This window comes from Paenibacillus pedocola (assembly GCF_031599675.1).
Taxonomy (GTDB): domain Bacteria; phylum Bacillota; class Bacilli; order Paenibacillales; family Paenibacillaceae; genus Paenibacillus_AQ; species Paenibacillus_AQ pedocola.
Map to the genome: position 1 here is coordinate 1,210,166 of NZ_CP134223.1, position 115,343 is coordinate 1,325,508.

The 115,343-nt window shown below is 50.6% G+C and carries 110 protein-coding genes and 5 tRNA genes (2 of these 115 running past the window's edge); 79 read left to right on the forward strand and 36 right to left on the reverse strand.

Annotated elements, in window-relative coordinates; translation table 11 throughout:
* From QU597_RS05210 to QU597_RS05235, 6 genes are all read right to left on the reverse strand, one after another.
* On the reverse strand, positions 1-627 hold the 5' portion of the coding sequence (locus QU597_RS05210; RefSeq protein ID WP_310831674.1) for a helix-turn-helix transcriptional regulator. It extends 333 nt beyond the left edge of the window; 627 of the gene's 960 nt are visible here — the first part of the coding sequence; it begins with the start codon at positions 625-627; its stop codon lies off the left edge, out of view.
* A gap of 97 nt (positions 628-724) precedes the next feature.
* Positions 725-1,822, reverse strand: coding sequence for a GerAB/ArcD/ProY family transporter (locus QU597_RS05215; protein ID WP_310831675.1), 1,098 nt, complete (start codon positions 1,820-1,822; stop codon positions 725-727).
* A 255-nt stretch (positions 1,823-2,077) separates the two neighbouring features.
* Complete coding sequence (locus QU597_RS05220) at positions 2,078-3,373, reverse strand: Ger(x)C family spore germination protein (RefSeq protein ID WP_310831676.1); 1,296 nt, start codon at positions 3,371-3,373, stop codon at positions 2,078-2,080.
* Complete coding sequence (locus QU597_RS05225; RefSeq protein ID WP_310831677.1) at positions 3,370-4,473, reverse strand: GerAB/ArcD/ProY family transporter; 1,104 nt, start codon at positions 4,471-4,473, stop codon at positions 3,370-3,372. The genes QU597_RS05220 and QU597_RS05225 overlap by 4 nt, the downstream gene beginning before the upstream one ends.
* A complete protein-coding gene (locus QU597_RS05230; protein WP_310831678.1) occupies positions 4,470-6,101 on the reverse strand; it encodes a spore germination protein in 1,632 nt (543 codons plus the stop codon). The genes QU597_RS05225 and QU597_RS05230 overlap by 4 nt, the downstream gene beginning before the upstream one ends.
* A gap of 172 nt (positions 6,102-6,273) precedes the next feature.
* Positions 6,274-7,425: a phosphodiester glycosidase family protein gene (locus QU597_RS05235; RefSeq protein ID WP_310833236.1), complete on the reverse strand. Its 1,152-nt coding sequence runs from the start codon at positions 7,423-7,425 to the stop codon at positions 6,274-6,276.
* A gap of 158 nt (positions 7,426-7,583) precedes the next feature.
* Here QU597_RS05235 and QU597_RS05240 point away from each other — a divergent pair, with 158 nt between their 5' ends.
* Positions 7,584-8,162 (forward strand): histidine phosphatase family protein, encoded by a 579-nt coding sequence (locus tag QU597_RS05240; RefSeq protein ID WP_310831679.1) that lies wholly within the window; start codon positions 7,584-7,586, stop codon positions 8,160-8,162.
* Positions 8,163-8,334: 172 nt separating this feature from the next.
* Positions 8,335-9,186: a GGDEF domain-containing protein gene (locus QU597_RS05245; RefSeq protein ID WP_310831680.1), complete on the forward strand. Its 852-nt coding sequence runs from the start codon at positions 8,335-8,337 to the stop codon at positions 9,184-9,186.
* Here the strand turns inward: QU597_RS05245 and QU597_RS05250 are convergent.
* From QU597_RS05250 to QU597_RS05260, 3 genes are all read right to left on the reverse strand, one after another.
* Entirely contained in the window at positions 9,183-10,412 is a 1,230-nt protein-coding gene (locus QU597_RS05250) for an SLC45 family MFS transporter (RefSeq protein WP_310831681.1), read from the reverse strand. The genes QU597_RS05245 and QU597_RS05250 overlap by 4 nt on opposite strands.
* Before the next feature lie 4 nt (positions 10,413-10,416).
* Positions 10,417-11,154: a glycerophosphodiester phosphodiesterase gene (locus tag QU597_RS05255; protein ID WP_310831682.1), complete on the reverse strand. Its 738-nt coding sequence runs from the start codon at positions 11,152-11,154 to the stop codon at positions 10,417-10,419.
* Positions 11,155-11,439: 285 nt separating this feature from the next.
* Positions 11,440-12,021, reverse strand: coding sequence for a hypothetical protein (locus tag QU597_RS05260; RefSeq protein WP_310831683.1), 582 nt, complete (start codon positions 12,019-12,021; stop codon positions 11,440-11,442).
* A gap of 288 nt (positions 12,022-12,309) precedes the next feature.
* Between QU597_RS05260 and QU597_RS05265 the strand changes: the two genes are divergently transcribed.
* The 5 genes from QU597_RS05265 (at position 12,310) to QU597_RS05285 (ending at position 16,760) form a co-directional block, all read left to right on the forward strand.
* Positions 12,310-12,768, forward strand: coding sequence for a NanQ anomerase/TabA/YiaL family protein (locus QU597_RS05265; RefSeq protein ID WP_310833237.1), 459 nt, complete (start codon positions 12,310-12,312; stop codon positions 12,766-12,768).
* A gap of 148 nt (positions 12,769-12,916) precedes the next feature.
* A complete protein-coding gene (locus QU597_RS05270) occupies positions 12,917-13,879 on the forward strand; it encodes an AraC family transcriptional regulator (protein ID WP_310831684.1) in 963 nt (320 codons plus the stop codon).
* Between the two features lie 3 nt (positions 13,880-13,882).
* A complete protein-coding gene (locus QU597_RS05275; protein ID WP_310831685.1) occupies positions 13,883-14,962 on the forward strand; it encodes a Gfo/Idh/MocA family protein in 1,080 nt (359 codons plus the stop codon).
* 97 nt (positions 14,963-15,059) lie between these two features.
* Complete coding sequence (locus tag QU597_RS05280; protein ID WP_310831686.1) at positions 15,060-15,791, forward strand: ThuA domain-containing protein; 732 nt, start codon at positions 15,060-15,062, stop codon at positions 15,789-15,791.
* On the forward strand, positions 15,792-16,760 hold the full coding sequence (locus QU597_RS05285) for a sugar phosphate isomerase/epimerase family protein (RefSeq protein ID WP_310831687.1): 969 nt from the start codon (positions 15,792-15,794) through the stop codon (positions 16,758-16,760).
* A 128-nt stretch (positions 16,761-16,888) separates the two neighbouring features.
* On the opposite strand, the gene QU597_RS05290 is transcribed toward QU597_RS05285, so the two are convergent.
* Together QU597_RS05290 and QU597_RS05295 are read right to left on the reverse strand one after the other, a co-directional pair.
* Positions 16,889-17,800, reverse strand: coding sequence for an RNA polymerase sigma-70 factor (locus tag QU597_RS05290; protein WP_310831688.1), 912 nt, complete (start codon positions 17,798-17,800; stop codon positions 16,889-16,891).
* Complete coding sequence (locus QU597_RS05295) at positions 17,790-19,109, reverse strand: phytoene desaturase family protein (protein ID WP_310831689.1); 1,320 nt, start codon at positions 19,107-19,109, stop codon at positions 17,790-17,792. The genes QU597_RS05290 and QU597_RS05295 overlap by 11 nt, the downstream gene beginning before the upstream one ends.
* Positions 19,110-19,210: 101 nt before the next feature.
* Here QU597_RS05295 and QU597_RS05300 point away from each other — a divergent pair, with 101 nt between their 5' ends.
* Positions 19,211-19,909: a hypothetical protein gene (locus tag QU597_RS05300; protein ID WP_310831690.1), complete on the forward strand. Its 699-nt coding sequence runs from the start codon at positions 19,211-19,213 to the stop codon at positions 19,907-19,909.
* A gap of 204 nt (positions 19,910-20,113) precedes the next feature.
* On the opposite strand, the gene QU597_RS05305 is transcribed toward QU597_RS05300, so the two are convergent.
* Entirely contained in the window at positions 20,114-20,623 is a 510-nt protein-coding gene (locus tag QU597_RS05305) for a GNAT family N-acetyltransferase (RefSeq protein ID WP_310831691.1), read from the reverse strand.
* Between the two features lie 188 nt (positions 20,624-20,811).
* On the opposite strand from QU597_RS05305, the gene tnpB reads away from it, so the two are divergent.
* The 5 genes from tnpB (at position 20,812) to QU597_RS05330 (ending at position 28,979) form a co-directional block, all read left to right on the forward strand.
* Positions 20,812-21,891 (forward strand): IS200/IS605 family element RNA-guided endonuclease TnpB, encoded by a 1,080-nt coding sequence (gene tnpB / locus QU597_RS05310; RefSeq protein WP_310831692.1) that lies wholly within the window; start codon positions 20,812-20,814, stop codon positions 21,889-21,891.
* 174 nt (positions 21,892-22,065) lie between these two features.
* Positions 22,066-22,755 (forward strand): copper homeostasis protein CutC, encoded by a 690-nt coding sequence (locus QU597_RS05315; RefSeq protein ID WP_310831693.1) that lies wholly within the window; start codon positions 22,066-22,068, stop codon positions 22,753-22,755.
* Positions 22,756-23,394: 639 nt separating this feature from the next.
* Positions 23,395-26,754, forward strand: a complete 3,360-nt coding sequence (locus QU597_RS05320) for an Ig-like domain-containing protein (RefSeq protein ID WP_310831694.1) — start codon at positions 23,395-23,397, stop codon at positions 26,752-26,754.
* Positions 26,755-26,949: 195 nt separating this feature from the next.
* Positions 26,950-28,005 carry an SPFH domain-containing protein gene (locus QU597_RS05325; RefSeq protein ID WP_310831695.1) on the forward strand — a complete coding sequence of 352 codons (1,056 nt, stop codon included), beginning with the start codon at positions 26,950-26,952 and terminating at the stop codon, positions 28,003-28,005.
* On the forward strand, positions 28,002-28,979 hold the full coding sequence (locus QU597_RS05330; protein ID WP_310831696.1) for a diacylglycerol kinase catalytic domain-containing protein: 978 nt from the start codon (positions 28,002-28,004) through the stop codon (positions 28,977-28,979). Before QU597_RS05325 ends, QU597_RS05330 begins: the two co-directional genes overlap by 4 nt.
* Before the next feature lie 93 nt (positions 28,980-29,072).
* Here QU597_RS05330 and QU597_RS28820 read toward each other — a convergent pair whose 3' ends face one another.
* The gene (locus tag QU597_RS28820) at positions 29,073-29,633 is read right to left on the reverse strand and encodes a hypothetical protein (RefSeq protein WP_370656232.1); all 561 of its coding nucleotides are present in this window, start codon (positions 29,631-29,633) and stop codon (positions 29,073-29,075) included.
* Positions 29,634-29,826: 193 nt separating this feature from the next.
* Here QU597_RS28820 and QU597_RS05340 point away from each other — a divergent pair, with 193 nt between their 5' ends.
* Both QU597_RS05340 and QU597_RS05345 read left to right on the forward strand, forming a co-directional pair.
* Entirely contained in the window at positions 29,827-30,750 is a 924-nt protein-coding gene (locus QU597_RS05340; protein WP_310831697.1) for a L,D-transpeptidase family protein, read from the forward strand.
* A gap of 106 nt (positions 30,751-30,856) precedes the next feature.
* Positions 30,857-31,777, forward strand: coding sequence for an SMI1/KNR4 family protein (locus QU597_RS05345; RefSeq protein WP_310831698.1), 921 nt, complete (start codon positions 30,857-30,859; stop codon positions 31,775-31,777).
* A 330-nt stretch (positions 31,778-32,107) separates the two neighbouring features.
* On the opposite strand, the gene QU597_RS28745 is transcribed toward QU597_RS05345, so the two are convergent.
* On the reverse strand, positions 32,108-32,461 hold the full coding sequence (locus QU597_RS28745) for an AraC family ligand binding domain-containing protein (protein WP_369698838.1): 354 nt from the start codon (positions 32,459-32,461) through the stop codon (positions 32,108-32,110).
* A gap of 347 nt (positions 32,462-32,808) precedes the next feature.
* Between QU597_RS28745 and QU597_RS05350 the strand changes: the two genes are divergently transcribed.
* The 3 genes from QU597_RS05350 to QU597_RS05360 all read left to right on the forward strand — a co-directional run bounded on the left by QU597_RS05350 (position 32,809) and on the right by QU597_RS05360 (position 38,550).
* On the forward strand, positions 32,809-35,181 hold the full coding sequence (locus QU597_RS05350) for a glycoside hydrolase family 95 protein (RefSeq protein ID WP_310833238.1): 2,373 nt from the start codon (positions 32,809-32,811) through the stop codon (positions 35,179-35,181).
* A gap of 121 nt (positions 35,182-35,302) precedes the next feature.
* Positions 35,303-37,012 carry a cache domain-containing sensor histidine kinase gene (locus QU597_RS05355; protein WP_310831699.1) on the forward strand — a complete coding sequence of 570 codons (1,710 nt, stop codon included), beginning with the start codon at positions 35,303-35,305 and terminating at the stop codon, positions 37,010-37,012.
* Positions 37,009-38,550 (forward strand): response regulator transcription factor, encoded by a 1,542-nt coding sequence (locus QU597_RS05360; protein WP_310831700.1) that lies wholly within the window; start codon positions 37,009-37,011, stop codon positions 38,548-38,550. The genes QU597_RS05355 and QU597_RS05360 overlap by 4 nt, the downstream gene beginning before the upstream one ends.
* A 51-nt stretch (positions 38,551-38,601) precedes the next feature.
* Here the strand turns inward: QU597_RS05360 and QU597_RS05365 are convergent, their stop codons facing one another.
* From QU597_RS05365 to QU597_RS05380, 4 genes are all read right to left on the reverse strand, one after another.
* Entirely contained in the window at positions 38,602-39,423 is an 822-nt protein-coding gene (locus QU597_RS05365) for a carbohydrate ABC transporter permease (protein WP_310831701.1), read from the reverse strand.
* Positions 39,420-40,316, reverse strand: coding sequence for a carbohydrate ABC transporter permease (locus QU597_RS05370; protein ID WP_310831702.1), 897 nt, complete (start codon positions 40,314-40,316; stop codon positions 39,420-39,422). Before QU597_RS05370 ends, QU597_RS05365 begins: the two co-directional genes overlap by 4 nt.
* A 113-nt stretch (positions 40,317-40,429) precedes the next feature.
* Positions 40,430-41,758, reverse strand: coding sequence for an ABC transporter substrate-binding protein (locus QU597_RS05375; RefSeq protein WP_310831703.1), 1,329 nt, complete (start codon positions 41,756-41,758; stop codon positions 40,430-40,432).
* 182 nt (positions 41,759-41,940) lie between these two features.
* On the reverse strand, positions 41,941-42,813 hold the full coding sequence (locus QU597_RS05380) for a helix-turn-helix domain-containing protein (RefSeq protein WP_370656233.1): 873 nt from the start codon (positions 42,811-42,813) through the stop codon (positions 41,941-41,943).
* Between the two features lie 160 nt (positions 42,814-42,973).
* Between QU597_RS05380 and QU597_RS05385 the strand changes: the two genes are divergently transcribed.
* The 10 genes from QU597_RS05385 (at position 42,974) to QU597_RS05430 (ending at position 53,975) form a co-directional block, all read left to right on the forward strand.
* Positions 42,974-43,804 carry an amidohydrolase family protein gene (locus QU597_RS05385; protein WP_310833239.1) on the forward strand — a complete coding sequence of 277 codons (831 nt, stop codon included), beginning with the start codon at positions 42,974-42,976 and terminating at the stop codon, positions 43,802-43,804.
* Positions 43,801-45,294 (forward strand): tagaturonate reductase, encoded by a 1,494-nt coding sequence (locus QU597_RS05390; RefSeq protein WP_310831705.1) that lies wholly within the window; start codon positions 43,801-43,803, stop codon positions 45,292-45,294. Before QU597_RS05385 ends, QU597_RS05390 begins: the two co-directional genes overlap by 4 nt.
* Positions 45,291-46,784, forward strand: a complete 1,494-nt coding sequence (locus QU597_RS05395; protein ID WP_310831706.1) for a UxaA family hydrolase — start codon at positions 45,291-45,293, stop codon at positions 46,782-46,784. Before QU597_RS05390 ends, QU597_RS05395 begins: the two co-directional genes overlap by 4 nt.
* Positions 46,784-47,749: an aldo/keto reductase gene (locus QU597_RS05400; RefSeq protein ID WP_310831707.1), complete on the forward strand. Its 966-nt coding sequence runs from the start codon at positions 46,784-46,786 to the stop codon at positions 47,747-47,749. Before QU597_RS05395 ends, QU597_RS05400 begins: the two co-directional genes overlap by 1 nt.
* Complete coding sequence (locus QU597_RS05405) at positions 47,749-48,771, forward strand: zinc-binding alcohol dehydrogenase family protein (protein ID WP_310831708.1); 1,023 nt, start codon at positions 47,749-47,751, stop codon at positions 48,769-48,771. The genes QU597_RS05400 and QU597_RS05405 overlap by 1 nt, the downstream gene beginning before the upstream one ends.
* A gap of 378 nt (positions 48,772-49,149) precedes the next feature.
* Positions 49,150-49,698 carry a GNAT family N-acetyltransferase gene (locus QU597_RS05410; protein WP_310831709.1) on the forward strand — a complete coding sequence of 183 codons (549 nt, stop codon included), beginning with the start codon at positions 49,150-49,152 and terminating at the stop codon, positions 49,696-49,698.
* Between the two features lie 104 nt (positions 49,699-49,802).
* A complete protein-coding gene (locus tag QU597_RS05415) occupies positions 49,803-50,531 on the forward strand; it encodes a metallophosphoesterase family protein (RefSeq protein ID WP_310831711.1) in 729 nt (242 codons plus the stop codon).
* A complete protein-coding gene (locus tag QU597_RS05420; RefSeq protein ID WP_310831712.1) occupies positions 50,512-51,045 on the forward strand; it encodes a P-loop NTPase family protein in 534 nt (177 codons plus the stop codon). The genes QU597_RS05415 and QU597_RS05420 overlap by 20 nt, the downstream gene beginning before the upstream one ends.
* 437 nt (positions 51,046-51,482) lie before the next feature.
* A complete protein-coding gene (gene abc-f / locus QU597_RS05425) occupies positions 51,483-53,318 on the forward strand; it encodes a ribosomal protection-like ABC-F family protein (protein WP_310831713.1) in 1,836 nt (611 codons plus the stop codon).
* A gap of 105 nt (positions 53,319-53,423) precedes the next feature.
* A complete protein-coding gene (locus QU597_RS05430; protein ID WP_310831714.1) occupies positions 53,424-53,975 on the forward strand; it encodes an RDD family protein in 552 nt (183 codons plus the stop codon).
* A gap of 80 nt (positions 53,976-54,055) precedes the next feature.
* On the opposite strand, the gene QU597_RS05435 is transcribed toward QU597_RS05430, so the two are convergent.
* The 3 genes from QU597_RS05435 to QU597_RS05445 are packed head-to-tail and all read right to left on the reverse strand — an operon-like array spanning position 54,056 to position 57,390.
* Positions 54,056-56,395, reverse strand: a complete 2,340-nt coding sequence (locus QU597_RS05435; RefSeq protein ID WP_310831715.1) for a hypothetical protein — start codon at positions 56,393-56,395, stop codon at positions 54,056-54,058.
* The gene (locus QU597_RS05440; RefSeq protein WP_310831716.1) at positions 56,385-56,723 is read right to left on the reverse strand and encodes a hypothetical protein; all 339 of its coding nucleotides are present in this window, start codon (positions 56,721-56,723) and stop codon (positions 56,385-56,387) included. Before QU597_RS05440 ends, QU597_RS05435 begins: the two co-directional genes overlap by 11 nt.
* On the reverse strand, positions 56,716-57,390 hold the full coding sequence (locus QU597_RS05445) for an RNA polymerase sigma factor (protein WP_310831717.1): 675 nt from the start codon (positions 57,388-57,390) through the stop codon (positions 56,716-56,718). The genes QU597_RS05440 and QU597_RS05445 overlap by 8 nt, the downstream gene beginning before the upstream one ends.
* 56 nt (positions 57,391-57,446) lie before the next feature.
* Here QU597_RS05445 and QU597_RS05450 point away from each other — a divergent pair, with 56 nt between their 5' ends.
* From QU597_RS05450 to QU597_RS05465, 4 genes are all read left to right on the forward strand, one after another.
* Positions 57,447-58,118, forward strand: a complete 672-nt coding sequence (locus QU597_RS05450) for a YjgB family protein (RefSeq protein ID WP_310831718.1) — start codon at positions 57,447-57,449, stop codon at positions 58,116-58,118.
* 133 nt (positions 58,119-58,251) lie between these two features.
* A complete protein-coding gene (locus QU597_RS05455) occupies positions 58,252-59,397 on the forward strand; it encodes a winged helix-turn-helix domain-containing protein (protein WP_310831719.1) in 1,146 nt (381 codons plus the stop codon).
* A gap of 84 nt (positions 59,398-59,481) precedes the next feature.
* On the forward strand, positions 59,482-60,753 hold the full coding sequence (locus QU597_RS05460; RefSeq protein ID WP_310831720.1) for an MFS transporter: 1,272 nt from the start codon (positions 59,482-59,484) through the stop codon (positions 60,751-60,753).
* A gap of 469 nt (positions 60,754-61,222) precedes the next feature.
* Positions 61,223-61,861, forward strand: coding sequence for a hypothetical protein (locus QU597_RS05465; RefSeq protein WP_310831721.1), 639 nt, complete (start codon positions 61,223-61,225; stop codon positions 61,859-61,861).
* 71 nt (positions 61,862-61,932) lie between these two features.
* Here QU597_RS05465 and QU597_RS05470 read toward each other — a convergent pair whose 3' ends face one another.
* Together QU597_RS05470 and QU597_RS05475 are read right to left on the reverse strand one after the other, a co-directional pair.
* Positions 61,933-62,712, reverse strand: coding sequence for a TatD family hydrolase (locus QU597_RS05470; protein WP_310831722.1), 780 nt, complete (start codon positions 62,710-62,712; stop codon positions 61,933-61,935).
* A complete protein-coding gene (locus QU597_RS05475) occupies positions 62,705-63,823 on the reverse strand; it encodes a stalk domain-containing protein (RefSeq protein ID WP_310831723.1) in 1,119 nt (372 codons plus the stop codon). The genes QU597_RS05470 and QU597_RS05475 overlap by 8 nt, the downstream gene beginning before the upstream one ends.
* A gap of 170 nt (positions 63,824-63,993) precedes the next feature.
* On the opposite strand from QU597_RS05475, the gene lepB reads away from it, so the two are divergent.
* The 5 genes from lepB (at position 63,994) to QU597_RS05500 (ending at position 67,250) form a co-directional block, all read left to right on the forward strand.
* Positions 63,994-64,446 carry a signal peptidase I gene (gene lepB, locus QU597_RS05480; protein ID WP_310831724.1) on the forward strand — a complete coding sequence of 151 codons (453 nt, stop codon included), beginning with the start codon at positions 63,994-63,996 and terminating at the stop codon, positions 64,444-64,446.
* Positions 64,447-64,629: 183 nt separating this feature from the next.
* Positions 64,630-65,523: an EamA family transporter gene (locus tag QU597_RS05485; protein WP_310831725.1), complete on the forward strand. Its 894-nt coding sequence runs from the start codon at positions 64,630-64,632 to the stop codon at positions 65,521-65,523.
* A 60-nt stretch (positions 65,524-65,583) separates the two neighbouring features.
* A complete protein-coding gene (locus QU597_RS05490; protein WP_310831726.1) occupies positions 65,584-66,168 on the forward strand; it encodes a sigma-70 family RNA polymerase sigma factor in 585 nt (194 codons plus the stop codon).
* The gene (locus tag QU597_RS05495) at positions 66,158-66,907 is read left to right on the forward strand and encodes a DUF3600 domain-containing protein (RefSeq protein WP_310831727.1); all 750 of its coding nucleotides are present in this window, start codon (positions 66,158-66,160) and stop codon (positions 66,905-66,907) included. The genes QU597_RS05490 and QU597_RS05495 overlap by 11 nt, the downstream gene beginning before the upstream one ends.
* 178 nt (positions 66,908-67,085) lie before the next feature.
* A complete protein-coding gene (locus tag QU597_RS05500) occupies positions 67,086-67,250 on the forward strand; it encodes an aspartyl-phosphate phosphatase Spo0E family protein (RefSeq protein WP_082451569.1) in 165 nt (54 codons plus the stop codon).
* A gap of 32 nt (positions 67,251-67,282) precedes the next feature.
* On the opposite strand, the gene QU597_RS05505 is transcribed toward QU597_RS05500, so the two are convergent.
* Positions 67,283-67,858, reverse strand: coding sequence for a TetR/AcrR family transcriptional regulator (locus QU597_RS05505; RefSeq protein ID WP_310831728.1), 576 nt, complete (start codon positions 67,856-67,858; stop codon positions 67,283-67,285).
* A gap of 234 nt (positions 67,859-68,092) precedes the next feature.
* Between QU597_RS05505 and QU597_RS05510 the strand changes: the two genes are divergently transcribed.
* From QU597_RS05510 to QU597_RS05525, 4 genes are all read left to right on the forward strand, one after another.
* Complete coding sequence (locus QU597_RS05510; RefSeq protein WP_310831729.1) at positions 68,093-69,316, forward strand: MFS transporter; 1,224 nt, start codon at positions 68,093-68,095, stop codon at positions 69,314-69,316.
* Positions 69,317-69,598: 282 nt separating this feature from the next.
* On the forward strand, positions 69,599-70,177 hold the full coding sequence (locus QU597_RS05515) for a sigma-70 family RNA polymerase sigma factor (RefSeq protein WP_310831730.1): 579 nt from the start codon (positions 69,599-69,601) through the stop codon (positions 70,175-70,177).
* Complete coding sequence (locus tag QU597_RS05520; RefSeq protein WP_310831731.1) at positions 70,174-71,136, forward strand: DUF4367 domain-containing protein; 963 nt, start codon at positions 70,174-70,176, stop codon at positions 71,134-71,136. The genes QU597_RS05515 and QU597_RS05520 overlap by 4 nt, the downstream gene beginning before the upstream one ends.
* Positions 71,137-71,270: 134 nt before the next feature.
* The gene (locus tag QU597_RS05525; RefSeq protein ID WP_310831732.1) at positions 71,271-72,128 is read left to right on the forward strand and encodes a helix-turn-helix domain-containing protein; all 858 of its coding nucleotides are present in this window, start codon (positions 71,271-71,273) and stop codon (positions 72,126-72,128) included.
* Between the two features lie 222 nt (positions 72,129-72,350).
* Here the strand turns inward: QU597_RS05525 and QU597_RS05530 are convergent, their stop codons facing one another.
* Positions 72,351-74,414 carry a methyl-accepting chemotaxis protein gene (locus tag QU597_RS05530; RefSeq protein ID WP_310831733.1) on the reverse strand — a complete coding sequence of 688 codons (2,064 nt, stop codon included), beginning with the start codon at positions 74,412-74,414 and terminating at the stop codon, positions 72,351-72,353.
* 286 nt (positions 74,415-74,700) lie between these two features.
* Here QU597_RS05530 and QU597_RS05535 point away from each other — a divergent pair, with 286 nt between their 5' ends.
* The 5 genes from QU597_RS05535 (at position 74,701) to QU597_RS05555 (ending at position 79,052) form a co-directional block, all read left to right on the forward strand.
* Positions 74,701-75,543, forward strand: coding sequence for a methyl-accepting chemotaxis protein (locus QU597_RS05535; protein ID WP_310831734.1), 843 nt, complete (start codon positions 74,701-74,703; stop codon positions 75,541-75,543).
* A gap of 173 nt (positions 75,544-75,716) precedes the next feature.
* Complete coding sequence (locus QU597_RS05540) at positions 75,717-76,799, forward strand: outer membrane lipoprotein-sorting protein (protein ID WP_310831735.1); 1,083 nt, start codon at positions 75,717-75,719, stop codon at positions 76,797-76,799.
* Positions 76,800-77,023: 224 nt separating this feature from the next.
* Positions 77,024-78,205, forward strand: coding sequence for an alanine racemase (gene alr / locus QU597_RS05545; protein ID WP_310831736.1), 1,182 nt, complete (start codon positions 77,024-77,026; stop codon positions 78,203-78,205).
* A 211-nt stretch (positions 78,206-78,416) separates the two neighbouring features.
* Entirely contained in the window at positions 78,417-78,698 is a 282-nt protein-coding gene (locus QU597_RS05550; RefSeq protein WP_054941953.1) for a CopG family ribbon-helix-helix protein, read from the forward strand.
* Between the two features lie 3 nt (positions 78,699-78,701).
* On the forward strand, positions 78,702-79,052 hold the full coding sequence (locus QU597_RS05555) for a type II toxin-antitoxin system PemK/MazF family toxin (protein WP_042124727.1): 351 nt from the start codon (positions 78,702-78,704) through the stop codon (positions 79,050-79,052).
* A 172-nt stretch (positions 79,053-79,224) separates the two neighbouring features.
* On the opposite strand, the gene QU597_RS05560 is transcribed toward QU597_RS05555, so the two are convergent.
* The gene (locus tag QU597_RS05560; RefSeq protein ID WP_310831737.1) at positions 79,225-80,220 is read right to left on the reverse strand and encodes an AraC family transcriptional regulator; all 996 of its coding nucleotides are present in this window, start codon (positions 80,218-80,220) and stop codon (positions 79,225-79,227) included.
* A 241-nt stretch (positions 80,221-80,461) separates the two neighbouring features.
* On the opposite strand from QU597_RS05560, the gene QU597_RS05565 reads away from it, so the two are divergent.
* The 8 genes from QU597_RS05565 to QU597_RS05600 all read left to right on the forward strand — a co-directional run bounded on the left by QU597_RS05565 (position 80,462) and on the right by QU597_RS05600 (position 90,910).
* On the forward strand, positions 80,462-81,724 hold the full coding sequence (locus QU597_RS05565; protein WP_310831738.1) for a glycoside hydrolase family 1 protein: 1,263 nt from the start codon (positions 80,462-80,464) through the stop codon (positions 81,722-81,724).
* A 41-nt stretch (positions 81,725-81,765) separates the two neighbouring features.
* On the forward strand, positions 81,766-83,145 hold the full coding sequence (locus QU597_RS05570) for an MFS transporter (RefSeq protein ID WP_310831739.1): 1,380 nt from the start codon (positions 81,766-81,768) through the stop codon (positions 83,143-83,145).
* Between the two features lie 155 nt (positions 83,146-83,300).
* The gene (locus QU597_RS05575; protein WP_310831740.1) at positions 83,301-83,945 is read left to right on the forward strand and encodes a TetR/AcrR family transcriptional regulator; all 645 of its coding nucleotides are present in this window, start codon (positions 83,301-83,303) and stop codon (positions 83,943-83,945) included.
* Positions 83,946-84,209: 264 nt separating this feature from the next.
* A complete protein-coding gene (locus tag QU597_RS05580; RefSeq protein WP_310831741.1) occupies positions 84,210-85,415 on the forward strand; it encodes an MFS transporter in 1,206 nt (401 codons plus the stop codon).
* Between the two features lie 151 nt (positions 85,416-85,566).
* Positions 85,567-87,765, forward strand: a complete 2,199-nt coding sequence (locus tag QU597_RS05585) for a Tex family protein (protein WP_370656254.1) — start codon at positions 85,567-85,569, stop codon at positions 87,763-87,765.
* Between the two features lie 231 nt (positions 87,766-87,996).
* Positions 87,997-88,143, forward strand: a complete 147-nt coding sequence (locus tag QU597_RS05590; protein WP_108721960.1) for a lmo0937 family membrane protein — start codon at positions 87,997-87,999, stop codon at positions 88,141-88,143.
* A 167-nt stretch (positions 88,144-88,310) separates the two neighbouring features.
* Positions 88,311-89,732, forward strand: coding sequence for a GntP family permease (locus QU597_RS05595; RefSeq protein WP_310831743.1), 1,422 nt, complete (start codon positions 88,311-88,313; stop codon positions 89,730-89,732).
* Between the two features lie 29 nt (positions 89,733-89,761).
* A complete protein-coding gene (locus QU597_RS05600; protein WP_310831744.1) occupies positions 89,762-90,910 on the forward strand; it encodes a glycerate kinase family protein in 1,149 nt (382 codons plus the stop codon).
* Positions 90,911-90,993: 83 nt separating this feature from the next.
* On the opposite strand, the gene QU597_RS05605 is transcribed toward QU597_RS05600, so the two are convergent.
* Complete coding sequence (locus tag QU597_RS05605) at positions 90,994-92,022, reverse strand: CdaR family transcriptional regulator (protein WP_310831745.1); 1,029 nt, start codon at positions 92,020-92,022, stop codon at positions 90,994-90,996.
* 175 nt (positions 92,023-92,197) lie between these two features.
* On the opposite strand from QU597_RS05605, the gene QU597_RS05610 reads away from it, so the two are divergent.
* Positions 92,198-92,956 (forward strand): hypothetical protein, encoded by a 759-nt coding sequence (locus QU597_RS05610; RefSeq protein WP_310831746.1) that lies wholly within the window; start codon positions 92,198-92,200, stop codon positions 92,954-92,956.
* Positions 92,957-93,137: 181 nt separating this feature from the next.
* On the opposite strand, the gene QU597_RS05615 is transcribed toward QU597_RS05610, so the two are convergent.
* Positions 93,138-94,106 carry an S-layer homology domain-containing protein gene (locus tag QU597_RS05615; RefSeq protein WP_310831747.1) on the reverse strand — a complete coding sequence of 323 codons (969 nt, stop codon included), beginning with the start codon at positions 94,104-94,106 and terminating at the stop codon, positions 93,138-93,140.
* A 238-nt stretch (positions 94,107-94,344) separates the two neighbouring features.
* On the opposite strand from QU597_RS05615, the gene QU597_RS05620 reads away from it, so the two are divergent.
* From QU597_RS05620 to QU597_RS05635, 4 genes are all read left to right on the forward strand, one after another.
* The gene (locus QU597_RS05620) at positions 94,345-96,324 is read left to right on the forward strand and encodes a GTP-binding protein (RefSeq protein ID WP_310831748.1); all 1,980 of its coding nucleotides are present in this window, start codon (positions 94,345-94,347) and stop codon (positions 96,322-96,324) included.
* Between the two features lie 110 nt (positions 96,325-96,434).
* Positions 96,435-97,064 carry a hypothetical protein gene (locus QU597_RS05625; protein ID WP_310831750.1) on the forward strand — a complete coding sequence of 210 codons (630 nt, stop codon included), beginning with the start codon at positions 96,435-96,437 and terminating at the stop codon, positions 97,062-97,064.
* Positions 97,065-97,224: 160 nt separating this feature from the next.
* Entirely contained in the window at positions 97,225-97,479 is a 255-nt protein-coding gene (locus QU597_RS05630; RefSeq protein ID WP_310831751.1) for a hypothetical protein, read from the forward strand.
* 78 nt (positions 97,480-97,557) lie between these two features.
* Positions 97,558-98,127: a histidine phosphatase family protein gene (locus QU597_RS05635; RefSeq protein WP_310831752.1), complete on the forward strand. Its 570-nt coding sequence runs from the start codon at positions 97,558-97,560 to the stop codon at positions 98,125-98,127.
* Between the two features lie 77 nt (positions 98,128-98,204).
* Here the strand turns inward: QU597_RS05635 and QU597_RS05640 are convergent, their stop codons facing one another.
* Entirely contained in the window at positions 98,205-98,771 is a 567-nt protein-coding gene (locus tag QU597_RS05640; RefSeq protein WP_310831753.1) for a CGNR zinc finger domain-containing protein, read from the reverse strand.
* A 163-nt stretch (positions 98,772-98,934) separates the two neighbouring features.
* Between QU597_RS05640 and QU597_RS05645 the strand changes: the two genes are divergently transcribed.
* A complete protein-coding gene (locus QU597_RS05645; RefSeq protein ID WP_310831754.1) occupies positions 98,935-99,426 on the forward strand; it encodes a DinB family protein in 492 nt (163 codons plus the stop codon).
* Positions 99,427-99,567: 141 nt separating this feature from the next.
* Positions 99,568-99,738, forward strand: coding sequence for a hypothetical protein (locus tag QU597_RS05650; protein WP_159067668.1), 171 nt, complete (start codon positions 99,568-99,570; stop codon positions 99,736-99,738).
* 89 nt (positions 99,739-99,827) lie between these two features.
* Here QU597_RS05650 and cmpA read toward each other — a convergent pair whose 3' ends face one another.
* Entirely contained in the window at positions 99,828-99,965 is a 138-nt protein-coding gene (gene cmpA / locus QU597_RS05655; protein WP_108721961.1) for a cortex morphogenetic protein CmpA, read from the reverse strand.
* A gap of 109 nt (positions 99,966-100,074) precedes the next feature.
* The gene (locus QU597_RS05660) at positions 100,075-100,434 is read right to left on the reverse strand and encodes a hydrolase/acyltransferase (RefSeq protein WP_310831755.1); all 360 of its coding nucleotides are present in this window, start codon (positions 100,432-100,434) and stop codon (positions 100,075-100,077) included.
* A gap of 112 nt (positions 100,435-100,546) precedes the next feature.
* Between QU597_RS05660 and QU597_RS05665 the strand changes: the two genes are divergently transcribed.
* On the forward strand, positions 100,547-101,047 hold the full coding sequence (locus QU597_RS05665) for a SprT family protein (RefSeq protein ID WP_310831756.1): 501 nt from the start codon (positions 100,547-100,549) through the stop codon (positions 101,045-101,047).
* On the opposite strand, the gene QU597_RS05670 is transcribed toward QU597_RS05665, so the two are convergent.
* On the reverse strand, positions 101,040-101,678 hold the full coding sequence (locus tag QU597_RS05670; RefSeq protein ID WP_310831757.1) for a pentapeptide repeat-containing protein: 639 nt from the start codon (positions 101,676-101,678) through the stop codon (positions 101,040-101,042). The two genes, QU597_RS05665 and QU597_RS05670, sit on opposite strands and share 8 nt — an antisense overlap.
* Positions 101,679-101,802: 124 nt before the next feature.
* Between QU597_RS05670 and QU597_RS05675 the strand changes: the two genes are divergently transcribed.
* Complete coding sequence (locus QU597_RS05675; RefSeq protein WP_310831758.1) at positions 101,803-102,954, forward strand: amidohydrolase family protein; 1,152 nt, start codon at positions 101,803-101,805, stop codon at positions 102,952-102,954.
* Positions 102,955-103,051: 97 nt separating this feature from the next.
* Here the strand turns inward: QU597_RS05675 and QU597_RS05680 are convergent, their stop codons facing one another.
* A complete protein-coding gene (locus QU597_RS05680; protein ID WP_310831759.1) occupies positions 103,052-103,480 on the reverse strand; it encodes an Lrp/AsnC family transcriptional regulator in 429 nt (142 codons plus the stop codon).
* A 127-nt stretch (positions 103,481-103,607) separates the two neighbouring features.
* Between QU597_RS05680 and QU597_RS05685 the strand changes: the two genes are divergently transcribed.
* The 11 genes from QU597_RS05685 (at position 103,608) to QU597_RS05735 (ending at position 111,495) form a co-directional block, all read left to right on the forward strand.
* Positions 103,608-104,372, forward strand: a complete 765-nt coding sequence (locus tag QU597_RS05685) for an MBL fold metallo-hydrolase (RefSeq protein WP_310833240.1) — start codon at positions 103,608-103,610, stop codon at positions 104,370-104,372.
* A 143-nt stretch (positions 104,373-104,515) separates the two neighbouring features.
* Positions 104,516-104,591, forward strand: a tRNA-Asn gene (locus QU597_RS05690).
* Positions 104,592-104,598: 7 nt separating this feature from the next.
* A tRNA-Ser gene (locus tag QU597_RS05695) sits at positions 104,599-104,687 on the forward strand.
* Between the two features lie 544 nt (positions 104,688-105,231).
* Positions 105,232-106,137: a branched-chain amino acid ABC transporter permease gene (locus tag QU597_RS05700; RefSeq protein WP_054939198.1), complete on the forward strand. Its 906-nt coding sequence runs from the start codon at positions 105,232-105,234 to the stop codon at positions 106,135-106,137.
* A 12-nt stretch (positions 106,138-106,149) separates the two neighbouring features.
* Positions 106,150-107,118, forward strand: coding sequence for a branched-chain amino acid ABC transporter permease (locus tag QU597_RS05705; RefSeq protein WP_310831760.1), 969 nt, complete (start codon positions 106,150-106,152; stop codon positions 107,116-107,118).
* On the forward strand, positions 107,087-107,869 hold the full coding sequence (locus QU597_RS05710; RefSeq protein ID WP_054939199.1) for an ABC transporter ATP-binding protein: 783 nt from the start codon (positions 107,087-107,089) through the stop codon (positions 107,867-107,869). The genes QU597_RS05705 and QU597_RS05710 overlap by 32 nt, the downstream gene beginning before the upstream one ends.
* A 5-nt stretch (positions 107,870-107,874) precedes the next feature.
* Positions 107,875-108,576: an ABC transporter ATP-binding protein gene (locus QU597_RS05715; protein ID WP_054939200.1), complete on the forward strand. Its 702-nt coding sequence runs from the start codon at positions 107,875-107,877 to the stop codon at positions 108,574-108,576.
* A 72-nt stretch (positions 108,577-108,648) separates the two neighbouring features.
* On the forward strand, positions 108,649-109,848 hold the full coding sequence (locus QU597_RS05720; RefSeq protein ID WP_310831761.1) for an ABC transporter substrate-binding protein: 1,200 nt from the start codon (positions 108,649-108,651) through the stop codon (positions 109,846-109,848).
* Between the two features lie 179 nt (positions 109,849-110,027).
* On the forward strand, positions 110,028-111,158 hold the full coding sequence (gene ald, locus QU597_RS05725; RefSeq protein WP_310831762.1) for an alanine dehydrogenase: 1,131 nt from the start codon (positions 110,028-110,030) through the stop codon (positions 111,156-111,158).
* 176 nt (positions 111,159-111,334) lie between these two features.
* A tRNA-Glu gene (locus QU597_RS05730) sits at positions 111,335-111,409 on the forward strand.
* A 3-nt stretch (positions 111,410-111,412) separates the two neighbouring features.
* Positions 111,413-111,495 (forward strand) — tRNA-Leu (locus QU597_RS05735).
* A gap of 91 nt (positions 111,496-111,586) precedes the next feature.
* On the opposite strand, the gene QU597_RS05740 is transcribed toward QU597_RS05735, so the two are convergent.
* Together QU597_RS05740 and QU597_RS05745 are read right to left on the reverse strand one after the other, a co-directional pair.
* Positions 111,587-112,216: a nitrogen regulation protein NR(II) gene (locus tag QU597_RS05740; RefSeq protein WP_310831763.1), complete on the reverse strand. Its 630-nt coding sequence runs from the start codon at positions 112,214-112,216 to the stop codon at positions 111,587-111,589.
* A 35-nt stretch (positions 112,217-112,251) separates the two neighbouring features.
* A complete protein-coding gene (locus tag QU597_RS05745; RefSeq protein ID WP_206103500.1) occupies positions 112,252-112,449 on the reverse strand; it encodes an XRE family transcriptional regulator in 198 nt (65 codons plus the stop codon).
* Positions 112,450-112,591: 142 nt separating this feature from the next.
* On the opposite strand from QU597_RS05745, the gene QU597_RS05750 reads away from it, so the two are divergent.
* Positions 112,592-112,957, forward strand: a complete 366-nt coding sequence (locus QU597_RS05750; protein ID WP_310831764.1) for a helix-turn-helix domain-containing protein — start codon at positions 112,592-112,594, stop codon at positions 112,955-112,957.
* 82 nt (positions 112,958-113,039) lie between these two features.
* Positions 113,040-113,122, forward strand: a tRNA-Leu gene (locus tag QU597_RS05755).
* A 157-nt stretch (positions 113,123-113,279) separates the two neighbouring features.
* Here the strand turns inward: QU597_RS05755 and QU597_RS05760 are convergent.
* Positions 113,280-113,759: a glutathione peroxidase gene (locus QU597_RS05760; protein ID WP_054939249.1), complete on the reverse strand. Its 480-nt coding sequence runs from the start codon at positions 113,757-113,759 to the stop codon at positions 113,280-113,282.
* A 185-nt stretch (positions 113,760-113,944) separates the two neighbouring features.
* On the opposite strand from QU597_RS05760, the gene QU597_RS05765 reads away from it, so the two are divergent.
* The 3 genes from QU597_RS05765 to QU597_RS05775 all read left to right on the forward strand — a co-directional run.
* Positions 113,945-114,364 (forward strand): Ohr family peroxiredoxin, encoded by a 420-nt coding sequence (locus QU597_RS05765; protein ID WP_269751884.1) that lies wholly within the window; start codon positions 113,945-113,947, stop codon positions 114,362-114,364.
* A gap of 189 nt (positions 114,365-114,553) precedes the next feature.
* A complete protein-coding gene (locus QU597_RS05770) occupies positions 114,554-114,832 on the forward strand; it encodes a hypothetical protein (RefSeq protein ID WP_054939250.1) in 279 nt (92 codons plus the stop codon).
* Positions 114,833-114,940: 108 nt separating this feature from the next.
* A protein-coding gene (locus QU597_RS05775; protein WP_310831765.1) for a thiol-disulfide oxidoreductase DCC family protein crosses the window boundary here: on the forward strand, positions 114,941-115,343 show its 5' portion. 17 nt of this gene lie beyond the right edge of the window; 403 of the gene's 420 nt are visible here — the first part of the coding sequence; the start codon lies at positions 114,941-114,943; the stop codon falls past the right edge of the window.

Genomic DNA, 115,343 nt, shown 5'->3' on the forward strand with positions numbered 1-115,343 from the left:
GCCGGCTCCTGTCCGCTCCAGCCCGGCAATCCGGTCCACGCGGAAGCTGCGGATGTCCTGGCGCTGGTGGCAGAAGCCGGCCAGGTACCACCTTCCCTTCCAGAGCACCAGCCCGTAAGGATCAATGGCACGAACGGAGAACACATCACCGCTTCCCTTGCGGTATTCCATCTGCACCGTCAGCCCGTCTGCGGTGCAGACCTCCAGCTCCTCCAGCAGATGGGACAAGGGTATGGAGGGGGTATGCAGCATTTCGACACCGCGCTCGTGGCGTTCCATCTGCGACAGCTGCTCGTCATTGCTGTAGCGCTTAAGCTTGGCAATGGCTCCGCTTAAGGCCTCGACATAGGGGTATCCGCTGCCCTCTGCAAAGGCGGAAGCCTGTACGAGGGCCCGGCGTTCAGCGGCGTTGAAGAAGAGCGGAGAGGCGCTGAAATGCTCCGGCAGCCGGAAGCCGCCGCCCGGTCCGGCATCCGCGATGACAGGAACGCCGCTGGCGCAGAGCGCATCAATATAGCGGTACACTGAACGGACGCTCAGTTCAAGACTTTCTGCCAGCTCGGCGGCGGTTCTTTTGCGCTGCTGCAGCATCCAGAGAATAGACAGCAGATGATCGGCTTTGGACATCCGGCAGAAGCCTCCTGTTGTAGCATTAATTTCCCCATTATTCCATAATTGCTTACAGGCTGTCAAAAGACGAAGGGCCGTTCCCGGAGGTCATATCTTAAGAGGGAGTGCTCTTGAACCGGCTGCGCAGCAGAATGGAAACTGCCAGCAGCAGCGGGACGGCAATCTGAAACAAAGGGTCGATCTTCAGGCTGGGTCCAAGGCCGATGGCAATATGCTGGGTATAGTCCCGCTCCACAAAGGAAGCCCCGTAAATGACGGCGCCCACAGGGAACACCCACCATTTCATTGATTTGCCGGTCAGCCCGCTTGCACCTTTAACCGCACAGAAATAGAACACCATCATTTTGATCAGGAGGCCGACGAAGAGCTGAATGGTTACCAGAATGTCGAGCCGTTCCACAAATTGCAGATTGGATAAGGTGCGGACTGTTTTCAGAAAAGGCAATTGGCTGATTCCCGCAACCGTAGGTCCGAGGACGGCGACATTGAGTGCATTCATGAAGATTAGAAAAAGGCTGATGGCAATATAAGCTGAAATTGTATTTTTCACTGGCACGCCGGGTTTCTCCCATAAGGACCACAGCATCAGAAACACAAGCATTTGGCCGAAGGGAAAAGAGACGATATCCGGCAGTGCCGCATCCAGAATCGGCCTTAGCCCGCCCTCATAGACAGGTGCCAGACGGCCAAAATCGATGGAGCCCATAATTCCGAGCAGCAGGACCAGCAGGCCGTAGAAGAATAGAACCATCGGGAGCAGTACTTCTGGCAGCCGGAAGAGCACCGCGGATCCCTTCCAGATAGCGTAAAGCGCAATGAGGATAAAGACCAGCATCGTAATTGACATCGGAGTTGTCGGCAGCAGAGTCAGTGAGGTCAGTTCGCCTAAATCCCGGACATTACGCATCGATTGATACGCGAAATAAAGGCAGTAAATCCAGCCGACGACCGAACCGGCAGTGGCTCCGAAGTGGAATTTCAGCATGCCGATAAGATCAAGTCCCCGCGAGCGCTCCTGGATCCACAGAAGTAGCAGGAGCAGGATCAGGCCGGCCACTGAACCGGCGCACATCGCCAGCCAGGAATCCTGCTTCGCCTTGCCGCCAAGCAGGAACAGCGGTGTGCTGCCAATTTCAAACAGCATGACCATAAACGAGATTTGCAGGGCTGACACCTGCTCTTTATTATGCATCTCTGTATCATCAACCTCCTAACCATTCAATGATGACTCTGCCTGCAGGCTGGAAAATAGCTGTGTACAGGGTAGCGATGTTTATGTGCGGCGTCTCTGTAATGCCGCAAATATTCACATAGACACACCAGGCAAGGATGCAGCCGAGCCACAAGCGTTGGAGTTTTGCTCCTCTTCCTGTCAGTCTGCTGCAGCCCCATATAAAGGCAAGGATGTACAGGATAAGAGTGATGGCTATTTTCATCACGCAGCCCTCTATTTCTGCTGAACGGACTTAAAGGATTTGTTGCTGAGGCCTGTCCGCTCAATTTTTATCGAGACATGGGGGCGGATCTCAATGTCCCGGAATACACTGTCCCAGCTTTTATTCTGCTCAATCTGTTTCCAGCGCTTGCGGTCACTGCGGTGAATTCTTAACGCGAAGCCGGTAACATCTGCTCCCAGCTTCCGTACCTCGGTCCAGGAGTTATTGACAAGCTCAAGCACATGCTGCTCAATCGACGCCTCCATCTCTGAAATGGAAGCCCGATCATTCAAATCCATGATGCTGCCCAGCTCTGTTAATGTTCCGCTGCCCTCGATATGGATGTCCATGACGTAATGATCCTTATCCCAAATGGGTCGTACGTCGGTGCTTGAATTTTGGAGAATAAACGAAGCATCCGGAGTGTCGCCTGCCTTAGGGTGGGACGGAAAGGCAATGGTGGCTTTGTTGATTTTGTCGGTTATAAAAGACAGGCCGAAGGCCTGCCTTTGTGTCAGCCAGCCGATCAGCTTCTCACCTTTGATTACGCCCAGCTTGCCGAGTGCCAGCCGTGAGGGCAGGTCCGTCACTGCGGTTTCGGTCGTTTCATCCATGATTTTATGCCCGGTTAACCGGATCTCCGGCAGCACCGCGCTCCCGGATTCGGAGGACAGAGCCATGGCCAGCTCGTAGAGGCGCACCCCGGGATAATACGAGACCAGTCTGGATTCCTGCTCAATCATCAGCTGGATACCGGCTCCCTGATTTTTGGTCATCTGCATGAGCTGGTCCAGGATAGCTCCAGCTTCTCCTTTAGCAAGAAACACATAGACCGTTTCCCGGGCATCCTGTCTGCGGAGGAACATATCAATGATCTGGTTAATCCCGTGTCTGGCCATAGTCTCACCAAGCACGGTAATCCGTGAATGAGAAAAAAACATTTCGCGGGTGCTGGTGAGGTTGGTTTTATCGATCGCTTCCATGATCGTTTTACCTTTGACTGTGAAGGTGATGAACGGCGGAGAAGTAGTGCTGCCGCCTCCGCTGCCGCCCATTCCGCTGGCGCCGGACGAAGGGTTGATCACCTGGTAGGTGGCTTTCCACTGATCATCCTCCCAGTCATAGGCCGAACCTGAGGCGATGCCAAGCTCATTCAGCTCCCGGTTATCCCAGCAGCCGGTAATCAAGGTGGACAAGAGAGGGAGACAGAGCAACAGGCAGGAGGTTCTTCTCGCTGCAATCGAGGGCCGTCCCGCAGGTAATGACAGATCGGATTCCGGCTGAATGGCCTGCTTCCGCTGCTTCATGTTTCACACTCCTTTCTTTTGGCTCTGGAGCGCTGGAACCGGTGGAGCAAAATGGCTGCTAGCGGTACGAGCACATTGAACAGGAAGAAGGTCAAGAATCGGCCTTCCTTGTTATAGAGATTCAGTTTGTCCATGTTCTGCCAGGTGAACAGGCACTCCAAGGCGATGACCAGGCCCAAGGCCCCGATAAACGGCCGGCTGCTGCTTACCCGGAAGGTTTGCTTGAAGCACTCGACGGTTACAAACAGGAAGATTGATAATTTGAGATAGATGGACAACACCCAATAGGAGATGAACAGAATATCCAGCTTCTCGAAAAAATTGCCGATATGAACCACTCCGACAGTCGAGAATCCAGCATAGGCGTTTAGCTTGATAAACTCAGGTCCGAGCACCATTAACGCCATAACTAGCAAAAAGATCATCAGCAGAGAAACAAATAGAAGACCCATCCATCCGGCGATCCGCGCTTTTTGCGGATCCTTGAGATACGGTGCCAGAAACAGCAGCACGGCCACTTCAGACATCCAGGTTGTCGGTGTAATGCTGGCCAGCGTCAATGAAGCCAGGGAGTGGTCAAACATCGGCAGCAGCTTGTGCACGTTCAGTTCATGGACTAATCCGAACAAGAACAGCGGCACGAAGATTACATAGAGCAGGATTACAATGCTGTTCACTCTGGCAATGGATTCAATGCCCTGTCTGACCATATAAATCGTAATGATCAAGATCAGGATGACCAGGACGGTCACCGGTGTGTTCAGCAGCACATTATCCTTAATGAAATTGACGAATTCCCGCAAGATCGTGGATGTTGCATCCAGATAGAACTGCAGCATAAGAAGACCCAGTACTGTGGCTACGGCCGGCGAGCTTCTCTCACCCACCCAGGTGAGAAAGGGAGCGCCGTTACTTACACGGATGGCTGTTCCGACGATGGCAGCAACGATAAGTCCGGCCAGGGTGGATAACAGAATCGAGAGTGGCGCGTCCTGCTCGGCATAGTTGCTGATAATGACGGGGAGGACAACGGTGGCTGTCGGCAGAATCGTGTTGATGACGAGCATGGCTGCCTGGGCGGTGCCGATTTTTCCGTTCAAGCCTGATCCTCTCCTTGCGGTTTTTGTTGCTGCGCTGTCAGTTGCGCTTTCTTTTTCTGATCTTCGATCGACTGCGGTTTCTGATCCGGACCTTGTCTGCGCGTTTCTTTACCCAGGTCGGTCTTAGGCCGCATAGGCATATTCCAGAGCGGAACACGGATAAATATATCTTTCAGATAACGCGGGATCATCGGAGCCACGGGTGACAGGTAAGGTACGCCGAACGAATACAGTCCTGCCAAATGGATCAGCAGCACCATCAAAAAGGACATAATGCCGAACAGACCAAGCGTAGCGGCAATCAGCATCAGTAAAAACCGGATCAGACGAATCGAGTTGGCGATAGCCAGCGAAGGAATAACGAAGTTGGAGATGGCTGTAAACGAGACGACGATGACCATTGCGGCCGATACCAGACCGGCAGAAACGGCTGCTTGTCCCAGTACCAGCGCCCCGACAATGGAAATTGCCGGACCAATGGTGCGGGGCATCCGCACTCCGGCTTCACGCAGCACATCGAAGGTAAGCTCCATGAGCAGCGCTTCTGCCAGCGCCGGCAGCGGCACCCCTTCGCGCTGGGCGGCCAGACTGATCAGCAGTGTGGTCGGCAGCATTTCCTGGTGAAAGGTAGTAACGGCAATATACAAGGCGGGCAGCAGCATAGAGACAAAGAAGGCGCCATACCGGATCAGCCGCAGAAAGGAAGAGATATCGTAACGCTGATAGTAATCTTCGCTGGATTGAAAAAAATTAAAGAAGGTGGACGGCGCAAGCAGCGCAAAGGGCGTACCGTCAATAATAATCCCGACCTGTCCTTCCAAAAGACCCCCGGCCACTGCATCAGGACGCTCTGTATTCTGAATGGTAGGGAAGGGGGTCAGCCCGCCGTCCTGAATGAATTCTTCGATGTAATTGCTTTCCAGAATACTGTCAGTAATAATGCCATTAAGCCGGCGGCGGATTTCTGCCAGTACCTCTTCGCTGGCAATTCCCTGCAGGTAGACAAGCGCTACACCGGTCCCGGTGCGCTGGCCGATTTTATACTCTTCTATCCGGAGATCAGAGGTTTTGAGTCTTCGTCTGAGCATGGAAGTGCCGACCCGCAGGCTTTCGGTGAATCCTTCCTTCGGACCGCGGATAACACCTTGGGAGGTGGGTTCATTGACGCTTCTCTTCTCATAGCCGGAGGTGTCGGCAGCGAGCGCCATCGTAAGCCCGTTAAACAGAATGAGGGTATAGCCCTCAAACAGCAAAGACAGCATATGCTCGATTGTCTTGCCTTCCTGAACGCCCCCGATGGGCAGCATCTGATCCTTAATCAGAGCATAGGCTTTGTCTGCGGTGATAGCGTCACTCTTCAGTGTGACATGCTCCATCAGAGGCTGAAGTACAGTCTGATTAACGGCATCTGCGTTGACGAGACCGTCAATATAAATAAAAGCCAGAGCGAGCGAGCTTAACGATTCATTGGTGAATCTGCGGATAATTACATCAGAGCTTGTACCGATCCTTAGACTGATCTCCTCCAAAGTCTCATCGAGTGAGGGGCTCAAGGGACAAGGCGCGGGGATAACAGTTTCAACAGGGTCTTTAGTATGCTTACGGCCTTGCTTGGAATGAACGGGCACTGCTTCTCCTCCTTCACGCTGAATTCTGGATAATGTGGGAGTATTATCCCCCGGCCGTCCATTCCTTATTCTGCCTGCTGTATGAAAATTGGCGTACATGAAAAAGAGGGTGTCCGCAGGCCATATGCAGCCGCAGAACACCCTCTGAATGTTAAGCTTCTATGATGTTTAATTACCGGGTACTGACAACCAGTGCATTACTGATCAGACGTCCCGGAGTGGTCAAATATTTCCCGTTATAATACAGGCCGCTGGAGGCACCACCATCAAGATTCATCGCCTGATAAGCGCCTGCCTGCTTCATAATCTGAGCCAGCTGCGGGATGGTAGCCCCGCCGGTGGTCAGCAGGATCAGCTTGTGATCGCGGGTAAGGCCGAGTGCGCTGCGGGCCCCGCCGCCAGTCAATATTTTGGGGTCCTTGAAGCCTTCGGCGGCGACATTCAGCGATACGCTGCCATTAACCAGCAGGCGGGGACCGGCCTGCAGTGCCCCTTCAACGGTCCCGCTCTGGAACCGTGCGCTGAATTGACTGCCGGGAATCAGCTCAGCCAGCAGATTGCGGTCATAGGCAAATACCGTCCGGCGGTCACCGGGGCTGTTCTTCAGCATTTTGCCGCCGCTGATGATATAGCCATAAGGGGCTTTGTAGGCTCCTTCTGTATAAGCATCAAAAAAAGTTCCGTTGATCGCGGCAACAGCTCCGCTTCGTTTGGCAATGCTGCCGAGCGCTTCCGTCTTGCCGACCGTATTTCCGGCAAGTACAGCATCCAGCCGGACGGAAGGGTGCAGCAAAGAGACGGTAACTGTCTGCACAGAGAATGATCTGGAGCCGACTTTATATGTATGTGTGGCGCTGGTTACGGCAGAGGAGCCCGCCTTTAGGAGCGTTCCGTTTAGTACCGGCAAGGTCGCCTCAGCGCCGCCTAATGTGAGTGTAACGGAAGCGGGCTCTTTGTTCCATTCCAGCCCGATGCCAAGTGTCGTGCTGACAAGGGAGAGCGGAACATAGGTCGTGCCGTTCTCGCTGAAGGGCAGATCGCTTATAGGAACAGCTTTGCCGTTGACGGAAGCTGAAGCTTGGCCAAGGGTAAGAAGAAGCGTATTTTTGTCTCCGGCAATTTCTATGGATTTCGCATCTGCAGTAAGGCCTGCACGGAGGTCAAACAGACCGTTTAAGAAGCGCAGCGGGATAAACGAATGATTTCCTTTGTCCACATAGACGGCATTTTTAGGCGCAACCGCCGCCGCCGCACCGGGCAGCAGGGAAGGAAGCGTGTAGAGCATTAGGAACAGGGTGAGGACAAGGGTGAGTATTTTCTTCAGCATGAACAGAATCTCCTTTTGACTTGTTATGTATTGTCTATATATCGTCAAATGCTATGCCACACTTAAATATGCGTGTATTGGCATGCGGCTGCGTCAGATTTCGTATATAATTTTCTGATACTCGATTTCATTTTGCACAAAGGCGGTTAGCTATAATGACAACAATTGGATTGATCCGGCACGGCAGTACCCTATGGAATAAAGAAGGCCGAATACAGGGCCATACCGATAATCCTCTGGATGAAGAGGGCTTGGAGCAGGCAGCGGCTCTTGCAGAACGGCTTAGCATGGAGACATGGGACTATATTTATTCTAGCGACCTGCTCAGAGCAAGACAGACAGCAGAGGTGATCGCGGCTAGACTTGGTCTATCTGTTGCAGGATGGGTACCGGGAATCCGGGAGATGAACGGCGGCTTGCTGGAGGGCACGACGGAGCAGGATCGTGTAGAGCGCTGGGGAAAAGAATGGAGAACGCTGGAGCTGGGCCTGGAGAAGAATGAATCCGGCCGGCTCAGAGGCAGCCGGGCGATTGAAGAGATCGCGCAGCGGCATCCGGGCAAGCATGTGCTGTTGGTCAGCCACGGTGCAATCCTCCGCAGCAGCCTGAGCGGACTTGTGCCTGAACTGGATGTGAGTGTGCTCCTGAAGAATACTTCGCTCACCCGGTTAGTGTATACCGGCAAAACCTGGACCTGTGAGCTCTACAATTGCATCAAACATATTGAGAAATAGACAGCTCAGCTATACCAGCCGCGCTATTCCAAATCATTCCATGAAGAAACGGACCTGACCTGCCGATAATAAGCATAATACTGATCACTTGCCTGTTTACAAGCTTTTACAGCTGCAGCTGTTCACTATTTGTTTCGATTGATTCATATGTAAAAGGGAGTGTTCGAAAACGATGGAAGAAGCGCGGAATTATATGTTAGCCGTATTCTCAATCCTTATTGCAGCGTTGACAGGTTACGCGATTCTCCGGCTCTCGCAGAATTTCGCAATTAAAAATCAAAGAGCCCGTGCGGTGCGCACGAGCCTTATTATTCTTATGGCCAGCAGCGGATTAGGCGGAATGCACCTGCTCGGCAGGGGGGCAGTAACCGGGCTCCAGCCGGCCGGCGGCAGCCTGTTCTTCGCATTGGCGCTCTACTTGCTGACCCTTACTTTGCTGCTGCTGCTGTTCACCCGGGCCCGCCAGGTGCTGGCCGAGAGGGATCAGCTTAAGGAGCTTGCGTATAGAGACAGCTTAACCAGCCTGTTCAATAAGAATGGAATGGACCACTTCTGGGAGCACTGCAAACCGAATGAACAGCTTGCCGTGCTGTATCTGGACTTGAACCGGTTCAAATCGATTAATGACAAGCTTGGCCATCATGTCGGTGATTTGCTGCTCCAGGCCGTCGGCGGGACGCTGAAGCAATTCTCGGCCAAGGGCAAGCGGCATATCTTCCGAATTGGCGGCGATGAATTCGTAATCATTGCGAAACGCTGCGGCCGCAAGGAGGCTGAACAGCTCGCATTGCAGATTCTGGAGAAAACGACCCGGAATTATCAGCTCGAGCGGCATGAGCTATTCGTGTCGGCCAGTATCGGCATTACGATCAGCCAGGGCAGAATTGATTCCGCGCGTCTCCTGAAGGAAGCCGATTCGGCCATGTACCATGCCAAGCAGCTGGGCAGAGGCCGTTATGCGGTTCACAAGCAAGGCAATGTCATTCAGCCGGTGAATGTGCTGGGCAGCTATAGAGCGAATTAATCAGCGGATTCTGCTGTGCCGGTACGTTGTCCACCCATCATATACAGGCAGAGCAGGGCAACTGCCATGCTGCCTGCTGCCGCGTAGAACAGGACTGAGTAATCTGTCAGGTCGATCAGCAGCCCGAGCACCGGCGGGGAGCTGATCGCGGCTAGTGAGGAGACCAGATAATACATTCCGGTGCGGGTGCCGATGCTCTCCTCGGTTCCCGTAGCCACAACGTAAGGATAGGAATTAATATTGATGCAGGCCCAAAATATCCCGCCAGTTAGCAGTAGCCCCCGCAGCATAAGCAGATTTTCCGCAAAGCCCACCAAGGCAAAGACTGCAGTCAACCCGATAACGCCAGTAACAATCATTTTTTTCTTGCCAAAACGTCCGCCCAGCCAGCCGCTGGGGATCGCAAAGGCTACGAAGGCTAGGGAGAAGAAGGTAAGCGAGAACGAAGCAGCCTTTTCACTGAGGCCCAGATGATGTTTGCCGTACAAGGTAAATAAGGTTTCCACCCCCTGATAAGCCACGAACCAGAAAAAGATAGCCGCCAGCAGCCAAAAGGTCGTGCGGTCCAGCTGCTTCAGCAGAGAAATCCGCGCAGGCTTGAGCTGCGGAACAACGGCATTTCTTTGTTGCGCCTGAAGGCCAGAGCGGACAGTGTCCGTATTTACGCCATCCCGGTCCTCTTGAATGAAACGTGCTACGATCAGCAGGCAGAGCAGTGTAATCAGTCCGGCTACGAGGAACGGCAGCGCCGGGTTCGCATCATAGAGCATGGAACCGGCACCGAAGGCGAGAATCGATCCGACCCCGCCCATAAAGTTAACCAGCCCGTTGGCCTTCGTCCGCTGCGGCTCCGGTGTAATATCGGGCATCAGGGCAACGGTCGGCGAACGGTACAGGCTCATGGCCAGGTTCATCAGCATCATGAACAGCAGCAGGGTGAACAGTCCGCTGTGGTAAGGAATCAGCATCGTCAGCACGGCTGCCAGCGGCATTCCAAGCAGCAGATAAGGCATTCTGCGCCCGTAGCGGCTGACGGTCCGGTCACTGCGGTTGCCGATCCACGGCTGCAGAAACAGTGCAAAATAATTATCGATCGTCATCATAAAGCTGATCAGGGCTACACTGTTAACGTATTTTTCCAGAAAGAAAGGTACGAATGCATTATATAAGCTCCACGTGATGCTGATGCTGAAAAAGCCGAAGCCCAGCAGCCAGACTTTTTTCACACCGTCACACTCCCTTGGCAGCAAGCAGCCCGGCCAGCACATCCGGATAATCAGTAATTATTCCAGCTACCCCGGCATCGATTAATTCCTTCATCCGCCCGGGATCATTAACGGTCCAGGGATGATAGACCACATTATTTTCTGATGCTTCGGCCACGAATTCCGGCAGTACGGCATAGTGATAGGCATGCAGCGCATCAGCCTGCAGGGTGGCCGCGTAATCCCAGGGGCGGTATAAGCCCTCACCATATAAAATACCTGTGCGGATTTCCGGCGCCAGCGATTTGCAGTAGGCCAGCGAGTAATGATTGAAGCTCGACAGTACCACACGTTCACTCATCCCGTAATCCCGCACGGCGGCAATAACCTTTTCCTCCATCCCCGGGTACATGAAGTATCCGTTCTTCAGTTCGATATTAAGGAGAGTATCCCGCTCCTGCAGCAAATCCAGCAATTCCTCCAGCGTAGGAAGACGCTCATCCTTGAATTCCGGCCCGAACCAGGAACCGGCATCCAGCTCCAGCAGCTGGCTCAGTGTTCTATCCTTTACATATCCTTCAGCACCGGCAGTGCGGTTTAAACTTTCATCATGGATGAGCACCAGTCCTCCGTCTGAAGACATCTGGACATCGGTTTCAATTCCGGTTGCGCCCAGTTCAAGGCTTTTGCGGAATGCCGCCATCGTATTCTCCGGGCAGACCGCAGATGCACCACGGTGTGCAAAGTTGATAATGCTGTTCATGTGTTGTTATCCCTCCGCCTCATAATTTTTACTAAGCACCCGCAAAAAGCAGGCTCTATTGTCTATTCAACACCACAACAAGAAACCCTGTCCGCTTGCCGGCGAAAGGGTGCGAAATGAAGCATTTTTAACATGGGGCTTACAATATTGCACAAAAGAACCGGATTTCCGTCCAAGGAAGGAGGTTGCCGGGATCATTTTCTCGCTTCGAGCCACATTTATATCTATATTATAAACAGATATCCATCCCGGTTCAAAAAGCATAACGGTCATCTCTGCTTCACTTCACGCGGAGACGATCCCGCGGATGGCTTCATGCACATGCTGAACCTCCGAGAAGGCCAGGGAATACTCCAGATCTGATTTTTTGGCCGGGGACGCGCCCGGGAGGAAGGGGATGGACAAGACCGGCGTATCGGCGCTGCTGAGATAGATTCTGAGGGTAAGCTCCTTGATCTCCTCGGCGGGTTCGGTGTCAACTCCGGCATGATCCGGGTTGTAACCGGGTTTACTAGCGCTGCTGGTAATCCGGCTGGTTTTACTGACTTTGGTGAGCGTAAGGGAGTTCTCAATAATTTCCGAGCCTAATATAGCGTCAAAAGTATACAGCGTCGCAGTCGCATTCTCCTGTCTGCCGGGATAATACTTGCCGATAGCCAGTGTCTTACCATCCTCATCCAAGGCGATGATATGCGACTCATCGGGCGTAACATACCGCTGGGGGAATTTGAGATTGAAGGAGCCGAGGGAACGGGCCAGCTTATTCAGGTTTGATGAAGGATAGGATAATTTATACTGCAGCACCGCAGCCGCCAGCAGCAGGGTAAGTCCCAGCACGGCGAACATGTACATCAGGAATATGAGCATTTGACCGCCTCCTAAAAGTTTTGTTAGCATAAGCTCCCTTGAGACACATCGGCAAAACTCGCTTCGGAAGCGTACGCTAAAAGTTTTGTTAGCATAAGCTCCCTTGAGACACATCGCAAAACTTGCTCCGGAAGCATAGGCTGAAAGTTTTGTTAGCGTAAGCTTCCTTGTTTCTACTAGAATATGCGGGAGAGACGTGAACAAATACATAGACCTGAGGGTTATAGATCCTATATTCTTTTTTTATATTCCAAAAAGCAGGGATAAAATTAGAGATTGCAGGGGATGATGGGCTTGATCGTAGATACATTAGGACATTTGCTGGAGAATGAGGCAGCTTACGGAGAGAAGATTCAGGCGGGGCTGCGGTTCCTGCGGGATACGGATTTTGCCGGACAGGCAGCAGGACGCCATGAAGTCGATGAGAACATGTTCTATTTCATTAACGAATATGAAACGAAGGATGCCGGGGAATGCTTCTGGGAAGCCCACCGGATCAATCTGGATCTGCATTATATCCTGAAAGGCACGGAGCGGATCGGCTATGCGGCTATTGAGCAGCTTGAGATAAAAGAGGAATATAGCGCCGAGAAGGACGCGGTGTTCTTCACCGGAGCGCTGGAATCCGCTGTAACCGCAGGCCCTGGTGCACTGGTTGTCTGCTATCCGCAGGACGGGCATATGACAGGGATTGAAGCCGGCCGCAAGGAAACGGTACGGAAGGTTGTTCTGAAAATCAAGCTGTAGCAGACTCGGAGAGTCTGCATTCACAAGGAGCCGGGTAGGCTCCTTTTTGCTTTTGTAGCGCTAATGTCACCAGCGTTTGTCATTCTCATCTCAAATGAGTTACGATATCTTTCGGATAGAAGAACAACCCGGACAAGGAGCCGCGCTTATGAGCATTTACCTCGAGCTTCCGGATGTGGATAAGCACTTTCCTTTTCGCAGCTTAGTCTGTGGCGGGGATGAGCTGTGTTATCCGCACTGGCATAAAGAAATCGAAATTATCTATGTAACTAAAGGAACGCTAAATCTGGGAATAAATGATACCCCTATCCGGATGGAGCAGGGTGAGGTTCAGTTTATCAATGGCGGCGATGTGCATTATTTCCTCGCTTCCCCCGAGAGTGAACGGCTGGTGATCCAGTTCGACCTGAATCTGTTTCAGGAAATGGCTGCGCTAAGCGGTAATGATTATTCGCTGCGTGATGTATTTACCTCTATGGAGCATTCCAGCTCAATCTGGCCGGAGTCCGCAGCCGCCAAGATGATTGCCCTGATCGAGAGTATCTATGAGGAAGACCTTCAGCGCCGTGAAGGGTACGCCTATTTAATCAAAGCCAGACTGTTCGAGCTGCTGACAGTTATTATGCGTGAGGTGCCGAAGAATACAGCCGGAAGGCTGCCTAAATTCTCGGAAGACACGCTGACACAGTCCCGGGAAACGCTGGAGCGGCTGGAGCGGGTCTTCATCTATGTCGAGCAGCATTATCAGGAGGCAATTACGCTGAATGAGGTGGCCCGGCATATGGGATTCAGCCCGTATTATTTCACCAAGCTGTTCAAGAAGAACACGGGCATGACCTTTGTTGCTTTCCTCAATGAATACCGGCTGAACAAGGCGAAGTGGATTCTGTTGAACGAGGACCTGCCGATGTCAGCCGTTGCGGAAGCAGCCGGATTCGGCAGCGTGAAGACTTTTCATCATTTTTTCAAGTCCGCAACAGGCATTTCTCCAATGAAATACCATAAGACAATATTCAGGAATAACAGGGCAAGAATGCAGGAAGAAAGCTTTTCAGCGGATTTGTATGATAGAGGCAGAGAGATCACAACACCACCAGGCGGAGGGAAATAGAGGATGACTTTAAAAATAGGGATTATTGGCTGCGGCGGCATCGCAAACGGCAAACATATGCCGGCTCTGAAGAAAGTGGAAGGCGCTGTCATGGTTGCTTTTTGCGATATTGTACCTGAACGGGCCGAGCAGGCCAAGGCGGAATTCGGAGATGAGAATGCTGCCGTTTATACCGACTACAAAGAGCTGCTAAAAGATGCAAGCATAGATGTGATTCATGTATGTACCCCGAACATTTCCCATGCGGAAATCTCGATTGCCTCGATGGAGGCCGGCAAGCATGTCATGTGTGAGAAGCCGATGGCGAAGACAACTGCGGAAGCCCAGGCAATGATCGATGCGGCTAAGCGTACCGGCAAAAAGCTGACGATCGGCTACCAGAACCGCTTCAGACCGGATTCAGCTTACCTGCATAAGGTGTGTGAGAACAACGAGCTCGGAGAAATTTATTATGCCAAAGCGAAGGCGATCCGCCGCCGCGCGGTACCGACCTGGGGCGTATTTCTCGACGAAGAAGCGCAGGGCGGCGGCCCGCTGATCGATATTGGTACCCATGCCCTGGATCTGACGCTCTGGATGATGGACAACTACAAGCCGAAATATGCGGTAGGCAACGCTTATCACAAGCTGTCCGGCCGCAAGAACGCAGCCAATGCGTGGGGCCCGTGGGACCCGGAGAAGTTCACGGTTGAAGATTCGGCTATCGGCTTCATTACGATGGAGAATGGGGCAACCATCGTGCTGGAAGCCAGCTGGGCGCTGAACACGCTGGATGTCGGTGAAGCCAAAACTGCGCTGTGCGGTACAGAAGGCGGAGCGGATATGGAAAAAGGCCTGCGCATCAACGGTGAAGCGTACGGCAAAACCTACGAGAAGCATATCGGACTCGATGCTGCCGGGGTAGACTTCTACGACGGTGCGGGCGAAGATCCGGCGCTGGTTGAAGCCAAGCAGTGGATTGACAGCATTATTAATGACACAGAGCCGGTTGTAAAGCCGGAGCAGGCTTTGGTGGTAACCCGGATTCTGGAGGCAATTTACAAGTCATCCGAGACAGGGATGCCGGTATTTTTTGAGGATTAAGCCTAAGAATTAGCTGACTATATAATATGAAAGTGTCGACTGAAGAACAATTTGAAGTGAATGTAACTCATAGATCAAATTAGGAGTGTGTCCTATAGTGACAAGAGTAACCGTATGGAATGAATATCGTCATGAATTACAGGAGGAGCGTATCCGCCAGGTCTATCCGCAGGGCATCCACGCCCAAATAGCCGGATTTCTGCAGGAGGCCGGGTTTGATACGGCTACGGCCACACTGGATGAACCGGAGCATGGGTTGACGGAAGAAGTGCTGAACCATACGGATGTGCTGGTATGGTGGGGGCATATTGCCCATCAGGAGGTTAGCGACGAAATCGTAAACCGTGTCTATAACCGTGTGCTGCAGGGAATGGGGCTGATTGTGCTGCATTCCGGCCACATGTCCAAAATCTTCATGAAGCTGATGGGCACCAGCTGTGACCTGAAATGGCGCGAAGCGGGCGAGAAGGAACGCCTCTGGGTGATGGACCCGAGCCATCCGATTGCCGAAGGCATCGGCGAATATATCGATCTGGAGCAGGAAGAGATGTATGGGGCGCATTTTGATGTGCCGGCACCGGAAAGCCTTGTTTTTGTCGGCTGGTTCGAAGGGGGCAATGTGTTCCCGAGCGGCTCGACCTACCGGCGCGGCAGCGGCAAAATCTTTTATTTCCAGCCGGGTCATGAATCCCATCCAACCTATTACCATAAGGAAATTCAACAAGTAATCATCAACGGCGTGAACTGGTGTGCACCGACCCTGCGCGACTATCCTGTGTACGGTCATTCCCAGGCGTTAGAGCCAATTCGAGAAAAGGTGGGCGTATAGATGAAATTAGGCGTATTTGATCCCGTATTCGGCAGTTTGACATTAGATGAAATGCTCGACAAAATCGCGGCTGCAGGCCTGAACGCAGTCGAAATCGGCTCGGGCGGCAACCCTGGAAATGCGCATTGTCCGACCGACGAGCTGCTGGCCAGTGAAACGGCGCGTAAGGAGTACTTAGAAAAGTTCACGAGCCGCGGCATCATGATCAGTGCGTTCAGCTGTCATAACAATCCGATCTCTCCGGATAAAGAAGAAGCGCGTCAAGGCGATGAAATTCTGCGCAAGTCGATCAAGCTCGCTTCGCTGATGGGTGTACAGGTCGTCAACACCTTCTCCGGTACCGCCGGCGACAGTGAAGATGCCAAAGCGCCGAACTGGCCGGTAACACCTTGGCCTACGGTCTATAGCGACATTCTGACCTGGCAGTGGGAGCAGAAGCTGATCCCGTACTGGAAGGAAATCGGCCAGCTTGCCCAGGAGCATGGCGTCAAGATCGGCATTGAGCTGCATGGCGGCTTCCTGTGCCACACGCCGTATACGATCCTGAAGCTGAGAGAAGCGACCTGCGATGCTATTGGCGCGAATCTTGACCCGAGCCATCTGTGGTGGCAGGGCATTGACCCGGTCGGAGCCATCAAGATTCTCGGCAAGGCGGGCGCGATTCATCACTTCCATGCCAAGGACACTTATCTCGATCAGGACAACATCAACATGTACGGCCTGACCGATATGCAGCCTTATGGCGATGTGCAGACCCGGGCGTGGACCTTCCGCTCTGTCGGCTGCGGACACAGCCTGTCCGAATGGTCGGATATCATGAGCGCCCTGCGCACCTATGGTTATGATTATGTAGTGAGCATAGAGCATGAAGATCCGCTGATGTCGGTGGATGAAGGCTTCCAGCGTGCGGTAACTAACCTGCAGTCGATCCTGATCCGTGAGCAGCCGCTGGATATGTGGTGGGCTTAAGCGGATAGCAGACGGATCTCATAAAAGAAACAGCAGCAGCCATGGATGAGAAATAATGTCCAAGGCTGCTGCTTTTTTGGTTGAACTCGGGTTCCTGATTCATTCAATGCCGGGCGGTATAATATCTCTCAATCTAATTTCAGATGCCGCAGCTTATCCGGATTGCGTATAAGGTAAATCTGCTGAACCCGGCCTTCTCTGAACGCCAGGCTAACGATTGTCGGAAAAGGTTCGGAAGGACTGCTTAATACAAAACCAAGCTGTCCGTTGATCTTGACGAGGCGCACGCCTCCTGCGCCGCCGCCCTTGGACAGAAGCCCCTGAATGAATGCGAGGACGCGCTGGCTGGACATAATCGGTTTAACTGCCGCACTGACTTTGCCGCCTCCGTCGCTGTACAGCACGATGTCCTCGGAGAGCAGCGCAAAGAGTCCATCCATATCACCTGTAGCTGCCGCATGGAGAAAGCGCAGGACGAGCTGCTCGGACTGGTAGCTGGAGATCAGCTCGGATGCCGGGTCGTCTTGGATTTTTCGTTTGAGGCGGCTGTAAATTTTACGGCATCCTAGTTCAGTCTTGTTTACAAAGTCCGCAATATCGCGATAGTCGTAGTCGAAGGCTTCACGAAGAATGAATACTGCGCGCTCTACAGGGGTTAGCCGGTCGAGCAAAACGAGGAAAGCGTACGATATTGTATCCTCCAGCACAATCGTTTGGAGCGGGTCGTCTCCTGCGGCAGAGGACGAGCCTGTCACGCCCGCATAGTCTTGGACAAGGGGCTCGGGCAGCCATTGTCCGACGTATACCTCTCTTTTTTTTTGCGAGGATTTCAAGTAATCGAGACAGCGGTTGGTAACGACTTTGCATAAGTACGCTTTCAGATTGCGGACGGGGCCGCCTTCCTTATCGCTGTCCAGCTGCTGCATCGTTACGAATGCGTCTTGCACCAAATCCTCGGCCTGCGTGACCGATCCTAACATGCGGTACGCGATGGACAGAAGAAGCGGTCTGTATGTCCGATACACGGAATCAAGCTCCACGGTGCACCCCTTCTTTATCTTGTTCTTGTGCGGATATTATACTTCGGGCAGCCTCTTTCGCGCTAGCCAAGGATGCGTTAAGCAGCATACCCGCTGAACCAACCCAATCGCCGGCGACATACAATCCGGGCTGTCCTTCAACCGCAGGTCCGGGTCTGCCCGGGAGGCCGCCGCTCGCAGCAGTTACGACGGCATGAGAGACGAGCATTCGTGGAAGGAACCGCTGCTGGACAACATGTTTACGCCAGCCGGGCTGAATCAAGTCGAGAAATTCCTCCAGCTCGCGCTGATCTTGCAAGGGGTCTGATTTTCCCGAAGCGGACAAATATTTCATGACATGCACGACTGCATATGCCGGATGATCGGACAAGGAGGCAACGGCGGAATGGTTGGAGTAATACCACGGATAATCGGCGCCTAATACAAATTTCGTTTTGGGTTGAGGCATTCCGTCAACGACGAGATCCAGGCATGCCGCCCGAACAGGAATAAGCTGCTCAAAGACTACGGCTTCAGCCTGGGAAAGCGGGGGATTGAGGATGGATAGAGTAGCCGCCGGTCCGGCAGTGGATAGTACGTGCCGGGTTTTCAGCTGCGTTCCATCCTTAAGTGTGACTGTCATTCTCGGGAAGCTGCCCGAAATTTCCCGTGCGGGTGAGTTTATGCGGATCGAGACGCCTGCCTTTTGCGCTTGCTCCGTAAGCTGGTGTATGAGCGTTTGCCAGCCTCCGTCCACGTACAGCACTTGGCCATGTTTGAGCTGCTCGATTACGGCGCCGGCGCTTATCAGACCGGGGTCATCGCAGTATGTGGATAGGCGGACGAGCGCCAGCACGACATTGCGCACCCGCGGACTGGAGATTTGGGATTCCAGGTAAGCCTGCAGACTCACCTTGTGCAGCGCGGAGGTGTCTGTTGTGAGAAGACGGCTGTAAAAGCGCAGAAGTTGGGTCTTCTCGTGCCACTTCAGGAAGGATCCGAGCAAGAGCTGTGCGAGCGGGAGCGGCTTGCTCACGCCGCCCGCTCCTTCGAATAAGAGGCTACCCGGCGGCTTGGGTGCCGCTCCGGCGGGTGTGACGCCTACTTCCTGCAAAATAGGGAGAGCACTCTTAAACAGGGCATGAGCTCCCAGGTTTACGCGGGCGAACGACATCTCGGTGGAGGCGGCGCGGCCTCCGGGATGTGCTCCTTTGTCGAGCAATAGTACGCTCCGGCCTGCCTGTGCCAAATAGATTGAAGCAGTCAATCCGGCGATGCCGGCTCCGATAATGATAACGTCACATAACACCTCATTTTGATTCTGTGTCATAACTATCCATCCTTTCCGGTCTGATGCATACATGACGATTAAGAGAACCGGTATGTGACACTGCCGCAACGTTATCAACTTTCCAGGAGCAATGACAATAAATGAGGGTTGGCGGGATGGCGTCCGCAGAAATCAGGTGCTGTGGCGGAATGAGAGGTAAAAGTCCCTCTGATTTCGGGCTAAGTGAGGGAAAAGGTGAAAATAGTGGGAAAAATCCCTTTGATTTCGGGCTGAGAGTGTGGAAAGGTGAAAATAGTGGGAAAAATCCCTTTGATTTCGGGCTGAGAGTGGGGAAAGGTGAAAATAGTGGGAAAAATCCCTTTGATTTCGGGCTAAGTGAGGGAAAAGGTGAGATTAGAGGTAAAAATCCCTTTGATTTCGGGCTAAGAGTGGGGAAAGGTGAAAATAGTGGGAAAAATCCCTTTGATTTCGGGCTGAGAGTGTGGAAAGGTGAAAATAGTGGGAAAAATCCCTTTGATTTCGGCCTAAGAGTGGGAAATGGTGAAAATAGCGGGAAAAATCCCTTTGATTTCGGGCTAAGAGTGGGGAAAGGTGAAAATAGTGGGAAAAATCCCTTTGATTTCGGGCTAAGTGAGGGAAAAGGTGAGATTAGAGGTAAAAATCCCTTTGATTTCGGGCTGAGAGTGTGGAAAGGTGAAAATAGTGGGAAAAATCCCTTTGATTTCGGGCAAATTTGGGGAAAAGGAAGAATGAGAGGGAAAAGTACCTTTGATTTCGGCCTACGCAGGGGAAAAGGCGGAGTGAGAGGAGGGAATCCCTTGATTCTCCCATCACACTGACTATGGAGGAGTCTATGCGATGTCCAGCAGAAAATCTTGAGCTTAACCGGGGTAAGCCTACCTCATCAGCGTGAAGATGGAAGCTCCTCCCGCATTAACCGCGCTGCCGCGAAGGCAGCGCTTGTCATGAAGTGCATGCTATGCAGCAACATGCTTGCTGCTCTATTCAACCAACATACTAAGCTGTCTCCAGCAGGAAGCTGGCTACAGCTGCTTGTAATAAATCACGGTGGCGTCCATTCCGCCATCTGCGGAAATGACGTAATCCGGGATTTTACCGGCTTCCACATAACCGCGTGACTGATAAAGCAGGTTGGAGGGATCGCCTTCACGGGTATCGAGGATGATCAGGGTGCGGCCATGTTCAGCCGCTGCCTGCTCCGCAGTCTCGATGAGCAGCCCGGCGATGCCTTTGCGGCGGTGGCCGGGATGCACCATCAGCTTGGCGAGCTCCGCGCGGTGCGGGGCATTCGGTTTGAGCACCAAATGCAGCTGTACGGTACCTACAATAATATCACCCTCCATGGCAACCCAGAGCAGCACGCCAGGACCGGGAACCCCCTCCCAGTAAGCGGAGGCAGCATTTTCGGCGAGTGGCGGCAGAAAACCGATGGAGGCGCCATCCTCCACGACATCGATAAGCAAAGGGGTTAATTGACGTACGGTTTCCGGCTGTAAGGCCTCCACTAATTTAACGGTAATGACCTGATTCATCTTCCTGACCCGCCTTTCTCTGCATTGATTCCAGAAACTTAATTTAACAAACTGTTGTCAGAAGCCCCACTTCTAAAGTGGTGGGATGAATAGCTACTGTCTTTCTTTCCAAAAGGAAATCATCATCCACATATGCGAACATTTGTGCTACAATATTTTTGTAAATTCATGGAAAGGAGTTGCTTAGCATGCTCGTCCTTAAAGCGTATAAGTATCGCATCTATCCAAACCATGAGCAGCAGCGCTATTTAGCAAACGTATTCGGCGCAGTCCGCTTTATCTACAATAAAATGCTTGCGGATAAGATCGAACATTATAAAGAGAACGGGAAAATGCTCCATATTACACCTGCTAGATACAAGAAAGAATTCCAGTGGCTAAAAGAAGTAGACAGCCTTGCCTTAGCCAATGCCCAACTTAATCTTGAGAAAGCCTATACATATTTCTTTCGGAATAAAAGCACTGGTTTTCCTACATTCAAAAGCAAGAAAACGAACAACAACAGCTTTACAACAAACAATCAAAAGGGAACGATAGCGATTGAAGGCGGAACGCTTAAAATTCCGAAGCTAAAGACAAGAATCCGGATCAAGGTCCATCGTCCATTCACGGGGCAGATCAAATCATGCACACTCTCAAAAACACCATCAGGCAAATACTTTGCTTCCGTTTTAGTTGAAACAGACGTAGTCCCTTTAGCTAAAGCAGAGAAGAAGATAGGGGTTGATCTGGGACTGAAAGACTTTGCCATTACTTCCGATGGTGCAGTGTTCGCCAATCCTAAACATCTTCGTACATCTGAAAAAAGATTAAAGAAGCTGCAAATGGACTTGTCAAGAAAGAAGAAAGGAAGCAATAACCGATATAAGGCAAGACTCCAGGTGGCCAAGCTTCATGAAAAAATAGCGAATCAGCGTAAAGATTTTTTGCACAAAACGTCCACCCAAATGATAAACGATAACCAAGTGATCGTTTTGGAAGACTTGCGTGTAAAGAACATGATGCAGAATCACAAGTTAGCTAAAGCCATTTCAGAAGTCTCATGGAGCCTGTTTCGTGCGATGCTAGAATATAAGGCGAACTGGTATGGCAGACAGTTGATCGTTGCCCCAAAAAACTTTGCAAGCAGTCAATTATGTTCCTGCTGTGGCTACAAAAACGAAGAAGTGAAGAATTTAGCTGTACGTGAATGGACTTGCCCTGAATGTAATACAGAGCACGACAGAGATCGAAATGCTGCTGCAAATCTTCTAAAACTAGCAATGTAAATTACAATGACCGGGTTAGGAACTAGCCTCTAAGCTTGGATAAACTTGGAGCATAAGACTCTATTGACCAAGAAGCACAGACCTCTGAGGTGATGTGTAGTTCACATTCATTATACTTGTATAATGAAGCTTAACAAGCGTAAATCAGCAGGTTGCCATGAAGGAGGAGATCAAATGCTGTTAGAGGTTATTGCCACTACAGTAGAGGATGCGGTAACAGCGGAGCAGTGCGGTGCTGACCGGATTGAACTGATTACAAGCATAAGCGAAGGCGGGCTGACTCCCAGCCTGGGGCTGATCGAGCAGGTGCGCCAGGCTGTGGCTATTCCGGTAAGAGTGATGGTGCGTCCGCATGCCCGCTCCTTCCATTACAGCAGTGAAGATGCCAAGACGATGCTGCGGGATATCGGACATATTGCATCCGCCGGCAGCCTGTCACTGGTTATTGGCATGCTCCGACCGGACGGAACAGTAGATGAAGAGCTGCTGAAGCGGCTGCTTTCGGCAGCGCAAGGAATGGAGATTACTTTTCACCGGGCCTTTGATCAGACCCGGGATCAGTTTGAGGCGCTTGAGATGTTGTCGCGTTACCCGCAGGTGACAGACATTCTTACTTCCGGCGGGGAGAGCACGGCTCCGCAGGGCGCGGAGCGGATAGCGGAACTGCAGCGCCGCTGTTTGGGGCAGCCGCTCTCTATTCTGGCCGGCAGCGGCTTGAGCCCTGCTAATCTCAGCAGTTTTCTGCAGCAGACAGCAGTCACGCGGGTACACCTTGGCTCGGCAGTCAGAGTGAACGGGAACCCGCTGCTGCAGATTGATCCGCAGCGCCTAGGCGCTGTGCGTGCCATCCTGGATCAGCGATAGTGTATCTCGCAGCCCTTATTCAACGCACCCCTGACCGTATCCTGCCTGCTGCCTCTCAGCACCTCAGCCGGCAGGTTTTGCATCCGTTCGCGGTTTAAGACATCGCTGAAGTTCCAGTCTCTTTTAACGGGAATTATTACCATTAAATAGAAAACAAAGAAGCTTATCAACACCCGTTGATAAGCTTCTTTGCGCTAAGAGCAGACTCCAAACTCTGCCGGATCACCGGAGTTAATGCTGCAAAGCAGGATTATTTTGTGCTCATGAGCCCCGGCCATTTAGTAAGAAGCCGTTCTCTTCAGTCCATCGGAGGAACTCTTCCCTTCATATTGTCCTGTGTCTAGACGCAGCCGGGTTAAGAGTGTGCAGGCTTTTCCAGATTTCACTCCAGCCGTAAAGTGAAAAAAATATGCATATTTTTCAGAATAAATTCAGTTACGGTTGTTATGATGCATGCAGCTTGTCGAATTTATGGAGGATCATGGAATCTGAATAAGCAGCGTCTCTATGAGAAAATTGATGAATTTATATACTTTTATCGTTGTTAGTGGAAGTAAAATGAGTCTTTAGTACTCTGAATTAACGCCGAAAATTGTCGATAAACAGTTAAACTTATCATTCTATTAGGAGGGTACAAGATTGAGAAAGAATAGCTTCCACCGTTTTTTTGCAATGGCGTTGTCAGTAATCCTTGTGTTTGCTAATGGGGGGTTGGCTTTGGCCAGCACGACACTCACCGTCTCCAAAATTGTGCTGAACGCAAGCGAGCTGTCACTGTCCATTGAGGATACATCGGTGCTTACGGCTACAGCGGTATATTCGGACAGCACTTCAGGCGATGTTACTGTCAATGCCGACTGGTCGAGTGATAAGCCGGCTGTAGCCTCAGTGTACAACGGGATTGTCACCGCCAAGGCGGAAGGGACAGCGACAATTGTAGCCGTTTATACCTATTCCGATGGAACGAAGTACTCCCAGGCGGCTACGGTTACCGTAACCAAGAAAGTTAAGGCGTTGACCCAGAATGTGCAGTCGCTTGATCTGCGTAAGGGAGAGTCAGACAGCATCATCCTGACGGCAACCTACTCAGATAACACCACTGATGCCACAGTCGCCGACCATGCGGTCTGGAGCACAAGTGATGCTGCTGTTGCCACAGTTGTTAACGGTACAGTGAAGGGGATCTCCTCCGGCACAGCCATGATTACAGGCGTATACGGGAAAAAGACGGTTACAGCAACAGTGAATGTTGAGGTGGCGAAGCGGATTACCGTGGATCAGCCGGAGCTGTCACTTTTGCTGAATGATAGTTCGGCGGTTGTGCTGACGGCTACTTTTCAGGATGGTACGACTGAGAATGTAAGCTCGCTCGCCACCTGGATCTCCAGCGATGAAGCGGTTGCGGATGTGCTGAAGGGTGTCATTACAGGGTACAAGCAGGGAACGGCGGTAATTACCGCCAAATACGGCACCAAAACAACGACCATCCAGGTGACGGTCGATCAGACCAGCAAGCTTGTCGTGGACGACCAGAGCGTGTTCCTGAAGCCGGAAGAAGATCAGCAGCTGAAGCTGACGGCAGTTTATCCAGACGGGACAGTCAAAGATGTGACAAGTACGGCAATCTGGAGCTCCAGCGACTCCGGGGTTGCTTATGTCTTTAAAGGCAAGGTATACGGCAACACCGCCGGAACGGCTACGATTACAGGTACATATGGAGATAAATCGCTGCAGGTGGATGTGGACGTAGCGGTGGCACGTTATCTGGACATGAGTACGGACCAGCTCAGTTTGAAGACCAGTGCGAGCCATACGCTTACACTTAAGGCAACTTATGCCGACGGCAGTACGGAAGATGTCACCTCCCAAGCGGTATGGAGCTCCAGTGATGAGCTGGTGGCCTATGTCAAAAAAGGGGTCATCACCACTTATAAATTAGCAGGAACGGCTACAATCAGCGCGACTTACGGCACGCTTGAAACTACGCTTGAGGTTGAGGTCGGGGCAGTGAGTAAGCTGGTTGCCGGTGAGGAGGATGTTTTCCTGCAGGTCAGCGGCACCAAGCAAATCAGCTTAACTGCCGTTGCCGGGGACGGCTCTTCTTCCGATGTGACGGCCAGTGCCGCCTGGACCTCCAGCGATAAGAGTATCGCGATGGTCAGCAAGGGCTTGATTACCGGATATTCTGTAGGCTCGGCTACCATTACAGGGTCTTACAATGGCCGGGAAGCTATCATTACAGTGGATGTCGGAACGGCCAGACATCTCGCGCTTAGCGAGACGGCACTGAATTTGGCGGTAAATGCGACTAAGACGATAGTGCTGACGGCGACTTTTGCTGACGGTACGACAGCGGATGTGACCAGCAAAGCGACCTGGAGCTCCAGTGATGAAGCTGTGGCTTATGCGGTCAAAGGAACTATTACGACCTATGCGGAAGGCAATGTGACAATCACTGCAAGCTACGGCTCGAAAACCGTGACCCTAACCGCCGCTGTAGGCAAAAGTAACAAACTCAGCGTTGATGATGACAGTGTATTTTTACGGATTAACAAGACGCAGCAGCTGGTGCTGACCGCAATTGATGCAAATGGCGTCTCCAGTGTGGTAACGGACAGCGCAGTCTGGACCTCCGCGGATGATAATATTGCCACTGTGGCCAAAGGTCTGATCACCGGCTACAAATCGGGCTCAACCACTGTAACTTCGGTATATGGCGGTAAGACCGTTACGGTCACAGTCGATGTGGAAATTGCCTCCCGGCTCAATCTGACCATCAGCAAGCTGAACCTTGGTGTTGACCAGAGTAAAGAGGTCACGGTTATGGCCAGCTATGAAGACGGCACTACCCAGGATGTAACGGATGATGCGGTATGGAGCTCGGATAATGAGGCTATCGCTGATGCAAGTGACGGAACAATTACCGCGTATTCCACAGGCAGTGCTGTAATCACGGCGTCCTATGGCGGCAAGAAGGCTACCATAAAAGTGACTGCCGGAACTCCCGGCAAGCTGACGCTGCAGGCCAAAACGGTAGAGCTTGAGGAAGATGAGACCTATCAGGCACAGGCTACGGGCAAATATAGCGACGGCAGCGATATGATTTTGACTGATCAGGTGGAATGGAGCTCCAGCGACGAGAAGGTGGCTGAGGTCGAAGACGGCCTGATCACAGCTATTCATACCGGAACTGCGGTTATTACGGCCAAACTGGGCGATGTATCAGCGACGATCACGGTCAATGTAGGCCTGGTGGATGAGCTCGCGGCAAGTGTGACTCTGATTACAATGTCTGCCGCCGACAAAGAGCAGATTACCCTGACCGCTACCGATTCCGCTGGTGTGGAGACGGATGTATCGGTGGATGCCGATTGGACGTCAGCCAAGCCGGCGGTGGCAACCGTCAAAAAAGGTCTTGTAACCGGAGTAACCAAAGGAAAGACAGCTGTCACCGCTTCCTACGGCGGACAAAAAGTAACGATCAATATCGAAGTCGATCAGGTAACATCCATTGAAGCGTCTGTCAGCAATCTGGCGATGAAATCCGGGGAATCAGCCAAAGTGACGGTAAGCATCACCTTCAGCGACGGAAAAACGAAGGATGTAACCGACAAAGCGGAATGGAAAAGCGGCAGCTACAAAATAGCCACCGTTACCGGCGGAACGGTGAAAGCCGTCGCCTATGGCAAGTCCTATGTCACCGCAAAATACGGCGGCAAAACGGTGAAAGTGCCTGTAACCGTGGATGTGCTCAAGTATCTGGAGGTCAGCCAGATGAATCTCAGCCTGAGCACCGGGCAGTCGGTACAGCTGATTGCGACCGCTACGTTTGAAGACGGCAGCGAAGCGGATGTATCGAAGACTGCGGTATGGGCATCCACCAAAGAACTGATTGCAACAGGCAAGAACGGGCTCGTGAAGGCGAACAGCAAAGGCACAGCCTATATCTCGGTGAAATACGGCGGCAAAACGGTCAAAGTTAAGGTCGTTGTAAAATAACTGAACTCCCACCAATTACTCTTACATTATAATAGCAGCACAGGCAGTAACTGATTAGACAGCCGCATTTTCCGTTATGGAGAGTGCGGTGTTTTTTTGAAATTTTATGTTATTAACAACTTGATAATATCAAAATCCTATGCTACACTTATGTTAATAACAAAGTGTTAATAACAAAAACAGGAGGTAATCATCATGTTCGGATTCAGATTCGTGAAATTCCAGCCCAGCGAGTACGTGCTTAAGGTGAAGAACGGCAAGGTTGTGCGTGAAGGAGTCGGGCTTTCTTTTCATTATTATGCACCTACGACTTCAGTAATTGTGGTTCCGGTATCCTCGATCGATGTTCCGTTCATGTTCGAAGAAATTACGAATGATTATCAGACGGTAACGGTGCAGGGACAGTTGACCTACCGGATTGTCGATTACCGCAAAACCACGCAAATCCTTAATTACACTTACAATTTGAAAAAGAATACTTATCTCTCCGACGATCCCAGCAAGCTGGCCCAGCGGGTAATCAATATCGCCAAAGTACTGACCAAGAAACAGCTGGAGCAGCTGCCGCTGCGTGAAGCGATCCAGTCAAGCGAGCGTCTGGCGAAGACTATTACCCAGGAAATTGAACGGAATGCAGAAATTGAGAAGCTGGGGATCGAGCTGATGGGGCTCTCGATTCTGGCCATTGTGCCGAATAAAGAAACCCTCCGCGCACTGGAAGCCCAGGCCCGGGAGGAAATTCTCCGCAGCGCCGACAATGCCCTGTATGAACGCCGCAATGCTTCGATTCAGCAGGAACGCCGGGTGAAGGAGAACGAGCTGAATACGGAGATCGCCGTGGAGACCAAGAAGAAGCAGATCCGAGAAACCCAGCTTGATGCCGAGCGGTTCGTGAAGCAGAAGCAGAATGAAATGAAGGAAGAGCAGCTCAGCTTCGATACGGCGCTGGAGGAGAAGAAACAGGAGCTGATTAGCCTGACGGTAGCCAACCACAAAGCTGAGGCGGATGCCAAAGCCTACGAGCTGTCGGCAGTGATGAATTCGCTGCAGGGCGTATCGCCAAATGTGCTGCAGGCGCTCACCAATGTCGGCATGAAGCCGGATAAGCTGATTGCCATCGCCTTCCAGGAGCTGGCCGAAAATGCCGGAAAGATCGGGCAGCTCAACATTACGCCGGATCTGCTCCAGGGCATTATGGCCGGTTCGGCAGGCGGCGGGGCAGGTGCAGTGAGAGGAGCGGGAGGACGATGAACGGCGGGGACCGGATGTCGGAGAACAAAATTGTGCTAATTAAGCGCAAGACCCGGCTTGAAGAGCTGGTCGTCCGTTACAATACGATTCAGCAGGCCCAGTTCTATATTGAACGGCTGGGTGCGGACTTCAGCGATTATATCAGCGAGGATTTGATCTACCGCAAGGCTGTGGAAACGGCGGTTATCGAGCTGAGCGCAGTTGGCCGGGTACAGCTGCTGGAACGGCAGCATGTGCCGAATTTCATCTTCGGGGATGAAGACACAGTGGTTGTGCTGGGGCAGGACGGACTCGTGGCCAATACGCTGAAATACTTACGTGAGCAGCCTCTGATCGGCGTGAATCCCGATCCTCAGCGCTGGGACGGTGTGCTGCTGCCGTTCACCGTCAAGGATCTGCGGCTCCTGCTGCCTGATATTTTCCGCGGCCGCCGCGAGGTGCGCGAGGTGACGCTGGCCAAGGCCGAGCTGAATGACGGCCAGAGCCTCTACGGTGTTAACGACCTCTTTATCGGACGCAAAACCCATGTGTCGGCGCGTTATCTGCTGCAGCTAAGCGGTACCGCCGAGCAGCAGTCCTCCAGCGGGATTATTGTCTCCACCGGCATGGGCTCGACCGGATGGCTGCGCAGCGTGCTTGCGGGAGCGGCAGGTATTGCCCGCAGTGCTGCCGGAATAGGGCTAGCAACACCGGAGGCTGCGGCCGGACTGGCCGGAGCGGATTCAGAAGGAAGGCTGGCTTGGGATCATCCTCACCTCTACTTTACGGTAAGAGAGCCCTTTCCCAGCCGGACTACTTCTGCCGGACTTGTGTTCGGACAGATCGGCAGCAATCAGCCGCTGCGGATTATTTCACAGATGCCGGAGGATGGGGTGATCTTCAGCGATGGTGTAGAAAGCGACTTTCTGGAGTTCAACTCGGGTGTGGAGGCAGTCATCAGTCTGGCTGAGAAGAAGGGGCGGCTGGTTGTTTAAAAGCAAAGGCTGTCTCCGCAGACATCTGCGGGAGACAGCCTTTTTAAGTGTAAACGGAATTCAGAATAGGTCCTGATTACCCGCTGATTTCAATTATTGAAAATTGCGTCCCGTTCCCTGGTTCATGGAGGAACCGAAGTTTTGTCCCATCGAGCCCATAGCACCGATCGAACCTATGGAACCCATAGAAGCATTGGAGCCTAAGGAAGTTGACGGCAATGAAGTCATCGATGAGCTTGCCGGGGTGTGCATTGTATGCAAAGGCTGCTGATTAAAGGAAGAATTGAAGGACGGGGTGAAACCCTGTGCTCCGGTATTATAGCTTGCTGCACCCGTATTAAAGTGCGGGAGGCCGGTATTGAAGCTGGCAGCGCCGGTAGTATAACCGGTAGTCTGGGAGCTCTGCTCCAGCTGTCTCAGCGTCTGGGTTACCTGCTGCAGCTGTTGAACGGCAGTGTGGTGGCCCTGCAGCGCATTTTGAATGATCTGGCTGGCCTTGTGCTCACGCTGAGCCAGTTCTTCCAGTTTCACGGCATTTTGCTGCTCCTGCTGGAGAAGATGCTGATAATTCTGGCTGGCTTGCTGAGTCTGGGCGACAAGCTGCTGGATAATTTGCTCGCATTGATTGATCTGGCTGGAAAGATTTGAGTTCAAAGGGTTTGCCTCCTTGGCTGTTTCATTTGTCATGCGGATTTATTATCTCTGGAATACGTGCGGACTATTCATGTTCATATCTTGGACGGACTGTACCAAATAGGTACAGGCAGCGGTGCAACTATTGTGGAGCAGCTTCGTCTATTCTGAAAAGCAGTTTCCAGTATCACCCATAACCTGGAGGTGGGGCAACATGAGTCTGCAAGGAACGGCCGGCCGGACAAAAGCTTATTCGCTGCGCAGCATCACAATGTCGCTTGTTTTTCTGCTGCTGTTTACGGCGTGCTTTACGGGTACGGCATCAGCAGGGGCAGCGTCAGCAGCATCGAAGATGTCTGCGGATCTGATCATCGTGAACAAGAAAACGAACAAACTGGGCTTTTTTAGCGGCGGTAAGCTGGAAAAGATATTTCCGGTCGCCACAGGCAAAACCAAAAATCTGACCCCGGAGGGGACTTTCCGGATCGTGCTCAAAGTCAAGAACAGACCTTACTATAAAGAGCATATCCCCGGCGGCGATCCGGCCAATCCGCTCGGCGACCGCTGGCTGGGCCTGGAAGTGAAGGGTACCTACGGCACTACCTATGCCATACACGGCAATAATAATGAATCCTCAATCGGCAAATATGTCAGTGCCGGCTGCATCCGGATGCATAATGACGACATTCACTGGCTGTATCCGCGCGTGGCCAAATATACGACGGTTATCATCACTTCATCCAGCCAGAGCATGGAGAATATCGCCTCCAAGGCCGGATACCTGCTGGGCACAAAATTTTTTGCCGGAACCTTTGTCATTAACGGAGAGGCTGTAGTGCTGAAGTCTCCTTTTGTAGAGGAGAATTCCCGTATCTACATTCCGCTTAGGGAAGCGGTGAGTCTGCTTGGAGGCAGCTTGAGGCAAGAAGCGGGAACTGGTGCACTTATGATCACCATCGGCGGCCGGACAGTGATCCATAAACCGCTGTCGGCTATAGCGACGGTGGACGGTAAAGAGGTAGCTATGCTGGCTTCCCGCAATGTGGATGGCCGTCTGTATTTTCCGCTGGGTAGCTTGACGCCGCTCTTTGGACTGCCGTTTGTATGGGATGCCAAGAAGGGGACAGTAGAGCTGTGAGGCGCTGATTTGGGCAGTGTGTTATAACATCCGCTGGAGAATCCCAGTGCGGAAATGGTATAATTTTCAGCAGTATTCGAGTTATCGCACTGGGAGGCATATAAGAATGAGAGAAGAGCTAGTTGCACAACTGGAATTGTGGCATGAAGAGGATGAATTCCAGGAGATTGTGGATGCCATTATGGAGATTCCCGCCGAAGAAAGGGATTACGTGCTGACCAATCACTTGGGCAGGGCGCTGAATAATCTTGAGCGTTACGGAGAGGCGCTGGAGCAGTTTATGTCTGTCGAGGAGGAAGGCGAGGAGGATCCGCTCTGGCATTACCGTGTCGGATTCTGCAACTACTACCTGAAGCAATATGACAAAGCCGCAAGCGAATTCGAAATTGCGGACCGGCTCGACCCTGAAGACGAGGACACGTTGGAGTTTCTGGAGCTCAGCCGCCGCAAGGCCGCCAAGAAAGCTGCCAGAGAAGCCGCCGCAGACGCTGCAGCAAAAAAACCATCCGGCCCGAAACCCCTGCCCAAGTTTGATTCCGCTAATTTTTGGGATGACAGCGAGGAAGCACTGGAGGACTATGTATCTGCACCGCTTACAGACGATATAATTGCATCGGTGGAAGAAGAGCTGGTCTTCAAGCTGCCGGCATTCTATACCGCGATGATGAAGCAGCATAACGGCGGCATTCCCCGCAGCACCAAGTATGTATTAGGGAATGAAGCCGCCGCTGCCGGCAAAGACCATATTATCATATCAGGCATCCGCGGAATCGGACGGGACAAGAAATATTCACTCTGCGGAGAACTGGGCAGCTGGTCTGTCATTGAAAATTGGGGCTACCCCGAGTTTGGCGTAGTGATCTGCGACGCTCCTTCTGCAGGTCAAGGCGTAGTCATGCTGGACTACCGCTCCGGCGGAAATGACGGTGAGCCTGAAGTCGTGTATGTGGACCAGGAGAACAACCGTAAGGTTACATATCTGGCGAAAAATTTCGAAACCTTCATCCGTGGTTTAGTGACAGTCTAGGATGACGCGGAACTCTTCCGCAAGCAGAGGCGCTATAGCCTGTATGTAAGAGATGATTCCTGATTTTGATCAGGAGTCATCTTTTTTTTCTATATGGGGTGGGAGGGATTACAGAACAAAAATTGAAATAATCTTCATTCACTAAAGGAGGGGTTTTTATAGCTTTGTTTCATGAATTCATACTTTTTTCAAATCGTAAATTTGGAGAGATTTCTTTAAGTGGAGTCTATGCTTATAAATGAAGCAATTCCGGTAATGTTATTCCATTACATGATGACCTTTTTGGTTACATGCAAGATTCATTTAAATGGATTGCTTATATAAAATGAATTAAAGATTTACACAAGGAGAGGAGAGGAGCTTGGCTGAATCAGCAATTAATAGATCATTAAAAAGTCGAGCAGGCTCTGTGCTCCCTGTATCATTGATATAGTATGGTGTCTGCAAAAGATCAAACAAATTATTCTGGCCAACTTTGGCTGAGAAGTGGGACCAATATTTGGTGAACCTCGTTTCTGTTGTATAAGAGTAGGATTGTTGTACTCCTTGCGGCATGAGGAACCACTGACCTGGCGTTGGAGAGAATTCTGAATCGCCAATTTTCAGCCAGCCTTCTCCATCCTGTATGAAATAGAATTTATTGTAATCCGGAATATAGTCCAGCTCACGCCAATCACTCCACACTGATTGTAGCCTACGCCAGTTACATTTACTTGAAGATTATTGAGGTATAGCTGTATCAGCTTTTGCTGGGAAATTAGTCATGACAGCCTCCGTGTGCTGAAATCTCACTAAGATTAATATGTACCAGATAGTCATGGTATGGTTCATCGAAAGGATAACATAATGATTTAAGAATTGTATATATGGAGCCCAACAATGCAGGTTAAAAAAATCACCTTAAACGGGCTGGTTTCTTCTATTCTCAAGTTTGCTTAGTACTGTTATATTGATGATTGCATTATTTATATTTTTATATTGAAAGCGTTAGCATGATTAAAAGGATTTAAAAGGAGTGTTTTATTTTGCTGATGAATTATATAAAACCAGCTGCTGAATGGACAGAAGCGCTGCCTGTCGGTAATGGGAAATTGGGTGGCATGGTGTTCGGTGGTATCGAGCATGAGCACATCCAGTTGAATGAAGATACGTTATGGTCAGGATATCCCAGAGATACGAACAATCATCAGGCCGCTGATATTTTGCCGCAGGTGAGAGAGCTGCTGTCCCGTGGAGAATATCAGCAGGCCTCGCAGCTCTCGAAACAAATGCTGGGTGCATACAATCAGTCTTATCTTCCGTTAGGGGATTTACACCTTCATTTCGAGCATGGGGATAAAGCCAAAGAGTATTCCCGGTCCTTAAATCTGCAGACGGGTATTTGCAGCGCCGCCTATACCATCGGAGAGATTTCCTATACACGCGAAGTAATTGCTTCCTACCCGGATGGAGTGATAGCCGTTCGACTGGAAGCCGGGGATGAAAAAATGCTAACCTTCACGGCAAGACTGAGTACTAAGCTGCGCCATACTGTCACAGCAGAACGGGAACGGATTATATTGAGTGGGCTCGCTCCAGAGCATGTCGATCCCAGCTACTATGACCGAAAACGTCCGATTATTTATGGTGATCCGGAAACCAGTCCTGCAATGCGCTTTGCCGCAGGTCTCCAAGTGACCGCTGAAGGAGGAACAGTAACTGCAGTGAATGGAGAACTGCAGGTTCGTGAAGCAAATGCAGTCACTCTGTTGTTTAGTGCTCAAACCAGCTTTAACGGCTTTGATCAGATGCCCGGAACCGATATGGCTGAAGTAACGGAGCAGGTACGCAGCGCATTGGAGATCTTGAAGGAGATTCCGTATACGGAACTGCAAGAACGCCATATCCAGGATCATCAATCCCTATTTAACCGGATGGAGCTGAAACTCGGTGGGCATGATGAGGAACAGGAAGCGCAGCGTCCTGTTGATGTGAGGCTAAAAGAAGCCGGTGCAAGAGACATCGGCCTGCTGGAGCTTCTGTTTCATTACGGCCGTTATTTGCTGATTGCAAGTTCAAGGCCGGGCTCTCAGCCGGCGAATCTTCAGGGGATTTGGAATGATGAAGTGCGTCCGCCCTGGAGCAGCAACTGGACGCTAAATATTAATGCACAGATGAACTATTGGCTTGCCGAAACCTGCAACCTGGCGCCTTGCCATGAACCCTTTCTCGAGTTTATTGGTAATCTTGCGTGCAGCGGATCAAAAACTGCTGAAGTGCATTACGGTGCGCGTGGCTGGACTACGCACCACAATGCGGATTTATGGTGCCAGACAGCGCCTGTGGGCGATTATGGACATGGAGCTCCGGTATGGGCACTGTGGCCGATGGGGGGAGCATGGTTATGCCGCCATCTCTGGGAGCATTATGAATTTGGTCTCAATAAGGAATACTTGCGTACTAAGGCGTTCCCGTTAATGAAAGAAGCGGCAATTTTCATTATGGACTGGCTAGTTGAAGATGAAACGGGCCATCTGATAACATCTCCATCAACATCACCAGAGCATAAATTCCGGCTGGCAGACGGCACATTAGGTGAGGTAAGCACTGCATCGACAATGGACAGAATGCTGATTCAAGACTTAATCGTTAACTGTTTGCGAGCTATGGATGAGCTCAACATTCAAGATGATTTCAGTGAAGAATTGAAGCAGATGCAGGCTGGGTTATGGCCTTTGTCTGTTGGGGACCAGGGTAGGTTGCAGGAGTGGAGCGTTGATTTTGCTGATGAGGATACTAATCACCGCCATGTATCACATTTATATGGAATCTATCCCGGGGAGTGGCTAATGGAGCACGGGATGGAAATATTCCACGATGCAGCAAGACGGTCGCTGGAGATCCGAGGCGATGAGGGGACTGGGTGGAGCCTAGCTTGGAAAATTAATCTGTGGGCGCGCTTCGGAGACGGCAAGCGGATTTATTCATTGCTAAATCATTTGCTGCAGCCGGTTACCGGACAGGATTTGAACTATCAACGCGGGGGTCTATATGCCAATCTGATGGACGCCCATCCCCCTTTTCAAATTGATGGAAACTTCGGATACGCGGCAGGCATTGCCGAGATGCTACTGCAATCGCACGGCGGTGTCCTCCGGCTGCTGCCTGCCTTGCCTGATTTGTGGAAGGAAGGTAAAGTTAAAGGATTACGCGCCAGAGGAGGTTATACGGTGGATATGAAATGGGAACAGGGGCGTCTTAGTCAGGCACTCATTCAGGGGGAGCAGAGCGGTAGATGCCTTGTTTGTACGGGCAATGCCCTCACAGTAACAGAAGCGGAATCCGGAGAGGTCGTGGCCATGGGCAGCGGGGAAGTAGCATTCAGCGTAGTGGCAGGTATTGCTTATCATATCCATGAGAGTTAAATCGGTTAATGCTAAAATCTTCATCCGCTACTCTGTGCTAATTACTGTTCTGGTCGCCTTGTTTTTAATTGCATTTAGCCTCTATATGTCTAATATCCTGCGAAAACAGTCCGTTCAGTCAATGAATCAAATATCGGCGAATGTTCTTGATACTGTAGATCTGGAACTGAATAATTTATATGGCACTGCTCTTAAAATTGTGGCTTCCGACCCTGTCCGGGAGCCTTTTTTTGAGGATACGGATGATCCTGCTGTATTGTATAATGTGCGGAACAAACTGGCCAGCACGGTACTGAGTATCAGCGGCCCGATTCCAAACTTCTATAAACTGTATTTATACAGGGCGGACGGATTTATTTTTGAGTATGGAAATCAATTCGACGCGGTTATGGGTGAACCCGGGGCCTTTCTCCAGCAGGAGTGGGCGCAACAGACTCTTAAACAGAATGGAAAACGAAGTATTTACCCACCGCGCAGGGATGAAGAAGATCCAGAGCAAAGCGTGATATCAGTCAATATGGCATTTGCCGAAGTCTTCGGCGGGAAGAACAATAACATTATTACCGTTGAACAGAAATATGAGGTGTTCGCCAACATTATCGAAAAAGCAGTTATCTCCAAGGATTCGGAGCAGAAGCAGCATAAATCCGTTTATGTCTTTGATCAGAACGGGCTGCTCGTTTATCCATATTCCCGGGAAAGTAAAATAAATAGAGAGACCCTAGAAAAAATATCCTTTTACCGCAAAGCCATTGAGTTGAGTCACTCCGCAATTTCGCAGCAGGACAGCAGCATGCAGCATCAAATCAATCATGACCGGAACATTGCCGTCTATTCTCGTTCAGGCTTCTCCGGCTGGACTGTACTGTTGCTCGAGCCAGAAAGCTCGTTAATGCAGCCAATCGTCACCTTTAACGTGAATATTATATTGCTGGGAATTTCAGCTCTTGCCGTAACACTGGTTATGAGCTACTTTGTCTCCCGCAGCCTGACCCGTCCCCTCAAACAAATGAACAAATCTATCAAGATGTTGAATTTGGACTCCCTGGCGCCGCAGAAAAAATCCGGTCCACTCAGCAGTATAGACGAACTGGAAGAGCTAAACCGTACCTTTATCGAAATGCGCGGCAGGCTTAAGGAATCACTGGATGAAGCGGTGTCTGCCAGATCCCATGAGGTAGAATCACGGCTGCTGGCCCTTCAAGCACAAATGAATCCTCATTTTCTGTACAACTCCTTGTCGGTGATCAGTATTCTATGTGAGGAAGGAAAGAATAGTGAAGCGCTGGCTTTTTGCAAAGGGCTATCCAGAATGCTTAGATATGTATCCTCCAACAATTTCAAGTCAGTCGGACTTGGAGAAGAGCTTCAATACACCCGCGATTATATCCAGCTTATGGGAGAACGGTACGAGGACATGCTGTATTGTGAAGTGAACATTCCCAAAGGAATGGAGTCTATACCTGTTCCGAAGCTGGTTATTCAACCGCTGGTTGAGAATGCGATAAAGCATGGGTCCGGAGAGCACCCGCCCTGGATTATTCGCATTACGGGTAAAGTTCTGTCCGGCGGCTGGATGGTCACTATATCCGACAATGGCACTGGATTTGATCCTGCTAAGCTGGAAATGCTGAAGGAAAAGTTCGCTTTATTCGACAGCGGGACACGGGTGCCGGAAATCAGTGTGGACGGTATGGGAATGGTCAATATCTATATCCGCCTGCGGATGTTTTATGAGAACCGGATGATCTTTGATATCAAAGAAAGCGGTGAGGGAGGGGCGTCAGTCACGATCGGCGGATTTACGATGCACAAGGAGGAGAAGTCATGAGCCAGGGGAGAATTATAACGGTAATTGTGGCTGAAGATGAGCCCATCATTAAGAACCATATCATCCACAAAATCGAGCAGACGGCGCCTGACTTCAAGGTTGTCGCCAGTACATTTAACGGTAAGGACGCGCTGGATGCGGTTCTTCGGCTTAAGCCGGATGTGGTTTTTACTGATATCCGGATGCCTGTTTCTGACGGAATGGAATTGATTACAAATATACGTTCCGTTATGCCGTATCTGCCGATCGTAGTACTGAGTGGTTATGATGATTTCGAATATGCACGGCAGGCACTACGCCTGAGTGTACTGGATTATCTGCTTAAGCCGCTTGAGACAGATATGCTTATGAAGACACTAGATCATATTCGTGATCAAGTGCTGTCGAAGAATACGGATCAGCAGCGGCAACAAATTTCTTCGAAGCTGCACGGTGAAGGCGGCAGCGGAGAACTGCCGGGTAATTTAGAACATGCAGTATTCCAGATGTTCCTGATCTGCGCTGGTAATCTATGCAACCACATCACTTCACTGAAATATGCTTCTCTATTCAAAGAACTCTGGCTGCAGGCGGACTGGACAGCTATCACTGCCCAGATCTCCACGTCTATACAGGACTGGTGGCTGATTGACGAGAAGATGCCTAACCAGAAGTTCCTTATTATAGCGTTTCCCGAACATTTCAGGGGAGATTTGCAGTCTATCGGAGGACAATTGAGTAGTTCATTGCTGGAAATGCTTGTTCCCTATCCTATTACTGTCTGTACACATGGAAGTTTGATTAGGCAAAGTGAGCTGTGGGAAACTGCACAGCATTTGCGGCTGCTTATGGAGCAAGGTGTATGCCTGGGCAAATCTCAAGTGCTTATCTACGCTAAAAACCAAACTCAGCATGTTGCAGGGGCAGCAGCTCTTTCAGCACAGCAGCTCAAACCGGTACTAGACAATCGTCGAGCACTTCGCAAACTGATCTATGAGTATTGTGCTGCCTTAGGTCGTGATTCCGTTCCGCAAAGACAATCAGAATCCTCCTTTGCCGAACTGATTCGGATAATTGAACGAAGCCGTGTGCAGACACAGACTGCAGTCGGAACTAATACTGAATATGAAATTGCGGAGATTACCAGCACCTCCATACATTATGATGAGATATGTGACAGGATATGGGCTTTGATCGAACGTGGGGGGATTAGAGATACGCGTTTGGATGGTACGTCTCAATTGGTAGAATCCCTCACGCAGTATATTAAGAATCATTATTCGGAGGATATATCACTTGAGGAACTGGCTCAGCAAATGAATTTCTCATCTGCATATCTAACCAAGATTTTCAAGAAGCACATGAATGAAAGCCCGCTGAAATATATGATTAACTATAGAATGTCGGAAGCTAAACGGCTATTGATCGAGCATCCCGATCTCGATATTCGGATCATTGCCGAGATGACGGGATACTTCGACCAGCATTATTTCAGTAAAGTGTTCAAGAGCATTGTCGGTCAAACACCCTCGGAGTTTCGGATCAGCCAGAAAATCTGAATCCGTTTTTGAACAGAAAGATTAGCATATGGCGCTTGGCTAATTGTAAGACTAGCCTTTCACTGCGCCGGCAGTCATGCCGGAAATGATATATTTCTGGCCGAAAAGGTATACAATCAGTGTCGGAACCATGATTACCAGTGCGCTTGCGAATAGAAGCTGATCTTGTCCGTAAAAGGTTCCGGTGAATTGGAACAGGAGGAGTACAACACCCCACTTGTCAGTCTGTGTAATAAAATAAAGCGGGAACATAAAGTCATTCCAGCAGTTTACAAAATTGATTACAAGCGCAGTTACCGTTACCGATTTCAGGAGCGGAAAGATAACCACAAAGAAGCGGCGGAGCGGGCCGGAGCCATCGATGGTAGCCGCTTCATCCAGATCAACCGGAAGATTGCGGATAAATCCGTTGTACAGAAATATGGTAAAGGGCATGAAATAAGCAGCATAGAGTAGAACCAGTCCATGATATGTATTGATAAAATGCAGCGCCTTCATAAATTGAAAGGTAGTTACCATATTCATGGGTGCAATCAAGCCAATCAGGAACAGATTGAAGATCACCGAATTCATGCGTGACTTTCTTCTAACGATGATGTAGGAAGCCATCGCTGATAGCACGGAGCATACTATGATTGATCCGAAACTGAAAATCAGACTGTTCAGGAAGGCCATCCATATATTCCCTGATTGGAAAACTTCTTTATAATTCTCCCAATGGAAAACGGAAGGTAAGCTTAATGACATAGCACTTACCTCCATTCCAGACTTCAAAGAGTTTACGAATACAAAATATAATGGCAGAAAGATGATCAGAGTCAGTCCCCACATCAGAACTTCAATGATAAGTTTGGGCCAATTGCCTTTTTTCATGATACATCCACCTCGAATTTTTTGAATATTGCATTCACCAGGAAGTAAGCAGCGGTCACGAATACAAAGAGCAGCAGCCCCAGTGCAGTGGAGTATCCATAATTCCCTTTACCGAATTCATTCAATACCGTTACATTTAATACTTCCGATTTCCGGGCAGGTCCGCCGTTGGAAATGACATAAATGAGGTCAAACACCTTCAGACCCGAGATCATACCAAGAATCGTATTGATGACAATGGATTGATAAAGATAAGGCAGAATAATGTTGAATAACTTATAATACGCACCGGCACCATCCATTTCAGCAGCCTCGTGGATTTCTTTGGGAATGGTCTGTAGCGCAGCGAGAAAAATTGCCATTGCGAAGCCGGAAGCCCGCCATACTTCAACCGAAGATATCGACCAAATGGCCAGATGCGGATTGGACAGCCAGGAGTTGGTCAGAAAATCCAAGCCGAAAGTACTTAGCGCTTTATTCAGCAGCCCGTCCGGGCTATATATTTCCGAAAAGGTAATTCCAAGGAGCACAGTTGATAAGGTGATCGGCATATAAAAAATAGCACGCAGTACATTTTTGGTCCGCAATCCTTCATTTAAAAGAAGGGCTAAAATTAGTCCGAATACAATCTTCAGTACGGTTGTAAACACTGCGAAAATGACGGTATTGATAAATACACCGGTATTGCCGGAAGAACTGCTGAAGATCTCTTGAAAGTTGCCGAGACCTATGAATTTGATTGTTTTTGAGTAAGCATTCCAGTTCGTAAACGCATAAAAGAAACTAGTCAGATTCGGTATAAGAAATAGTGCCAAATATAGAACAAAAGCCGGAATTAGCAGATACTGCGGGTACATTTTTCGGATAATTTTTTGATTATGCAGTTTATTCATTCTCTCCACCCTCACTTGCTGTTGATATACAGCTTGCATGGCAGAACATCTATAGGTTTACAATATTGACCTGATAGATGTTCTAACACGCTACTGCTTTCTTTAATGAGACTTTATTCAGAGGCCGAGAACAGCTTAAGCCGGTCTTTGTCCACAGCTTTCAATACATCCAGGCTTGATTTGCCGTCCAGGAGCATTTCGACAACGTAGTTGCCGATAACGGTGTTGTCCCAGTATTTAATTCCAGTCTCCATAATTGTGTTTACAGTACCGTCAGAATTGGCACGCAGCGATTTCTCGATTTCGTCCTGCTTTTGGGGAAGATCAGTGAAGGCCGGATTCAACCCGGTAGCATCATAAAATTTCTTGAGGACATCAGCACGGGAAATATAGCTGAGATATTCCTTGGCCGCATCGATATTCTTGCTGTTCTTATTCACAACGCGGATCAAACTTCCGTCATAGACAGCAAGTGACTGATTATCCGCGAAAGGTGCAGGGAACATGCCGTATTTGGAAAAATCATAAGTTTCGCCCTTGGCTTTGGACTGCACATCCTCATTAGCCGGCACCATCGTCATTGCATATTTGCCGCTCTCCATTGAGACCATATGTTTGTCATAAGTGTTGGAGAGTGCATCTTTGCCGAAATACCCTTTATCGTAAGCTTCTTTATATTGATCCAAGAAGGTCACGAACGGTGCCACAGCATCGAAAGTAGCTTTGTTGTTGTTCAGATTCTGATATAGTCCGGCAGAAGCATTCTCGCCAGCAGGTCCCAGTAATGCGAACCAGATACCAGAATGCCAACTGTCCTTGAGCGGCTCATAAACCGGGGTGATTCCATTTCCCAGCAAGGTGTCGCTGATGGCTGTGAATTCAGCGTAAGTCTTTGGAACCTGCAAATTATATTGCTCAAATATATTTTTGTTGTACATGAGACCCCAGCCTGCGTTCTCGCCTTCTGGGCCCCAGCCAATGACTTGACCGTTGTAAGTGGAGTTCTTTTTGGCAGCCTCAGTCATCCGGCCTACCCATTCTTCGCTGCTCAAATCAATGAAATTATCCTGGGGCTGAAATTGTGCGGCGTTCGCTTCTGCCCAGATGATGGAAAGATCTGGACCTTCGCCAGAGGCGAGCTTGGCCTTCAATACGCTGGCATATTGATCAGCGGGAATGACTTGAACATCTACCTTGATTCCGGTTTCCTTGGTGAAGTCCTCGATAATTTCATTATCCACGGGCTTTATCCAGTCTGAAGCGGCGGATAAGGTTATCGTGACATTTTTCTTATCCGCAGTTCCGGATGTATCTGTTCCCGATGTTGCAGGGCTGGTGTTGTCATTGGTGTTGCCCGCATTATTGTTTCCTCCACAGCCTGATACCAGACCAGCCAGCAACATGAGTATTGCCAATGCGGATGCAGCTCTCTTTTTACTCATAATTCATTCTCCCCTCAAGTTGAACATTCAGATGTCACACTAGCATTTCCGTGTTGGTTAGCCTTTCTTCCGGATGAAAGGTTATGTCTTAAGCGCTTACATGAATCATACTAACCATGGAGCGTGCGGTAAATGTAAAATCAGCATTCCAATCTGTGCAAATTTTTAACCTCCGCATTCATCTACATATTGGTTTGATTGTTCCTGTATTTGTTAGGCGTTAATCCTGTTAACGCTTTGAATACACGATAAAAATGTGTTGGTGTCTCATATCCGCATTGTTCCGAAATCTCAATGATATTCTGATCCGAGCGAACTAGCAGCTCCTTGGCGAGAATAATCCGCTTGGCGTTTACGTACTGGGTGACATTCATTGTAGTTAGCTGACGAAAAACACGTGAAAAATGTGGAGCAGATACATTGGCTTTTTCCGCGAGCCGAGCGAGTGAGTTCTCTCTTTCAGGATGCTCGTCAATGTTACGCAGCACGTCCTTCATCCAAGAGGGACCAACACCAGGCTCTCCCACTGGATTACGTTCTTTTACCGATCGAATAAATCTGTTGATTTGCAGCAAGAGCTGACAAGTAATTAGCTTGACCGCTTCATGGTAGCCGGTTTTCTTGTCCTCTAATTCCTGGTGGATTTGTTCTAGAGCTGCCTCCGTAACAGAGATTAAATATTGAGGCTGCTCGATCCGGTAGGCTCTTTTTTTTCGCGCGAAATCAAAGCATAACAAGTTATGGTATGAATCATCTATCGGTTCCATGGCGAGTAATGGAGGGGCAAAAAAAAGTGCAGAAGATACGATGGGATCTTCGTTGTGAGGCAGGGAGTGGTGAATGGTATTTCCCGGTATGATGAAAAGATCTCCTTGTTTCTTTTCGTACCAATTGTTATCGATAAAAAAGACACCTTTTCCTTGATGAATATACACGAGTTCATACCGATCATGCAGATGGTCAGGAAGCTCGTTTATTTGCTTTTTCACAGTTTTATAAGCAAGTTCAAAGGGGAACAGTGGATCTCCGAAAAAGGGTTTTCGGATTGGTTTCACAGAAATCATTCCTTTATAAATGGGATAGTGATGCATTTTTCTATATCAAAATATGTTATAAAAATGCATGTATCAGCGATTATTTACCTGTTTCACTTAGTATACAATGATCAGTGAACGAGTTCACGACATTATGACTTACAAAGAGGTGTACAACGAGATGCGTATTGACGCTCACCAACACTATTGGATGATTAACCGGGGAGACTACGGTTGGATCACTACAGAACTGCCAGAATTATACCGCGATTACATGCCGGTTGATCTTGAACCGCTATTGAACCAGCATGAGCTGGATGGAAGCATCATTGTTCAGGCAGCACCGACGATTGAAGAGACGAATTTCATTCTTTCCATTGCCGATCAAACTTCATCGGTCCTCGGAGTAGTGGGTTGGCTGGACCTGTTTGCTGCAGACCACCGGGAGCATTATGCCCGGTTTCAGCGTAATCCCAAGTTTAAGGGATTCCGGATTATGATACAGGACATGCCTGATGCTACACGGATTCTAGAGCCTGCATTTGTGGAGGCGCTTCAGGGCTATGCCGCTGAGGGAGTGCCAGTAGATCTCCTGCTAACGTCACAGCAAATGGAGCCGGTGTTGGAACTGCTGCGGCAGGTCCCGAATCTCCACGGTGTTATTGACCATCTCGCAAAACCGCCGATTCATAAGAATGAATTAGGTCCGTGGTCGCATTATCTGAAGGAAATGTCAGCTTTTCCAGGCATCTATTGTAAATTATCCGGAATGGTTACGGAGGCGGATCCGGAAGGGTGGAAGAAGGAAGACTTTGTTCCATACATCCGCAGGGTGCTCGAACAATTCGGGCCACAGCGTGTAATGTTCGGCAGTGACTGGCCGGTATGTCTGCTCGCTGCTGAATATGATGAAGTCATGGACATCCTGCTTCATGCACTCCCGGATTCTTGGAGTGAACATGAACTTGAACGTTTATTTGGAACGAATGCGAAGGAGTTCTATAGATTATGAAACAGTTTGATAGAACAGCTCTGCAAGGTGAAACGAAGCAGCAGTATGAGCGCATGCAGGCTGCGCCCGTAACGGTACTGCAGATTGGAGAAGGTAATTTTCTGCGCGGCTTCTTTGACTGGATGATCCATGAATGCCGCAAGCAGGGGCTGTTTCAAGGAAGTATAGCTGTGGTACAGCCGCGTCCCTCCGGCAAAGACAATATTGGAAAGCTAGCTGCCCAGGACGGACTCTATACATTGGTAACACGCGGAATGGATAAAGGGACAGCTGTTGCCAGAAATGAGCTTATCCCTGTATTTTCTCAGGTGTTTGATCCTTATACCGATTGGGAGAAGCTTACTGAACTTGCGGTTAGCCCGCAGCTGACTTTTGTGGTTTCTAATACAACGGAAGCAGGACTTGTCTATAGAGCAGAACCGCTGGGCGAAGGACCTATTCTTTCTTTTCCGGGGAAAATCACGTACTTGCTATATTTGCGTTATCAGGCGTATCAGGGTTCATCGACGCATGGACTTATCTTCCTGCCTTGCGAACTGCTGGAGGGCAATGGTGATGTGCTTCGGGAGACGGTCCTTCACTATGCGGAAGACTGGAATCTACCACAAACTTTCCAGGACTGGGTGAGGCTGCACAATCGCTTTTTGAACTCGCTGGTAGACCGAATTGTGACCGGTTATCCGGAGGAAGAACAGGCGGAAGCCTGGTTCGAAGAGTGGGGAGTACGGGATAATATGCTCTGTACTGCGGAGCCTTATCATGTGTGGGCAATTGAAGCAGAACCCGAAATGGAGAACATTCTCCCCTTCCGTACGGCAGGATTGAATGTACATTGGACGAGCGATTTGAAGCCGTTCCGGGAACGCAAAGTCAGGCTGCTTAACGGTGCCCATACCTGGATGGCATCACTTGGGCTGATTCACGGGCTTGAACATGTACGGGAAATGCTAGAGCATCCTGACTTTGGCTGGCGGGTCCGTGAAGCGGCAGTCAAAGAAATTATACCCGCACTTCCCTATCCGAAGGAAGAGCTGCTCACGTATTCCAGGGAGGTATTTGACAGGTTCGCGAATCCTTATATTCGTCACCGGCTCAGCGATATTGCCATGAACAGCGTCAGCAAGTTCCGCGTCAGACTGTTGCCTTCGCTGGCATATTATGCTGAACGCAGAGCACCTCTGCCGGAGCAACTGATATTGGGTTTATCCGGACTGCTGCGTTATTATCGGGTGAAGCTTATGGAGGACGGGACCTATGCCGGTACAAACCTTAGCGGGGAACAATATACGGTTAGGGATGATCCCGAGGCTCTGAATTTGGTTGCCGGGATCTGGTCGGCAACAGAGCTAACTGGAGCAACGATGAAGGAGACCGTAGACAGACTGCTAGCACTAGAGCTGCTCTGGGGCCAGTCTTTGGCAAAATGGGACGGTCTGACGACTGCAGTGTCCTACTGGTTAACCCAATGGGAAGGAGAAGATGCAAAATGAGAGACTGGGTGAGATTGTCTGAAGGCGATCATGTAGTGAGTGCTCTGCGGGATTTTAATGCGAGTGAAGTACTCATTCTGGAGAATGGAAGCTCCCTTACTCTAATCGAGGATGTTCCCAAAAGTCATAAAATATTGGTGAAGCCTGTCGCCGAAGGCGGGGATGTGCTGAAATTCGGCTACTCTATCGGTAAAGCCAAAGCAGACTTGCTGCCGGGAAGTTGGGTGCATATTCATAATCTGAGAACCGGTCTTGGCGGAATTCTGGATTATCGCTATGAGCCACAACTTACGGAAGCAGGGCCGGAACCTGCCGGCAGCAAAACTTTTCAGGGATATCTCAGGCCTGGTGGTGAAGTCGGCATACGCAACGAGATCTGGATCATCAATACGGTGGGCTGCATCAACAAAACCTGTGAAATTCTGGCGAAAAGAGGGAGCGAGCGCACTGCTGGAAAGGCAGATGGCGTCTATCATTTCGCTCATCCTTTTGGCTGCTCGCAGCTCGGAGATGATCTGACGCAAACCGCCAAACTGCTGTCCTCACTCGTTCATCATCCCAACGCAGCCGGAGTGCTGGTCGTCGGCCTCGGTTGTGAGAATAATCAGATCGACAGCTTCCGTGAAGCGATTGGAGACATTGACGGGAAACGGATACGATTCATGCGTTCACAGGATGAAGAGGATGAGCTGGAGAAGGGTCTGTTGCTGATAGAAGAGCTGGCAGACTATGCCGCAACGTTTAAACGTGAGCCGGTCTCTGTCTCCAGGCTGAGAATTGGATTGAAATGCGGCGGTTCAGACGGTCTGTCGGGCATTACAGCCAATCCGCTTGTCGGAACCATCGCGGACCGGATCACATCACTAGGCGGAACAGCAATATTGACCGAGGTTCCGGAAATGTTCGGTGCGGAGACGATTCTGATGAACCGTGCAGAAAATGAACAAATATTCGGGCAGATCGTTTCGCTGGTCAATAATTTCAAGGAGTATTTCCTCCGTCATAACCAGGAAATCTACGAGAACCCATCTCCGGGGAACAAGGCTGGAGGTATTAGTACCCTTGAGGAGAAATCGCTGGGCTGTACGCAAAAGGGTGGGCATGCCACCGTCAATGACGTAATACTCTATGGCAACCGTGTCCGAAAGTCTGGACTTAATTTGCTTGAGGCACCGGGTAACGACCTCGTATCCGTCACTGCCTTATCGGCGGCAGGTGCCCATATGGTTCTGTTTACAACCGGCCGCGGTACTCCATTTGGCGGGCCTGTGCCCACGGTTAAAATCTCTTCAAATTCCGAGCTTGCAGAGCGCAAACGCAACTGGATAGATTATAACGCCGGCCAATTGCTTGAAGGCAAAACGATGACACAGCTGACTGATGAGTTATGGGAGCAGTTAATCGCACTCGCCTCAGGTCAGACAAGAACGCTGAATGAAAACAATGGGTTTAAAGAAATAGCCATATTTAAGGATGGAGTGATTTTGTAATGAAATATCGTAAATTGGGAAGCACCGGACTGAATGTATCTGTTTTGAGTTTTGGCGCATCGTCGCTGGGCTCCGTTTTTCGCCAGACAGATGACAGTGAGAGTATTCGGACGGTGCATGCTGCTGTGGACTCAGGAATTAACTATATTGACGTATCTCCTTATTATGGTCTGACCAAGGCAGAGAGTGTACTTGGCAAAGCAATTCAGCAATTGCCACGTGACAAATTTCTGTTGTCTTCCAAGGCTGGACGATATGGGGAATCAACTTTTGACTTTACAGCAAAACGTATCTTCAGCAGTGTGGAAGAAAGCTTGAACCGGCTTCATACCGATTACCTCGATATTTTATTCTTGCATGATATCGAATTTGTACCCGCCCAAATTATTCTTGAGGAGGCAGTGCCCGCGCTGCACAATCTGAAGGAGCAGGGCAAGATCCGGTTCTGTGGAATTAGCGGACTGCCGTTACAACTATTCGAAACACTTCTGCCTCAGATCGAGGTTGATGCCATTCTCTCCTATTGTCATTATTCCTTAAATGATACTTCTTTGCTCGGTCTTTTACCGCTATTGAAGCAAAGAGGAGTGGGTTTGGTTAATGCATCGCCGCTGTCAATGGGACTGCTGAGTACCCGTGAGACAGCCGATTGGCATCCTGCAAATAGTGAACTGAAAATGGCCTGCCGGAAAGCCGCGGAATATTGCGCCTCTCAAGGTGCTGACATTGCGAAGCTAGCCGTTCAATATTCAACTGAACATGAAGAAATTCCAACTACACTAGTCAGTACAGCTAATCCAGATAACATTATCAAGAATGCCGCCTGGACCGTTGAGCCGATGGATAAAGCATTGCTCAAGGAAGTACTGGAAATTCTGGAACCGGTCCATAATTCCACTTGGGAGAGTGGCCGGCCGGAATACAATGGGCATCCTGCCCAAGGTGAAGGGAGCGGTATTCAATAATGAAAGGTATTGTCTGCGAAGAGGTTGGCAAGTTTGAATGGCGTGAGGATTTACCGGAACCCGTTTTGGAGGAGGGAAAGGCACTTGTACGTATCCGCCGGATTGGGATTTGTGGAACAGACTTACATGCTTATCAAGGGAATCAGCCTTATTTCAGCTATCCGCGCATACTAGGCCATGAACTGGCTGGAGTGGTTGAGGCTATTGGAGAGAATGAAGATGGACTTCACCAGGGAGATCAGGTGAGCGTCATCCCCTACATGCACTGTGGTGAATGTTCAGCTTGTGTTAGCGGAAAAACGAACTGCTGTAAGAATATGAGAGTATTTGGGGTTCATATCGATGGAGGCATGCGTGAGCTTGTTTCAGTTCCAATTAACCATTTGATCAAAACAGAAGGTCTTACCCTGGATCAATCCGCAATGCTGGAGCCGTTGGCAATTGGTGCACATGCCATCCGTCGTTCTGGACTAAAAGCAGGTGATACGGTGCTGGTGATCGGTGCAGGTCCAATCGGACTAGGCGTTATGGCGCTTGCCCGTTATGCAGGAGCCAAGGTCATTGCAATGGATGTTAACAATGAACGACTTTCCTTCTGCCGCACTTGGGCTAAGGTGGAACATACGGTAAATGCGCTTCAGCAGCCTAAAGATAAGCTGGCAGCAATTACAGGCGGTGAATCTGCAGGTGTTGTCATTGATGCTACCGGAAATGTGGCATCTATGGCGGGTGCATTCGACTTGGTCGCGCATGGTGGATCACTGGTCTATGTCGGCTTGGTGAAAAGTGACATCACTTTTAACGACCCAAATTTCCACAGCCATGAGATGACCGTAATGGGCAGCCGAAACGCTACTATGGAGGATTTTGACTTCGTACTTAAGGCAATTTCAGCAGGTTATATCGATATCGATCGCTACATTACCCACCGATCCTCTTTTGAGGGGATGACCAGCCAGTTTGAAAGCTGGTTGAAGCCAGAGTCGAAAGTGATAAAAGCATTGGTGGAAATAAACGATTAAAACAGATTGCATGATAGCGACTAAAAACTTCTGTTTAGTATATAAAAAGGTTCTGATCGTCAAAAAATTTGACTGATCAGAACCTTTTTGTTAATTTGGGCAGATCTTTAATTCATCTTATATACTATAAATCCCGACAAAAATGAAAACGAACTGGGGTTTAATTATTTTTGGCGTTCCATTATTGTTAAAAGGGAGCAGAAAAATTAGCGAATCTGAGTAAGGCTTGGTATCTTATGTTTTTGAAGCTCCTGAAGATGTTATTTTAACTGGCGGGTATACATGGAATGAAGATGGTGATCCAAGAACAGCCGGTGCATATGAAAAGTTATCTTATAAGAGAAGTGAAATTCTTCTTACACTAAGCAGACTGGCTGAATGACAATGGTGATAGGCTGCCGGCAGGCAGCCTATTCAACTAAAACGGAAGGAGTAGAGAAGATGCTTACATACCGCCAATTGGCCCGGGAAGATTTGGACATAATTTGTTCGTTTCCCGTAAATGAGGAAGAGCTGTTCTGCGTCAGCCCTAAATTCCGCTATCCGCTGACACCGGAGCAAATTTTGCAGGTGCTGGAGGGACGATTTAATCCGACGGTTATCACCCTTGAAGACAGCAGTCAACCGCTTGCCTATGCGAATCTGTATGACAAAGACGAGGAGCAGCATACCTGCTGGCTGGGAAATGTAATCGTGAGCCCGGAGCACCGGGGATCAGGTGTTTCGTCCTTTTTGCTGGAATCGATGATTGGCCAAGCCCGGAAGGAGCATAACATCCACACTTTAAAACTATTTTGCCATAATACGAATACTAATGCGCTGCTGTTCTACTGCCGGCATGGCTTCATCCCTTGCGGGTATAAAATCTTCCCGGGGCTGAATCAGGATAAGATTGTTGGAATTGAAATGTTCAAAAGGCTGGGCTAAAGAGCGGGTCCCAGACCAATTGTTGGGTTGCCGAAAGAGTATAGTCAGCCGCAGAAGGATTATTTTATTCAAAGGGTTCAAAAGGCTCAAAAGGAGGTGCCGCTGTGCAGAGCATAGCTATCATCACGGATATTCACGGGAACGCTGCGGCGCTTGAAGCGGTGCTGAAGGATATTTCGGGCAGGGGGCTCCGGCAAATTGTTTGTTTGGGAGATGTGGTGGCGATCGGTCCTGATACGGACCGTGTATTTGAACTGCTGCTGGCGCAGGAGGAGATCATGTTTATCAGCGGCAATCATGACATTGCCCTGCAGCGGGCGTTCCGCGGTGAGAAGCCGCCGCCCGGGAATCACGCGGAACGGGTGCATCACGAATGGCTGGCCCAAAGAATCAGTCCGCATTATATCGGGCTTATGAGTCAATGGCCTATGTCGGAAACTGCATGCATTGAGGGTGTGCGGATGTTATTCACCCATTATCATCTCAATTCAGACGGGTGGTACATGCCTGTAGACTGGAGTCCGACGGCCGGGAAGCTGAATCAGCTGTATGCGGATACGGAGTACCGGCTTGTCGCCTTTGGCCATCACCATGTTGTACATCATTTTCATGCCGGAGAGACCACCTTCTTCAATCCGGGGGCGCTTGGCTGCGCTCATTCGGGACAGTCTATTGCCAAGTATGGCATCGTGACCGTCCAGAACGGGAGGGTAACCGCCGAAACGGTAGAGATTGCTTATGACAATAGCGGTTTTCTCCGCTCGTATGAGCAGCTCGGCGTGCCGGATAAAGATACGATTCTGAGAATATTCCATGGGAGGGCTTCACATTAAAATCCGGATTATCGGCGGCTGCGGGAGCGGGAAATCTTATATTGCCAGGGAGCTGTCCGGAAGATACGGCATTCCTTGTTATGAAACGGATAATTTTGTATGGGAGAGAGGGCCCGTAGACAGCAGGCGTTCTCCAGAAGTAAGAGATGCCCGGCTGCTGGAGGCAGTAGCAGGGAAGGAATGGATTATTGAAGGGGTGCACTACAAATGGGGAATAGAGAGCTTCCGGCAGGCGGATCTGATATTTGTGATCACCCCCAATAAATATGTCAGGGATATGCGGGTGGTGCAGCGGTTTATAAAGACAAATCTGGGCCTGGAGCAGCGCAATTACAGACAATCCCTGCAGAACCTGTATGTGATGTTATTCGAATGGAACAGAGGCTTTGACCGGGAGGGTTTGCTGAAGATCATGGAACTGACCGGAGAGTTCGCCGCTAAACGGATTGTAGTGAAGAATAATCGTGATATTTTAAAATATGTAGGTGAATATGCCAAACCGGACCACGATTAGGGGAGTCATACCCGGAGACAATGATTATAATTGTTCTTGACCTTGCTTCTCCGCTTCCGGATTAGTTATACTGTAGCCATCATTGAATACGGACAATTACGGAGGTTCACCCGACTGATGAATAACTAACACGTTTCCTAATGAAGACCAGTTCACTTGTGATGTGCATTCAGCACAAGCCACGGGACGCCCGCTTAGGGTGTACGGTCAGGGATACGTGTGTCTGTCGGGACCTTTACGATGCTATAGAGGAACAGAACTGAGAATAGCAGCTGCCTGCTTAACAGGAGCCTGCCCTTGGCGATGTTTTATTTAGAGCACCGGACGCCCTTCATACGTTTCCTGTACCGCAGCCTGCTGGCTGCGGTTTTTTGTTGCTGTCCGCAGCGGAGGCTTCAGTACGTAACAGACGATTTAAGGAAGCGGAGGAATGAAATATGACCTTGATTAAAGTGGAAAACATAAAAAAAGAGTGGAATGGTGTCCCCTTATTCGAAGGGGTGTCCTTTGAAATTACTGAAGGAGAGCGGGTGCTGCTGTTCGGGCGTAACGGCATTGGCAAAACAACGCTGCTGCAGGGTCTGCTAGGCAGACTGGCTTTTGAGGAGGGCAGTGTCTATTGCGGCCTGGAACGGGAGGCATGGGGGGTGCTGGATCAGCAGCTGGAGATTCAATCCGGAATCAGCCTACTTGAATTCGTCTTATCGGCTTCAGGGCAGCTTGCAGAGCTGAAGCGCAGATTGGAGCAGCTGGCCCGCAGGCTGGAAGAGACAGGTGGTGCGGATGAGGAGGCAGTTGCCGAATATGGTGAAGCCTACGACAGCTACGTGCAGCTGGACGGTTACGGCTGGGAAGCCAAAGCGGAGAAATGCCTCAGGCAGCTGAAGCTGGAGCCGTCCCTGTGGGGCCAGCCCTACCGCCTGCTCAGCGGGGGGCAAAAGACGCGGGTGCAGCTCGCTGCGCTGCTCGCCCGGCAGCCAAAGCTGCTGGTGCTGGATGAGCCGACCAATCACTTAGACGAAGATACGATGGAGTGGCTGGAAGAGTGGGTGCGGACCTATCCCGGCACAGTGCTCTATGTGTCGCATGACCGCACCTTTATTGACCGGACCGCAACTAGTGTGCTGGAGCTTAGCCCGTCAGGCTGCCGCCGCTATCCCGGAGCCTATACGCAGTACAGGGAGCAGAAGGAATTGGAAGCGCGGACGCTGGAGGGGCAGTACCGGAAGCAGGAGCTGGAGAAGGAGAAGCTCCTGGAGAGCATCCGCCGGTATGCCCTTTGGTTCCAGCAGGCGCACAGTGCTGCCGGGCAGAATGATTTCCGGCGGGCCAAATCGAAGAAGAACGTTTCCCGGCTACACGCCAAGGAAGCCAGCCTGGAGCGGCTGGAGAAGAATCGTGTGGAGCTGCCGAAGGTGGCGCCTAAGCTGAATATGAAACTGGAAAGTGAAGCCTTCCAGGGAGATGCACTGCTGGATTTGCAGGATATCACCTTAGCCTACGACGGCGGGCCGCCGCTGCTGGAGCACTTCGGACTATCGCTGCGGCGGGGTGACCGGCTGGCAGTCCTGGGACCGAACGGAGCCGGCAAATCATCGCTGCTGAAGCTGATAGCAGGGATGACGCAGCCGGCCGGAGGCTATGTGCGTGTTCATCCCTGCACGAAGATCGGGTATTTTGCCCAGGAGCTGGATCATCTGAAACCCGACTCGACCATCCTGGACAGCCTGCTCGAGCTGCCGGGCATGACGCAGACAGAGGCGCGGACCATTCTGGGCTGCTTTTTATTCCCGCGGGAGGATGTTTTTAAGATAATCGGAGACTTAAGCCTCGGTGAGAAATGCCGCGTGGCCTTCCTCCGTTTGTATTTCGGTAAAGCTAACCTGCTGGTTCTGGATGAACCGACTAATTATCTCGATATTGACACCCGGGAACGGGTGGAAGAAGCGCTAGCGGCTTACCCCGGCGGTTTGGTTATCGTCTCTCATGACCGGTATCTGCACACCAAAGTCGCTAACCGGCTACTGCTGCTTGGACGCGGGCAGAAACCGCAGTTCTTTCCGGGCACGTTTGCCGAATATACTTCCAGGGAACGCAGCCGGACGCTTAGCCCCGAGGAACAATCCCGCGAAGGAGAGCTCCGGTTACTGGAAATGCGGCTGGCCGGGCTGATGCGGAGTGAACCTGCAGAGACGGAGCATGAGAACCGGGAGCTGCTGCGGGAGATTTTGAGCCTGCGGCAGGAGATTGGCGAATTCATGGAGGGGAATTGAAAAATATGGAGAATTTAATAGAATAATGAAAAGCTTTTATGAAGGCTTCACTTTAAAGCAGTAGAATCAGGAGTACTGAGGCGAGAGCCGATTGGGAGGAACGAGATGGAGCAGGATATAACAGAACGCCTGGCAGAGTACGATTACGTAGGATTTTGGCAAAGAGTGCTGATCAGCCTGCTGGATTTTTTGATTCTGGCGATCCCCGCTTATTTTTTGAACAGGTGGGCAGTTTCGGCAGCCGAACAGTATCACTCGGGGATCCCGTTATGGATTCAATGGGTGCTGCTGACGCTGTTTAATATTTTTATGGTTGTCCGGTATGGCGGAACACCGGGAAGACTGGTCTTACGCACGAGGATTGTGAATGAACGCGGGGAGTATCCTACGGTCAAGCAGGCGTTCATCCGTTACACTTTTTATTTGATCAACTCGCTGCTGGGAGTTATCGTTACTGCCGGGGACGGTTCGGTGTCCGGGGTCGATAATTATTATTCGAATTGGGTGCCGCTCTGCATTGCGCTTGTTCAGATAGTCAGCCTCGTTATCCTCATTGATTGTCTGATTATTGTGTTTTCCCGGCGCAACCGGGCGTTCCATGATGTGATGGCTGACACCTATGTGGTGAAGAAGGCGGCTCTGGATGAGCTGAAGTAAGAAAAGGGACGGACAACAGGCAGCATTGCTGCCGGCGTTGACCGTCCTTTTTGTGTTGTCTGGGGCTTGCTGCCCCGCTGTCAGCCCACCTCCAGCACAGCTTTTATGAACTCCTTCAGCGCCGAAGGCGAACCCTCCCGGGTCCACTGCTCCAGGGCTTCATGCTGCCCTTTCACATATGCAGCCAGCTTCTCGCTGAGCAGCTGGTCAAAAGCCTCCGGCTGCCCGGCCCGCTCCGCCTGAAGCTTAAGGATCAGCAGCGGCCAGGTGTAGCCGCCTTGGCTATACATATGCTGAGGATAACGTTCCGCCAGCTTCAGAACCGAGGACAAAGGCTGCCCGGCAGCCAGCTCTGCGGCCAGATAGCTGCCGACAAAGCGGTGGCTGGGGTCTTCCTTCATTGAGATTGCCAGTTGCTCCCGGGCTTCGTCCAAGCGGCCTTGAAGCATCAACGCAGTGGCGTTGAGAGAACGTCCATAGACATTTGGCTCCTCCCCGTTCAATTTAAGGTACTGAGCGTAGTACTTGCTGTAGTTCTCCCAGTCGGAACGGTCATAATAGTAATCAGCCAGACTGAAAGCATAATTGACATCCGGGCGAAGCTCTACCAGCTTCCTCAATAAAGCCATTGCTTCGTCTTCCAGCCCGGCATCCTTTGTATCGGAATATTTGGCGAGCATTAGATGAATCAGCATTTTCAGAGAATGCGCATCCTGCGGATTCGCGGCATAGTCCCGGCGGTAGGCTTCCAGTGCCTGCTCGAGCTTCCTGTCCACAACCAATTGGTCGGCAGCGGTGAGCGTCCGGGATTTCAGATAAAAGAAAGGCAGATTGCCAACCGTCTCTTCATTAAGCCGGTAGCCGTTACTGCGGGTGATCACATGGCCTTGTCCGTCATAGGCGTCGATGCTCCAGGAGAACTTACTGTCCGGATTGGCGAAGCCAAGCAGGGAAGAGGGATATATAGATTGCCAGCCTTCCTCGCTGCTGCTGGTGGAGAAGCCGCCGCTGTTATATAGCTCATCAACCGGAATCGTTACCTGATTATCCGCAATCCGCTGGCGGACCACAGTACTGAAGCTTCCGCCGCCGTCAATCACAGTGGTACTTAAGCTGTAGTAGGCAGCCCCTTTAACGGCTTCCCATTTGAATTTCACCGCGGAGCCGGTCAGAACCTGCGAATTAACGGGCGATTTCAGCTCCAGCAGCGGCTGAAGGGTAATATTGCGAGTTAATGAATCGCCTGGTTGGAGTTCTATCCAGTCATCGGTCTGTGCGGGCCAGGTCCAGCCGTCAATCTGCTCAAAGCTGAGCCCCAGCTGGATCTGATAGAAGCCGGGAATGATACCGGAGAATTGAAAGTGCCCTTCATTATCTGTGACGATCTGATAAGGTTCGGAATCATAGTACACGCTATGGTAGAGCTCGCTTTCCGCACGCAGAAAAATGCCGGCGCGGGCTACGGGAGTGCCATCGCTTTTGGTAAGGGTACCCGTTATTGTAGCCGGGCGGTTAAATCCCATATCGACTGCGGTTTGAAGTGCAGCCTGCAGGGCGGTGAGCTGTTCTTCCGTGGATGACACACCATGTTCGGGCGCAGCCGGACTATAGCCTTGGCTGCTGTCAGGGACTTGTGCAGAGGCGTTCTCCTGCAGACTACTGTCCGCTGTTTGAATTTCAGCTTCCAGCTCCGCCCAGTCCTTCCGGTATTTCAACAGCGCGCTATTCACCAGACGGAGCGCCTCACTGCCTTTGCCTTGGGCGAACACCAACCGTCCCTTAAGCCATGCGGTCTTAGCATCCAGCTCTGCCTCATTATACTGGACAGGAAACTCCGATTGCCGGAGCAGTTCCTCAGCCAGCGTGAATGTTCCGGCATTCAGCGCCCGCTCTGCCCGCAGCATTATCAGCTCCCGCGTTGTTGAAGAATTGCTGCTGAACCGCTTTACTGCTTCTGCAATTGCTTTATCTGCCTCGTTATCCGTATTTCCCCGTGCATCATATTCATAGACCAGCTGTTTCACCGCATTCCGGAGCCAGATGTCAGTGGAACCATTCTGGATATACTCCTCCAACCAATTAATCCGGTCTTCAGGCAGGAGCGGAGAGGCCACCGCCTCATTATCGGTCGGGTTCACCTGGCTCATCGTCCCGCTGGCGTATACATTGAACCAGTAAGCCGGATGAGTATTAGCGGGGTCAATGACTTCCTTGCGGATCAGTTCCATCCGTGCGCTGCCGGTGCTGGCAGCAAGTGTCTGAAGCAGCTCGGTACGCGCGGCTGCGGAAGCCGCCTGGGTTAGTGCTTCAGCAGATTCTCTGGCTCCGAAGGAAGGCCGGACTATGGCTAAAACGGACAGCAGAGAGAGGGGGAGCAGCACGAAGAGCACCAGATGTTTGACCTTTATTCTAATGTTCATGCTGCTTCACCGCCTGCTCATAGATGTCCTTCCAATACGTGTTGCCTCCGCTTTCAATTAATTCCCGCTGCCTTGGCATCTGCACGGTTTGCTGCTCTTTTGTTCCGATGTGCGGGGCATAAAACAACAGTGCCCCTGTAGCAAGTATTGCTGCCGCTGCACCGAGCGGCCCCAGCGGAATTACCAGTTCTTTATTCCAGAATGCAGACAGACGTGCCCGCAGCGCCGGAGGATGAGTCTGCCGCAGCACCCGCTCATGTCCGGTGAAGGTGATGAGGCGGAGTTCTTCCTCCAGCTGCTGTCTAATTTCTTCGCGTCCTCTATCCATGGGCAATGTCCTCCTTCTCCAGAATCAGCCTCAGCAGCTGCCGCCCGCGCATTAGCCGCGATTTAACCGTATTTTCCCGTGTTCTTAGCTGCGAAGAGATCTCGCGGATACTCATTTCATGAAAATAGTACAGTGTCAGGCACTCCCGATATATATAGTCGAGGCTTCCGATAGCGTCCGTAAGCTTAACCTGGTGCCACTCCGCCATAAAAAGCTCTTCAGCCCCGGCAGAGGAACCGGCGGTATCCTCTGTCCATTGCCCGCTTTCCGCAGCAGGGAAAATACTCCGCCAGCTCCAGGTACGCTGCTTCATCCGGCAGCGGTTCACAGTAATTGCAACCAGCCAGGGCCGCAACCGGCCGGGCTCCTGGAGCTGGCTGATTTTGGCGTAGGCTTGAATGAAGGTATCCTGAACGGCCTCTTCAGCAGACTGACGGTCCCTCAGTAGCAGATAAGCCGTCCGGAGCAGCATATCCCCATACTCATCCATTAAGAGGCGGAGAGCAGACTCATCTTTGGCTTTGATTCTCTCTATAATGTCCAGACGAAGCTCCCCTCCCTTTACTATTAAGATGCGGGCTGCGGACGTATGGTTGCGTGAATTGGTAAAATTTATTTGGCTGTTGCTCCAGCTGCCCGTTTCTGCAACCTTTACTGTCTCCCGCACGTCAAATCCAGTAGCTGTTACTTAAGAAAGGTTCTAATAATCGGGGAGATGACAACATGACAACCACATTTAAAACTATAGCTGGAATCGTTATATTAGCAGGTGTTATCGGACTTACGGCCTGTGATTCCTCCGGCAAGGCGGACACTGCAGCATCCGCGCCTGCGGGCGGGACGGCTTCAACCGAACCAGCGCCTACGGCGGCACCGGCAACCGTACAGCCGGAAGCAAGTGCTTCGCCAGCCGCAGCTTCACCAAGCACAGGTGGCGGCAGCCCGACTGACGCAGTGAAAGACAGCACCAAGCAGCTGAAAGAGCTGCTGCAGCTGGCGAAGCAGGGCAAGGTTCCGGGCGTGGAATATGCCGCGCACAGCGGGATGATCGACGAGGTGGAGGCAGCATGGGGGGAGCCGGACACGAAGGAATTTGCAGGCAAAGGGATCTACTCCACGTATAATGACAAGCATGTCGTATTTGGCTCAAATAAAGGCAGCCAGATTTTTGATGTCCGCTCAAGTGCCGCAGATTTGCAGCAGCTGACACTGAAGGAGATCGAGCAGACGCTTGGCAAGCCGGATAACACGACAGTAAACGGCAGCGATAAGATCTACATCTACCAGGCGGGCGGGCAGTACCAGCTCAAGTTCATCATTCCGGATGGATCAGGCACCGTGGATCATATTTCCGTATTCTGCGAGCAGGATTCTATTAACAATATGGCAGGCTAAAGCCAACGCTGAAATGAGAGCGGATCTGCAGCTTTATTTGCGGATTTGCTCTTTTTTTATTTGTGCTGGAGCAGGCTGAAGTCCGGCTGATATAATACATCCATGGATTCATCTGTAGAAATGAGGATCAGCTATGCATTTGAAGTTTGATGAAAGCGAATTTACAGTGTCAGTCGGAGAAACGACCATCCAGCTGTTACCCAAAGAGTTTGCTCTCCTGGAGTTTATGCACCGGAATAAGGGATTTACCTTCAGCCGTGAACAGCTGCTGGACAAGGTATGGCCGCTGGAGTATCCGGTGGAACGGACGGTGGATGATCATATTTACCGGCTGCGCAAAAAGCTCCGCAAGCTCAGCGGTGTGGAACTCAGAACCGTCCGCGGCTTTGGCTATAGTCTGATCCTGCCGTCCGCTGGGGCCGCATATCCTACCTTATTTGACCCGGAACTGCGCGATACAATGCGGGATGTATTCAACAAGTTTCATGTCTACGGCCAAGGCAAATCGATTCTGAGCCTTGCGGCCCAGAAGGATACGCTCGGTTTCGAGCTGGATCAACATTACAGAATGGTGATTCATTTTATGCAGGGAGATTTGGAGTGGCTGCTGGATACGGAAGAAGTGCCGCTCGAAGACCGCCTGTTTTCTTTGATCCTATTCTACATGTTCTCCGGTGATCCCAAGGCAAAGCTGGCTTTTTGCGAACAGGTGATTGAAAAGAAGCTGCTGCGTCCGGCGGATCATCTGGAACTGGAGATTCTTACAATTCTCGATTTGTTTATCCTGGCTGGTGAACCGGAGCGGGCGCTGGAGCAGCTGACAAAATCTTATGAGGTCATTGCAGAACTTGGGTATGAGAATTTCGTTCCGGCGACGATGATTACCGAGCTGCTTGCGCATCTGGCTGCGGGGGCAGGAGATGAGGAGCTGGACCGGCTGGATGAAGCCATCAGGCAGGAATTGCTGGATAAGCCTTTTTTACGGGAAACCGGCAGCTATAAAATCGTAAAAGGACTCTGGCTGATGCGGAGCAAACAGTGGCGTGAAGCGGAACAGCTGCTGGATGAAGGGCTGCAGGTGCTGGAAATGTCCGGATTTGTTCCTTTGCGTTTATACGGCTTGTACCGGATTCACCACTTCTGCCGTGTATTTTTGCCAGATAACGTTCTATATCCTAAATACGAGGGCAGGTTTCGGGCGGCAGTTGAAGATTGCGGACTGAACCAGTTTGGACAGCCTTTGGAAAAACGGATGCTCAACATGCTGAAATCCCTCTGATATTGCTCTGACAAATCTCATCTACATTAGGGTTACGAAATGATTTGATTCGTAGAGTCTATAGGTAACCTGGAGGAATGTCAGATGGAAGCTTTAACAAAGCAGGGGAATAGCCTGCTGCACAACAAAGTATACATGCGCGTATACAGCGCTTATGCCACGGCGAGCTTTGGCGACTGGTTCGATTCACTGGCCATTCAGGTGCTCGTCGGCTACCGCTGGCAGGCAAGTCCGCTGATGCTGGCTCTGATTCCGGTAGCGATGGCACTCCCGACAATTCTTCTCGGTTCTGTTGCCGGTGTAGCTGCCGACCGCTTGAACAAGCTGAAGCTGATGCGAGTATGTGATCTGCTAACGGCTTTCCTGACGGTGCTGCTGTTATTTGCTCCGAATATGCTTTGGCTGCTGCCGATGCTGGCGCTGCGTTCAGCCATTTCCACGCTCAATGTGCCTGCCCAGCAGTCCTTGACCCGGAGCATTGTCAGGGAGGATCAGCTGCTTCAGGCCTCCTCGCTTAACGGCCTCGTGAATCAAGGCTCCAAAATCGCCGGCCCGCTGCTGGGCGGATTGGCGCTCACGCTGCTTACACCGCAGTGGTGTATTTTACTGAATGCGATCATGCGGGGCGGCTCTTACCTGCTGCTGCTTTCCGTGCGCAACATCCGTACGGAAGAGGGGGATGAGGCTGATGCCTCAGAAGAGCGTGTTCCGCTTCGCACAATGTGGAAAGAAGGCTGGAGCTTTATGCTGGGCAGCCGTATCCTGCTGAATATGATGCTGTTTGGACTGGCGGGGGCACTTGTTATCCAGGTAATAGATTACCAGTTCACCAGCCTGTTCCGCGTCTTCTCTCCAACAGGGGAATCGGTGCTGGGCTGGATGGTTGCCGCATCCGGCGTAGGCGCCGTGCTGATCATCGTTGTTTTGGGCAAGCTGAGTCAGGCCATAAGCTATACTTGGAGGCTGGGTATGGGGTATGTACTGATCGGAGTGCCAGTTGCGGGACTGGGTTTACTGCCGCCGGGCGCCTCGGTGGTCTGGGTGCTTGTGCTCGGGTTCGTACTGGGGATGGGGAATGGGATCTTTGCTGTTGCCTTCAACTATATGCTGCAAAAAGAAACCCCGCCGCACATGACCGGCCGCATCTTCGGTATCCAGAACACCGTGCTCAGCGCCGTGCTGATTATCGCGCCGCTAATGGGCGGTCTGCTGGTGGAGTATGCCGGCCCTGCACGCATTTTCCTGATTTTTGGCCTCCTTCAGGCTATTCTGGGGCTGATCGGTCTGATCTTCGGCCGTGTGCTTTGGCAGGAAAACAAACGTGTTGAAGCAAGTACGGTGGAGCAAGCCAGCTAAAACAGTCTGATGCGGGAAGTGCTGATTCGGCAAGGCCGATGCAGCAAGCATTGATAAAGTGAGCAACGGTTTGACGTAAATGCAGATTTTATCCACCACCGATAATTGCTCTAATTGCACTCTATACAATTAAAATGACCTGTTAACCTTGTGCAATTACTTACTGCACTTCGTACAACTAAAACCTCCACTTTCCGTCGTTTCAACGGAGAAGGAGGTTTTTTAATTGTACAGAATACACCTAAACTCCTAATAGCCGCAAAAATAGCTGGTATACTTGCACGAACTACACTTGTATCAAGACCGCCAAGGGTTTGTTTACTTTTTTTGGAGGAGAACCGCCCGGATTCACGAATGTATAGTAGCGAAATGTGTTTTTGCAGACCGCTAGACAACTGAAAACTAATTAGTAGTAATAATATCAGTCCGGAAGGGATTGATTGCACATTATTAAGGAGGGCTACAGCAAATGAGTGAATTTACTTCGGGTCATATTTTGCGGGCGGAGGACAGGGACATCGTCAGAAAACATGCGGTGGAAGGCTCTGTGATTATGCGGCTAAATGAGCAATTCATAGCGTACCTTACCAGCGATGTTTATAATCAGCAGCCGGTGCCAGAGCATATTCAACAGCTGTCGCAGGAAGCACCTGTGCTGTATTTCTATAATTTTGAGGATCACGAGTGGGGCTATCGACTGATTTACAGAGAAACAGAGACAGCCAAGCTGCATATTGCCTATGAATATGAAGAGGAGATCATCAGCAAGACCGCAATGGAGAGGTATCCGGAAAAAAGCTTTAGAGAGCTCCTATTCGGCGGTACTCTGCAAAAGATCCGGGAGGAGCTTGAGGCAGGCGCGCTGTTCGAAGAGAAGCTTGAGGAGCTCTTTAATGATAGCCGGCCAGAGGAGTTTCAGCTGCTGGGTGCATCTGGTGAACAAATTAAGAAACTCCGTGAAATCCTGAATATCGATTTCATTAATCATGATATAAATGAAGGCATGGAGCTGTCCGAGGCATTCAAGCAGGCTCTTGGGATGGAGGAAATGTCATTTATCAGACATGAACGCATCGTAGAGTCCAAACAATATGATGAGATATTTTGAGCTTTTTGGGTAGGCCTTACCCCCTAGAGGGAGTATTATGCCATTGCCTAAATAGCTGTCGGCCACGCCCGCTAAAACCGGTAAAAACGCGCCGTATTCGCGGTCAGCATCGCTTCCGCCTGGGCGGCGGAGTAACCGTGCAGCGCTCCCCAGGCTGCAGCAACATCACGGATCATGGCCGGATGCGTAGGCTGTCCGGCAAAGGGACCCTCAAACGGCCAGGGGCCGTCGGTTTCCGCCATAACCAGCTTCGGGGGATAACGCCGGGCCAAGGCTTGGATTTCCGGCTCATAGACGATATCCGGGGTGAAGGAGATATGATAGCCGCGCTCAATCATTCGGCTGACGGCTGCTTCCGGCCCCTTGAACCAATGGAAATGGGCATCCTTAATGCCATGCTTGTCCAGCAGATCGCAGGCGGTCAACGCATCTTCATAGACAGCATGCAGCACAACCGGCTTGCTGAGGCGGGCCGCTAGGCCCAGCAAGGTATCGAGCAGCCGGATATAAGGCTCCAGCTCAAAAGCCTCCCCGCGCTCCAGCGCTTCAGCCCGCGAATAATACGGCAGGCCGATTTCGCCTACAGCAGCCATATCTCCGGCATGGCGTTCGATGAAGTCCAGCAGCGCCGCCAGCCCGGACGCTGTAGGCAGCGGCTGTTCGGGATGGAAGCCATAGGCCGGCTTCACAAGCTTGGGATGCTGCCGGGCAAGCTTCTGAGTGCGTATGCAGGAATCCAGGTTCATCGAGACGGCGATCACCGACTCCACGCCCTGCACTGGAAGCTCCGGCAACATGTTCTCCAGCAGTAACGGATCATATTGTTCCAGATGAATATGGGCATCAATCATTGGCGCCAGACTCCTTAATGGTTGCAGGATATTCTTTAAATGGAATGAAGGTTACCGATTCGGGCACCATGGCCATTCCTGAACCGGCTGATTTGTAGACCAGTTTCAGGCTCCCGATGCTTTCCAGAAATCCGGTAGTCACATTTAACTCGGCTACCAGCCGGCCTGACTCTACACTATAGTAAGTCACCGTGCCGATGCCTGCCGTGTCGCTGATATTTCCATCTTCGGCCCGGTCCGGAAGCCGCAGAGTAACCTCCGCAGGGGAAGTCCCTTTAAGTTTTAGTGAGATTACCATATCGTTATGATCTGAAGTGATACTGGAGGACACAAGCTGGCTTGCCGCTTTCCAGGCCTCGGGAACGGTGAGCTCCTTCCACGTTTCCGGATTGACGATGTGAATCTCCTGCTCGACAATTCCTGTACCGGTGCCAAGCGTCAGGATCACAACAGCTTCTGGCTGTCCATCCTTGTTCACATCCGCATAATAGAGCTCCGGAGGGTGGCTTAGATCCCTTGGCGTTTCCCAACTAAACTTGTGTTTCTTGCCGTTCACTTCCAGAATATAACCTTTATACGTGGTCTGGTCTTTGAGTGCAGCGTAGATTTTGACCTTTGGATGATCCTCCGCCGCAGCAAGAGCTTCTGTAGGGATACGTACGGTTGTGCTCACACTGCCCGAAATGATAGACACTGTATTTTTTTCCTGATCCAGCCGGAAGTCTGCGCCGGACAGCAGATTCAGCGAGGAGGCTGGAATATACATACGCCCTTTTCGCAGAATAGCCTTGCCTTCCAGTGCGGATGCATTGCCATAATAAAGGATAAGCTCGCTGCCGGGTTTGATTATTGTACTGGTGCTGTCATCAATTATAGTTAACAGCTTCAGCTTATTGTCCCACTGTAGTCTGGCAGGATAGAATTCAGTTAGTACTCTGACAGGCACATAAACAAGGCCGTGTTCTTGGAATGGATGAAGAGGGGAAAGGGCGGCTTCGCCGTCGACAGTCAATGTAAGCGATGCAGCAGCAAAAGTCTTATCTATAGTAGTTACTGCAGTGCAAGCGGCAAGAATGATTGCAGCAGCAGAGGCAGCGATCCATCGTTTCATAAAAGTTCCTCCAATACATAATCAATCCAGTTTCTTTTATTATAGAGTAAATCGTCCACTCCCAGGTCACTTTCCGTTAACAAAGAGGAGACAAGCTTGTTACGGTTCAGGATTGGCGTGCTGCGGAAGGTTAGGGGATCATATACAAGAAGATAAAGGAGACTTCATTAATGAAGAAATACATATTTTTCTTATTTGTTATTGTGATTCTAAGCGCATGTAATGAAAAGCCAAAATATGAAGAAGTAGAAATCATAGGCCCATCCATGGAACCGACATGTAAAGACGGTCAAATACTTAAAGTAGATGCTGATTATTATAACCGGAATGCAATTGAACGTAATGATATTGTTTACTTTTACAAAGACCAGAAAGATAAATGCTATGTTAAAAGAATCATAGGATTGCCAAATGAAGAAATTAAAGTAATGAAAGACAAGATATTAATTGACGGTATTCAGCTTGAGCTGCCATATCGCTTAACAGATAATCCTAACGTAGGTGATTATAGCACTGGAGCAAATGAATATTTTGTTATTGGTGATAACTATGGCAATAGTTTGGATAGCAGGATGTTTGGTGCAATTAGCAAAGAACAAATTATTGGGAAGCTAGTAGAATAGCTTGATTGCAATACCGCGGAAGGTTGTATCAGTCGGTACAAAATAACAATGACCCGCAGATTAGGACGCTTGCGCGATGTCCTCGCAGGAGGTTTTACGTTATTTTCGTTTATTGAACGGGAATGATTATGAACATTCTATTAGTGGAGCTTAATAACATAGGGACAGCGAAGGAGAGTGAATATGCAGCGTTCCAAAGGAATTATTATGGCCTCCGGGGGAGCTTTGTTATGGGGAGTCTCCGGGACTGTAGCACAGCAGCTGTTCCAGCAGGCGATGCTTCCGGCCGCTTGGCTTGTGACGGTAAGATTGTTAATTTCAGGCGTGCTGTTCCTGCTGCTCTGCCTGCGCCAGGAAGGTTCGTTCATCTGGCGGGTGTGGCTGGAGCCAAAATTCACCGTACAAATGCTGCTGTTCGGATTGTTCGGCATGCTGGGCGTCCAGTTCACTTACTTTGCTTCTATTGAAAACGGCAATGCCGCAATCGCAACGCTGCTCCAGTACCTGGCCCCGCTGTTCATTCTCCTTTACACGATGGTCTGGAAAAGAACACGGCTCGCGCTGCTGGATATCGTTGGTGCATTCCTCGCGCTTACGGGTACCTATCTGCTGCTTACCGGCGGAAATACCGCACAGCTGACCGTGCCCCTAGAAGGCTTCTTCTGGGGAATTTTATCCGGTGTATCTCTGGCCTTCTACACCCTGTATTCTGCTCCGTTGCTTAAGAAGTACAGCACTACTCTGCTAATGGGCTGGGGGATGCTTACCGGAGGAGCCGGGATGAATCTGATTCACCCGTTCTGGTCTGTGCCGCCGGTAGATTGGTCACCCTCCATTATTGGAGCTATTCTGTTTGTGATTGTGCTCGGGACGCTTGTTCCGTTCTACCTGTACATAGCCAGCCTCCGCCATATCGCTCCCCACGAAGCCAGTCTGCTCTCCTGCACGGAGCCGGTTTCGGCCATTGTATTCTCCGTTATTTGGCTGTCCGTACCATTCAATGTTGTCCAGGCCATAGGGGCTGGAATGATTGTTCTGATGACCCTCCTGATCTCCCGCAAAGCGGCTGGAAAATAAAACGAACGAAATTTGCACAGCCCGCCAATATATAGTGTAAGCCTGAAGGGGGAATGGCGGATGAAGCATAAAGATGAATATTCGCAGCTCATTGAGCTCTCGCTAGCCGGCAGCGGTGAAGCTTATGGTGAGTTATACGAGGCGACCATTCGCGATGTCTACAGGACCGTGCGTTTCCTTGTTTCTGAGCCGCTGAATGCAGAGGATGTGGTGCAGGATATCTATATCGAGCTGCACCGCTCGCTGGGACAGTATGATCAGTCCCGCGATTTCAGACCCTGGCTGATGGGGCTGGTCATGCGGCAGATCCGTGCTTACCGCCGCAAGGGCTGGAAGCATCTCCGGGTGATCAAGAAAGCGGAGCATACCCGAGAGAGGGTGGAGTATGATTTTGCGGGTGAAGTAGCAGACCGTTTATCCAACCGTGAACTTCTGGAGAACGTGAACCGGCTGCCATTCAAGCTGAAGCAGGTCATTATTCTGCATTATCTGCAGGAGTATTCCCAGGAGGAGGTAGCTGCCATCTTGGAGATTCCGCTGGGAACCGTCAAATCTAGGATCCATGCCGCGCTGCAGAAGCTGCGCCAGAAACGTCAGGCTGACATCATCCGAATCAGAAAGGTGGAGGATATCCATGAGTCTTGAGCATGATCTGCGGCAGGCGCTTCAGAAGGAAGCCGAAGGCTGGAACGCTCCACCTGAACTGAAGGGCAGAATCCTTAGCGGGATTACGCCAAGTCAAGGGGGAAGACGTATGAAGAAATGGCTTGTGGCCACCATTGTAGCTGCTGCATTATTAATTCCTACCGGAGCTTATGCCGGATATACTTATTTGGCGGATTCCGTCTACGGCTCACAGGAGCATTTGGTGCAAATGGGCGGAACCCGGGAAGGGTATGATCATCTTGAGGCCAAACTGCAGCAGGCAAAAAACAGTTTGAGCGAAGAAGATTTTGCCGCACTAACTGCATTGCTGCATCAACTTGGCGCCTATAACCTGAAGATTGCCGATGCGGAAGGGGTGCTTCATCCGGAGAAGCTAAGCAGTACAGATCAGGAGAGCTATAAGGAGCTGACCCTAAAGCTTGAGCCTTATTTTCAGAAATTAGAACAGACAGAATCATCTGTAAATACGGTGGACAGCAGCACATTTTGGGACCAGCAGCTGCTCAAAGGAGAACAAACCTTCAGCGGTGAAGAGCTGGCCAGCTTCAAGCAGCTGATAAGCGAACTTAAAGCTTTTAACAATCAAATAACCGGTCAGGACGGCAGCACACATCCGGAGCGGTTAACGGAAGAAGAGTCAGCGCGGCTTAAGCAGCTGTATGAAGAACTCAATCCTTATTTGAAGCAGCTTGGTATAATGATCAAACCGGGCTCATAAATCGCAGAAAAGGGCCGCCGGCTTTTAGCCGGCGGCCTTTTTGTTACATTCAGTACTGTAATTGTTCCTAGTTCTCCGTAAAGTATGCATACAAGCGGATTTTTATTCATTGATGCACTGAGTCTAATGTCCTATATTTTGACATATACCTCTAAAATATGTACGGGAGGTAATGAAGATGGATAATTTTGAGTTCCTCCGCAAGCAAATAGAAGCGGAACGGGCCAGATTAAATCAAATGGAACAAACATATGGCTTGCTTCACCCGAGTGTGATCAGCCAATCCATGAAATTGGATGAATTAATAAATACATATACAAGGCTGGAATGCGGTGAAAAGTAGAACTTGCCTCATCCGGCACTGCCGGTGCTCAACTATCGTTTTATGCCTTCGAAAGCAGCGGTCGTCAAATATTTGACAAAAGCTTCATCGAGGGTATCCCCTGTAATTAAAAGCCTGTAGAAGATAGGGCCGTAGAGCAGATCAATGCAGCTTCCAATATCCAGGTCCGCTTGTAATTCGCCCCGCGTAACGCCCCGCTCCAATAACTGGCGCGCCTCTTGACGGCGGGGGGCAAAGAATCTTGTCCGGTAGGCTTCAGCCAGACCGGCATCGAATTGTCCCTCGCCGATCAGCTCCGTAATCACCTTGCCCTCGCGGCTGCGGAGAAACACCGCCAGATTCGTCGCATGAATCACAATATCCTGCTGAACCGAACCTGTATCGGGTACTGGCAGCCTTGCTGAAGCCGCGGAGAGATAGCCGTCCATAACTACGGCTGCCTTATTAGGCCACCATTTATAAATGGTGGCCTTGCTCACTTTGGCCCGTTCAGCGATTTTTTCTACAGTTACCGCACCAAAACCGGTCTCTAGCAGCAGCTCGTACGATGCCGCCAGAATGGAAGCCTCCGCTTCGTTATTACGCGGCCGTCCTCTTTTTTTATCCATCCCTATTCCTCCTGGTGAATATTCACTCCAAATCCGCTACTAAACAAAACTATACGTACATTATACAAAATTAATCATGATAATAGCCAGTCTGCGATAGGGAAGCGTCTGAAATAAGCAGTCTCAAATATTTTTTTACGTGTGCCTATTTACAAAACTGAACGTTCAGTATATTATAAAGCCATAATTAATAAACTATACGTACAGTATTTAAAAATGAAAGGTGGAATTCTTATGAATCAGGTAAGTCAATTGGACCGGGTACATCAGGCAAAGGACAGTTTGGAGAGCCAAACGATCCCCGCCTGGATTACTTTTCTGCTGGCAGCCTCGTGCGGACTTATCGTTGCCAACCTCTATTATGCCCAAACGCTGATCGGTCCGATCGCGGCGGCTACGCATCTATCTTCCGGCGCAGCAGGTCTGATCGTGACTCTGACTCAAATCGGTTACGTGCTAGGCCTCTTATTCGTAGTTCCGCTCAGTGACATCATTGAGAACCGCCGTCTTACGGTAATCTCGCTATCCGTCGTAGTGGTTGCGCTGGTCGCAGCCACACTGGCTTCGAATGCAGCCCTGTTCCTCGGAGCGTCGCTCTTTATCGGGCTCGGTTCGGTAGCCGCCCAGGTTCTGGTGCCGTACGCCTCCTTCTTAGCTGCGGAAGAGCATCGCGGCCGGGTAGTGGGTAATGTGATGAGCGGGCTGCTGCTTGGAATCATGTTCGCCCGGCCCTTGGCCAGCTTTGTCTCGGGACTCTGGGGCTGGCATGCGATCTATGCCATTTCGGCGGTAGTAATCGCCCTTTTGACTATTCTGTTATCCCGTGTTCTGCCGCAGCGCCAGCCCGTTCCTTCAATGAACTATGGCGGTCTGATCCGCTCCCTCGGAACCCTGCTGAAGAATACACCGGTACTGCGCCGCCGGGCGATTTATCAAGCCAGTCTCTTCGGAACCTTTAGCCTGTTCTGGACGACCGTGTCTCTGCGGCTGGCAGATACGTATCATTTGAGCCAGCAGGGGATTGCGCTGTTTGCACTGGCTGGTGTGGCGGGTGCCGTCGCCTCTCCGATTGCCGGGAGATGGGCTGACCGGGGCTGGACCCGTCCGCTTACCGGTCTTGCCTTTGTGCTTGCAGCCGTAGCCTTTTTAATCGCTTATTTGTTTCAGAATGATTCCAGGGTGACCCTTGGGCTTCTTACGCTGGCGGCAATTTTGCTGGACATGGGCGTTTCAGGAAATCTGGTGCTGGGCCAGCGGGCAATTTATTCCCTGGGCAATGAAGCAAGAGGACGGTTGAACGGATTGTTCATGGCGATTTTCTTCGTGGGCGGAGCCATTGGCTCTTCGCTGGGTGGCTGGTCGTATGCCTACGGCGGCTGGGGAATGACGACATTGATCGGGCTGGCGGTGCCGGTTCTGGCCTTCCTGTACTACCTGACTGAGAAAAAACAAGCATAGACCGACAGCGTAAAGTATGCGCTATTCAAGGAACTGCTCTCCGGGCTGAACTTCAGTCTAGAGGGCAGTTTTTTTTATTCAAAATGTCCGCAAGCAGAATAGCTAAGTCCTTCTGTCAGGTGCAACATAATCCGCATACAGCAGTGAAATAATCCACGATACTAGAGGAGATGTCTTTTTGGCTAAATTTCGCCCGGCTTGTAATGAAACTCCAGTGTCAGCGTATTAGCTGGGGTAAATCACTTGGCCCGGTGAAAGCTGCAGGAAAGGAGAGCTTGAAAGATGCAAGAGCGCGCATTGTTACAGTCTTTTTGGCACAAGAGTATCAAGGAAGAGAGGCCTGCAGAAGCAAATACAGACAGGCTGTTCACTACGATTTTTGAAACCTACTATTCCAGAATATTCAATTATACCGCTTACCGCGTCAGCTGCCGGTATACGGCGGAGGATCTGACCAGTCAGGTTTTTGAGAAGATGTTATCCAAGCTGCACAGCTACTCCCCGGAAAAGGCACCGTTTGAGGTGTGGCTGTTCGCCATCGCGAGAAATGTCGTGAACGATTACTACAGGAGCCGGAGAAGATACCTTTTCTTCCCGCTGGAGGCTGTCCGCGAGCTGGTGTCAGGCAGACAAGCACCGGAGGAGCACTTGCTGGAGGGGGAACGCAGCGGCAGACTGAATCTCGCACTGGACATATTGACAGCAAAAGAACGGAATATCGTGGCGCTTAAGTTCGGAGCGGATCTGAAAAATAAGGAGATCGCCCGCCTCACCGGAATGTCGGAGAGCAACGTTGGGGTCATTCTCTACCGCAGCATGAAAAAGCTAAAGTCTGAAATAGGGAGCGTGGACCAGCTGTGAAAACCAAAGACAAGATACAGGAATTCGCAAGGGATCTCGACGAGGGTCTCCATCTCGAGCATCCATCCTGCTGGAACGAATCAGCGGAATCCCTTGAGCTGCTGGAGCTTGGCAAGGCATTAGCCGGGCAGGACTTCAGCAATTCCCATAGGGCGGCTGTGCTTAGCAAAGTACAAAGCAGCGCCAACTTTAAGCAGGAGGTAACAAATATGAAAATGAAGTCCAGCCTCAGACGTCCGGCCATGATCCTGGCTTCGATTTTGATTGCCGGGGGCTTAAGCATTAGCTTTGTCAAACCGTCCTTTGCAGAGGAACTGTTTGGCAGAGTGCTGCAGAAGATTAATCTCGGGAATATCATTGCCAGTGAAATGGACCCCAATGTGGCGCCGCCTTTTCCGGAGGAGTGGAAGGGTAAGCTGTTTGACAAGGAGGGTAATGTGATTACTTCCTTTACAAAAAAGCTTGGAGAGGTCTATAACGCCGACGGGGAGCAGATCGTTAATTTTGACGGCGACAAGCTGATTACGAAGAGCGAGCAGGAACAGCGCGATAAGGAAACCGCAGAGCGTATGCTGGCTGTGAAAGGCCAGGCCGAGCTGGATAAATATGCTTTATTCAAAGTAAAGCTGCCTGAATATTTGCCGGAAGGGTTTGTTTTTGACCATGGTGGGTTCTATACATCCGAAGAGGGTGTCGTGAACGGCAAATACCTTACTTTGTTTTTTACCAGTAAAAATGAGGGACAAGACATCACAATATATCTCTGCATTTCCGACAAAGAGACTGCCTACGAAATTTCGACCAGCGGCAAAATGGAGAAAGTAAAGGTGAACGGCTTTGACGCCGTAATGATGAATAATAGAAGCCTGGATTGGGAAGCAGACGGTGTGCTGTATAACATCGCAACCCACGGGCTGGAGCCATCCGAGGTATTGAAGATCGCGGAGTCGATCCGCTGATTGTTGAATAGAAGAAGACCTCCCGGCGGGAGGTCTTTTTTGGGTCCTTTATAGAAGCAGCAAGAAATGTCCTGTCCTGAGTGACAGGGCTTATTATAATTATCTTAATCGTTGCAACGAGGAAGTGAAACAGTTTGGGATATATAGAATATCTACAGAAGACCATTGATTACATCGAAGAAAATCTAAAAGGAACGATTTCCATTGAGGAATGCGCGCAGCAAGCAGGGTTCTCCAAATTTCATTTTCACCGGCTGTTTGGCATTCATCTTGAAGTCACTTTGATGGAATATGTCCGCAGGAGACGTCTGGGTTATGCGATGCTGGAGGTGATGAATGGCAGGAAGATCCTGGACATTGCGCTGGACTACGGATACAGCTCGGAGAGGACGTTCAGCAGAGCCTTTCAGCAGGAATTCGGCCAGTTGCCGAGCAGCTGTAGAAATGCGGGATACGCTTTGCCGCCTAAGCCGGTGCTGCAAGAGCAAATCAACCATTTACGGGGAGGAATTATAGTGAACTATTTAAGTGACGTAACTATTAACAGCCTGGACGCAATGGATGTAGTAAGCGGAGTCAGGATCAGCAGTAATCCTGAAGATGAGGTGATAGCGGCTGTCACCGGATGGGCTAATAACAGTGGGATTAAGGCGGGTTCAAGACAGTTTGGCTTTGATGTGCCCGTTGATGACGAAGACCAGAAGAAGGGGCTGCGGGGCTATGAATATTGGGTGGTCGTCGAGAAGCAGCCCGAAGCTCTGGAACCAGAACTTCGATATAAACATGTGGAAGGCTGCAAATATGCGGTGCTGCGGATTACTGAGCCGATGATTGATCCGTTTGAACGTATTCCGCTGGGCTGGAAAAAACTAGCCGGATGGGTGAACAGTAAAGGCTATAAAACCTCCTGTGACCATGAGCGTTTCTGGCTCGAGGAGAAGCTGGAGGTCGGTGATTCCGTTTATATGGATCTTTACTTTCCGATCGAATAACAGGCATCAGCATATATTGCAGCGGTGCGCACAGAAATGCCGCCATATATTCGATATCCCACCGGGCCTGCCGCATGAAAATTTCGAATTGTCCGGCCAGAGACATAAAATGTCGTCCATAAATAGAAATAGAAATAGAAATAAAAAAGAAACCCAAGCGCAAATATGGCCTGGGTTTCTTTTGGGATATAGTGAATGTAATACCGTGAGAGAAGCGGATACTTACTCGACGCGGAATTTAGAGGCTGATTCTGCCAGGTTTTTAGTGAGCTGGTCAATGGTTTCTACCATCTCAGCCAGTTGTTCAATGGTGGAGGATTGTTCCACCATGGTAGCGGTAACTTCCTCCACCGAAGCAGAAACCTCTTCACCGGTAGCCGAGAGGCTTTGAGCCGAATCGAGAACGTCGTCCTTGTCTTTTTGCATATGAGCAATTTCGTCGGCCATCGATTTAATTTGATCCGTGATGTCCGTGATTTTGTCCAGAATGGTTTGGAATGCCTCCTGGGTTTGTCCAACGAGCTCATCCTGCCGGGCGGAGATGTTATTAATCACAATTACGCTATCATTATTTTCGGCGACAAAATTAAGATTTTGTTGAATGATATCATAGATTTCATTCGATTGCTTCGAGCTCTGCTCAGCGAGCTTCCGGATCTCGGAGGCCACTACAGCAAAACCTCTCCCGTGTTCCCCGGCTCTTGCGGCTTCGATCGATGCATTCAGCGCAAGCAGATTCGTTTGAGCAGCGATTTGATTGATCGCTCCTGTAATATTGCTGATGCTGTTGGAGCTTTCCTGAAGTTTTACTGTGATCGCCGAGATTTTCTGGACCTCTTGTTCATTCTTGTCACTGATCTGAATTAAACCATCAACGACCTGATTGCTTGTATGGAAGACCTCAATGATTTCCTCAGCTCTTTGTCTGACGGATTGCGCATTATCGTTGATCGCAGCAAACTTCTCACTGAATCCATAGAACTTATCGACTATGTGCTCAGTATCATTGGACTGCAGTTCCATCGCCTGGGCAATACCCGTGGAGGTTACCGAGGTTTCATTAATGGAGCGGGCAGTCTGTTTAGAAGTCTTCTCCAGTTCATTGGTGCTTGTGTTGAGCACGGAGATAGAAGTATTCATATTGGTGATGAGCTCTTTATTTTGCCGGACCATGGTATTGAAGCTGTCAGCCAAATCCTTGAACTCACTTTTAAAACGGCCATCGGCACCTACGGTCAAATCTCCGTTCGCCAATGTTTTGAACAGCGAGGTCAGCTTTATGACAGGCTTGGTAATAGAGCGGGACAACAGCATACCGAAACCAATGGCGACAAGCAGGGCGACAACCGTTACAATGAAGATTTTCATCAGCATATCCTGAATAGGACGTTTAATATCAGCGTAGGAATCGATAACGGAAATGGTAAGATCGGCCTTTGGGGTTTTGTTGATTCTCAGATATTCGCTCTCCAATTCGACGGACTGCGTAACCAGCTCATCCGTTGCCCTGATCGCCAGAAAATCATTCATCCCTGGAGTGCCGGCAAGACTTTGTCCGATCCGTGTAGGGTCGGTGGAGTTATATAGGATAATCCCGCTCCGGCTCAAAATCTCTATTTTACCTTGGCCATTAATCTTAATGTTGCCCAGTTTATCCAGGAAGAAGCTGCTGTCTACGGTCATGGCGAAGACACCAATAACCCTGTCATCCAAATCTTTAATCGGCTGGGAGAATGCAATTAATAATTTATCGCTGCTTTTGGACTGGATGGCATCGCTGATAAAGGATTGACCCTTGATGGCTTCTGTGAAGTATTCACGGTCTGCCCGGGACTGCCCTATGTTGTCTGTGTTTGTTCCTGCAAGAATAGTTCCTTTAGAATCCAAAACAAGTAAGGAGCTAATGCTGCTTTTGTCGTTCATGCTTTCCTGAAGGATTCCGTTTGCTTTTTCATAGTAAGGATTTTTTGAAGAAAAAAACTCTTGCTCCGATAGAGTTCCCTGTGCCCTAAGATTCAATAGCTGTTTGAAGGTATTATGCACTGAAATTACATAGGAGGTCTGCTCCTGCAGCTGCATTGAAGTCCAAAGCCCTTCACCTATACGGTCCCCGTTTGCGTTTATTTCGTCTTTGCTCTTTCGGAGCAACAGATCCGAGGAGACATAATAAACCGTTACTGATGTCGCCAAGAGGACTACAGCAACTAGCAGGCTTAATAAAATAGGAAGCTTAACCCTCAGCGAGTTATTGCGTATTTTATTAGATATTATTTTTATTTTCCCCATAGTGTTCATTCTCCTTTAGCTTGTTAGATACCCTGCAGACAGGCACGCTACATTATCGGCTGTGAATAGATAAAATTTTAATGAGAAATATTTCCAATGTAACCTTCCGGTTCTAAGTTAAGAGGATGTGTGTGCTAGCAATCTAGTTATAACAAGTATTTGTGTAAGCAATATGATACAAAAATAAATAAATCTGAAGTCTTTGAGCACTATGTTATATGTAATATAGAGATATTTTTTCCTATGTTATAATTGGCGAAAATGATGCTGCGGGGGCTGAAATGCGTTGAATAACCAAAATGAAACAGGTCATGAACAGTTGCTGGAATCTTTAAAAATATCACTGCCGCTAGTGCAGCACTTATTTCCTATTGATGTGATGTTCGCCCTGGCAGATGTGGAGAAGTTTATCTACTATCTTCCGGGAGCTGAGCTGGATATCCGCATTCAGGAGGGGATGCCCATCCCGCCAAGCGGAGGAATCCGAAAGGCGCTGGAGACCGGTGAGACGGTTAGTGCCGATATTCCCAAAGAAATCTACGGCTGGCCCTTTAAGTCAACCTCTATGCCGATCCGGAACGGGGAAGGGGCGATTAGCGGTGTGTTTACCATTGGCATCAGCCTTAGCAATCAGGAAACCTTAAGCGATGCTGCCAACTTACTGTCTGTGACCTCCGAAGAGATCAGCTCGACCTCGGAAGAAATTGCGGGCACGGCTTCTGATCTGGCGAACATTGTAAGTGATCTGAAGGGGCTCGGCCAGACTGTGGTTGAAGAGCTGCATAAGACCGATGAGATTCTGGATTTCATCAAAAAAGTGGCCGACAACTCTAACCTGCTTGGTCTTAATGCGGCCATTGAAGCGGCGCACGCCGCCGAGCACGGCCGGGGCTTTGGCATAGTGGCGCAGGAGATCCGAAAAATGTCCGTTTCCAGTGCCTCATCCGCCAAAGAAATCACCGGTATCCTCGATAGAATCAAGAAGAATATTCATCAGATGGACGCAACGCTGCTGGAGTGTCTGGCACAGAGTGAGCGTCAGGCTGCGGCAACAGAAGAAATTACGGCCTCGATGCAGGAGCTCGCTGCCTCTGCAGCAGAGATTGAAAAGATTGCCCGGCTGATCTGAAAAAATACGTACCTGAAACCCAAGCCCGCGTCCATCGCGGGCTTTTTGGCGCGTCTGGACGGCCGCCCGTGATTATCCTTCCTGCTTGTCATGCCCGTCTGCATAATGCAGGCAAGTCCCTCATAGACATGTACTAATCAATGCTTTTCAAAACAGGTTAAGGGGATGATGTCATGCGCCGGATAACATGGGTACTCGCGATCATTATGAGCGTGGCCCTGGTGCTCGCGGGATGCGGGAAGAAGGATGCCGCGTCTGTGGTCAAGGATTTAAACGATGTGTCTGACAAGCTGGAGAGCAAGCAGGGTGCCTATCAAGGTTCGGGCACGATGACCCTGTATACCGGTGAACAGCCGCAGGAGTATAAGGTGGAAGTGTGGTACAAGAATCCTTCGTATTACCGGATCAGCCTCTCGAATGTGCAGAAGAACGTAACACAGATTGTACTTCGTAATGATGAAGGTGTGTTCGTACTTACACCAAGCCTCGGCAAAAGCTTCCGCTTCCAGAGCGACTGGCCGGACAGTCAAGGCCAAGTTTATCTCTACCAGACGCTGCTCCACGGCATTACCGCCGATAACAACCGCCAGCTGACCGAGGATGGAGACAATTATGTGTTCGAAGTAGCGGCGAATTATCAGAGCAGTGCACTGGTGCGTCAGAAGATCTGGCTGGCCAAAAAGACTTATGAGCCTAAGCAGGTGCAGGTCTCCGATTCCGAAGCCAAGGTTGTGGTGGATGTGAAGTTCGACAGCTTCAAGTTCGATCCGGAGTTCACCAAGGATTCCTTTGATATGCAAAAGAATATGGCAACCGGCACGCCTTCCGAAAGCACGGTAGCCGAGGTTGACGAAAACGGCAATCCGGTGAGCGCACCGGCTGAAGAGGAAGTGGCGGGCCAGGTTACCGCCGAGCTTGGCGATTTCGGAGTGATTGAGCCGGATTACATACCGGCAGGCGTTAAGTACAAGGATTATCATAAAATTGAGGGCAGCAATGATCATGCGGTGCTCATCCGTTATGACGGGGATTATCAATATACCATTATGGAAGCCCGTCCGCTGGACCGTGCCGTATCGCTGGCTCCGGGAACCCTGATCGATCTGGGATTCACCGCAGGAGTACTTACGGGTGATGAACAACAGACCCTAACCTGGATGAACGACGGTGTAGAATTCCGGATTACAAGCGCAAACCTTCCGGTGGACGAAATGATGCAAATTGCCGCTTCTATGGAGGCACAATCGGGTAAGTAATAATCAGTAGGCGGATACTGCGCATTGTGGGAGTCTTTCCTCTACAAGCCGTATCCGCTTTTTCCATTATTTGGCGAACTCGGGCCCGCTGCGGAATCTGCAAGAAGATAATGCTGCTTACATTGACAGCCGCCTTCGATTAGCATTACCATTGGCAGTAAGACCAAGTTCATTGCGGCTATCCGCAATGACGTTTTACTACAATGTAAGAAGGTGACCCTGAAGTGCAAGCAAGCTATCGACCTACAGTTGCCGAGATAAATCTGGATGATCTGCGTGCCAATTATGAGGCTTTCCGAGCGGCGCTGCCGGCGGAGACCAAATTCATGGGATGCGTCAAAGGAAATGCGTATGGCCATGGAGCAGTGGAAGTGACCCGGGAGCTTGAACGGCTGGGAGCGGATTATGTTAGTGTAGCTTTTTTGGATGAGGCATTGGAGCTGCGTCAGGCGGGAATACTACTTCCTATTCTGGTGCTGGGCTACACCTCTCCAGAAGGGATAGCCGCTGCCTGGAAGAACAATATAACCGTGACACTATTCACACCGGAGGTGCTGGAGGCGGTAAGGCAGCTTCCTGTAGATCCGGAGCACCGGCTGAAGGTGCACATCAAGATTGACAGCGGGATGGGACGGCTGGGGCTTTTGCCGGCTGACGCGCCCGGTTTCATCGCTGAAGTGCATTCTGTAGCGCAGGCGGAGCTGGAGGGTATGTTTACCCATTTTGCCAAGGCAGACGAAGAAGACAAAAGCTATACACTGTTGCAGTACCGGCGATTCATGAGCGTGGCGGAAACGCTTCGGGACAACGACATTCATATCCCGATCATACATACGGGCAATAGCGCTACGGCCATTGATACACCTCTCCTATCCATTAACATGGTGCGTGTAGGCATAAGCTTGTACGGATTTTATCCCTCAGCAGAGGTAAACCACGGGCTCGTTGCTTTACACCCGGTAATGACGCTGAAGACGCAGGCGGTATATATCAAAACCCTGCCGCCCGATTGGGGCATCAGCTACGGCACCCGGTACTTCACGGACAGCGAAGAAGTCATTGCGACGCTTCCTGTGGGGTACGCAGACGGATATTCCCGCATGCTGACAGGCAAAGCGGAGGTGCTAATACGCGGACGTCGCGTTCCTGTCGTCGGAACAATCTGCATGGACCAGTGTATGGTAACGCTCAAATCTTTCGCTGAAGAAGCGGAACAAATCAAAGCTGGCGAAGAGGTTGTACTCATCGGCCGCCAGGGCGATGCGCTAATTACGGCGGATGAACTGGCGCTCCATTTAGGGACAATTCACTACGAGGTAATCTGTATGCTGGCCCACCGGGTGCCCCGCGTGTATGTACGCGAAGGTGCTGCTCCTAACCTGGTGAACCCCTTGCTGCAGCCTTAATTGTGTGACCAGGTGCCTTATGCAGGAGAGTAATACAAGGATTAAACGTGTAGGCGAGTGTGACTTATGGTCTATACGAACCGCCATTTCTAGTTTATAATGGGATGCAGCATACTTGATATACTGGCGGCATATATTCCTTGTATAAAATTCCTTGTATATTGTAACACTGGAACACAAGGGCAGAAGGTTTGTGGGGGTGGAAGAGAAGTTGGCCAATTTGCAGAACACCAAAAGAATTATGATCAGTTTGCCCGATCATCTCTTGCAGGAAGTGGATGGTATCGCTCAATTGGAGAACTCTAACCGGAGTGAATTGATCAGGCAGGCTATGAAGCTGTATTTAACGGAACGGAAGAAACGCACGATCCGGGAGTCGATGCAGCGGGGCTACATGGAAATGGCTAAGATCAATTTGACAATGGCAAGCGAGGCCTTTCTCGCTGAGGAAGATGCAGACAGTACTCTTGGCCGCTTAGTAAGCGGGGTGTAGATATTGATCGTTAAACGCGGCGACGTTTTTTTTGCCGACCTTTCGCCGGTAGTAGGTTCTGAACAAGGCGGAGTAAGGCCGGTACTGGTCATACAGAACGATATTGGCAACCGATTCAGCCCGACGGTCATTGTGGCGGCGATTACCGCCCAGATCCAGAAGGCCAAACTGCCGACGCATGTGGAAATTGATGCGGCTGCTCATGGCTTTGACCGGGATTCCGTCATTTTGCTGGAGCAGGTCCGGACGATTGACAAACAACGCTTAACGGATAAGATCACCCATCTTGATGATGAAACAATGAAAAAGGTGGATGATTCGCTGCAAATCAGCCTGGGCCTGATCGATTTCTGACCGGACTAGGAATTAATATGTGTAATGAAGACGCACTGCTTAGGCAGTGCGTCTTTTTAGAATCGTATAGCTAAACTGATATACTGCGAACAACAAAAACCACTGAGTTCACTCAGTGGTTTTTGTTGTGTCTGGAACATCTGTTGGAGGATCCATCATCATGCCAGACCCGTTATGTTATATTTTTCCGGCTGCTCCGGAACTGGCTCGGCGTCTCGCTCATGACTTCCCGGAATTTTTTGTGAAAGAAGGACAGACTTGAATATCCGACTTCCTCGGCAATGTCCGCAATGGGAAGATCGGAGTTGATCAGGAATACAGCCGCCTTATTCAGCCGCTGCAGCTGCAGCAGATCCTTGAACGAATGTCCTGTTGACCGCTTCAGGAGCGCGGAAAGGGAGTTTGGGTGAAAACTGAAGTGCTCTGCCATATCAGCCAGCGTAGCATCCCGGTAATGATCTTCAATGTACTTGAGAAAATCCACGATGGACGCATCCTCACCCTCCCGGATGGAGTAAAGGACCCCAGAACCCTCTGTATGGCGGATGAGCTCGGTGAAAAGAATGATCAGGTAGGAGTTAATAATGTCGGATGAACACAGCCCCCGGTCAAAATACTCGCACATCAGCTGCTCCATAATTTGATTGGACTTCTGGACACCTTGCAGCGGAAAGTGAAGAAAACGGCTTGTCCGCCGCTTATTCGTCAAGGAGCTGATCAGGAACTGGGAGATGATACTTTTGGTGGTAAAGCGGTTCAGGATACCGATGGAAAGATAGTCGTGCCGCAGCTTGATATCGATAACAATGTCATCCGGATTCAGCTTTAAGAGCGTGTGCGGAGTCATTTTGTCAATCAGCACAATTCCGCCTTGGGCCAGTGCGATCTCCAGCTCGTTGACGAGCACTGTGCATTTCCCTCTATATACATACACCATCTCGATATACGGGTGCACATGCATCGGAACCTGCAGATTCTTGACATGCCGCGAGATCACCAGCTGATCTTCAATCGGATTGTTAGTACGGTCAAAGATCATATCGAAAAGATAGACCCGGTGGCCGCCGATTTGAACGGTCTTCGGCTGATAGAAGGCTTCAAGATCATTCCAATTGGGTGCTTCCTGGGGGTGGTTTCGCAAATATGCAAGCAGATCGACGGTTTCCATGGTGTTCCTTTCTCGGGTGCAGCCTTAATGTTATTTCGCTCTAGTATCTCCGATACTTTTCATTATAATCAGCAGACCCGAATGCAGCAATTATCGGCTGCAACGTATTCGATTCGAGCATAAAACGCTTTCATTCCGGCCTTATCGTTCTTTGGGCTCATTGCTAAGATAAGAGTGTCCCCTCTAGTCGGGACTCACATTTAGATACTACACAGATCATTTAGAGTTAGGAGCGTTTACTATGAAATATTTATTTCCGAAGGATTTTATTTGGGGCTCTGCTACTGCAGCCTACCAAGTTGAGGGCAACAATACCGGCAGTGACTTCTGGGCGGAGGAACAAGCGGAGGGATCTCCCTATGCGGATAAATCCGGCGATGCTATTGATCATTACCGCCTGTACCGTGAAGATATTGCCTTAATGGCGAGTCTTGGGCTTAAAGCTTACCGTTTCTCCATTGAATGGGCAAGAGTAGAGCCGGCGCCCGGGCAATATTCCCGCTCAGCGATTGAACATTACCGGGATATGTTGAACGCCTGCTATGAGTACGGTCTGATGCCGGTTGTTGCGATGCACCATTTCTCCTCGCCCCAATGGCTGATGCGTATAGGAGGCTGGGCCAGCCCGAGTGTCCCGGAGCGTTTCTCTAAGTATTGTGAGGTTGTATTTCAGGAACTCGGCAGCCTGATTCCTTATGTTCTGACTTTTAATGAAATTAATCTTCCGGTTATGCTCCGCGATGTCTTCATGAACAATGGTCTTGTTCCTCCGGTCGGGATTGACAGCGCTTCCTGGAGGGCACCTCAATGGAGGGAGTCCGCTGCCAGGCTGTGCGGAACGACCGTGGACAATTATGTAACGTTCCATATGATTTCAGACGAAGCCAAGATCGCTTTACTAAAGGAAGCGCACATCCAGGCAAGAGAGGCGATTAAACGGGTCAGTCCGCAGACCCGAGTCGGATTATCGATGGCTTTATCTGATGTTCAGTCCGTGCCCGGGGGCGAGAACATCGCTGAAGAAAGATGGCAGCTTTATTTCCGGAAGTATCTGTCCATGCTGGAAGGTGATGACTTTTTCGGGCTGCAGAACTATACGCGAGAAGTTTACGGACAAGAAGGTTTGGTCAGACCCGCACCCGGTGCGGAGTTAACGCAAATGAAATATGAGTATTATCCGGAGGCACTGGCTAATGTGATCCGCAAAGTGGCGAAGGATTTGTCCATCCCGATCCTGATCACGGAACATGGTATCGGCACAGATGACGATGTGCGGCGGGTCAATTTTATCCGCACTGCACTTGCAGGCCTTCATTCTTGTATCAGAGACGGAATTGCTGTCACGGGCTACCTGCACTGGACGACCTTTGACAACTTCGAATGGAATGCGGGATACTCCATGACATTCGGTCTGATTGCAGTGGACCGCTCCACACAGGAACGCCATCCCAAAGAGAGTGCACATTATCTTGGCCGTATCGCACAAACCAATACGCTTGAGTAACACCGGGGTCCAGTTTTTTAACGAATGAGGAGGAATTACCCATGAGTAATTTGGCTGTAACGGAGATCGTCACGGAAGAAACCCCGGGCAAGCTATCGCTCAAAGAACGTCTGGGTTATGCCGTCGGCGATTTATCGACGAATATTATATGGACCGCAATCACGACATTCCTTACCTTCTTTTACACCGATATTGTCGGAATCTCGGCAGGAGTCGTTGGTACAATCTTTCTGTTAACTCGTTTCCTGGACGGCGTCGTAGACATAGGAATCGGTGTGCTGGTCGACCGGACCAACAGCAAGCACGGCAAAGCCCGTCCATGGATTAAGTGGATGGCAGTACCTTTCGGTCTATCGGTGATGGTGCTGTTTACGGCACCGGATCTCGGCAATACAGGATCAATTGTCTATGCAGCCGTTACTTATTTTATTGTTACGGTCATCTACTCTGCTATCAACATTCCATATGCTGCATTGAATTCTCTGATGACACAGGATTCCTACCAGCGCAGTCTGCTGAATATTACACGGATGACTCTGTCGCTGCTCGGCGGCGTAATGATAAGTATCATCACAATGCCTGTAGTGAACGCATTCGGAGGCGGGAAGTCCGGCTGGGCGTTAACATTCGGAATTATCGGGATTCTGTCACCGATCCTCTACTGGATTACCTATAGAACATCCAAAGAGCGTGTGAAGCCCGTTGTTGTCAAAAAGGCTATTCCCTTGCGTAAAGGATTGAGGGCGCTGGGCCGTAATAAATATTGGCTCATCGTCCTCGTGTTCAACGTGTTTCTGTTTCTGAGTACTGGAGTCAGTTCGGCACTCAATATATACTACGCTCAATATATTTTGCATAATCCCGCTCTGGTAGGCTCTCTTTCTTTGGCCGGCCTGGTACCCTTAATTATCGGTATTGTGCTCTCTGCCCCGCTTATTAAAAGGATTGGCAAACGGAATACGATTCTGGCGGGGGCTATATTGTCGGCAGTGGGTTCAGTGATAGTCTTTATCGACCCTACAAATTTCATGCTTATTATGGTCAGTACGGTGATTAAGACTTTGGGTGTAGCCCCCGCGGTTGCCACCGGATCAGCCCTTTTGGCAGACACCGTAGAATATGGGGAGTGGAAGACAGGCGCGCGCACAGAAGGCCTTATTTTTAGCGGAGCCTCTCTTGCACCCAAAATCGGCAGCGGCATTGGAGGTGCGATGGTCGGATGGGTACTGTCGGCCGGTGGATATGTGGGCGGGATGGAGACTCAGCCGGATTCGGCGATTTCAGCAATCAAAGTGCTGTATATTGTCGTTCCGCTGATCCTGGTTATCCTCCAGATCATATTAATGTTCTTTTATAGTCTGGAGAAAAAACTGCCGGCCATCATTAAGGAGCTGGACCAGATCGCCGGTAAGGAAAATTAGTAGTCCAAAATAGTGAAAGGAACAGAGCAAACCATAGAAACGCACGGGGCTTAGGATTGTACATCCACCCGTGCGTTATTTCTTTTTTTGATCCATGCGGAAAAGGGGAGGAAGGATCTGCTAAGTGCTGTCGGTTTGTGAAATGCGGAGGTATCATGCTACAATTAGACCGGATGGTCGGTTTAGAGGGGGTTATCAGGATAAAAGGACGCTCGGATGGAGAAGAAACGAAGAAACGGATTGTGCAGCAGGCTGCGCAGCTGTTTGTGCAGAAGGGGTATGCAGCTGTAACCATGAATGAGGTCTGTACAGCGGCTAAGGTAAGCAAAGGGAGCCTGTATCACCATTTTCCCAGCAAGGATGAGCTATTTCTGTATGTGGTTGAAGACGATACCGAGCAGTGGCTTTCGGAGTGGGAAAACATTCAAAGCAGACTCAGCGGTGTAGAAGAGCGCCTTTATGCGCTCGGTGAGCATTACGCGAATGATTTTCAGAATCCGCTAATCCGCGGACTTGAGGAATATGCAAGATCCCGTACCCACTCGGATGAAATTTATGAGCGGCTCACACGGCTGTATGAATCCGGTGCATCGGCCTGCCGCAATCTGCTCAAGGAAGGCATGGATTCGGGCTACCTGATCCGGAGGGACCTGGATCATTATGTTGTGATCGTCAGCGGGATGCTGGAGGGGATTGGCAGAGTCAGCGAGATTACGGCACCCTCGGAGGGGCCAGAGGAGATTATGAAGTACTACCGGGATGCCATCAGCCTGCTGCTGCAGGGAATGCGTGCCAGATAGGCATTGAGAAGCTTACTGCTAAGCAGGCCGGGTAACGGCAGTAAGGCAGCCTTTGAAGTAAGGGCATTTCATGTCAATAATTAGACCGGATGGTCGGTCTTTTGTTTTGCTGCGGGAGATTTTTTTGAAGCTATAGGAATGGCTTCTGACGGATAAGCGGATATTGAACAAGGGAGCATCTATATAGATTAAATTTGATAAGATATCTGAAGCTATATTGAGATTATTTTTAACAACTGAATGTGTTATTACGGAGGGAATACAATGTCACTACTGTTAAGAAACCGCGGCGCGATGCTGATGCTGATGATTAGTATATTTTTGACCTTTACCGGGATTGGCCTGGTTGTTCCGATTCTGCCTACTTACATGAATGAGCTGCATATCGGGGGTAGTGTTGTCGGGATGCTGGTGGCTGCATTTTCGCTGACCCAGCTGATCGTCTCACCGCTTGCCGGCAGGCTGTCTGACCGGATGGGCCGCAAAAGAATTATTGTCCTGGGACTGATTGTTTTTGCGTTCTCCGAGCTGGCCTTTGGGGTAGCCCATCAGCCGTGGATGCTGTTCGTGGCCCGGATGCTCGGCGGCATCGGAGCGGCGATGATTATGCCTGCAGTTATGGCGTATGTGGCGGATACCACTTCCATGGATGAACGGGCCAAGGGTATGGGACTGATCAACGCGGCCATAACTACTGGGTTTATTATCGGACCGGGAATCGGCGGCTATCTGGCCGAGTTCGGCATCCGGGTGCCGTTCTTCGCGGCTGCCGTAGCGGCGGCGTTTGTAGCTATCATCACGTTTATTTTACTGCCGGAGTCACGTGCTGCTGCGGTTCATGACCCTGCTTCTGCACAGCAAAAGAATGAGAGTCTTGCAGCCCAACTGCTGCGTTCTTACCGTGAGCCGTATTTTATCGGACTGATTATTGTGTTCGTCATGTCCTTCGGCCTAGCGAATTATGAAACGGTGTTTGGACTGTTCGTCGATCATAAATTCGGCTTCACCCCTAAGGATATCGCATTTGTACTGACCTTTGGCTCGATTGCCGGTGCTGTGGTTCAGCTGACTGTCTTTAGCTGGATTCTGAACCGTTTTGGTGAAAACCGGGTGATCTCCGTCTGCCTGCTGGCTTCGGGTGTATTCATTCTGCTGACCCTGTTTGTCCATGGGTATTTTGCAATCATGGCCGTGACATTCATCGTGTTCCTGGCCATGGACATTCTGCGTCCGGCTGTCGGCACACAGCTGTCCAAAATGGCCGGTGAGTCGCAGCAGGGCTTTGTGATGGGCATGAACTCTGCCTATACGAGTCTAGGCAACATTGCCGGTCCGATTGTTGCTGGAATCCTGTTCGATCTGGACATTAATTTTCCGTACGGTGCAGCTGCGCTTGTGCTGGTTCTGTGCTTCCTGATGTCGCTTGGCACCGGTAAGCGGATGGCCCGGCGCAGTCTGCAGGCGAAATAACCTTTTGGCCGGGTGGTGTGGTAATGCAGTATCCGGCTAACTTTGGTACAGCGGCAATCTGTGATACTATTTTATATAGAGAATTTATGATACTAGCACGTTAACGGAAAGAGGGATACTATTGGCAGCAGAGAATACGAATGCCGGTAATCTGCAGGAGGATGCGGCTATCCGGCAGGAACAGGAACTGATACTCGCGGCAATTGCCAAGGAGCTGGGAATCAGCCTGAGGCAGGTGCGGACGACGGTAGGGCTTTTGGATGAAGGGAACACGATTCCGTTTATTGCGCGGTACCGCAAAGAAATGACCGGTGAGCTGGATGAAAATGCGCTGCGCGATATCGAGGAACGTCTGGGCTACTTACGCAATCTGGGTGACCGCAAGAAGGATGTCATCCGCAGCATTGAGGAGCAGGGCAAGCTGACCCCGGAGCTGCATCAGCAGATTATGAAAGCGGTCAAGCTGCAGGAAGTAGAGGATCTGTATCGTCCGTTCAAGCAGAAGCGTAAGACAAGAGCGAGTGTGGCTAAGGAGAAAGGGCTGGAGCCGCTGGCTGATTGGGTGATGGAGCAGCGCCGGCAGGGTTCTCCGCTCGAAGAGGCCGCTAAATATATAGATGCTGACAAAGGTGTGGAGAGTGCCGAGCTGTCACTGCAGGGTGCGATGGATATTATCGCCGAGAACATTGCTGATGATCCGGCCATCCGCGCGTGGGTCCGCCAGTATACAGCCAGCCAGGGGATTCTGGTCTCCGAGGCTAAGGATGCTGCGCAGGAGAGTGTATATGAGAACTACTATAGTTACCGCGAACCGGTACATAAAATGCCGCCGCACCGTATTCTCGCGATTAACCGCGGAGAACGGGAGGGTGTGCTGAAGGTCGGCATTGAGGTAGTCCCGGACAAGATTCATGCCTTCATCACGCGCAAGCTGATCAAAGGGCCGTCTCCGGTCAAGGAGCTGCTGGAAGCCGTAACGGAGGATTCCTATAAGCGGCTGATCGCACCGTCCGTTGAGCGTGAGGTGCGCGGGGAAATGACCGAGAAGGGGGAAACGCAGGCGATTTCGATCTTCTCCGGCAATCTGCGCAGCCTGCTGCTCCAGCCGCCGGTCAGGGGCCGCAACGTGCTCGGCGTGGACCCGGCTTACCGCACCGGCTGCAAGCTTGCTGTGGTGGACGACACCGGCAAGCTGCTGGAGGTGGCGGTCACGTATCCGACGCCGCCGAACAATAAGAAGAAGGAGGCGGCGGCCAAGTTCAAGGAGCTGATTGCCAAATACGGCATCCAGCTGATCGTTATCGGCAACGGCACCGGCTCGCGGGAGACGGAGCAGTTCACCGCCGAGGTCATCGCCGAGATCGGTGATCCGGAACTGGCGTACCTGATCGTTAACGAAGCGGGCGCCAGCGTCTATTCCGCCTCCAAGCTCGCGGCGGAGGAATTCCCGGATCTGGATGTGGCCGAGCGCAGCGCCGCATCGATTGCCCGCCGCGTGCAGGACCCGCTGGCGGAGCTGGTGAAGATCGACCCGAAGGCGATCGGGGTCGGGCAGTACCAGCATGACGTCTCCCAGAAGCATCTGGAGGAGAGTCTTAAGGCTGTCGTAGAATCAGCCGTTAACCATGTCGGCGTCGATGTGAACACGGCTTCGCCGTCTCTGCTCTCTTATGTAGCGGGAGTCAACGCCACCATCGCCAAGAATATCGTGAAGTTCCGCGAGGAGAACGGCAAGTTCACGACCCGTAAGCAGCTGCAGAAGGTGCCGCGCCTCGGCGCGAAATCCTACGAGCAGTGCATCGGCTTCCTGCGTATCCCCGGAGGGGATAACACGCTGGACCGGACGCCGATCCATCCGGAGTCCTATCCGGTGGTGGACCGGCTGTTCCGCGAGCTGGGGCTGGACGTTGCGAAGCTCGGCAGCAAGGAGGTCGCGGCACAGCTCGAAGCGCAGGATGCCGCCGAGCTGGCTGTGAAGCTGGATGTCGGCGTGCCCACACTGCGCGACATCCTGGAGAGCCTGCAGCGTCCGGGCCGCGATCCGCGCGAGGAGCTGCCGCTGCCGATCTTCCGCACCGATGTGCTGAAGATCGAGGATCTGGTTCCCGGCATGGAGATGCAGGGAACCGTCCGCAACGTAATCGATTTCGGCGCCTTCGTCGACATCGGCATCAAGAACGACGGGCTGGTGCATATTTCCCAGCTCAGCGGCAGCTTCGTCAAGCATCCGATGGACGTTGTCTCCGTTGGAGACAATGTTACCGTCTGGGTGCTTGGCGTGGACCTCAAGAAAGGCCGGGTCAGCCTGACCATGCGCCAGCCGCGAGAGGTTGCCGGAAGCGTGAAATAGCTGGAACTGCGCTTGGACAAATGTTTAAGTGTGAAGAAGATTGAACAGCCTGAGATAGGCTGAGACAGAGGATGTTCCATTGACCGGTAACGGCATTTGGGGACATCCTTTTGTTGTTCCGGCATATCACACTGTTAAATAATTGATCTTGAAGGATAGCGGGCCGTTTGGTTTTCCTTACAGAAGGGTAAGATTAGACAAACAACCCTAAGGAGAAAGGAAGTAAATCTTATGCTATGGGGATTAATCGGACTGGTAATTGTAGCATGGCTGTTAGGCTTTATCTTTGATGTTATGGGCGGTCTTATTCATATTCTGCTCATTGTCGCGCTGGTGCTGTTTGTAGTCAACCTGTTCCGGGGCCGTTCCCGGAATTAGCTGGTAACTAACAGAATATAAGTTATAGCGGGCTTAACCCGTCAAGAACTACAGTCTCTTGCAAACAGAGGCTGTAGTTCTTTTTTACATCAGAAGGAACAGCAGCATCAATTATTGTAGTTTTTACTCAAAAGCATACGAAATCTGCTTCCGGGCAGCCTGTTATTATGGCATTCAGGCGCCTTTTTTTGTTGGTCAACTGCACAATTCATTTCGTCCGTTCATCAATATTTTTTCCGGTCTCCAGCCATTATACTGAAAGCGTGTTCAACAAGAGTTGTAGGGGGATAACGATGGAAGGTTTAACAATTGGTTGGTATGGAGCATTGGCGGGGCTGGCAATTGCCATTATTCTGATACTAAGAAAGCTGAATCCTGTTTACGCGCTGTTTCTGGGGGCGATTGCCGGGGCATTGATCGGCGGTGCCAATCTGGAGCAGACTGTAAGCGTTCTTGTGAGCGGTACGCAGAGTGTAACCGGCACGGTTCTGCGTGTACTCGCCGCCGGTGTGCTGGCCGGGGTGATGATGGAATCGGGGGCTGCTGAGACTATCGCCCAGGCGATCGTAAAAAAATTCGGCGGCAGCAAAGCCATTCTGGCCCTGGCTCTGGCGACGATGATTATTACCGCAGTAGGTGTCTTCATTCCTGTAGCGGTGTTGATAGTAGCTCCAATTGCACTGTCGGTAGGCAACAAAATGGGCATTTCCAAAACGGCCCTGCTGCTGGCGCTTTCGGGGGGAGGCAAGGCGGGAAACATTATTTCTCCCAATCCCAACACGATCGCCGCAGCCCGCGGATTCGATCTGGATCTCAGCCATGTGATGCTGGCCGGCCTGATTCCAGCGGTTTGCGGTCTGATTGTAACTGTAATTGTGGCTTCTCTGCTGAAGAAAAAAGGGATTATGGTCACCGATGAAGAGGCGCTGAACGGTCAAGTGGATACCTCCAAATATCCGCCGCTGCGCAAAGCTATTGTCGCACCGCTTGTTGCGGTCATTCTGCTGATGATTAACCCGATCGGCTCGCTTTCCGGAATCGAGGCGTTGTCTAAATTCAAGGTGGATGCGCTATATATCCTGCCGGTTGCCGGGATTATCGGGATGCTGGCTATGGGGCAAGGCAAGAAGATTCTGCAATACACTTCTTCCGGCCTCAATAAAATGACGGCAACCGTGCTGATCCTGCTCGGCGCCGGCGGCATTGCCGGTCTGATCTCCGCTTCGGACCTGTCCACCCAGGTGGTGCAGCTGATCCAGACTGCAGGCATCTCCGGCACCTTCCTGGCGCCGATTTCCGGGATTCTGATGGCGGCAGCTACCGCTTCAACATCAACGGGTGTTATTCTGGCTACCGGCTCCTTCGGGCAAGCCATTCTCGATATGGGTACAGCCCCGCTGGCGGCGGCCGTTATGGTCCATACCGGAGCCACTGTCATTGACTCGCTTCCGCAGGGGAATTACTTCCACGTGACGGCAGACAGTATGAAGATGACAATCAAGCAGCGCATGGGGCTGGTGCCGTATGAAGCGATTGTCGGCGGAACGATGGCAGTTGTGGCTACGATTATATACGGATTTATGCTGTAAACGTTTAAAATCAACCATGGGGTGAGGAAATGAGAGAGAAAACCTTTGTACTGGCACCGGACTCCTTCAAAGAGAGCATGAGCGCCAAGGAAGTCTGCGTTGCAATGGAAAAAGGGCTGCGGAAGGTTTATCCCGAAGCTGAATATATCCATGTTCCGATGGCGGATGGCGGGGAAGGGACGGTGCAGTCCCTTGTGGATGCATCCGGCGGGCAGATGTATTCGAAGGAAGTGACGGGACCGCTGGGTCAGCCGGTTACTGCACAGTATGGCATTATGGGCGACGGCCTGACAGCAGCCATTGAGATGGCATCGGCCAGCGGAATCCAGCTCGTAGACAAGGCGGACCGCAATCCGCTGATCACCACCACCTATGGCACTGGGGAACTGATCAAGGAATGTCTCGACCGGGGGATCCGCAGCATCATTATCGGAATCGGCGGCAGCGCGACGAATGACGGAGGCACAGGGATGGCTGAGGCGCTCGGGGCAAAATTCCTTGATGCCGCGGGAGACGGGCTTCCGCGCGGAGGCGGCAGTCTGGACCGGCTGGCCAGCATTGATATTTCGGCGCTTGATGAGCGGCTGCAGCAGGTTCAGCTGATTGTGGCCTGCGATGTGACGAATCCGCTGTGCGGCGAACGGGGCGCATCTGTTGTGTTCGGGCCGCAAAAAGGCGCTACGCCTGAGTGGGTCCGGCAGCTTGATGCCAACCTGGCCCATTATGCGGACGTTGTAAAAGAGCAGCTGGGCAAGGACGTCCGCGACCTGCCGGGAGCGGGAGCTGCCGGAGGACTTGGCGCGGGACTTATGATCTTTACACAGGCGGTTCTGCAGCGGGGGATCGAGATTGTGATCGAATATACCGGACTTAAGCAAAAGCTGGCGGCTGCCGATCTGGTATTCACCGGTGAGGGCGGTATTGACTTCCAGACCAAGTTCGGCAAAACACCTTACGGCGTTGCCTCCACCGCCAAAGCCAGCGGCAAAAAGGTCATTGCCCTGGCCGGCTACATCGGCGAAGGCATTGATACGCTGTATGCTGAAGGCATCGATGCGATCTTCGGCATCGTTCCCGGCGCTGGCGAGCTGGAGAAGCTGCTGAAGGACGGTCCGGCCAATGTCGAACGGACCTGTGAGAATATTGCCAGAGTGCTGAAACTGAGCGAATTAGCATAGTAACGGGCACGGGTAAAGAAGAGGCTGTCTCCCAAGTAGATTTATCTACGAGAGGGGCAGCCTCTTTTGGATAGGGTAAAGGATTACTTGTACAAGGCCAGCAAACCGTAGGTGAGCTCGAACAGCTGCAGCAGATTCCGCGGATCTTTGCCGGTCAGGCTCTCGATGCGCTTTAGCCGGTATTGCAGCGTGTTGCGGTGGATATTCAACGCCTCTGAGGTTTGTGCGACACTGCAGTTATGGTTAATGAAGCTCCGCAGCGTTTCCAGCAGGTCGGCTGTGTCCTCCAGCTTTACGAGGGTGCCCGCATGGCCGGTCAGGTTGGCGTGGCTCAGCTTCACCAGAAATTCATGCTCGGCAAAATGGATGACCTGCCCGGCGGGCTTCAGCGCCAGCAGGATGCCCATGGCGGATTTGGCCTGCCGGTAGCTTTCAGCAATATTGGCTTCCAGCTTGCCAGTGGCCAGGAGGGCCCGGGGCTGTCCTTGGAGAAGCTGTCCGATCAGCGGTGTGCAGTCCTGCTGATTCTGTACCAGGATCAGCCAGCTGTTCTCCTCCATCCGGAAGGAAGGATGCTTAAGCAGCAGCTTGGCTCGTGCTTCCAGCGGGTTGAAGTTTCGGAGCAGCAGCACGGTAGTTTTGAGCAGCAGGTCAAGCTGATAGGCGGCGGCTTCCTTACGCAATTTCTGCGTGTAGGCTCCCTGATGGGAGAGCAATAATTCCAGGAACGCCTTCTTACGGTTGGCTTCATTGGCGATATCCTCAAGGGAGTTTCTTTGTTCAATTAAAAGAGAAACAGTGGTTCTTACAATGTTACAGAAAGGCCGGACTTCATCGGGGTTGCCGGAAATGCCGATGACGCCGACCCGGGTATCGCCGATGACAATCGGTTCGTTGGTGCCTTTTCGCTCGTTACGTCCGTCACTCCAGACCTCGACCATTTGTCCCGTGGACAGCGCCTTGACTGCGCCTTGATGAACGGTGCCGACCCGCTCTTTGGTTCCGCTGCCGATGATAATGCCCTTCTCGTTCATAATGTTGATGTTATAGGGGATATCCGTCATCATTTTATCTACTATTTCCTGCGCCTGCTTTTCTGTGAGCTGAAACAATCAGGAAGTCCTCCTTAGCTTTGCCTGTTATGAGCCGTTAGATGGTTTGCGTATATCTTTTGTGCATCTGAACAAAATTATAAATGATCCCCGGTCATTATTGTACATTTTTTAGCAACCTTATCCAGATTTAACCGTCTATTGATTATAAGCCATAAAGATAAGGAGGGATTTCATGCACACTGCAAGATCATTAGGCAGAGTGGCGCTGACAGCAGCGATGCTGGTCCTTGCCGCCTGCAGCAATACTCCTGCAGCGGAACCGGATACTACGGCTACCCCCGCACAGACCGCACAGCCTCAGATTGAACCGACGTCCAGCCCTGCAGAAAGCACTCCGCCGGAGAGTCAGCCCCCGGCTACTTCGGCACCATCAGCTACGGCATCCACAGCACCGGCGGAACCTGTAGAACCTGAAGAGGGAATGCCTCCAACGGCGCTGGAATCGGCGAAGACGGTGATGAGGGCACTGGAAAACGGCAACATGAACACTCTGTCCGACTGGGTGTCACGCGATAAAGGCGTCCGGTTCTCACCGTATGCTTATGTAGATACCACCAAAGATCTGGTATTTACCCAGGAGGAAATAAAGGGCTTGATGAAGGACCCGACAAAGCGGGTGTGGAGAGAATTTGCCGGATCCGGCGACCTCATTCAGTTGACCTTTGCGGAGTATTTCAAGGAGTTTGTGTATGATGCAGACTTTATGAATAAGGCGGAGATTGCCTTGAATAAAGGTCTGGGCCAGGGGACAACGATAAACAACCTTAATGAAGTATATCCCGCAGACCGCTATGATTTTGTTGAATATCATATCAGCGGCCTAGATCCGAAATATGAGGGAATGGACTGGCGCAGCCTGCGGCTGGTCTTTGAGAAGATCGGGCAAGATCATGCGCTTGTGGGCATTGTACACGATCAATGGACACCGTAGGAATGGATCAACAGTAAAAAAAGAAGCGGCTGCACTCCCCTTTGGATAAGGGCTGGCAGCCGCTTTTTGCTGCATATGTGCAGGCCATAATGGTTCGGTGCAAAGCTATTTGAACACGCCACACAGAACAGGCCGTACCTGCCCTTGAATGAGGCAGATACGGCCTGTATATATTCCAGCTTTATTTCGAGCTGTTGGAGGCCGACGAGCGGGTGGCTTCGGTCAACGATTTAGCAACTGCTGTGTAGCCTTCCGGCAGGTAGGCCAAAGCCGATGCGCTGGAGATCACCTGCGGATACATTTTACCGGGTTCAGGCTTTGTAACTTTGAAGTAGATCACAGCCGTCTTATTTTTGCCGAACTCGATCCGTTCGATGGAGAGGCCGTAGCCCGGATTAGGCAGATTGCTGACGGTTACGGTAGCTTTATTAACGCCTTCGCCGGCTTTTTCAAGCTTCACGTCTGCTTCGTATTCATAGGCCGGAGCGGGAGTGCTGTCATCCGGAGTAATTACTTCTTTGGCGAATTTTGCTGCATCATAAATCCATACCGCCGCTTCACTGCGGGTGACCGGATCGGTCGGACGGAAGGTATTGTCTTTGCCTAAAGTGACAATATGCGTGTTGACCAGAATCTGCAGGCTGTTCATCTGCTCTGTAGTCAGCTTGTCGCCATCCGAAATGTTGGCATACATCATCGTTACCGGGAAATTGCCTTTGCTCTGAAGCGCCTGGGTCAGCAGGTGTGCGAACTGGGCACGAGTAATAGAGCTGTTAGGGTCAACCGTCCGGTCCAGGGATAAGCCGTTCTGCTTGGCCGTTATGAAGGCGGCTGCATACCAGGATTTATCTTTCACTTTGTCGAAGTAGTCGCTTGCTTTGGCCGAGCCGCTAGTCGGGGTCAGCTTCAGGCCGCTGACGATAAACTGGATACCTTGGGCAAAAGTTACTTTTGCCTTCGGCGCAAACATATCACTTGTCACCCCGTTAACAATCCCCTCACTGTGCAATGCATTGATTTTTGCTTCGGCGGCATTGCCCTTCATATCGGAAAAGGCAAAAGCCGATGTTCCCAAAGATACACTTGCTGCCAGGATCCCGCACGCTATCGTTAGTTTTTTAGCGTTCGTCTGGAAGGATAATTTCTTCATTGTGCCTCACCTCTTATACTCATAGATGGCCCAAAGCCGCAAAAGGTTGCAGGCCGCTATAAATTAATTGCAAATTTTAATGGTCATCCGTGCATATCCTCCAGATCTTCGCTCCTGTACGTATTATCGCCAATTTCGGAACCTGTCCATTCATTGAACAAAAGCGGGGTTTCGCAGTACACTTAGAAAATGGCAGCGCTATTATATACTTATTAAAGCTCATGACAGGAGAACCTAGATGAATCAGCAGCAACGGACAGAACGGATGAATATCGGGATTTTTGCCCATGTCGATGCCGGGAAAACGACTACGACGGAGCATATTTTATATGAGAGCGGACGCATCCGCGCCCTGGGCAGTGTGGACAGCGGAACAGCGGTGACGGATTCGATGGAGGTGGAGCGGCAGCGGGGAATCTCGGTGCGGGCGGCGCTGGCCTCCTTTACCTGGCAAGGCGTGGAGGTGAACCTGGTGGATACGCCGGGGCATGTCGATTTTCTGTCTGAGGTGGAGCGGAGCCTGCGGGTAATGGACTGCGCGGTGCTGATTCTGTCGGCGGTTGAAGGGGTGCAGGCGCAGAGCGAGATGATCTGGAATGCGCTGCGCAAGCTGGGGATTCCTACACTGATTTTCGTGAATAAAATGGACCGGACCGGCGCTGACCCGGAGGCTGTGCTGGCACAGGCGCGCACCTATCTGTCCGGGGACATTATTCCGGTGCAGCAGCCGCTCGGGAAGGAGCAGGGATACTCAGGTGCGGCGGATCTATGGGACGCACATTCGGATGCCGCTGCGCGGACTGAAATGCTGGAGGCGCTGGCGGAACGGGATGAGGCGCTGCTGGAACTCTACATGTCAGGCGGGGAGCCGGATCTGTCTAATTGGAAAAGAGAGATGCAGGCAGCTTCCGCCGCAGGGCGGTTGTTCCCGCTCGTGTACGGTGTGGCCGCCAAAGGTCTGGGTATAACGGAGCTGCTGGACGCGATGATCGACTACTTTCCCCGGGCAGGCGGCGATGCTTCACAGCCGTTGTCCGGCCTCGTGTACAATATTCAGCGCGACAAAAGCATGGGCCGTATGGCCTTCGTCCGCCTCTACCAAGGGACGATCCGCAACCGTGATACGGTAACGAACTACTCCCAGGAGGTTCAGGCCAAAGTCACGCAGATCCGCAAAGTGGAGGGCGGCCGTACGGAGGATGTCGGGTCACTTACAGCTGGCGATATTGCGGTGGTCTACGGCCTGTCCGGCGTACGGATCGGTGATGTGCTGGGCAGTCCGGACGCTATTCCGCAGGAGGCGAAGCTGGCTGTACCGCTGCTGACGGTGCGTGTCTTCTGGGGAGCGGACACCGATGACCACAAGGTGATTGGTGCGCTGCAGGAGCTGGCGGATGAAGATCCGCAGCTGGGTGCGGAGTGGCTGCCGGAGGAACGCGAGCTGCATATCAAGGTGATGGGGCCGATTCAGCTGGAGGTGCTGGACAGTGTGCTGGAGAGCCGCTATGGCCTGAAGGTCACCTTCGGCCCGCCGTCAGTGATCTATAAAGAAACGCCAAGTGGCACCGGCGAAGGGTATATCGCCTACCTGATGCCGAAGCCGTGCTGGGCAATTCTGCGCTTCCATATTGAACCGGGTCTGCCGGGTAGCGGCCTGGTGTATGAATCGGTAGTGCGTAGCTCCGATCTGCTGCCGCAGTACCAGAACGAGACCGCGCGCCGCGTACCGGAAGCGCTGCAGCAGGGACTCTGCGGCTGGGAGGTCACCGACCTCAAGGTGACGCTGGTGGAGGGGAACCACCATGTGTGGCATACCCATCCGCTGGATTTTGCCGTAGCCACGCCTATGGGCATCATGGACGGGCTGAACCGGATTGGCACCACGCTGCTGGAGCCCATCCTTGCCGTACGCATCGTTGTGCCGGAGGAGAACGCCGGCCGCGTGATGAACGACCTCGTGCAGATGCGCGGCAGCTTTGAGCCGCCCGTCCTGCAGGGGGAGCGGATGATCATCGAGGGCCGGCTGCCGCTGGCGACGTCGTTGGATTATCCGGTGACGCTCAGCTCCTATACGAAGGGGCGGAGCACCTTCACCTCCGCTTTCGCCGCCTACGAGCCATGCCCGCCGGATGTCCATGCCGAGCGCACCCGCCGGGGGGTGAACCCGCTCGATCAGGCGAAGTACATCCTGAGCGTGCGGAAGGCGCTGCAGGGGTAACCCGCCTGATCTGGCTTCCGGTCTCTAACTGTATTCTCTGCGGCTAAATCACAGAAAACGCAATGAATGTCTACGTGAAAATCCGCTAACAGGAAAAGGAGGCGTTGTCTTTGCGGCGACTGCTTACGCTGGCTTTCAATCTGTCTTTAAGTTTTGCGATACTATCCGGCTGCACTGCAATACAGCAGGAGAATTTGACCGAACAATTGCAGAAGACGGTTTCTTATCCGGAATCCACCCCCTTTGAAGCAACAGAAACAGCTCCATCCGCCCAGCCGGATCCGAAGTCTGATTATGCGATCTCGCTAAAGGGTACCCGGCTGTCTCTGCATGACAGCAATGACGAGGTGGATTTGCCAGCCCTGCTGGGCACCCCTCTGACAGAAAAAACGTATACACTACAGAATGCTGATACATTAACAGGTTCATTTATGCAGGAGTTAACGTTTCCGGGACTGGAAATGCAGCTCTTTTCGCCGAAGCAGGATGGCAAGTCCTTCTGGATCATGAATATGCGGATTACAGACGCCGCCTATGTTACTTCCAAGGGATTGCGTGTGGGGATGCTGTTTAAGGACTTGAAGACTGTATATCCTGATATTCAGCCTAACAACGGTAATGATGCTGATCCGGAAAATAGCACGTATGAGATTGGATCACAGGAAACCTATGACTACGCCCGTTTTGAAGTGAAGGAGGGGGTTATCCGAGAAATCTATCTCCACCATGATATTCCTTAAAAAGAGCACTTCCGGTGCGCCTCAGTTCAGGTGAAAGGCAGATTTCTCCGGCGGGATGAGAATAGTGTGGTTACAATAAGTTACAAATGTTTATTATCCAGTAAATAAACAATGTGATGGCTGAATAGACTACATTATTTGATGATAAGGAGTTTTGCAAATGGTCATCTGGGGAACGCTCATTTCAATTGTAACCGCTGTTATTTTGTCTGCGTTTATCGGCCCTTACGGGCTGCTGACGCTGCTCGCCGTAGGCTTTGGTTTCCTGTTCAGTATCCACTCCAGAATCCGGGATGTTCAGAATGATCTCCAGCAGATCAAGCAGAAGCTGGGTATAACGGACACCGTGGAGTCTGCGGTGAGCAATGAGGAGATTGAAGCGGAGCTGGAGCAGGAGATGGCAATGGAGAAATAGAAGGAGTAGGACAAGAAAAGTGTAGAAATACGAACAGCCCATTATGAAATGGTGGAACACGGGGACGGAGGCAGCAGAGTGCGTACGATTATATATTTTATCCGCCATGCGGAATCGCTTTATGCTGAAGGGCAGGAGCGGTCAAGAGGGTTGTCTGAACGGGGAATGGGGGATGCGCTCCGGGTCCGAACGATTTTGCAAAATGAATCTGTTGATGTGTTTGTCTCCAGCCCCTATGAGCGGGCGGTGCAGACGATTAAGCCGCTGGCGGATGCTATGTGCAAGGATATTATTATTGTAGAGGACCTGAGGGAAAGAACAATCGGGGATATAGGCGGACTGAGCTTTCCGGCGGCTAAGCAAAGGGTGTATCAGGACTTCCATCTGGCGTTTGCGGAGGGTGAATCCAGCGCTGCGGCCCGGACCAGAGGGGTGCAGGCGCTGGAGCGGCTGCTGGAGGAATATGCAGGCATGAACCTGGCGCTCGGAACCCACGGCGATATCATGACACTGATGCTGAACCATTTTGATCCGCAGCAGTATAATTACGAGTTTTGGAAGTCTGCTTCTATGCCGGATATTTATAAGACGGAGTTTGACGGTAAGCAGCTGTTGAGTGTGGTCAGAGCATGGGAACAACGGCCCTGATAATATACAAGATTTAAAAACCCTTGAATGAAAATTCAGGGGTTTGTTTAGGTGCGACCCTAAATAACAGCCTTTCTTCACTCCGTTACCTCCTCCCCCGCCTTCTTCCGCGCCCGGAACCGCCGTACTTTCATCAAATTCCCGCAGAGCTTATCATCACAATAGCGCTTCGAGCGGTTGCGGGTGTCGTCATAGTAGACCCAGAGGCAGTCGGGATTATCGCAGATGCGGATACGGGAAGTCTCTTTCTCTAATACGGCTTCAGCAAAAGAAGCCGCGATTTCGGCCATGATCTGTCCCCAATCGCTACGCTGCGGCAGGAGAGAGAGCTTAGGCGGCTTGTCCGGCTTCCGCATGATTTGCCGGATGGACGGCCCTTCGGCCATATATCTGTTCAGCTGGTCCAGCAGCGTCTGGTCTGGCTGAGCACCCTGCACGAGCTTCTGGACTTCCGCCCACAGCAAGCTGCGCAGCTCCTTGAGCTGTTGCAGTTCGAATGCAACAGGTGGCGCTGCCGCCGGCAGATCATGCTGCGCCAGCCACTCTGCCAGCCACTGCGGATCCTCAAGCCGGTCCTTGTCATGGCTCCGGTCGCCTGTCCGCCAATCCCGCCAGTAGCTGTTAATATAATCCTCCCACAGCACGGTTCATTCCTCCTTTCGTAATCATTCTATCCCTTGATTGTAACAGCTAAAACTCACCTTTACTAGTTACTTGAATCCTCTGCAGATATATGCTACATTTCTATTGTAACGATTATGACCGTATTTAAGTAGTTACACAACAAAAACTTGCAGGAGGTACGACATGCAGAATAAGATCAGTGATGTTTTGCTGCAGAACTGGGATTATGCCATGGATATCGAGGATTGGGCACCGCCGCTGAGCGCTGCGCTGGAGGGTGTGAATGCGGAGCAGGCCAGCTGGAAGCCGGGCGAAGCGGGCAATTCGATCTGGGAGACCGTCAACCATCTGACCTACTACAAGGAACGGCTGCTGATCAAGCTTAAAGGGCTGCCGAAGCTTCCTGATCTAGAGAGTAATGATGCTACTTTTACCGTAACGGAGCGTGGAGAAGAGGCCTGGGGGCAGGCCGTTGCCAAGCTGAAATCGGTCCATGCATCCTTGCGTGAAGTTATCGAAGCACTGGAAGAAGGCATTTATGACTGGGGCGGCTCGGGGCATGCTCCGGGCGAAGAAGTGATGAGCCTGATCCTGCATGACTGTTACCATACCGGACAGATTGTGCTGGTCCGCAAGCTGCAGGGCTCCTGGCCTTCGCACCGCAGCTTTAACTAAATAAATCACTGTTGCAATTATGCCGCACCTTTCACTGCCTAAGTCAATCCTGGCAGTACGGAGGTGCGGCTATTTTGTTTCAAGACGAAAAATCCGGGGTTAATGGATGCTATAACAGCTTGAATTTGAAGGGAGAGATTGATGATGGAACCGAATTACAAGGACAGAAGTGTTGAAGTGGAACGCACGGAGGTACACAAGAGATCGGATTCCAGCGTTGTCGCATCCACCTTTATCAAATATGCCGCGTATATTATTATCATTTTCGGAATTCTGTTCTTCCTGGTGAGATACGTCTTCCCGATGTTCTAATTCCCGGATGACTCTCCGGCCAATCAAAAAGCCACGCCTACCTCTGCGGTAGCCGCGGCTTTTGCTTTACATTCTTGGCTTTCGGATTCTTATACTTCCCTGTGAACGTAGTCACGGGATTCACCGGAATTGCGGTAAAAGAACCAGCATTCGTTCAGCATTTTGATCTGGCGCCGGTCTTTTTTGAAATAAGCCTTCATGAGCTGATGGCAGAGCCACTGCGGCAAGTGTACCCCTCCTCTAAGCATGCTTCCTATGTACAGATAGCATATGGGGAAAGGGGCCCAAAGGTGCGGCGGAGGTTAGCAAACCGGCAGATTCTGCTGTAAAAAAAGGCTAATGTACGCCCTCTTCTTCCTCTTCGTACCACTGCTCCAGCTGTGCCTGCAGCGCGCGGATCTCCGTCAGCAGCGAGATAAGCGGGTAATGGTTCTCCTGAATGGAGGCAAAAGCACTCTCCAGCCGGTTAATATATTCCAGTCCGGATTCCAGCCTGTACCCTTCACGCAGAAGCTCCAGGGAATCACATTCGGCAACCGCCAGCGGCAGGTCAGGCACATTCTCCGCGGTCAGCTTGTCGATCTCCTTATTGAGGCGAAGATTAAGCGCGCTCAATTGGTACGCATATTCCTCAGGCATTTCAACAAACTGCAGTTCCTGGTGCTGCTGCAAAATTACATACCGCATTTTCGGCATAACTCAGTCTCCCTCCGTACTTGTCTTCCTTCTTGACAGTTTAGCCTATGGGCAAGTTACAATTCAAGTAGAGAAGTTATTTTAAGTAGGAGAGGACTTGTGGGAGAACGCTATGACCAGTATGAGCATGAGCAATGAAGAGCTGCAGCAGTGGATTGAGCGGGTATCGCTCAGCAGCTTTGGCGTGCCGTTCCGGCACAGGGCCAGCTTTAACAGCAGACTTACGACGACGGGCGGCCGGTACTTTACCAAAAGCCATAATATAGAGATTAATCCGCAGCAGCTTGCCATGTATGGACATGAAGAGACCGAGAAGATTATTAAGCATGAGCTCTGCCACTATCATTTGCATTTGGCGAAGCGGGGATATATGCACCGGGATGCTGATTTCAAAAGCCTGCTGGCCAAGGTCGGCGGAAGCCGCTATTGCCAGAGCCTGCCCGGAGCCAAGGCGCGGAAGCCCCAGCCTTACAGATATAAGCTGGTATGCACCGCCTGTTCCACCGAATATCCGCGCAAGCGCCGGGCCGATCCGAAACGCTACCGCTGCGGTAACTGTGCGGGCAAGCTGAAGCTGGTCGCCCTGGAAGAAGGCAAAGGTCCGGTTACTTGATCACGAGGCCGAGCAGTCCGGCGAAGGAAGCCGCCTGATCCGCAGAAATGATGCAGCCCGGCAGATCCTCTATGTCCACCAGCAGTCCGGTGAATTCACAGCTGCTTAGGTCCGTATCCTTCAGCCTGACACCGGCCATGACAGCCTGATCAATCTTGCATTCCTCGAACGAGACCTTTTGGAAGATGCTTTGATAGTAATCCGCACTAACCAGTGAACTCTGCTCGAAGGAGATCAGCTTCAGATTCCCAAACCGGAAACTGGCAAAATCGCAGATCGACCCGATCACCCGGACGTTCTGGAACCGTGCTCTGGTGAAGTCTGTTCCGATCATTTTGCATTGTCTGAATTCTGTCCGGTGGACGAAGGCTTCGCTGAAATTTACGTTCGAGAGGTCGCAGTTCTCAAAGATCACATCCGTCAGCTCGATACCGCGGAGTGAGGAGTTGCTGATGATTACATTTTTGAAGAATACTTTATCGAAGGAGACCTTGTCCGCTTCCTGATATTCGAACTGTACATCGCTGATGAGGCAATTGCTATATTCCTCTTTGGTCTCTAGTAGATCTATCTGCTGCGGCGGCAAAAGAGCGGGGTCAGAGATTTTGGGAAGATCGATTTTGTCCTTCATGTAAACCTCCAATTGTAGGTAACAAACTTTTATATATGAAGATTATCTTTGTCTGGTAATTATTATGCAGTAAACTCTCTCGTGGATGCAAACAAACATTCTTCACAGGAGGGTTTATTTTGCTATGGGAAACGGGACAATTCTGCTGAAAAACGGGACATTAATCGATGGAACCGGACGGGCACCAATACATAATGTAACGATAGAAGTTGTACACGGCCGATTCGGCACTATTACACAACATGATGAAGGCAACCAGACAATAAATGAAAATGTACAGGAAATCGACCTGAACGGACTTGTAATCCTGCCGGGGTTTATTCATGCCCATGCGCACACCAGTTTTAAATATTTGCAGAATGAGCCTCTGCACGGGTATCACAAAGAGTATCTGGCCGGATGCCTTAAAGAGGGGATTACCACGGTCCGCGATGAGGGAATGACGACCAATGCGACGATTGATGATGTGATTGCACATACGAACGGGCTGGATCCCTTATCTTTTCCCCGAATAATCATCTCAGGCAAAGTATTTACGGCTCCCGGGGGATATGGCGGGCAAGAACCTATTGGGGTGGGGAGCGCTGAGGAAGCCAGACTTAAGGTGCGAGAGTTACTTGCGCAAGGGGTTCACTTCATCAAAACAGCACTTGAAGACGGGTACGATCCCAGCACGTTCGGATTGCCCAAGCTTAATCAGGAGATTCTCGAAGCTATCTGCCAGGAAGCCGCAAACAACGGAGCTTATGTGTCTGCTCATGTAACCAGCGCGCATAATCTGCAGATTCTGGTGAATGCGGGGATTAACGATGCGGCGCATATGATCTATGACTGTCTGGACGACGGCTTGATCACGCAACTGGTGGACAAGAACATTCGAATCGTCCCGACACTCACCGTACTGCAGATGTTCCAGGATAAGTTTGGAGTACCGCTATTGGCGCAGGGTCTGGATAATGTCCGCAGATTTGTGGAGGCAGGCGGAGAAATCGGTTTGGGTGATGATTTTGTGGAAGAAGAAGACCCTTGGTACCGGCTGGGCATGCCGTGGGAAGAGATCCGTTTATTAGGTGAGGGTGGACTTACCCCGATGCAAATTATTACAGCAGCAACCTTCAATGGTGCAAAAATATGTAATCTCTCTCACGAGCTAGGGACGGTTGAAACGGGTAAGAAGGCAGATTTGTTTGTTATTGATGGAGACCCGCTGGCCGATATAAATAATCTTCGCAAAGTTAAATTTGTTATGAAGGATGGCAATCTCCTATTTCCTTAATGAGGCTTAATAGTTATATAACAAGCGGCAGTCCGGGACATTCATTACTTCGTCCATGGCTGCCGTGTTTTTTTGTCGGGTCTTGCCCCAGACAGCCTTATTTAAGCTGCCCCATCCCCAGATTAACCCGGTAATTTCCAAACTCCAGCAGCTCATCCAAAAAAGCATTCAGCGCCACCTGATCCTCCAGGCGGACGCGCATCCAGTAGCAGCCTTCCCCGCTGACCCGGTGCAGCTCAGCCACACTGTCATGGTTCTTTGCAAACTGCTGAAAGGGGGGATGGGCGGCGTTCGAGCTCAAAAACACCGTGATAAAGGCAAGCAGGCTCTGTCCGATTTTGCTTGGATTCCAGCGGACAGTGTAGCCTTCGATAATCTCCAGCTCGCGCATTCTGCGGATTCGTGCGCCTACGGCCTGCCCGGTCATATGTACCTTTTCGCCAATTTCCTTATGACTGAGCGTGGAGTCCTCAATAAGATATTGCAGAATACGGTAATCCGTATCGTCGATCAGGTAGGAAGCCATTTTTAGATAATCCTTTCCGGATGAAAGTAGAAGAGGCCAATCTCTTTCGCGCCGCAATGTATAATGCAGGGGAGACATTCTATAATGAATTGTAGCAGAAGATTGCCTAAAGGAAGAGGTGGTTATGATGAAAATTCAACTAATCCGCAATGCGGCCCTATGGCTCGAATACGGCGGCATTACGTTTCTGATTGATCCGATGCTCAGCGAACAGGGTGTTAATCCGCCGATCGTAAATACAGAGAATGACCGCAGAAATCCGCTGGTACCCCTGCCGGGTCCGGTACAGCAATGGCTGGCTCCGGATGCCCTGCTCGTGACCCACCTGCACCAGGATCACTGGGATGCGGCAGCAGTTTCGCTTTTACCGCATGATCTGCCTTTGTTATGCCAGGAGGGGAATCAGGATCAGATTGCTGAACAAGGGTTTAGCAATATCACGGTGGTGCCTGATCATGAGCCGCTAAACTTTCAAGGGGTAACCTTAACACGTATTGGCGGACAGCATGGCACCGGATCCATCGGAGAGCTGATGGGCAAGGTGTCCGGCTTTATTATCCGGGCTGAAGGCGAACCTGTGCTATATTTGGCCGGAGACACGATCTGGTGTGGGGAGGTCAAGCAGGCGCTGGACGGGCATCGTCCTGAAATAATCATCGTTAACGCCGGCGGTGCGCGGTTTGTAACAGGCGGTCATATCACAATGGATGAACAGGATGTAGTGGATGTATGCCGCTATGCACCATCCGCATCCGTGATCGCCGTGCATATGGATGCAATCAACCATTGCCTGGTGACCCGTGATTTACTCAAAGCCCGTCTGGAGCAAGAGAATTTGCTGGAGCGTGTAGCTCTTCCGAGAGACGGAGAATGGGTCAGTCACAATTATTAACAGTATAGCCTCATATATAATAGTAGAAGTATGGAGAACAGCCGGAGGATTCAACTTCCAAATGTAACCGTTTCTAAAAATCCGCCCATCCGCTTGACGGGACCACAAAATCATGATAAATTATTTCTTGTTCATGTTAATGTTCCCTGATAGCTCAGTTGGTAGAGCACTCGACTGTTAATCGAGTTGTCACAGGTTCGAGTCCTGTTCGGGGAGCCATTTACTTGGAGAGATACCCAAGTGGCTATAAGGGGACCCTCTGCTAAGGGGTTAGACTGCGTAAGCGGTGCGAGGGTTCGAATCCCTCTCTCTCCGTCCGAATTTTACTTACTGTATGAAGAGCTCCTGATCGCGGGAGCTTTTTTTATTGTCTACCTATGAAATTTCAAAATCTCCCCCTCAGGGAGATTTTTTTGTTGGGGATATAAGTCTTTTGTCAGCTACTCTAACGCAAAAACTATAGTATACTACAGAATACTATTTTATTCTACCAATGCACCTCGGTGCCCCTTTAATAAATTGAAGGATTGAAGCTGTAAAGAGACAAATGTTATATTATTTGCGCAAAAATAAAGTATTGTATTAGAAAAGGAAAGAAATCCAAAAAACAAAGACCTCCTAAATCCTCTATATTCCTCCGTTTTACTCCTGATTTCGCGGTTTGATTAAAATATCTCACTCATAATTTACAATCATTGTTATATTATCTAACATTAATTTTCGAATTTTATATTAAAAACACACTTTTTTAGTGACGGGCAAATAACCCTGTGTTAATATAAATAACATCTTAGAGGGAAAAACAGAAAGCAAGGCAGAGAAAGGGGAATTTTAACTATTATGAGAAAAGGGGATGGCGATGGAGTACTTCATTCAGCAACTAATTAACGGAATTTCCGTGGGCAGTATTTACGCTCTGATCGCCCTTGGCTACACAATGGTTTACGGGATTATCAAGCTGATCAATTTTGCTCACGGCGATGTGTTTATGGTCGGATCGTTTATCGGGCTATATAGTGCCAAATATTTGGCGAATGCCGGTTTTCCGCCGGTGGTTGTACTGCTCTTGTCGCTGATCATCTCGATGACCATGAGTGCTTTGCTGGGGATCACAATTGAACGTCTGGCTTATAAGCCGCTTCGTAAGTCTACAAGGATCGCGGCGTTGATTACAGCAATCGGCGTATCGTTTTTACTGGAATATGTCGGAGTACTTATTCTTGGACCACAGGCGCAAGGGTTTCCGGATATCATGGTTAAGAAACAATATGAGTTATTCGGCAGTTCGATCCAGGTTGATTCGAATCAGGTCATGATTCTGATTACAACAATCGTCTTAATGCTTATTCTGCAATATATCGTACGTTATACTAAGACCGGCAAAGCTATGCGGGCGGTTTCGTTCGATATGGAGGCGGCGCGGTTGATGGGGATCAACGTAGACCGCACGATATCGGCAACCTTCGCGATCGGTTCGGCACTTGCTGCAGCTGCCGGCGTAATCTTCGGTATGACTTACAACTCCGTTGATCCGCTCATGGGTGTTATGCCGGGACTCAAAGCTTTCGTGGCCGCAGTGCTTGGAGGGATCGGTAGTATTCCGGGAGCTCTTGTAGGCGGACTGCTGCTGGGAACGGTTGAGACTGAAATTTCATCGCTGGGTTATTCCTCCTGGCGTGATGGTGTGGCCTTTGCCGTGCTGATTCTGATCCTGATCTTTAAACCATCCGGGCTGTTTGGCAAGAATGTCCGGGAGAAAGTGTAGGTGGAGAACAGCATGAAAAAGTTGAATAAGAAATTCTGGATGGGCATTATTCTTGCCTTAGCGTTCTATGGGATTGTTCAAATTCTTCTAACAACGGGAATCTTTAATGATGTAACCAGATCCATGTTGCTCCTGATCGGCGTCAATGTGATGCTGGCCGTCTCACTCAACCTGATTAACGGGATTACGGGGCAGTTCTCCATTGGACACGCCGGGTTTATGTCTGTAGGTGCTTATACCTCGGCTATTCTGACGCTTGACTATGATGTGCCGTTCATTCTGGCCATTGTGGCGGGCGGAATTGTAGCTGCACTATGCGGCGTGCTGATCGGGATGCCGACCCTTCGGCTGAACGGTGACTATCTGGCTATTGCAACGCTGGGATTCGGCGAGATTATCCGGATTATCCTGCTGAATACGGAATATGTCGGCGGCGCTTCGGGGCTCAGCGGTATTCCGGCAAAGTCGACATGGACCATTATTTTCTTCTTTGCTCTATTCACTATCGTTCTAATTAATAACTTTATCCGTTCTACGCATGGCCGGGCTTGTCTGGCAATCCGCGAGAATGAAATTGCCGCAGAGGCAATGGGGATCAACACGACAATGTATAAGGTTATTGCCTTTACCATCGGCGCGTTGTTTGCCGGTATGGCTGGCGGCTTGTCTGCTCATACCTTCTATGTCATCACTCCGGGCAGCTTTAACTTCCTGAAATCATTCGAAATTCTTGTAATGGTCGTTCTGGGGGGACTAGGCAGTACGGCGGGCTCAATCGTAGGTGCAGTCTTCGTTACCCTGTTGTACACCTATCTCCGTGAATTCCCGGAATGGCGGATGATTATTTATTCGATCGTTCTGATTATGATGATGATTTTCCGTCCGAGCGGTCTGCTTGGCAAAACCAAAATCAATTTCGGCAAGTTTGGTAAAAAGGAGGCAAAGCCAAATGGCAGCATCAGCGACAGCAGTACTCCTTGATGTTCAGGGGGCCAGCCGTTCCTTTGGAGGCCTCAAGGCGCTTAGCGAAGTTTCCCTCCATATTAACAAAGGGGAATTGATCGGTCTGATCGGACCGAACGGTGCCGGGAAGACAACCTTATTCAATCTGTTAACCGGGGTGTATCCGCCATCGACCGGTAAGATCATGCTTAATAATGAGTCGGTTGGCGGAATGAAGCCCTTTAAGATCAATCATAAGGGAGCAGCGCGTACCTTCCAGAATATCCGGTTGTTTACGGCGATGACGGTGCTGGAAAATGTAAAGATTGCTTTTCATCAGCATGCCAGACATTCATTGTTCAGCTCCATGCTCCGGTTGCCGAAGCATTTCAAGGGAGAACAGGAGATCACTCAAAAAGCGATGGATATTCTGAAGATATTCAATCTCGCGGATCAAAGTGAAGAAACAGCCGGAAATCTCAGCTACGGGAATCAGCGGCGCCTTGAAATTGCCCGTGCGCTTGCCGCTGGTCCCAAGCTGCTGCTGCTCGATGAGCCGGCGGCTGGTATGAATCCGAATGAGACCCGGGATCTGATGAATCTGATTGCCTGGATCCGCGAAGAATTCGATCTGACCATTCTCCTGATTGAACATGATATGTCGCTTGTAATGGGTGTCTGCAACCGGATCTATGTCCTGGACCGCGGAATACTTATTGCCGACGGAACTCCGGTAGAGATCCGGAATAATCCTAAGGTTATTGAAGCGTATTTGGGACAGGAGGCGTAAAGGCTATGCTTACAGTACAGGGAATCAATGTTTATTATGGAGCCATTCACGCACTGAAGGATCTCAGTATCAAGGTTAACCAGGGGGAGATAGTGACACTGATCGGTGCCAACGGGGCCGGTAAGTCGACACTCCTTAAGACACTTTCCGGGCTGCTCAAGCCGAAGAGCGGGAGTGTTGAGTTCCTGGATAAATCGATTGCGAACCAGAGCGTGCAGGCGATTGTGAAGCAGGGGCTGATTCATTGTCCTGAAGGCCGGCGTGTGTTCGCCAATATGTCAGTTGAGGAGAACCTTGAACTTGGCGCTTATTTGCAGGATGGGAAAACTCTTGCCGCCGATTTCGAGAGAGTATATAACACGTTTCCGAGACTTCGTGAACGCAAGAAACAGCAAGCCGGAACCTTGTCCGGAGGGGAGCAGCAGATGCTGGCCATGGGCCGCGCCATTATGGGACATCCTAAGCTGCTTTTGCTGGATGAACCTTCGATGGGCCTTGCTCCGCTGCTGGTTCAGGATATTTTCAAAATCATTCAGGAAGTCAATGCGGCGGGAACGACTGTACTGCTGGTTGAGCAGAATGCCCATCAGGCGCTCAAAATTGCCCACCGCGCCTATGTGCTGGAAACCGGAAGAGTTGTTCTGGAGGGAGACGCCAAGGAACTGGCGGATTCGGAAGAAATCAAAATGGCTTATCTTGGCCACTAGGCAGACTTACCTAATACGGCATCAAAGATCCAACATATAAAAAATTATATTATCAGGAGGCTGGGAGAAACTATGAAGAAAATTGGGGCCATTATTTTGTCAACCGTACTGACTGCGGTATTAGCATCAGGCTGCGGCAACAACAACACAGAGAACAGCAGTAACTCTGCAAACGGCGGAAATGCTGCCGGAGGCACAATCAAAATCGGTGCTGACCTTGAACTCACAGGCGGCCAGGCTTCTTTCGGCGACTCCGCATCTAAAGGGGCTAAGCTGGCTGTTCAGCAGATTAACGAAGCTGGCGGCATTCTGGGCAAGCAACTGGAATTGGTCGTAGCCGACAACGCCTCGAAATCCGAGGAAGCTACGCAGGCTGCGCAAAAACTGATTACCAACGATAAAGTAGTTACTATTATCGGTGCTTCCACATCGACCAACACACTGGGTATTGTTCCGGTTGCTACGGAGAAAAAAATCCCTCTCGTAGCTGTAGGAGCTACCAATCCTAAAGTAACCGTTGATGAGCGCAGTGGTGATGTGAATGAATGGGTATTCCGCGCAGCATTTATCGATCCTTTCCAAGGTCAGGTTATGGCTAACTTTGCGACCAATAACCTTAGCGCCAAAACTGCTGTAATCTACACAGACACATCGAGTGACTATTCGAAGGGTCTGCAGAAATTCTTTGAAGAAACCTTCAAAGCCAATGGCGGAGAAGTACTGAGCCAAGAGTCCTACCAACAAAAAGACTCTGACTTCAAAGCAGTGCTGACACGTATCAAAGAAGCTAATCCGGATGTTATCTATCTGCCAGGCTACTATGAAGAGGTAGGTAAAATCGTAAAACAGGCTCGTGAAATGGGTATTACTGTACCATTCCTGGGTGGCGATGGCTGGGATTCTCCGCAATTGGCGGAAATCGCAGGTGCAGCAGCTTTAGAGAACACTTATATGTCTAATCACTATTCGCCGGAAGATACTGCTACTGAAGTAACCTCATTCGTTGAAGCTTACAAAGCTGCGAATGGCGGTGCGGTACCGGATGGTATGGCTGCTCTTGGGTACGACGCACTTAAATTGGTTGCAGATGCGATTACCCGTGCAGGTGAAGCTGACCCAGCTAAGATCAAAGATGCTCTGGCAGCAACGAAGGATCTGCAATTGGCTACTGGTAAAATTACGTTGAATGAAACCCATGACCCGGTTAAAGCTGCGGTCGTCCTGAAATTCGTTAACGGCGTACAAACTTTTGAAGCAAAAGTTAATCCATAAGCGATTCTTCCGCATAGGATATGGGGAATGAACATTAAGGACTACGATTAATTGTGGTGAGAAGCGGGGAGCCTGGTGCTCCCTGAATCACCTTGGCTGTGATGAGAAAGGCTCAACTGTGAGCCTTTTTTTCGATTAACATGAAGCGGATTTTCATCAAACTTTGAGGAGGAACAGGCATGATTGTCGGTGTACCCAAAGAGATCAAAAATAACGAGAACCGTGTAGCGATCACCCCGGCGGGAGTGGAAGCCCTCCGCAAAGCAGGCCATGAGGTGCTGGTAGAGCAATCAGCCGGTATTGGCAGTGGCTTCACTGACAATGAGTATCTGGATAAAGGTGCCAGTATTCAATCCTCAGCGGCAGAAGTGTGGAATCAGGCGGACATGGTCATTAAGGTGAAGGAGCCATTGCCTGAAGAGTATGGCTATTTTCGCAAAGGTCTTATTTTGTTCACGTACCTGCATCTTGCTCCCGAAGCGGGTCTTACGCAGGCATTGGTTGATAGCGAAGTAACGGCAGTAGGCTACGAAACCATTCAACTGGAAGACGGCTCCTTGCCTCTGCTGATTCCGATGAGCGAGGTGGCCGGACGGATGGCGGTACAGATTGGAGCTCAGCTGCTGGAGAAGCCTCATGGCGGCAAGGGGGTTCTGCTGGGCGGTGTTCCAGGTGTACAGCCGGGTGAAGTGGTGATTGTAGGCGGAGGTATCGTAGGTACGAATGCGGCGAAAATGGCGCTGGGACTGGGTGCGCGGGTGACTGTGCTTGATTCGAATGCCGGCAGGCTCCGTTATCTGGATGATACTTTTGGCGGACGTCTGGTTACGATCATGTCGGATTCTTATCATCTTGAACAAGCGGTACGCAAAGCAGATCTGCTGATTGGGGCCGTCCTTATCCCCGGTGCCCGTGCGCCGAAGCTCGTGAAAGAGTATATGGTGCAGCAGATGGGAGAAGGCTCGGTTATTGTGGATGTGGCGATTGACCAGGGCGGTTCCATTGAGACCATCGACCGGATTACCACCCATGAGAATCCAACCTATGTGAAGCATGGGGTGGTGCATTATGCTGTGGCTAACATGCCGGGAGCGGTTGCCCGCACCTCCACGCTTGCACTCACCAATGTGACGGTACCTTATGCACTGCAAATTGCTAATTTCGGTATCCATAGAGCCGTGCTGGAGAATCCGGCGCTTGCCCGCGGGCTTAACGTCGTCGCCGGACATGTGACGAATGCAGCCGTTGCACAAAGTCTCGGATATGAGGCAGTGGACGGTGTGGCATCTCTGGCTGTGTATGGCGTATAGCAGATACAAAGAGTCAATAGTCTTTAACAGTCAGGAAGCATGTTGAGCGGGGAGAGCGAGCGGTGCCTGATCAAGCCGTTACTTCCCGTAAATTTTTATTCAAAAAAAGCTTGTCAAATTGTCCGGGGTTTGATATACTCATTTTTGTTGTGGTAATAACATAACTTGCTAAGCATGGCTCGTTGGTCAAGGGGTTAAGACACCTCCCTTTCACGGAGGTAACATGGGTTCGAATCCCATACGAGTCACCATATGCGGTAGTGGTGGAATGGCAGACACGCTATCTTGAGGGGGTAGTGGGTGTATACCCGTGGAGGTTCGAGTCCTCTCTACCGCATACATAAAAGGAACGGAAACCTTGATTTCAAGGATTTTCGTTCCTTTTGTCTTTTTGAGATCATAGTAGAGTATAGAGAGAGCTGCAGCACTTACCTGTTCAGGGCTCCTGCGTATTTGGGGTACAGCTGACGGATACAATCCGGGCAGATGTCATGGGTGAATTGCAGGGAGAGCTGGAACTGAAGATAACGTTCGACCGATAACCATTCCTCTTTGCTGTTCCGGACGGATTTACAGGAGGCACAGATCGGAACAAGGCTGCTGGGGATAGGCCGGGGACGCATGGGATGGCAGCCGCGGACCGGATCAGTCTGGCGGATCTCGCCAGGGCCGCTGTCACGCATGGAAAGAGCGAGGGTCTGCAACCCGGCAGACTGCCCGGATAGAAGCGGAAAGGCGTCCAGGCGGAATACCCTGCCCATCTTATCAGGGGTGTGGAGGATGAATTCTGAGCTTGCGACCAGGACTCCGCCCTGAAGGATGTGCTGTATGGACTCGTTTAGAGCTGTGAGCTGGACGGGGATAGCGATCCACTTTTCAAAAAGCTCCAGGTAATGAACTCCGATCCATTCATGTGCTGGAGAGAATCCATAGGAATGGCAAAGTTCCTTCCAGTGATCATTGATAAATAAAATAAAACCATAGCTGTCGATAACAAGGAGGTTATGGGGGAGAGCATTAAGTGAAGAGGTAAGGGAAGAAGATAAGCTCAATGGCAAGGTTATCGCTCCTTGAATTCTTGCAGGATGGGAAGTTAAGATGGAGGCAGGCCCAGAAGCTGCGAAATCTGACGGCGGTAGCGCTCGGCCTTCCGTGTGCCATGGATTAGATTGGACAAGCGATAAGGCGGAATTCCGTATAACTCACAGAATTTCTTCTGATCCAGCTGCATTTCTGTCAGACGCTGTTTGATAGCCCAGCCATAGGGGGTCACGGGACGTTTGCTGTTCAACAGGCTTCACCTCTTATCGACCTTCCGGCACTATGGTATAATAGCGTACAATAATATTAACTAATTATATACTTTTTTACGTCATTTTACAATATAAATTACGTTATTACGTGAATTTGATGTAGTGGAAGGCGGTTGGCCGATGTCATCGATATACGAGCGGATAGAATTCCTAATTAAGCAAAAGGGGCTTACGAAGAAGTCCTTCTGTGAGCAATTGAATATCAGCACAGGCAATATGGGGGACTGGAAACGGGGGAAGTCGACACCGGGAACCCATAAGCTGATTGAGATCGGCGCCTTTTTTCATGTGAGTCTGGATTGGCTGATTTTGGGCAAAACTGCAGCTGAAACGGTGCGCGAAGGCGGCGGGGAGTATTCGTCTGCCCAAATGCGGCAACACAGTTGCCAAACTGAAGAACTGCTTCCCAAGGAGCAGGAGTTCATCAAGGAATATATTGAATTTACCCAGTACCGCAGGCAGAAGCAGGCCGAGGGGAATTCATAAAGGGCATCTTTACATTTTGTGAAATCCGTTTTATAATATTGAATGTTGGCCTCAGACAAAGCTTTAACATTGTACACACCGCGCGGTAGTGGTGGAATGGCAGACACGCTATCTTGAGGGGGTAGTGGGTGTATACCCGTGGAGGTTCGAGTCCTCTCTACCGCATACTATGAAGAAACCTGAAATTCCTTGATTGCTAAGGGATTTCAGGTTTTTTTTCTTGTTGTGCTCATGCAATGGTGTTTTATTAGGTAAAAGAGAGACGCTTCGCACATGGCAAATGCCGTATGTGAAGTGTCTCTTTTGGGATAATAAAATGTATCTAGTCCAGCAGTTTGGCAATATCCGCTTCAATTTGATCCGGTGTGGTCTGCGGAGAGAAGCGCTTCAGTACACGGCCTTCCTGGTCGACCAGGAATTTGGTGAAATTCCATTTGACACTCTTTGAGCCCAGCAGGCCCGGAGCTTCTTTGGACAAGTATTTGAACAGCGGATGCGCATCGTCACCCTTTACATCAACCTTTTCATACATCGGGAAGGTTACTCCATAATTAATTTCGCAGAATTCAGCGATGTCCTCGCTTTCCCCCGGCTCCTGTCCGGCAAATTGATTGCTTGGAAAGCCAAGCACTTCAAAACCGCGGTCCTTGAATTTATCGTATACCTCTTGAAGCCCCTTATACTGAGGGGTGAATCCGCATTTACTGGCTGTGTTCACGACGAGCAGCACTTTACCTTTGTACTTCGACAGCGATTCTTCTTGTCCGCGCAAGGTGTTGGCTTCAAAATCATAAATACTCATGAATCTGGCCTCCCGAATATAAATTTATCACAATTTAATTTTACACCATTTATCATAGGATGCAAGCCGCTGAGGTGTGACAACATTGTATTATCGTTTCAAATAATGACTATTGTTTAAGGTTTAAGTATGCGCGATTAAAAATTCGGTTCAAAAGGAGAAGATCAACAATGACAACATTGAAAATGAAGGCCTTGTATACAGCGACAGCTACAGTCCGCGGCGGACGTGAAGGTTCTGTGGAATCCTCCGACGGCGCTTTGAAGCATGATTTGAAAATGCCCAAGGAGCTTGGCGGACCGGGAGGCAATGGCACCAATCCGGAGCAGCTGTTTGCGGCAGGGTATGGAGCCTGTTATGAGAGTGCACTTGCCAATATTGCCCGTAAAGAGGGAGTCAAGCTTCAGGATGTTGTAGTTACTTCCAACGTGCTGATCGGCAAAGACGAAAGCGATGGAGGGTTCAAGCTGGCGGTGAAGCTGGATATCAGCCTCCCTGGCATTGAGCGTGCGAAGGCGGAAGAACTTGCTGCAAAAGCACATGAATTCTGTCCATACTCCAAAGCGACCCGCGGGAATATTGAAGTTGAATTAAATGTAATCTAAGAGCGGTATAAACCTATATTCCTGGGAATAATGGCTAAATAGAGACGGATAGCAGATATGAGTAATAAATAGCGGGCGGCAGCGCGTACTTTGGTTGACATCACCCCCAAAATTCTTTAATATGTCTAAGTATCTGTTAAAGTTGCGTGCGCTACTAAATACCAAAAATTTAAATAATGGGTGATGAAGATGTCTTACAGACCGAAAATTACGAATGTGACCAAAGCCAGCAGCAATGATAAAGAAGGCTTGTACGAATTTATTATTAAGACTGCTGACGGAACACAGTGCCGCGCGTTCTACAGTCGGTTTCCGGAATGGAAAATGACGAACATCAGCCGCCTGCTTAAAACCCCATGCCCGGTTTGCCGTAAAGATTTCATCTGCAAATGCATGGAAGCATTCACAGCTGATTTTGAAGGACAAATGATCGGGGACGAATGGATCGACAAGGCGATTGCCGAATAATTAAACGGACGGACGATAAGAGCGCGGGAGCTATCCCGCGTTTTTGTTTTTCCTTGGATTAGGCTTAGGTCAATTAGGATATGCTGAGCAAACAAGGGGGTGTGGAATATGGAGCAAAGGTATGGAGGAGGAGAAGGGCAAGCGGTTGTACTGATCGACGGTGTATGTCATCTTTGCCAGGGCCTGGTCCGCTTCATTATTCCGCGTGATCCCGGGGGCCGTATAAGGTTTGCAGCTCTGCAGAGCGAAGTTGGGCGTGAACTGCTGATTACTGCAGGCCTTGAGACAGACCGGCTAAACACAGTTGTACTGTTTGAAAATGGCAGGTTTTATACAGAATCGTCTGCTGTGCTGCGCATCGCCCGCATGCTGCGTTTTCCGTGGCCAGCCGCCTATATCTTCATTCTTATGCCCCGTCCGCTGCGCAGCGCCGTATATCGGCTTGTAGCAAGAAACCGTTACCGCTGGTTCGGGCGTGATGAGCAGTGCCTGCTCCCTACGCCGGATATCC

Coding starts and splice junctions, on each gene's coding strand:
- QU597_RS05650 (WP_159067668.1), top strand. CDS start 99,568: ATGATGGAACCGAATTACAAGGACAGAAGTGTTGAAGTGGAACGCACG.
- QU597_RS05675 (WP_310831758.1), top strand. CDS start 101,803: ATGGGAAACGGGACAATTCTGCTGAAAAACGGGACATTAATCGATGGA.
- ald (WP_310831762.1), top strand. CDS start 110,028: ATGATTGTCGGTGTACCCAAAGAGATCAAAAATAACGAGAACCGTGTA.
- QU597_RS05765 (WP_269751884.1), top strand. CDS start 113,945: ATGAAGGCCTTGTATACAGCGACAGCTACAGTCCGCGGCGGACGTGAA.
- QU597_RS05565 (WP_310831738.1), top strand. CDS start 80,462: ATGAAATATTTATTTCCGAAGGATTTTATTTGGGGCTCTGCTACTGCA.
- QU597_RS05595 (WP_310831743.1), top strand. CDS start 88,311: ATGGCATTCAGGCGCCTTTTTTTGTTGGTCAACTGCACAATTCATTTC.
- QU597_RS05505 (WP_310831728.1), bottom strand. CDS start 67,858: ATGGATAAAAAAAGAGGACGGCCGCGTAATAACGAAGCGGAGGCTTCC.
- QU597_RS05705 (WP_310831760.1), top strand. CDS start 106,150: ATGAAAAAGTTGAATAAGAAATTCTGGATGGGCATTATTCTTGCCTTA.
- QU597_RS05590 (WP_108721960.1), top strand. CDS start 87,997: ATGCTATGGGGATTAATCGGACTGGTAATTGTAGCATGGCTGTTAGGC.
- QU597_RS05515 (WP_310831730.1), top strand. CDS start 69,599: ATGCAAGAGCGCGCATTGTTACAGTCTTTTTGGCACAAGAGTATCAAG.
- QU597_RS05750 (WP_310831764.1), top strand. CDS start 112,592: ATGTCATCGATATACGAGCGGATAGAATTCCTAATTAAGCAAAAGGGG.
- QU597_RS05700 (WP_054939198.1), top strand. CDS start 105,232: ATGGAGTACTTCATTCAGCAACTAATTAACGGAATTTCCGTGGGCAGT.
- lepB (WP_310831724.1), top strand. CDS start 63,994: ATGAAGAAATACATATTTTTCTTATTTGTTATTGTGATTCTAAGCGCA.
- QU597_RS05430 (WP_310831714.1), top strand. CDS start 53,424: ATGGAGCAGGATATAACAGAACGCCTGGCAGAGTACGATTACGTAGGA.
- QU597_RS05240 (WP_310831679.1), top strand. CDS start 7,584: ATGACAACAATTGGATTGATCCGGCACGGCAGTACCCTATGGAATAAA.
- QU597_RS05530 (WP_310831733.1), bottom strand. CDS start 74,414: ATGGGGAAAATAAAAATAATATCTAATAAAATACGCAATAACTCGCTG.
- QU597_RS05350 (WP_310833238.1), top strand. CDS start 32,809: ATGAATTATATAAAACCAGCTGCTGAATGGACAGAAGCGCTGCCTGTC.
- QU597_RS05580 (WP_310831741.1), top strand. CDS start 84,210: ATGTCACTACTGTTAAGAAACCGCGGCGCGATGCTGATGCTGATGATT.
- QU597_RS05450 (WP_310831718.1), top strand. CDS start 57,447: ATGACAACCACATTTAAAACTATAGCTGGAATCGTTATATTAGCAGGT.
- QU597_RS05340 (WP_310831697.1), top strand. CDS start 29,827: ATGAGTCTGCAAGGAACGGCCGGCCGGACAAAAGCTTATTCGCTGCGC.
- QU597_RS05475 (WP_310831723.1), bottom strand. CDS start 63,823: ATGAAACGATGGATCGCTGCCTCTGCTGCTGCAATCATTCTTGCCGCT.
- QU597_RS05665 (WP_310831756.1), top strand. CDS start 100,547: ATGACCAGTATGAGCATGAGCAATGAAGAGCTGCAGCAGTGGATTGAG.
- QU597_RS05255 (WP_310831682.1), bottom strand. CDS start 11,154: ATGAACAGCATTATCAACTTTGCACACCGTGGTGCATCTGCGGTCTGC.
- QU597_RS05660 (WP_310831755.1), bottom strand. CDS start 100,434: ATGCCGAAAATGCGGTATGTAATTTTGCAGCAGCACCAGGAACTGCAG.
- QU597_RS05370 (WP_310831702.1), bottom strand. CDS start 40,316: ATGAATAAACTGCATAATCAAAAAATTATCCGAAAAATGTACCCGCAG.
- QU597_RS05715 (WP_054939200.1), top strand. CDS start 107,875: ATGCTTACAGTACAGGGAATCAATGTTTATTATGGAGCCATTCACGCA.
- QU597_RS05560 (WP_310831737.1), bottom strand. CDS start 80,220: ATGGAAACCGTCGATCTGCTTGCATATTTGCGAAACCACCCCCAGGAA.
- QU597_RS05315 (WP_310831693.1), top strand. CDS start 22,066: ATGCTGTTAGAGGTTATTGCCACTACAGTAGAGGATGCGGTAACAGCG.
- QU597_RS05245 (WP_310831680.1), top strand. CDS start 8,335: ATGGAAGAAGCGCGGAATTATATGTTAGCCGTATTCTCAATCCTTATT.
- QU597_RS05490 (WP_310831726.1), top strand. CDS start 65,584: ATGAAGCATAAAGATGAATATTCGCAGCTCATTGAGCTCTCGCTAGCC.
- QU597_RS05355 (WP_310831699.1), top strand. CDS start 35,303: ATGAATCAAATATCGGCGAATGTTCTTGATACTGTAGATCTGGAACTG.
- QU597_RS05300 (WP_310831690.1), top strand. CDS start 19,211: ATGAGGGTTGGCGGGATGGCGTCCGCAGAAATCAGGTGCTGTGGCGGA.
- QU597_RS05670 (WP_310831757.1), bottom strand. CDS start 101,678: ATGAAGGACAAAATCGATCTTCCCAAAATCTCTGACCCCGCTCTTTTG.
- QU597_RS05465 (WP_310831721.1), top strand. CDS start 61,223: ATGAGTGAATTTACTTCGGGTCATATTTTGCGGGCGGAGGACAGGGAC.
- QU597_RS05645 (WP_310831754.1), top strand. CDS start 98,935: ATGCAGAATAAGATCAGTGATGTTTTGCTGCAGAACTGGGATTATGCC.
- QU597_RS05325 (WP_310831695.1), top strand. CDS start 26,950: ATGTTCGGATTCAGATTCGTGAAATTCCAGCCCAGCGAGTACGTGCTT.
- QU597_RS05440 (WP_310831716.1), bottom strand. CDS start 56,723: ATGGATAGAGGACGCGAAGAAATTAGACAGCAGCTGGAGGAAGAACTC.
- QU597_RS05470 (WP_310831722.1), bottom strand. CDS start 62,712: ATGATTGATGCCCATATTCATCTGGAACAATATGATCCGTTACTGCTG.
- QU597_RS05365 (WP_310831701.1), bottom strand. CDS start 39,423: ATGAAAAAAGGCAATTGGCCCAAACTTATCATTGAAGTTCTGATGTGG.
- QU597_RS05685 (WP_310833240.1), top strand. CDS start 103,608: ATGAAAATTCAACTAATCCGCAATGCGGCCCTATGGCTCGAATACGGC.
- QU597_RS05485 (WP_310831725.1), top strand. CDS start 64,630: ATGCAGCGTTCCAAAGGAATTATTATGGCCTCCGGGGGAGCTTTGTTA.
- QU597_RS05710 (WP_054939199.1), top strand. CDS start 107,087: ATGGCAGCATCAGCGACAGCAGTACTCCTTGATGTTCAGGGGGCCAGC.
- QU597_RS05770 (WP_054939250.1), top strand. CDS start 114,554: ATGTCTTACAGACCGAAAATTACGAATGTGACCAAAGCCAGCAGCAAT.
- QU597_RS05570 (WP_310831739.1), top strand. CDS start 81,766: ATGAGTAATTTGGCTGTAACGGAGATCGTCACGGAAGAAACCCCGGGC.
- QU597_RS05405 (WP_310831708.1), top strand. CDS start 47,749: ATGAAAGGTATTGTCTGCGAAGAGGTTGGCAAGTTTGAATGGCGTGAG.
- QU597_RS05575 (WP_310831740.1), top strand. CDS start 83,301: ATGCTACAATTAGACCGGATGGTCGGTTTAGAGGGGGTTATCAGGATA.
- QU597_RS05615 (WP_310831747.1), bottom strand. CDS start 94,106: ATGAAGAAATTATCCTTCCAGACGAACGCTAAAAAACTAACGATAGCG.
- QU597_RS05435 (WP_310831715.1), bottom strand. CDS start 56,395: ATGAACATTAGAATAAAGGTCAAACATCTGGTGCTCTTCGTGCTGCTC.
- QU597_RS05375 (WP_310831703.1), bottom strand. CDS start 41,758: ATGAGTAAAAAGAGAGCTGCATCCGCATTGGCAATACTCATGTTGCTG.
- QU597_RS05270 (WP_310831684.1), top strand. CDS start 12,917: ATGAGCATTTACCTCGAGCTTCCGGATGTGGATAAGCACTTTCCTTTT.
- QU597_RS05680 (WP_310831759.1), bottom strand. CDS start 103,480: ATGGCTTCCTACCTGATCGACGATACGGATTACCGTATTCTGCAATAT.
- QU597_RS05260 (WP_310831683.1), bottom strand. CDS start 12,021: ATGCTCATATTCCTGATGTACATGTTCGCCGTGCTGGGACTTACCCTG.
- QU597_RS05760 (WP_054939249.1), bottom strand. CDS start 113,759: ATGAGTATTTATGATTTTGAAGCCAACACCTTGCGCGGACAAGAAGAA.
- QU597_RS05385 (WP_310833239.1), top strand. CDS start 42,974: ATGCGTATTGACGCTCACCAACACTATTGGATGATTAACCGGGGAGAC.
- QU597_RS05420 (WP_310831712.1), top strand. CDS start 50,512: ATGGGAGGGCTTCACATTAAAATCCGGATTATCGGCGGCTGCGGGAGC.
- QU597_RS05285 (WP_310831687.1), top strand. CDS start 15,792: ATGAAATTAGGCGTATTTGATCCCGTATTCGGCAGTTTGACATTAGAT.
- QU597_RS05305 (WP_310831691.1), bottom strand. CDS start 20,623: ATGAATCAGGTCATTACCGTTAAATTAGTGGAGGCCTTACAGCCGGAA.
- QU597_RS05610 (WP_310831746.1), top strand. CDS start 92,198: ATGCACACTGCAAGATCATTAGGCAGAGTGGCGCTGACAGCAGCGATG.
- QU597_RS05330 (WP_310831696.1), top strand. CDS start 28,002: ATGAACGGCGGGGACCGGATGTCGGAGAACAAAATTGTGCTAATTAAG.
- QU597_RS05220 (WP_310831676.1), bottom strand. CDS start 3,373: ATGAAGCAGCGGAAGCAGGCCATTCAGCCGGAATCCGATCTGTCATTA.
- QU597_RS05400 (WP_310831707.1), top strand. CDS start 46,784: ATGAAATATCGTAAATTGGGAAGCACCGGACTGAATGTATCTGTTTTG.
- QU597_RS05630 (WP_310831751.1), top strand. CDS start 97,225: ATGGTCATCTGGGGAACGCTCATTTCAATTGTAACCGCTGTTATTTTG.
- QU597_RS05295 (WP_310831689.1), bottom strand. CDS start 19,109: ATGACACAGAATCAAAATGAGGTGTTATGTGACGTTATCATTATCGGA.
- QU597_RS05360 (WP_310831700.1), top strand. CDS start 37,009: ATGAGCCAGGGGAGAATTATAACGGTAATTGTGGCTGAAGATGAGCCC.
- QU597_RS05395 (WP_310831706.1), top strand. CDS start 45,291: ATGAGAGACTGGGTGAGATTGTCTGAAGGCGATCATGTAGTGAGTGCT.
- QU597_RS05510 (WP_310831729.1), top strand. CDS start 68,093: ATGAATCAGGTAAGTCAATTGGACCGGGTACATCAGGCAAAGGACAGT.
- QU597_RS05500 (WP_082451569.1), top strand. CDS start 67,086: ATGGATAATTTTGAGTTCCTCCGCAAGCAAATAGAAGCGGAACGGGCC.
- QU597_RS05215 (WP_310831675.1), bottom strand. CDS start 1,822: ATGCATAATAAAGAGCAGGTGTCAGCCCTGCAAATCTCGTTTATGGTC.
- QU597_RS05495 (WP_310831727.1), top strand. CDS start 66,158: ATGAGTCTTGAGCATGATCTGCGGCAGGCGCTTCAGAAGGAAGCCGAA.
- QU597_RS05390 (WP_310831705.1), top strand. CDS start 43,801: ATGAAACAGTTTGATAGAACAGCTCTGCAAGGTGAAACGAAGCAGCAG.
- QU597_RS05275 (WP_310831685.1), top strand. CDS start 13,883: ATGACTTTAAAAATAGGGATTATTGGCTGCGGCGGCATCGCAAACGGC.
- QU597_RS05460 (WP_310831720.1), top strand. CDS start 59,482: ATGGAAGCTTTAACAAAGCAGGGGAATAGCCTGCTGCACAACAAAGTA.
- QU597_RS05620 (WP_310831748.1), top strand. CDS start 94,345: ATGAATCAGCAGCAACGGACAGAACGGATGAATATCGGGATTTTTGCC.
- abc-f (WP_310831713.1), top strand. CDS start 51,483: ATGACCTTGATTAAAGTGGAAAACATAAAAAAAGAGTGGAATGGTGTC.
- QU597_RS05455 (WP_310831719.1), top strand. CDS start 58,252: ATGCATTTGAAGTTTGATGAAAGCGAATTTACAGTGTCAGTCGGAGAA.
- QU597_RS05540 (WP_310831735.1), top strand. CDS start 75,717: ATGCGCCGGATAACATGGGTACTCGCGATCATTATGAGCGTGGCCCTG.
- QU597_RS05345 (WP_310831698.1), top strand. CDS start 30,857: ATGAGAGAAGAGCTAGTTGCACAACTGGAATTGTGGCATGAAGAGGAT.
- QU597_RS05600 (WP_310831744.1), top strand. CDS start 89,762: ATGAGAGAGAAAACCTTTGTACTGGCACCGGACTCCTTCAAAGAGAGC.
- QU597_RS05410 (WP_310831709.1), top strand. CDS start 49,150: ATGACAATGGTGATAGGCTGCCGGCAGGCAGCCTATTCAACTAAAACG.
- QU597_RS05265 (WP_310833237.1), top strand. CDS start 12,310: ATGGGCTTGATCGTAGATACATTAGGACATTTGCTGGAGAATGAGGCA.
- tnpB (WP_310831692.1), top strand. CDS start 20,812: ATGCTCGTCCTTAAAGCGTATAAGTATCGCATCTATCCAAACCATGAG.
- QU597_RS05720 (WP_310831761.1), top strand. CDS start 108,649: ATGAAGAAAATTGGGGCCATTATTTTGTCAACCGTACTGACTGCGGTA.